The sequence below is a fragment of the Nocardiopsis moroccensis genome, from assembly GCF_055763695.1.
The window spans coordinates 3188301-3303643 of sequence record NZ_CP199747.1 but is presented as its reverse complement, the minus strand read 5'-3'; the positions used below and the strand labels follow the sequence as shown (position 1 = coordinate 3303643).

Sequence of the window (115343 nt, the reverse complement as noted above, 5' to 3'; positions counted from 1 at the left end):
CGACCTCACCGGGGCACGGACCTACCACCAGGACGCGGCCGGAACCGGGTTCCGCACCACCTACACCGACCGCGGCCATGTGGCCGAGCAGAGCGTCGAAGGCTGGACCGGCCACCCCGACGAGGACAACGCTCCCGCGTCGTTGGTGTTGCAGTCCAACTCCTACGACCCGAACGGGAACCTGGCCTCGACCACCGACGCAGTAGGCCGTACCACCTCCTACACCTACTACGCCGACGGGCTCCCCGCGCAGACCATCGCGACCGGCGCGATACTCAACGACGCCAACGACCCCCAGGACGTGGTTCTGGAGGAACACCTCTACGACCCCGCGGGCAACCCCGTGCGCACGGTGACCGGGGACGGTTCCACACGCACCGACATGGTCTGGGACGCCGCATCCCGCCTGATCAGCGAAACACTCGACCCCGAAGGTCTGGCCAGAAGCACTTCCTACACCTACGACGGCCGCGATAACCTCCTCGAGGCCGCGCTGACCGACCCCTCCGAACGTGTCGAGCGGGTGCGCTACGCCTACAACGCAGGCGGCGCTCTCATCGAGGAAGCCGTCCAGATCGAGGGTGAAGAACTCCTCACCAGCTATGAGGTCAACGAACTCGGACTGGTAACCGCCGTCACCGACCCGCGCGGCAACGAAGAGGGGGCCGCGGCCGCCGACTTCACCTCACTGATGCGCTACGACAAACTCGGGCGTCTGGTTGAGGAACAACTGCCTGAGGTCGAGATCGAGCACTACGGAGAGCCCACTACCACCGAACGCCCTAGCAGCAGGTTCGGTTACGACCTGGTCGGCAACCTCACCCACCAACAAGACGCCGAAGGACACACCTCCGTCTTCGGTTATGACCTACTCGGACAGCAGACCGAGGCTCAGGCACCGACCTTCGACGCGGCGGACGGCACACTGCTGACACCTCAGGCACAGACTAGCTATGACGCCCTCGGCAGGATGATCGAGCAGACTGACGCCCTGGGCAACACCCGCACCTACACCTGGGACCAACTGGGTCACCTCGCACGCATCACCGATCCCCAGATGGAAGGCTTCACCGAAGCCGGACAGTGGACCTTCTCCCACAACCCCGTCGGTGAGATGCTCGCCTCCACCGACCCGGTAGGTGCCAGGATCGAGGCGACCTACGACGACCTGGGCCATCAGGTCACCGACACCCAGATCGAACGCGTCCCCGCCGCAGCGGCCTACACCACCCGCTACGTCTACGACATGAGGGGAAACCAGGTCTCCGTCACCGACCCGCTTGGCAACGAGACCACCAGCGCCTACAACCCGGCGGGTGAACTGGTCGCCACCACCGACCCCACCGGCGAGACTACGACTTTCGACTACGACCTCGCCGGACGTGCACACACGGTCACCGACCCGACCGGGACCCGCCAGGTATCGGAGTTCGACCTGGCCGGACACCTGGTCAAGACCCGGATCCTGGACGCAGAAGACAACGAGCTCCGCACCCAGGAAACCGCATACGACGCCACCGGCCTTCCAATTCGGCAAACCGACCCACTCGGCAATGTCGTGCGGACCGAGTACAACGCCCTGGGCCTCCCCACCAGTCGGGTCGAACCCGTCAGCGACACCCAGACCATCACGACCAGTTTCGGCTACGACGCCCTGGGGCAGCAGACCCGGATCACCGACGGCCGGGGAAACAGCACCCACACCACCTACGCCCCCAACGGGCAGGTCGCCGACCAGATCGAACCCGCGACCGACGCGACCCCGGACGAGGCCGACCGTACCTGGACCACGTTCTACGACGCTGGAGGCAACCCGGTTCGGCAGGATGTTCCCGGCGGCGTGGTGCGTGAACGTACCTACAACGAGATGGGCGATCTGACCAGGGAAACCGCGACAGGGGCCGGGGCCGCGACCGAGGACCGGGCCATCAGCTACGACCTCCTGGGCCGTCCGGACCAGATCGGAACCCCCGGCGGGTTCATCGAGGTCGTCTACGACGACCGTGGTAACCAGGTGCAGTTCCTGGGGCCCGACACCGTCTCCTACGAGGGCATGGCTCCGGGGACCACGATCAGCTATGACGCCGCGGGCCGCGTCAACACCAGGTTGGACATCACGGGCACCACGACCTTCGGCTACGACGCCTCTGGTCGCGTCATCGAACACCACGATGCGGTGACCGGCACGAAGCTGGACATCGACTATGACCCAACCGGTCTAGTGTCCGCCATCACCACCGACGACGGAGCGGTGCGTAGCTTCAGCTATGACCCGTTGTCCCAGCTGACGGAGGACACCCTCGTCTCCTCTTCCGACGAGACCACGGTGTCCACCAGCTATGCCTACGACGCCTCCGGAAACATCACCGAGCGCTCCACACAGTCAGGGCAGCACCGCTACTCCTACGACCAAGCCTCACGACTGACCTCCTGGACTTCACCGGATGACCAGGAGACCGAGTATGCCTGGGACGCCTCCGGAAACCGTGTGCAGGCGGGGGCGGAAACCTTCGAGTTCGACGAACGCAACCGGCTCACCTCTTCCAGCGACGGGGACACCTGGGCTTACAACCCTGATGGAACCATCAGCTCCCAGTTCGTCGACGGCGAGCTGCGCACCCCGCAGTTCGACGGGTTCGAACGCATGATCAGCGCGGGCAATGGTTCCGGCGAGTACGCCTATGACGCATTGGGTCGTCTCACCCAGCGGGAGGTGCCCGGGGAGGAAGCGCACACCTTCGTCTACCAGGACCTGGGAAACAACCCGCTTGCTGTCCTGGACGGAACGGACACCCCGGTCTCCCAGTACGGGCGTGACCTCTCAGGGGGCTTGGTGAGCGTCGCTGACCAGGGACAGGCGCCAGCATTGGCCTACAGCAACGCCCACGGAGACCTGGTCGCCACTCACACCGGCACAGGCGCGATTATCACCACTACAGACTTCGGCCCCTTCGGTGAGCAGCTCGGTGCAGCCTCCGCGTCCTCGCTGGGCTACCAGGGGGAGTGGACCGACCCGGACACCGGCGATGTGAACATGCACGCCCGCTGGTACCAGCCAGGGACCGGCCGGTTCGCTTCCCGCGACACGATGACCTTGGAACCGTCCCCGTCGGTGCAGGCCAACCGGTACACCTACGGAAACGCGAACCCGGTTCGACACATCGACCCGAGCGGCCACGCCGTCTTCTTGCTGCCACTTGCCCCCTGGGCTATCGCTTCCGGGATTGCTGCAGGGGGTGCTGCGCTAGCGAAGGGTGCAGCTATCGTCGGTGCCGGAGCCGCTTTGGCTTGGGGTGTCAACTCCGCGATCAACAGTGTGACCGCGAGTGGAACAACGGCAAGAGCAGGGACAAGGGCAGTATCAAGGCCTTCTGGGCGCCCCAAACCCAGCACGAAACCCAGGCCCCGGGGAAACACCGGGGTGGCTAGCGCATCGGCCCGAGGAAGCAGCATCAGCTGGACCAGGCCTGGACCAACCGGGATCAGGGGCAGTCAAGCTGACCGCCAGTCTAATGGTGCCCCGGCTCCGGTCATCGTTGTCGACCGGCGTCGAGAAATTCTTCAGCAGATCCTGAACACCGCTCAGGCACGCCCGCCGATTCAGAACCCTTGGAACCAGGGCGAGGTTGATGAATATCGAAAGAAGCGCGAAAAGGACATCCAGGTAATCGAAGATGTCTCTTTTGACGTCACCGATTACGAGGAGTACCAAGAAGCCCTGGATGGCTTGGGTGGGGTTTCTTCATTTGACGTCAGAGATGATAGTGGGTGTAGATCGTTCATTGAGTTGAGCGAGATTAATAATCATGGCCAACGGGGAACGGCGGTCGGTCGATTCTGTGGAAAACAGGACCTGAATGAAGGGAGTAGGTATGAGCCCATCAACTCTCCGCCTCAGTATAGAATGACAACAGATGACGATGCCAGTCATTTGATTGCAAGTAAATTCTTCGGCCCAGGTGTGGACGAAAATATCGTATCCCTTTTGTCTAGAACGAACAAATCCGGAATGAAAAAAATTGAAATCAGGGCAGCAAAGCATTTGGAGAAAGATCGTGAGTTGATCTACGTAGTTACTCCTGTCTATGAAGGTTCGTCTAGTCGTCCCTGGGGTGTCCACATGTCAGCTATTGGCGAGGGAGGGGTTTACTGGGACGAGTGTATCCTTGATAATGGTAAACGCTATTCGCATGGCTCGGGGCAGTCGGGTTCAGTCTGCCTCGGGGGCAAGCCGGAAGAGCTTTTTAATTGAAAATTAATCACTGAAGGTGAAAGATGAGCTCGATATCAGACCTGGTTGACATGTCTGGCATACGCCAATTCTTGAATTCAAGATCTTACGGCTGGGGGGAAGTGGAAAGCCTGGTTGGTTCCCCACTTCCTGAAGACTATAAAATCCTGTCATCTGCGTGCCAGGGGTTCAGGGTTGATTCAATCGTTCTCCACCCCCCGGTCCAGGAGGGAGGGCTGATGGGGGTCCTCCAGGCAACCCAAGACGATATGGAAATCATGTCAGATCTGTATGAGGTTGAACTTGGCCGAACTTCGATTCCTGAAAAGAAGGGTGGTGCTTCTTTGCCGGGCCATGAGGGCGCCTTCAGATTTCACCCGGAAAGGCCAGGCTTGCTTTGCTGGGGGAGAGATCATATCGGTGGATCATACTACTGGTACACCGAAGGTAATCCTGACGAATGGACCGTGGTCGCTTATGCGCGAGACGGCTGGTGGGATAAACATGAAATTTCTATGAGTGATTACCTTTTGGGTATTGCGACTGGATCGGTAAGAGGTGATGTTCCACCACAAAGGTTCCAAGGGTGGGATATGTTTGGCTGGAACGTCTGCTAGTTTCGCGGGTTGGGTGTTTTTTGGATCGATTTCGGTTTTAAATTTGTGGGTGAATTCGTGCTCCTTTGTCTTTTCCGTGTGTCATTTTTCGGTTGCTGGCGTGATTGTGGTTGCTGTCAGTTTGGCTTGTACTGATCTTTGAGGTGGGTCTTGACGGAAGCGGGCTCCTGTCGTGTCATAAGGCATGGAGGTCCCCCCGAACCCTCGCACCCTGGACGAACTCCACGACCGTCGAATGCTCGCCGCTGCCCTGTTCGAGGCCGGTGAGCACTCCCAAGCCCAGATCGCCCGCATGCTCGGCGCCTCGCGCCAGGCCGTCCACCAGTGGCACAAGGCCTGGACCCAGGGCGGCACCAGCGCCCTGGCCCCCGGCCAGCAGGGAGCCGACACCCTGCTGGCCCCCGCGCAAGAGCGTGAGCTGGTGTCCCTGATCGCCCAGGGCCCCGGCGCCCACGGGTGGCAGGACCAGCAGTGGACCCTGGCCCGGATCAACCGTGTGATCGAGGAGCGCTTCGGCGTCTCCTACGCCGACCCCTCCGGGGTCTGGCGGATGCTGGACCGTCTCGGACTGTCCTGGCAGGTACCCGCCGTTCGGGCCGCCGAGCGAGACGAGGAGGACATCGCGGCTTGGCGCACCCAGGTGTGGCCGCGGGTCAAAAGAACAAGCGCACCGGTGCGGGGCGTGGATCGTCTTCGCTGATGAGACCGGTGCGAGCACCGATCCTCCGGTGCGGCGCACCTGGGGCAAGCGTGGCCAGACCCCGCTGATCGCGGTGTCCCGTAAGCGGCGTCAGAGGATGAACGCCAGCGGGTGGCTGTGCGTCGACCCCGCCCAGGGCCGGGTGCGCCTGGTGTACACCGCCCAACGCGACTCCATCACCCAGTACGACCTGCCCGACCTGATCTCCAGAGTCCACTCCCAGCTCGGAGCACCTGTGGTGCTGGTGTGGGACAACCACTCCTCGCACACCGCCCGGTGGGTGAGCCGGGAGCTGGCCGACCGTCCGTGGCTGAGCGTGGTCCGCCTGCCCAAGTACGCGCCCGAGTTGAACCCGGTCGAGACACTGTGGTCACACCTGAAGGCTCACCTGGCCAACCGGGCGTTTCGGAGTCTGGACGAGCTGGAGAAGGTGATGCGGTCTCATCTGCGCTCGGTCCAACGCCGACCGGGCTTGCTGCGCGGATTCATCCGATCGGTCGGGTTGGACCCCGACCCCATTCTGTCAAGCACCTAATCAAAGATCAGTAGCGTCAAATAGATTCATCTATTTTCTTTAGGGGAATTCGCGCTTGCAAGGTATGAGGTGTCGTCATTTGGGGGTCTGGTCAATCTCTGAGAGTGGGCCTTGTCTGGGATTTGATCCTTTGGTGGAAGGTTAGTTTTCGCTCTCATTATTGAGCTTGGGTTTATTGTTTTTGCTCGTTAAATCGTATGCCAATAGATAGGCGGCTGCCTGGATTAGGATGTAGGGGTCATCCTTGCCTTGTCCCATTAGGCGGTTGCACGGATGGCATACGAGGCCGCGAATGCATTTCCCGCAACTGCGCGCACTCGGGCAGCATTTGTGGTCATGATCTACTGCAAATCGAACTTCCTTTATTCGATTGTCGCTGTGGCCGGGGTTGGTGGATCGGCATACTGCGCAGGCATTGTCCTGGCTGGCGAGAGCTTCTCGGTATTCTTGGAGTGTAATCCCATGGCTGTGCCACAAGGAGTAGTTAATTAGTCGGTCAGGGTCTTCTTCTTTGACTCGAAGATAGTACTCTTTTGTTTTTGCTCTGTAGTGCTCTTGATTCTGGTTGATCCAGGACTGGCTTAGGTGTCGGTGGCACGCTTTGCAGTGTGCGTAGTATTGAGATCTATCTTTGCGCCAGTAAAATTTCTCTACTTGCTTATGTTCTCCGCACTTCGTGCACTCCTTGATAGTTGTTCCATCTTTGGCTGTATAAGGTTCTGGCTGCCAGTGTCGGATTCTGGGTTCAGGTGTATACCCTCGAGATATTCGATCTCGGCGCCTGACGCAGGATTTGCAGCGCGTGTGATAATATTCACGGTCCTTGCGGAATGAGTAATCAGAAAGGGGTTTTTCTTCTCCGCACCCGGTGCATTTCTTCATTTCTTGATGGGATTCGCTTCTATTGTCCTATGTGGTGAAGGCAGATTCTTTCTGATTGCAGTATATTTTATCCCCCTGGGAATTATTTCTTAGTGTGCGGAAGCTTCTTTTCCCGGACGTGGCCAAAGCATGGCCGAGGCCACGGCCGCCCTGCTATGTGGGGCATCGGCTCCGGCTGAGGTGGGCGGTTTGGTGCCGGTGCGGTAGCCGGTTCCGGGGAGCACACCAGGAGCCCCGCAGAGGCTCTGACCCAGGTTGGGATGCGGTTTCACCCGTCCTGGCCTGGGTTTTCCTCGTGGCCAGGTGCGGTTGGCCATCGGATCAAAGGTCTCCTGGTTGGTTTCATGCTTCGAGGAGCTTGCTCCGCCAATGTTGTAGTACTTGCAAGCTGGTCTGGGTATCAGCGTGGTTAGTACCGAGTATTCTTTTCTGGCATCTCAATAAAGCGGCGAGAAGCTTGATCGCTTTGACGGTTTCACCCGACGAGAAAGTCCAGCCTGCTATATTGAATCGGGTGCTGAGGGTGTCAACGTGATCGGGTCCTAGGATGCGGATCTGATCCTTGAGGAGATGCTGGAGAGCTGTGATAGCGCTAATGTGATCTCCAGCTTTGCCGCGCCAAAGTGAGAGGTTATGGCGGGTGTCAAGGGTGTGAGGATGGTCAGGGCCTAAGATGCGAATTCGATCGTCGAGTAGTTTTTCGTAGGCGATGGCAGCGCCTTGAGGGTCGCCTGTTTTTCCGCGAAATTCGGCGATGCTCTGTCGGGTGCGTAGCATATTTGGGTGGTCCTGGTCTAAGACTCGGATTTCGTCTTTTAGGATTTCTTCACATGCGGCGACGGCGCCTTGAGTATCTCCGGCTTGGCCGCGCCATTCGGCGAGGCTGCGGCGAGTAGACAGAGTTTCTGGGTGGTCTGGTCCCAAAATACGCAGACGGTCTTGGAGGAGATTTTCGAAAACTTGAACGGCTCCAGTAAAGTTTCTGGTGTGGCCGTTTAGATGGGCTATGTTGTTGCGGGTGGTGAGGGTGTCGTGATGGTCGGGTCCCAGAATGCGCTGCTGATCTTCGAGGATTTGTTCGTAAGCGGCAACGGCGCCTATGGGATCTCCGGCTTCGCCATACATATAAGCGAGGTTGGCCCGAATGGCTAGAGTTTGGGGGTGGTCAGGTCCCAGGATCCGGATTTCATCTTTAAGGAGTTGCTCGTAGGTGACAGTGGCTCCAATGACGTCTCCGAATTGGCCACGCGCGGCAGCGAGGTTGTTGCGCGTGGTGAGGGCGTCGGGGTGGTCAGGTCCCAAATAGTGGTGGGCTGCGCTGAGCATCTCCTGCCAAAAGGCCATGGCCTCGGCTACGCGATCGGCTTTGTCCAGGCTCTTGCCCGCGCGGAACAACAGCCCATGTCCGTTAGGCTCCCACAGCCATCGTTCGCTGTTTCGCCCGTCCACTGCCTGGTGGTTGCGCAGTACGGCTGTGTTGGTGCGGAGCTGCTGGGTCAGGGTGGTGTTGTGCTCGACCTTAGGCCACACCTGCAGAAGCGCGTCTGCCAGCGCGCGCACGCTGTGCCGGGTGGGGCGGGTTGTGGTGTGTTCGCGGGTGGCACGCTGGATCAGCTGGTGGGCTCCGATCAGCGTGCTGCTTGGTTCGGGGTGCTCCTGCCCCCGAGGTCGGGTGATGAGGTTCAGCCGGTGCAGGTTGGCCAAAGCCCCGAGCGCCTGATCCTCGCTCAGCGCGGGTGGGGCGGGTGTGTGCCGGGAGGTAGTTCGGTCCAGGCCCAGCATGCGTTTCAGTCCTGCTCCCCAGCGGGGTGCGCGCGGGGCGAGGGCAGAAGAAGCGGGGGGATTTTCGGTGTGTGTGCCGGGCAGCTGGTGTGTGGCGAGGTGTTCCAGGACAGCAGGGGCGGTGAGAACCTGTTCGGGGATCGCGGTCCCGTCCAGGAGGGCGATGAGCCCCATCAAGGGTCGGGCCAGGCCCTGGGGTTGGAAGGTGTCGGCTTGTCGCAGCGACAGCTCCCAAGTGGCTGCGAGCGGGGTGGGGGCATCCCAGTCGGGGAACACCTCAGCCAGGGTGCGCATCCGGTCGTGGAACACCTGAAGATAGTCCCTGCACCCCATGCCGAGCTCGGCCATGTATGTGACCGCCTGCCCCAGAGCGAGGGGGAGGTGTCCCAGGTCACGGGCGAGGGACTCCAGAGCGGCCGGGACGTGCGCGACCCCGGCCTCGTCCAGGGCATCTGCGAGGAAGGCGCGGGCCTCCTCGGGGGTGTAGACGTCCACGTCGATCAGGTGGCGTCCCTGCCTGCTGAGGGAGTGGTCGCGCCGGCGGGTGGTGACCAGGACACGGCCGCAGGGCTGGTCGTGCGGGGGCCACAGATCCTGAACAGCGGCCGGGTCGGCCAAATCGTCCCACACCACCAGCCATTTCCTGTTCGTGTGCTGGTGGGAAGACTGCAACCAGGTCAAGAACCGTTGCGCGGCGTGTTCGGGATCGTCGGGAACAGTGGCGAACAGCTGTCGTGCGGTTTGGGCGTAGGCGAAGGTGATCTGGTCGCGGGTGGAGGCGTTGGCCCACACGAGCAGATCCACACGTTCATCGGGGTCGGTGATGTCGCGCAGGGTACGGGCGTGGTGGGCGGCGAGCTGGGTTTTGCCGACCCCGCCGGTGCCGGACAGGACCTGGCGCAGCACCACCGTGCCGAAGCCGTTCAGTGCTTTGTCGAGTTGGTCGGTGACGGCCCGGTGCTGGAAGTGGGCGGCTTGCTCGGGGATCGCGCCGATGCGGATCGGCCAGTGGACCTCGTGGGCAGCATGGTGTTGGTGGATGGTGACATCACGGGCAGAGCCGAACGCAGCGCTGCCGTGCTGCGCGCTGACGCTTGGGGTCTGTGTGGCGGTGGGGGAGTTGGTGCCGGGGTCAGTCAGCTCTCGGTGCTGTTGTCCTGCCCCGGCCGGGAAGGGGAGTTGAAGTTCACTCCGCCCGTGACGGTGCCTGCGGCGAAGGAACCGTCCTCGGCTTTGACTGTGACGTTCCCCCCAGCAGTGATGCCGTGATTCCCTGCGGAGGCGTTGTTATTGCCGCGCTGGGTGTTGATTTTGGCGGCGAGATCGAGGAGCTGTTGGGCGAACTGGTCGCGTTCAGTGCCGTCGAGTTCGTGGAGGAAGTCCTCAAAACGTGTCTGCCAAGAGGCGCGGAGTCCTTCCTGCTCCTTTGATGAGGGGGTATCCGTGGTCTGGGAGAGCTCGGTGTGGCTTTTTTCGAGGTGTTTCAGCGCGATCTGGGCGCGGCGTTCCCCGAAGCGCGTCAGCCACTGCTGGAGGGTAGGGCGGACTCCCTTCCACAGGCTGGTACCGATGGTGGTGGCCAGCGCGGTGGCTCCTGCTGCGGCGGCTGCGGCGAGATCGACCATGGATGTGCCCTTCATTCTTCGGGAGGTGGGAAGAGTGGGTAAGAGCGGGGCGGTTCCTATGCAAGCACACGGGTGATGCTGACGGTATGGGGTTTGGGGCGGTTCGGTCACGGATCGTTGACCAGGGCACGGGGGTAGGTGTGTGGTGGCGCGGGCCGGGCCAGCGCAGTCTGGGTCTGATCGCCGGTGTTGGGACGGGTGTGGGGCGTTGGGGGCGAGCACTACACGGCCCAACCGGGCCCTTTGGGTCACGAAACGGCAAAGTGCTCCGCGAGGTCGAGCCCCACCTGCACTCACCTTGTACTGGGGAGCACACGAGGAGCACACAAGCCCCGAAAACGCCGCGAGGACCCCGCCTAAGGTCCTCGCACACCCCGTCTGACCTGGGCTTTTGTGGCGCACCCGGCAGGATTCGAACCTGCGACCGTCGGATTAGAAGTTCTATGGTCGCGTACCGTCACGGGTCGCTACGTAACGTTGCGTCCTGCGCCATCCGATCCGTGATGCCATTCCGGGCCGCATCGTGCCGCCTGATGTTGCCCCGGTCCAAAACTGCGGAGCACAAACGGAGCACACACCGGCCCCTGGCGGCGTCCGATGGCACCTCGCGAGGTCCTCGCTGCGTGACTGTTGAGGCCGGGTCTGTGTCCGAAAACTCCGGGGTATCCCCACCAGAACAGCAAGCACCATGTAACGAGAGATTGTTACGCGCGGTTCTGTGGGGGCCTCGGGGGGCTTCCTCGGGGCTACCCGGCGCGGGAGCGGTAGAGCGCGACGGCATCGGCTTTGAACTCCGCTGGGTCGACCTTCATGGCCACAGGTGTGGAGCCCACCTCAGACTCAAGTGTCTGATATGTCCACTGCTCGGAGTGAACGTTCGTGCGTTGCTACCCATCATCGGGCTTCACTTCTTCGTCTGCTGGCATGGAGTTCTGGAACTCCGTGCGAACGTCCCTCAAGCGGCGGCCGTCCGCCACAGACCAGAAGTACCACCCGTTCGTGGGCTTCTTGCGCAATGCGTGTCCGGCGGCCGAGGGTGACGTGTAGCGCTTGCCGGCCAGTTCAATGGCACCGTCGGTGGTCAGGGTGGCTTCCCTGCCTTTGAAGTCTTGGTGCGTTGCCACTAGCTTTTCGCCGGGAGCGAGAAGTCCTGCCTCAATGAGGTGCTTCAACTCGACCCAGTCACCGGCCTTCGTCTGCGGGTCGACCACCTTGCCGTGATGGCCTTCCGGGACCGGCCACACCTGGAGGATCCGATCGATCAGCTCCCTCGTCCGCTCGTCGATCAGCGCCTCGTCCCAGGCATGGTGCTCGGTTCGCTTGATCACCCGACCCGTGAGTGTGATCGTGTTGTGGTCCATCAGCGCCGACCGCTTCGCTGACCACGATCCGTTGGAGACCTTCGCGTTGAGCTTCTGTGTCAGAAGCGTCAGGTTGCCCAGACGGTGGACGCGCAGCTGCCGCTCCTCGATCTCCTCAGGCTCCTGGACGCCCCAGTTGTCGTGCCACTTCCGTGGAAGCAGGTGCTCGATCGGATAACCCATCCGCTCGATCTGCGGCTGGCCCGTCTCCGCCCGGTAGAGGTCCTCCACCGCTTCGAGAATCATCCGGAGTCGCCCCCGCGGGAACCGTGAGTATGCCGATTCCGTGGTGAGCGTCCTACGAACTTCCTCATCGCCGGGCCAATAGGTGCTCGTGACGTTCAGCCGAGCAAGGCGCCCGGTGACGCGTTCCACGAGTCCATCGGCGGGTGTGTTGGAGATGACCGCGATGAGGTCGGCGACGATGCGCCCCAGATCGCTGCCGGACAGGCGAAGAAGCTGGCGACGTACGACCCAGCTCTCGGCCACCCGGATGATCTGGTCGACGGACTCCTGCGGAAGGTCTCGACCCGGCTCGTGCAGCCAGATGAGCAGGGGCTTGAGCACCTCGACGCCGCTGGCCTGCATCCGGTAGACCGCCATCTTGGCGGAGTCGAGGCTTCCTCCGTGACTGACTGCGGCTTCGGTCCAGGCCTCGTATTGCTGTGCCTGCTGCTTGATCGCAGGCAGCATATGGGCCATCTCGTGACCGGACTCGAGCTCGACATAGGACTTGAATCGGTTGAACGTCGCCTGCGGGCTGATCTCCTCGCCGGTACGCGACACGAGCCACTGGTTGAGGAACAGCGAGCTGCGGCTGATGAGGTTGCGCCCGACACTGACCTCCTTTGTCCAGAACCTGGTCTCGAACGGCCAGTCCTGCTGGTAGGCCTTCTTCGTGTCTGCGCCTTCGGCTTCAAGCCGCTGGAACACGAAGTTGCGCACAAGGTCGGCTGCGGTGAGCGGGGTGCCGCGAGCGTTGAGTGTCTCGAAGATCTCCTGGGAGTTCTCCGAGGCCTCCAACTCGATGGAGACCAACTGAAGGCCGTGCAGCAGTACGTTGGTGAGCTTCTCGGCCTTGACGGTGTACTCGTCTGACTCGGGTGGGCCTAGCCACTGTTCGATGACCGTCGAGAAGTAGGCATGTGCGGCGACGATCTGGGAGTCCGAGTGGGCCAGATCGGTGTGGTCGACCGGAGGCTCAGCCGACATCACTTCGTCGAACGCTGCCTGGTCCTTGTTGAGGTGGCGCACCTTCAGCCGGATGTCGCCGTCTTCGATGTAGACATCGTCGTTGTGCGTGAGACGTTCGAGCTGACCAGCGAGCTGAGCGTTGCCCGACTCCGTCAGGAGCGCGCACGTGGCGTCCGCGAGGATCTGCAAGGTCGTCAGCCGCTGTTGGCCGTCGATCACGTTCCACGTCGTTAGCTGCATGGTCTGAGCTTCATGAGACTGGATGACCACCGCGCCGAGGAAGTGAGTGGCGTTCAGATGGGGCTCGTCGATCCGGAGTTCAGTGATGCGCCGGATGTCCTTCCATAGCGGCTCCCACTGCTCATCCTCCTTCCAGACGTAGGGACGCTGGAACAGCGGGATCACGAAATGCTGCGGCAAGTTGAACAGGTGCAGTGGCGTCCGCTTGAAAGTCTCCACGCCTTCCATCATTCCTTACCCGTCCGACAATGTGGGCCGAAGCCCCCCGGGAGCATCGAAGCGTGGCGTGGTGTGTTAGCTCATGTCTGGAAGGCGCAGCCCGCCCGAGGGCGTCTCGTACTGGGTTCGGTAGTGGTTGCGGCGTGTACCGGGATCGCTTCCCGTCATTCCCGTGAACCGGTCGGTCATCGCTCTCGATTCTGGGGACACGCAGTAAGGCGGTGAACGCCGCTTGCCTGGTCCGGAGTAACTTCGGAAGGGCTCGCCGGGGCGCGGTCACTGGTGGTGAGCAGGTCTGGACCTACCTGAACTTTCGGATTAAAAGGCACCGAGGCCCCCGAGTGGGTATCCGTGTCCGCAGGCCCCGTCGCCATATCGTGCGCCTCGCACGGAGGCCAGACGAGCGGGCTCGGTGAGTCCGCTCGCGCCGCCACCCGCGCAGGCGTGTGTGCGCAGGAGTACCTCATCCTCCAGCAGGCCGGGCTCACCGGAACGGCCCTCACACCATCGACTCGTGGAGGCCCTGAGACCTGGCACCATCCCCAAGGTCCTACTCCGCAAAGTGGGGTGGGAAACCGAGGTCAAGCGGACGTGCATCCACTACGCGGCAGACGAAGTCCCGTCCTTCGTCAGTCAATACCACATACCGTGCATTTAGGGCCCGCACATATGCCCGTTGGACGCGCGACGGCCGGTCCGGAAACCGATCCTCCGACAACCTGACCAGGCCATCGAGCATCAGGTTCCCAATCGCCCAGGTCATCCCCAGAGGCAGAGTCGGATACCCCATCCCGGTGCGGTACACGGCGAACCACCGTAAAAGCTGCATCTCTAGATCGGTGTACCGGCCGTTCAACACACCCAGGTTCTCCTTGTACTGCCGTATCGCCTTGCGGTCGATCTCGCCTGTCGTCTTTCGACGGTGGCACGTGGGGCACAGCGCGATCAGGTTCCCGAATCGGTGCTCACGCACCTTCGACCAGTCGTCGATATGGTCGATATCCACTGGATGCTGGCGACATGTCGGGATCGCGCAACGATGACCGGATTCAACGAGGACCTGACGACGCAGATTAGCAGGAATGGAAGGTCTTGCCGTCATGGCTAGACAGTACCGATCCCCAACGACCAAAGGTGCTCCATGATTGTCACCGCGGAGTTGCACCTCCTAATCGAGGTGAGAGTCGGCACACACACGGGCGGGGCGCCGGGGCGGCATTCTGGTGCTTCAGCAGCGAGCTGGCAGCCCTGCACGTTCGTCAATCGACGAGGTAGTGAGCCTTGATGTAGTCGACTGTGCGGTCATACAGATCTCCTGCCAGCTTCACCATGTACTTCCGGAAAACCATAGCGGTGGTGTTTCGCGCCGAGTGTGTTCGAGGCTGTGGTGTGTGTCGGGATCGTCTCCCGACACACGTGTGAACCTGGAAGTCGCCGAAGGTGATGTTGAATCCGGCCGGCATCGTGTCGCCGGAGGCGGCGCAGTCGGCGGCTGAGCGGACGGTGTGGCTGGTGTTGCGCGACTCCGGCAGTTCGCATCAGCAGGGACGGGCTCGAAGGGTGAAGGCGAGGCTGGTCCCACCCCGGACCCATCAGTGCGGCGGCTCCTCGAAGGTCAGGCGGAATTCCCCCGCCTGACCTGGGATTTTGTGGCGCACCCGGCAGGATTCGAACCTGCGGCCATCGGATTAGAAGGTCCCGGTCCAAAACTGCGGAGCATAAACGGAGCACACAACAGGCGGCAGAGTCCGATGGTTGATGGCGAGATGGCCGGTCGTTAGCGCACGTAACCGTCTTGAGTCTCGGCCGCCATGTCCGAAGTGCTGGGCAAGCCGCAGCCGCTGGCATGCAGCGCTCCTGAGGACCCTCTCTCGCATGTCTATGGATAAAAGTTGCTGCTTTCTCCGCGTCTCATCTACCACCATAGTCTATGGTGAGTGCTCACTGAGTACTCATGGAGGTTCGTGTGGTGGAGTCCGACAGCATCAAGAGCGCGCGTCGAGCGCTGAACCTCAGCCAGGCCGAAGCAGCCCGCCGTGCCGGCGTTTCCCTGGCGACCTGGAGAAGAGGCGAAACCGACCTCACCACCGTGGGTGCTGCAAACAGAGAGAAGATCCACCAGGCGGTCGCTGCCGCTCTGCAACCCGTCCACTCCTGGGTAACTCGCTTCAACGCCCGCTTCCACGGTGATCCCTTGACCCCCTCCCAAGCACACCTGCTGTCCATGGTCTTGACCTTGAACGGAGAGAGCTTCCACCTCGAGCAAGCCAGTGTCTGGGACGACGACGTACTGGACGACCTACCTGAGGCCGCTCTCATGCTGGTCGCCGAGCGGCCGCAGTGGCTGCGGCGCTTCTTGGCCACCTCGCATGAACTGGGGGAGCGGATCCATCAGGGCGAACTCCCTGCCCCGGAGAACATCGCTGAAGCCACAGCCCTGCACATCGCCCTGACCAACAGCCCGCCTCCAAGGGAGCTCTCCGAACTTTCGGGCCTCGGCTACCGGCAGTACCCCCGAGACCTGGAGCAGCCAAGGCCATGGGGGACGATCCGGCGGGCGCTGACTCCCGCACCGCTCCTCCAAGCACTAGGGATGCTCAACAGCTCCCACTACGCGGCCCACCTGCTGGCCCCGATGCTGATCAACGGTCGGCTCCTCACCTCCCCCCTACACCCAGATCGCTGGTGGGAGCCCTGGTCCGACCACGCCAACCAATGGATGCACCGCACCACAGCAGACATCCGCCCCCGGCCTAGCTCAGACGAAGCCGGGGCATGCACCGACGATGACCCGTCACATTCGCGTTCAACCGCCTGGGGCATCTTCGAGCTCCTGGCCGAGCATGAAGAGGACCTCGACCTGCTCCTGGGCGGACTCCTGTGCCCGGGACGGATCGCTCAGATCGAGGAAGACTCCCTCTCCGCCATCGTGTTGGAGAGCCAAACCGGATACGACCTCGTGATCAAGGTCAGCTGCCGCGACCACGGGCGCTCGCAGACACTCTTCCCCGACTTCGATGATGAGGATCCCCTCCGTTCAGCGGCCTTCGCCTGGGGATTGGCCGACCTTCTACAGGAGCAGATCTCCGACCTCGATGAGGTCTTCGAGGGAGACTTGCTGCGGCAACGACTGACGGTCGCCGGTGGTTCGGTTGTGGTCTTGCCCGATGCCAGCGGGTTCGATCTGTTGTTGAGCGTGGTGGTTCAGCAACGCACCTCCGCACGGTCGGCCGCGGTCGACGCGGCCCGCGCATCCTGGCTTGAGCGCTGATGCGGGATCGGGGACGAGGTCGCAGCCTGGCAAAAAGGAAGATGTTCAGGACTGAGTCTTGCTACCCGGCTTCGTGGAGCTCTGCGCGTAACAGAGTCTCCAGTTGATCCGGTGCGCAACAGTGGTCGATGCAGTGAAGATGTCAGTGTCGCACAGCCTGACCTGACGTAGAGAGTGACCGGGTTCGGCCAGGTGTCCACACTCCGCCTGTGGCTGACTACGGTCGTATTATGACCACCGACCCCTCACCCCTGCAACTGTCTTTCTCTTGGCGCGAACGCGTAAAGAGAGGATATCTCTGGCTGAGCGAACGCCTGGAGCGGCGCCGCTTTGGCGCGTCTTGGACCGCGGTTATCGTTGGCGGGTTTGGTGGGGCCGTGGCGTTGTGGCCCCTGGCCACAACGGTCTGGGACCTGCTTGGGCTTACCACGGGCCAGGCTTGGCGTGTGGCCGCTGTGGGGGTATGCGCTCTGGTTCTAGCCGCTGGTGTGGTGGGGGTGAACTGGGAGCGCACCGCACCGATGAGGTTGGGCTGGCTGATCTTGGCCGCATGGGGGCTGGCCACGGGCGCGGTCGCGGCCATGACCGTCCTAGCGTGGCTGGTGCTCGGCGCCCCCCAATGGAAGCTGCCCGGGGAACTCACCCCCCAGAACCTGGACGCGATCGCCACGCGCGCCTTCGCTATCGTGGCTGGCTTGGGCGGTGTGGCCCTGCTCGTGATTGGCTACCGACGCCAACGCACCACTGAGAAGGGGGAAGAACGCGAGGTCTCGAAGCTGTTCACCGACACCTTCGACAGCGCCAGCGACAAACTTGGCAGCGAACATGCTGCGGTGCGCCTGGCTGGAATCCATGCCCTGGCGCGCCTGGCCGACGAAGCTCCTGAAGGGCGCGAGTACCTGGTACAGATGGTCATCAACGTGCTGTGTGCATACCTGAGTATGCCCTACACACCCCGCCCTGACGATCCCTCTGGCCCGAAGCAACCTCGGCCCGGCCCGTCAGCGGCACTATCGGCCACAGCAGTTGACCTCGGCCAGATCCGCAGGACCTCAAACGACGGTGCCCAGAGCGAGGAACAACAGGCCGCTCAAGAGGAGTACCGCAGGCAGGTGCTCGAATTCGAGTCGCTCCAACAGGTGCGCCACACGATCGTCCGCATCATCGGCAATCACCTACGCGAGCCCACTCGCTGGCGCGGCAAGGACTACGACTTCACCGGCGTCGTCTTCGACGGTGGCGACTTCCACAGGGCTGATTTCACTGGTGGGACAGTGGACTTCAATGGAGCACGGTTCGCTGGCGGAACGGTGGACTTCACCTGGGCCCGGTTCTCCGGCGGGACGGTGAACTTTCACAGGGCTGATTTCACCGGCGGGACGGTGGATTTTAATGGGGCCTGGTTCTCTGGAGGAATGGTGAATTTCATCGAGTCGCGGTTCTCCGGCGGGATGGTGAACTTCAATAGAATTGAGCTCACCGGTGGAATGATGAACTTCTTCGGGGCCCGGTTCTCTGGGGCAATTGTGAAATTCATCGAGTCCCGATTCTCTGGAGGAATGGTGAATTTCATCGAGTCCCGATTCTCCGGCGGGACGGTGAACTTCAACAATGCTGGTTTCACTGGGGGGACGGTGAACTTCAACAGGGCCGGGCACCTCGATGGGGCTAAGTTCTCCGGCGGAGAGGTGTCTTTCTCCGGTGCTCAGTTCACTGACGGAAAGGTGGACTTCAACGAGACCTCAGGTGCATGCCCCAAAGGCCTGCTTGGAGCGATCAGTCGTGGGAATCCGGGAGTGGTCGTACTGCCTGAACGGTGGCGCCCAAATCCTGTGGAAGGCGGCGCGGGGCTGGTGTCAGAAAGCCCGCCTGATGCATTCAAGCACTGACATCTCTGTTGCGCTCAACACCCGTTCGCTGCTGCTCAGGAAAGCGAGGGTGCGTTTAGTAATCATCACGGTGGACTCTTGGAAGCGAGTGTGTGCGGCCGCTGAGTCGGTGCTGTTAAAGAGAATCCAATCAGGCGGAAAGTGGGAGGTGCAGCTTCTGCTCGCGCCCGGCTGCTCTAGAACTGTCTTGTGCCGACTGGGCAGCGGTGGGCCTAACGACTATGATTTCTAGCAGCACCCGATACACCAAAGCTGTCCGAAGTTGAGATGCCCGGAGTTTCCAGACAGGGTCATCGGGTGTTTCAATTTAAGGATCCTCGATGGGTTAAACTAATGGGCGAGTCGTGTGGCAACATCATTAGTAATAAGCTGTGTCACGTCTAGGATCTCTTTGCACCAGCCGCGAACATCAGTTTCTGATCGATATCGGCGAATCTTTTCTAGGGGCTTCCGAGTTTCTGCTTCCGGATCGGTTAGATCCAATTCGTGTGATATTTCATTGCGGGCTTTGAATGCTTCTTGTAGTGCAGTAGTTGTTTTGTTTGGGGAAACCCTTTTTCTGATTGGCGGGTCAATTACGCCTAGGGCTTGGGATAGCTCTGATACTCGATCTGCGGATTGTGCACTGCCATCGGTGAGAGTGTAGATCCAGTTTGAAAGCAAAGAATCGCGTGGGCTGACACCAGAAGTCAAGAGAATCTGCACCAACTCTTTTGCCTGAACGGCGCCAGTATCAGCGTGGCCAACTTGTCTCTCTGCCCATTTTTGGAACTGGGTATTCACTTTCTCGTCTTTGGAGGCCAGCATGGGTAGTGCGTGCTTGACAAGGCGCTTTAGGGATGTATCAAGTCCGGCAGAAGCGAAGAGCAGGGAAGAGCGCAAGGAGTCAACTGCTGCGGGCACCCACAGGCCTTGGTTCGATTTTCCATCCGATTTTTTCAGTAGTCGATTTATGAGCTTTGCCACTGCGATTGCTGAATCAGCCGATTGAGTAGCAGCACGGATGGCATTTTGAACCTCGGGTAGAAAGGATTCCGCTGCAGGAGATGCCGCTGTTACTCCGGACAAAGGGTGGCTGCCACCGACCACGTCGGTAACAAACCTGCGTGCTACTTCTTCGTTCAGTTCCACAGTTCAATAACCCTTTTTGATTGGAGTTAATCGAACAGCTCTTCCTGCCATACTACTTGGGGAAATATAACCGATACACCCTGGATTTTATGGCCAATCGGGAAGCCGCTATCGTAGGTCATCAGATAGTCGCATTTTAGTCGTATTGCCGCAGCCATGTGCAGGGCGTCAGCTGTGGGAAATTTTTTGTCTCGGCTGTGTCTTCTTTCGCGGCATTCATCAACGATCTGGTCAGCGATGCGTACAACGAAGCGGTCAATATCAATCCATGAGGTACCTGGGGCCTTGAACCAATCGCCCAGTAATTTTCGGGCTTTCTCTGAGCGTGTTGCCCGTTGGCGAATATCGCCGTTGGCAATTACCTCAGCTTCAGTCAAAGCTGAGGTGGCGATCCTGAATTTATTTTCTGAGGCAGCATCGAATAGCTTTTTGGCAATTTTCCATCGAGGATCCTGGGTCTCCGGATGAAGATCTTCATTTCGCGTCAGCAGGTCGATGTAGACGTTGGTGTCGATGTAAACGAGAGAGGCGTTAGTCACTCCGAACCTCCGCCAAGAATTCATCGACGTTTTGTCCACCTATCCAATCTGGCGCGATGCCGAGCAGCTCATCGGCCCTCGGGCGATTGCGATCATCTGAAGGCATGAACTCCAGCTCATCCACAACGATCTGGAGTGCCTGTCCCTGATCGTTGTGTGTGACCCGGCCACCAGCCAAAATGCGCTCGCGCCACAAGTCCCGCAACCGGTGCTCCATTATTTCAGGGATTAGTCCTCGCACCACATGCCGTGTGACCGGATCCAATATGCCGATCTCGAACAACCCTTTGCGCTTCACTGGATGGGCATTGATGGCTTCGAGGAACCCTGACACTGATCCTAGCGATACCATCCGGCCCTGGACTGCCCGCTCGGCGTTCCGGCGCACGGGTTCCGACATTGGAAAATGCGGTCCTGCCTTGCCGTTCACCGTAGCTACTGAAACCTCTTGCACCCCTCTGCCAGGCGCACCGGCTTGGGCGATTCTGCTTACGGTCTTATCCCAGTACAGCCTTGGGACCTCTGCCCGTTCGTTCAGCTCAGCTACACCATCGACAAGAGCTTGAACAGGGACCAGTAAGTCATGTGCAGGACGCTTCTGGGTTTGCCCAGAGGGGACGATGCGAGCGACGAAGGACCCCCGTCTGTCCATGTCGAAGCTGCTGAACCTCCATGTAGGGCGGCTACCGCGCAGCTGGTAAGCGCGATCGATCTCCCGGAGCGCTCCTTGTAGTTGTTGGAACACGCCAAGGAAGCGAGACACCTCAGGTCGCTCCTGGCCTGGGCGGATCTTCACCTCAAGTGCTGTGAGAGCGTCCATGGTCCCACCGTAACGCGCGTCCTCGGGCACCGATGGACGTGGGGATGGTATGTGTCCCAAGGTGCACCTCCATCCCAACCCAGGTACTACAGGCTGACAGTGTTCCCTTCTGAGAGGCACCTGTGCAGGAAAATTCGAAAATTTGGCCAGATTCGGCCAATCCTGTTGGCCTCTGGAGGCAACGAGTAAGCGCCCTGTGAGTGTGGCTTAGACGGTCGGCCAGGGCCCAAGTAGCACAACGAACCCGGCAACCACCAAGGGTTGCCCGGCCTTTGGGCGTTGGTCAGTCGACGAGGTAGTGGGCTTCGATGTAGGCGACGGTGGAGTCGTAAGGTTCGCCCACGGGCTTCAAGGCGTACTTGCGGAAGACCGCGGCGGTGGCGCGACGGACGCCTCGGTTACGCTCGTCAGCGTTGTCCCATGACTGGCTCAGGGTGCGGGTGACGACTTTGTCGATCTCCTCGGCCAGGTTCCGTTCGGTGACGGTGAGGCCGGACGGCGCGTGGTCGTGGATGATCCGTGACAACACACCCACGTGGTCATCGTCCAGGACGACGACAGCTTCGTTGGGGTGCTTCTCGGCATCCACGACGGCCTTAGCGACACGAAGCGCTTCGGACAAGAACGCCAACGCGTCCTGGGAGTTCTGGATGATCCGCTCCCGCAACAGCCTGATCCGCTCCGCCAGGGCGGTGTACTTCGCCGATCCTGGTTCGACGCCCTTGTCGAGGGCAGCCTTGATGCGGTCCAGGATCTCCGCCGCGGACGGCGGCGAGTCACTCTCGCCATCGTCCTTGCCGGGTTTGGGGCGGACGAGGGTCAGCAACTCCTTCAGGATGGCGATGCCTTGGGCGTCCAGGACGAGGGACTCCTCTTGGGAGGCGGCCACAGAGAAGGAGTGGACGTGGGCGTTGATGATCTCCAAGACCATCGGCCCCAACTCGCCTAGCCGCTCCTTCCTCTCCTCGTCTGAGGACTTCTTGAAGAGAGTCGTGTACACCGACCCGAACAGCCCGAAGCTGTCCCGATACTTGGCGATGCGCTTGTCGGTGCTGATGAGCGGATACAAGCGGCCCAGGAGCCGGTAGTCCTTGCTGAACACCTCAGCGGCGCCTGGGTTGGCGTCCAGGAAGGTGTTGATGGCGCGCACGGACTCATATCCGTGGACCGTGAGGTCCAGGCCGTCTACGTCCGCGAGGAGGTCTTCGATGCGGGCGAAGGTGGTGCGGAACTCGGAAACCAGTTCGGACAGGTCGGTGACGAACCCACCTCCCTTACTGCCGCTGTCCGCGGTGGGATCAACGACGGCTCGCTGGACCTCTTCAGCCAGGCCGATGTAGTCCACGACCACGCCGGAGGTCTTCACATACCCAGTCGGGGAGACCCAGGTGCGGTTGGGTCGGGTGATGGTCTGGAACAGGTTGTGGGCCTTCAGCGGCTTGTCCAGGTACAGGACACCCTCGTTGGGAGCGTCGAACCCCGTCATCAGCTTGGCGGTCACCACCAGGAAGCACAGCGGGTCGTCCGGGGTGAGGAAGCGTCGCTTCTGCTCCTCTTCCTCGGCCTCTGAGAGCTGGAACTTCCGCATCGCGGGATCTTCGCCCTTGGAGTCGGAGACGGAGATGTTCACCTCAGCGCTGATCCGCTCATGCTTGCCGACCTCAGCGAGTACCTGAGAGGCCTCGAAACCGGCCAGCAGCTCGTTGATCTTGTCCGTGTACGCCACGGCCATCTCACGGTTGTAAGCGACCACCTGGGCCTTGAGGCCGTTGCGGTAGGCGCCGGCCAAGTAGTGGTCCACGATGTCCTGACAAACCGTGTGAATACGGTCGGGGTTGGCGAACACCGAGGTCAGGCGCCCAAACTTGCGGGACAGGGCCTCACGGTCAGGATCATCGAGGTCGAAGTCGTCGGCGAACTGGTCAAACTCGGCCTGCAACGTTTGGTCGTTCATCTCGAACAGGACCGAGTGTGGATCCAGCATGACCGGGACGGTCGCCTCGTCCAACAAAGACCGGGACACCGAGTAACGGTGCAGCACCCGGCCCGGGTCGTCCTGGTCACCGAACAGGGCGAAGGTATCGGTGGACAGGTTCCTGATGGGACTGCCGGTCATGCCGAAGAACTTCGCGTTCGGCAACGCCGCGCGCATCCGCCCAGCCAGGGACGCGTCCCGGGTGGACTGAGTGCGGTGGGCCTCGTCCACCAACACGATGATGTTGTCCCGCCTCGACAGATTCTTGCCAGCGTCGGCGAACTTGTGGACGGTGGTGGAGATGACGCCGCGCACGTCGTCGGACAGCAGCGAACGCAACTCTCGACCGGTGGAGGGCTGGCGGAAGTAGGCGTCCCCCATCGCTGAGGTGAACACCCCGGAGGTCTGCCGGACGAGCTGGAGCCGGTCCGAGAGCAGGATGATCGTGGGCGAGTCAGTGCGGGCATCGGCTAACAAAAGCGAGGCGGCGAACACCATCAGCAGCGTCTTCCCGCTGCCTTGGTGGTGCCAGATCAACCCTTTCCGGCCACCAGCAAGGACCCGCTCGTGAATCAGGTGGGCGGCTTCCAACTGCGGGTAGCGGGGCAGGTACTTTTTGTCTACCCCGCCGCCGGAGGTGTCGAAGAGAGCGAAGTTAGCGAGCATGTCCAGGATCGTGGCCGGATCGAGCAACAGCTCGACCGAGCGTTGCACGTCGGCCTGACCGGACAGGTTCTCGTCGTCGGCAGTGGAGCGGAAGGGCTGCCACAGGTTCGTGGGGGCACCAGCGGCACCGAACCGCAGCTTCAGCCCGTCCGAGGCGATAGCGAAGACATTGGGGGTGAAGAACCAGGGATACTCGGTGGCGTACACATTGTTGATCTCACGTGCGGCGTCGGCCCACGCAGACTTCGCGGTTGGGGACTTCACCTCGACCACGACCAGGGGCAAACCGTTGACCCAGTACACGAGGTCGAACCGACGGGAGGGTCTGCCGGGAACGGAGATGGACACCTCGTCCGAGGCGACGAGTGCGTTCGCGGTCGGGTGCTCGAAGTCGATGACCTTCAGGGCATGCCACACACCCTCGGAATCTCGGAACTCCTTATGCCCACGCAGCAGACGCAGCACCTGCTCGTTGGCCCGCACCAAGCCGTCTTCGACGGCGTTGACCGTAGCGACGATCTCCCCGACCACGGCGTCCACATCAAACCCGGCGATCACCCCGGGGTTGAGTCGGATGATGGCTTCCCGAAGAGGGCCGGAGACCACTGTTTGCGTGGTCTCACGGGCTAATGATCTGCCCGCGGTGAACTCCCAGCCCATGGGGAGAGACCACTGGATCATCAGATTTTGGAACTCACGTTCCTGAATGCCCTTCGCCACAGATCAAACCTCCAACTTGGCGGTTTTGATGTTGATTTGGCGTTCAAGTAGACCCGACAGCAGTCCGGTCCGAGCTTGACGGAGCCGGGAAGACTCAGACCGTATCGCAGTTACGGTCTCGCTGATTGCGTCGAGTTCCGCAGCGATCTGCTCCTGATATGCGACGTCTGGAAGTCGCACAGGCATACGAACTGCACGCATTGCGGTGATGTGTTTGATATTGGTGCCTCCTGCGATATCGAGGAATGTGCCCGACTCATAGGCCCACAGGCACCAGTGGTTCAAGAAATCCGGAGTGCTAATTCCTTTAATAGCCCGATACCGCATCAGTGTCTTCTGGAAGCAGATCGGTTCCGGAAGCTCTCCACGCCATTTCACTGGCATTCCGACTGCGGAGTGGCTGGCACTACCTTCGGAAACGAGTACATCACCGGGCACGAGACCAAACACCTCGCGTTCCTTCGGTTCGAAGTTCATCTCCAATACGTCGGTCAGATCGAGCGTTCCGTATCCCACATTCGCAGATCGCAGGTACGGTGTCATGTAGGGTCCTGTGGCGTACTTCGGAGCCCGCTGCCGCCCCATCGTGATCTCAAACGCCTCATCAGCACGGACCACCGCTGTGTCTTTGCCGTTCATCAGTTCGGAGCGGCGCCGTCGTAGTACCGCATGCAACGCCTCGGCCTCGGCTTCGAGAGCGCTGATTTGATTGTCGATCGCACTAATGAGCTCGACGATCTTCTCTTGCACCGGTTCTGGAGGAAGTGTGACTGTAGCTGCGTAAAACTCCTTCAGTCGAACGTTGAGAGCGCCATGGGAACGTGCCCCCTCGCGGAGCATGCCAGCAAGCGATCCGAAGAACTGGTCCGAGTTTAGGGCCAACTCTAGATATTCGGGAAGCGCTGCCCCATCTGTAGCCTCGAACACGAAGTACAGCGGTGAGACGATCCCCGGCTCGTCGTTGAGGTTGCGGGCCACTGTGCCGTATGCGGCAGATTTCGAAGTGCTCTTGTTGTAGACGAACTGCCCAGGTGCGACGACGTAATAGCTTGAGGTGTCCTTGCTGGCGACCTTCTTAGTGAAGAACGACTCCTGCGCTACCAGGCCGTGTTCAGCGGAGACGGTCAGGACATTCTCATTGGTCCCGCCCACGTTCTTCCTGGTGACCCGTGTGGCCACCTCTGACAGTGGAACCTGTCGCCATTCACTCATCGAAGTCCTCGATCCCGGAATTAGCGAGTACGGAGAGCATGCGCTGCTCGAACTTCTGGCGTTCAGCTCGGGCAATGTTATAGGCCTCGATTAGGATTCCGAGGTCTTCCTGTTCGACGGCGGCTCGCTTGACGTAACGTCCGATGTTGAGGTCGTACCCGTTCGCCACGATCTCCGTCATGGGGGCGAACCGAGCCGCAAATCCGTCGTTGCCGTCGGTATCAATCGGATTGCCTTCGGCGTTGATTTTCGAGTGGTAGGCGGTCACAATGCCGGCGATGTCGGTCTCAGTGAGGACGTTGCGGTTCTTGGACTTGGTGAACCGCTTGGAGGCGTCGACAAACAGCACGCCGTCTTGGCGCTCCGGAGCCTTGGTGCCAGGTGCTCGGAACACCAGGATCGCTGTGGGGATGGCGGTGCTGTAGAAGAGGTTCGCTGGCAGCCCGATGATGGCTTCCAAGAGGTCAAGGTCTAGGATGCGCTGGCGGATGGCTGCTTCTTGGCCGCCGCGAAAGAGCACACCGTGGGGCAGGACAACACCAGCACGACCCTTCTGCGGGTCCATACTGGCGATCATGTGCTGGACAAATGCCCAATCTGCCGAAGACTGCGGGGCGACTCCGCCGATGGCGCGCGGGTCCTTCGTCCAGGGTTTCCACTTCAGGCTGTAGGGCGGGTTGGCGAGGATCACGTCGAACTGAGCCATGGACCCATCCGGCTTTTTGAAGCGCGGGTCCCTCAAGGTGTCGCCGACCTCGACCTGGAACTGGGTGAGATTGTGCATGAAGAGGTTCATGCGGGCCACGCCAGCGGTGTCCGGGACGGCTTCCTGTCCGTGAAGGCTGAGGGTGTATCCGCGGCCGCCGTGCGCTTTTAGGAGGTTTGCGGAAGCGATGAGCATGCCGCCTGAGCCACAGGTGGGGTCGTACACAGATTCGTGGCTCCTGGGGTCCAGGATCTCGACGATCAGTTCAACGACCTCGCGTGGAGTGAAGAACTGGCCCGCGCGGGTTCCTGATCCATCGGAGAACCGCTTCAGCAGATACTCGTACGCCCCACCGAGCACGTCGTGAGACATGTTGCCCTCGTGCATCTTCGGGGTGCGGTCCATCGCCTGCAAGAGCGCCGCCAACACTTCCCCCGATAGCACCTCTTCGGAAGTCCAGGTCATGGACCCGAACAGACGGGAGAATTTGTCAGGGTTGGCCCTCTCGATGGCCTGAAGAGAGTCACGGACTCTCTGGCCGAGTCCGGGCTGGGTGATGGTGGCCAGGATGGACGACCAAGAAGCGCGGCGCTCCCGAACGGTGCCAGCGTGGATGAACGGGATCTCGAACGACTGATAGTCCCGGTACTCGATCTCCTGGGCCTCATCAGCGGAGAGAGTGCTCAAGACCTCGGCGTTATCGTTCAGGAACTCCTGGTGGTGGTGCTCCCAGGTGTCCGACAGGTACTTCCAGAACATCAGCGGGAAGACGACCGAGGAGTACTGCGCTTCGGGCATCGCCACGCGCAGCTCGTCGGCGGCGTCCCACAACCGGCTCTCGATCTCCTGTGGTGTCACTGCCATCTGTCGGGGGTGTCCTTGCTCGTCAATGGGGTGGGGCCCGAAGGCCGTGGTGTTCCTGCTGAACACCCTGTTTCGGCACGCTGGTGTGTTCACGCCAGGCGCGGCCTACTGGGTGAACGCGGGGAGCGTCGCCCTCCTGGGCGGTTACTTAACCAACGGTATCCCTCCTCAAGGACACACGAAGAGTCCGCGCGCCATCGGCAGGAGCGGGGCGGAAGGGTAGAGCAGCCTGGGCCCATGCGGGTAGGCATGGCCGGTGCTGGCCAGCAATGATTACTCAAGGTCATTGGAGGAAGCTTTAAAGAGACTGAATTTGGAGGACTCATGGCTCACTCTGACCCCAAGCGCCGATCCCAGATCGCTTCCATCGCGGCCCACTGGTCGTGGGCCGACACCAAAGATCGGTCCGCCCGCACTCTCCCGGCTCGCCGGGCCTCCATCGCCCGCTGGCAGACCGTGGTCGACCTCACAGGTGCGATGTCGCTCGAAGCGCGTATGAAGGCTGCCGAGTCCGCGCGTCGCGCTCATTTCAAGGCCATGGCCAAGAATCGGTGGGACGCCTACCGCGCTGAACAAGCCAGGAAGAAGAGCTGATGGCTCACCCGGACCCGGAGAAACGTCGGCAGTACGCTCGTCTTGCCGCCAATATCAGCTGGGCACGGACTCCGGTGCGTTCCGAGAGGCTGGCGCCAGCCCGCAAAGCCTTTGAAGCGAAGTTCCTTGCCGAGGTTCCGCCAGAGGTGACCGATCCTGCTGAACGCCGCAAGGCTGCTATCTCAGCCCGCCGGGCGTTCTATCAGCGGTTCGCCATGATGGGTGTGGAGGCCCGCCGTCGCAAAGCTGCCCAGAGGAGGGCAACGTGATGCTCGAACCTGGCTTGATTCCTCGCGTGGCCTATAAGGTTCCCGAGGCCGCCGAGGCCTTGGCCCTTAGCGAGGCCCTTGCCTGGAAGCTCGTGGGGTCCGGGCAGCTGCGCTCGTACAAGGTCGGCAGCTCGCGCTTCGTGCCGGTAGCAGCGCTCACGGAGTTTGTCGAAGCCCGTCTCGCGGAACAACCGCCCCCTGATTGCTGCGGCCTCTCCTCCGGTTTCATACGACCAGCCAGCGAAGGTTGAAAACGCTCTCTCGAACGGCCTCTTCCAGCGCAGCGCCTTCGGCTTGAGGCAGGGCGCCCGCGCCGAGAGATGAGGATCGCGCGAGGGTCTCCAGGCGGTCCTTCTGTCTCGCTGTCAAGGAGCGGTCACAGAGGTCGTGGGTCAGCAGCTCACGAGCCACGTGTGCGTCTTGGACCTCCCCTGCCTCTCTGAGCACTGCCCTGAGAGCGGTGGCCCGCTGGTCGGCACCAACTGCCAAGTCAGCGGCGCACAACCCCAGACGGGTGTGAAACAACCCCGCTCCATCTGAGGGCTGGACACGCGAAACGCTGTCGACCATGTCGAGTGAAGCGCGATCAGCTTCGCGTTCTGCCTTGAGAAGGCAGAGCACTACCAGCATGGACGCGACCGCTTCCTCCCACGGCTCTTCCGTGCGGGCGGCCTCAGCTACTGCTAAGGCTTGGTCGTGGTCTTCGTTGGTGCTGTGGGCGAGGATGGCGATTTGGCGGCCTTCAAGCATCCTGGCTCCGATGTCGGAGTGCTGCTGAACATGCGCCAGGGCCTTTGCCCAGTCTCCTGTGGAGGCGAGTGCCCGTGTGCCGTCGCTGAGCATGACGGTCCCCAGCCACCGATGGATCTGATCCCCCGCCTGGTGGTTCTCTGTCAGGTGTGCGAAGTCGATCTCCACACCGTCGATGGTCGCCACGGTGCGGGTTTGAGCTGCCCGGTACAGCGCCTCGAACATCGCATAGGCCTGGTCTCCGGCCCCGTCTCGGGTGCGTATCCGGGCGAGGTTGATGAGGGGTTGGAGCGCGAGCTTGGCGGTGGGTACGTCGTAGCCGCGTGGACGGGAGAGGAACACGCGGGCCTGGCGCACACACAGCTCACGTGCCAGGTCGGGCATGCCGCAGTCGCTCGCGGTCAGGGCGGCCAGGTTCAGGGCGGCAGCCGCGGTGTCCGGTGATCCTGAGCGGGCGCGGATCTGGGTGAGGCGTTTGCCCAGTGGTGGGCAGGCCGCTTTGGTGCGCGGCACCAGGGGTAGGCGCCGGGCGACTTGATCAAGAAGGTGGGGGGTCAACTCGTGGTCCTTTCAACAGTCGCCCGACGCGCCGAGAATCAGGTGCGGTGGTTCACCAGGCGATGGTGAAGGTGGTGTCGGGCTTGAGCACCCGCATCCCCTCGGACAGCTCGCCTTGGGGGGTGGAGGCGGGGTGTGCGGTGATGGTGGGGTAGGCGGGCATGGTCTTGGCCCACTGCCGTACTAGGTCGGTGAGGTGGTCAGCCAGGGCCACCCGGTCGGGGCCGTGGGCGGTGACGCCGAGTTCTTCGGTTTCGGCGCCAGCACCGTCGACATCGCGCAGGATCAGGTAGGCGATGCTGCCCGCGCCGTCGTGCAGGCTGGCCCCCGCCCAGCGCGGAGTGGGACAGACCCCTGCGGCTCGGGTCTGCTTGGTGACGGATAGCCGGCCGAAGTGGTGATCGTGGGTGGCCAGCCACAGGTCCAGGTGGTCCACGATCTGTTCGAAGGTTCGGAAGGTGACTTGGGTCCATACCGTGTGCGCGGGGTGGTCCAGGGCGGTGCTGAGCGCCTGCTCGTCCACCTGGTCTTCGGCCGCCACTTTCAGGACCGCGCCTTCACCCAAAGGGATGGGGCGCACGGGTGCGTCGGAGGAGCCGCGCATGGGGACGAAACCACAGGTGAGCGCGGAGGTGGCGACGAGGGTATGGGGGCCGGTGCGCTCGAAGGGCAGGCTTCGGGTCAGGCCGCTTCCGTGCAGGCGGACCGGGACGACCAGGCGCCCTTCGGGGGCGAGCTGGTCCCACCAGGCGGTGGGGATGGTCCAGGCCCCCGCGGTGACGATGATGCGCTCGTAGGGGGCGTTGGGCGGGTGTCCCAGGGCTCCGTCGCCGCAGATCACCTCCACCCGGTCGTATCCGGCCGTGTGCAGGTGGTGGCGGGCCCCGTCAGCGAGGTCGGCGTCGATCTCGATCGTGCTCACCTGCCCGGTGGGGCCGACGATCTCATTGAGGAGAGCGGCGTTGAAACCGGTGGCCGCGCCGATCTCCAGCACCCGGTGGCCTTCGGCGGCCTGGAGCTGCTCCAACATGCCAGCGACCAGGTTGGGTTGCGAAGCCGAGGAGATGGCTTCTCCGTCAGCGTCACGCTTGGTGACGACCACCCGGGGCGCGTAAGCGGTCTCGATGTCCACCTCGGGCAGGAAGAGGTGGCGCGGCACCGTACTGAAGGCCGCCTCGACGGCGGGGGTACGGAAGGTATCGCGGCCTCGGATGGAGTCCACCAGCTCTTGGCGCAGGCGGCGTGTGGGTTCGGCTTCAAGGTTGTTGATGGTGTTCACCCTGCTCACAGTAGTGATGCTGCTTCGGACGGTGGCGGCTTTGGTCGGGTGTGCCACCGGGGCGCGGTGGAAAATCGCAGCAGCGGCGGCACGGGCGATCAGGCCCTGTTCGGTGGCGGGTATCCCGGCTCGGTTGAACGCGAACAGCAGATGATGGGCCAGGGTGGCCCGCACTCCTCGGGTGAGCTGTCCGGTATCCGCCAGGTGGGCGAGGTTGTGCCCGGCGTGCTGGAAGGCCTGGGTCCACACCGGGGCCATCTTCGGGTGCGGGAGCCGGGCACGGAGCAGGTGATCGAGCTGGTCCACTTCGGTCCCGGTGGGGTCGCGGTCCACGGGTCGGTGAGCGGCCAGGCGGGCGAAGACGTCCCCTTGTTCGTGCCACTCCTGACCAGCACCCCGAAGCAGTGCACACGCCCGAAGAACGGCCAACAGCGTCCGATGCCCAGTGCCGTTGCGATGCAGATACGACAGCACGTGGAGGCTGTCGTGGTGGAAAAGCTCATGGGCGACGTCCATGCCTGGGGGCCCGCCGAAAGCGTGTGTCTCGGGCTCGTACACACCCCGCACCCATTCCAGGAGGAGCCCTTCGTCCTCCCAGGAGCGCAGGTGCCGTTCCAACCGGACCCGGGTCTGCTCCACCCTGCCCGGGGCGAGGCGGTAGCGGACCCTCCAGGAGGGGCCTTTGCGCACGAACCACCACCCTTGGGCCTGGGCGTATGCCATGGCGGGCCCCAGACGGGTGATGCCGACCGTTTCGGCCTGCCGGGGGCCGGTGAACCACAAGGTCACCTGCTCGTGAGGGGTCTGGGTCATCATCGTCTCCTCCAGCCTCACGTGATCAGCAGGCACGAGGCCCAGCTCGGGTCAGTGTCGTGGGCCAGGGTGTGAGCGGTGACCGCTGCCCCGGCCAGGCCCTCGATCAGCCCCGGCCGACTCGCGCCGATCTGGGGACCGGGAAGTTCGCGCAGAAAACGTTCAGCCACGAGTACGAGCGGGGCGCGCAGATCAGTGGAGCGGGCATCACCTAGGGCGCACCCCAGCGTCATCACGGCTCCGGCCCAGCCGTGGCACAGCCCCGGGTCGGTCAACGTCGCGAGCTGGCCGGGGTCGGACAGGCACCCTGCCAGATCGGCCTCGGCCCTCTCCTGGCGAACCTGGTCCTGCAGCACCAACGCGGCCAGTTGCAGGGACCGCGAGATCCCCGGGACGCCGTAGCACCAAGAGGGACGCCGAGGCCCGTCCTGTTTCGATTGCCCGTTGGCGAGTGCGGAGTCGGTGAGGCGTTCGGGCCACCAGCCACCGTTGGGGCCCTCCTGGCGGTGGGTCTCCAACCAGGTCACGATGCGCTCGATCGCCTCAAGATGGCCCGACACGAGCACACCGCGCCGGTGGGCCAAGGCCAGCAGAGCCAGCGGCCCGGTGATCCCGTGGGCCGCCCCCAGGTCGGCGTGGCCACCAGCGAACAGGTCCTGGTCCTTGCCCGCGGGGACCGAATCGGTCCACCATCCCGGCCGGGCATGAGTTCCCGTGTTCGCCTCGGGCAGCGGATGGGTCAGGCGCACCAGGTAGTCGAGCACCTCGGCCAGGAGCGGATCTTCAGGGTTTCGGTGCAGCAGGTAGGAACCGAGCCCCGACAGGCCAAGGACCACGTCGTACTCGCTACGGGCTGGCCGCTGCCCCCTTTCCATGCGGGAGCGGGCCGAGCCCAGGCGGGTGCGGATCAGCCGGTCGATCCCAGCATCCAACTGAGTCAGTGCTCGCGCGCCGAGGCCGGGTGCGCCTTGGCGCAGGGCGAAGGCGACCGAGGCTGCCCCGTACCAGAGTCCGGCGTTGCCTCCGGCTGCCAGTTCTGCTGCTGTGGCGGCCCGCACCCACGCGCCTGTGCGGTGTGTGTCACCCCGCAGGGCGTGCAGGAGCGCGATACCCGCAGCCCCTTTGGACAGGGACTGGGCGTGCCAGCGGGTACTGGTAGGGCTGCGGTCCTCGCACAGCGGTTCCGGATAGTTCAAGGTGGCGGTGAGCCGGTCGGCAGCAGTGGCGGCTCGGCGGCGCATATCGGGGGGCAGGGTGAACGGTGCCGGGTTCATCGCGCCCTCTTTCTGGCTTGGTGGGACAGCGCCACAGCTCGAGCCATTCGGGTGATCTCCTCTTCGCCCTCGGTGTTGATGCCCAGGGCGCGGTTGTGGTGCATGTGCAGCAACGACACCAGCACCCGGGCCGGGGAGAGCGCCGTGCCCGCCAGGCTGTGGGCGTAGTGGGCACACGCGGCGGCCCGTTCTTTCCACGCACGCACGAGCTGCTCCCCACCCTCGACGTCTGCCCATCCACCGGTGTCGGGGCAGGTGAGCCGGATCGCTTGGCGCAGCGCCTGGCGGGGCAAGGCCGGCCCGGACCGGGGCAGGTCCAGCAGCCACCGGTCCCCCTCCTGAGGGGACGGTGCCAGGGACCGGGCCAGATGGACCATGCTCGCGGCGGTCAGCGCCCGCGGGTCGATCTCCCGATGAGCTTTCAAGAAGAGAAGTTGGATCTGGGCGGCGGCGGAGTCAGCGGCGAACACCTTCTCGGCCGCGCGCATCGCCTCCCCGGTTCCATACCGACTGGTCTCGGGCCGGTAGGTGTGCAAGGACATAGACCCGAGCACCCCACGCCTGTGCAGATCGCGCGCCCAGGTGTGCAGAACCGACAGGGCCGATCCGTGGTCGGGATGGTGCAGGCGCACCCGAAGGTGGTGGCCGGGGTGGCGGTAGCGCACGAACCACCACGCCGGATCGCCGAGGGCGCTGACCAGAGCGGGCAGATGGTGGGTAAGGATCACCTCGGCGTGATCGGGCGCCCCGTCCAGGTGAACGGTGAGCACCCCCTGCCCGGGGAGGTCGGCCTGGTCCTCGAATACCGGCAGCACTGGGGAGGAGCCCACCCAGGCCGGGCCGGGGACCGGGAGTGCGGTGCAGGCGAGGGGGACGACGATTTCGTGAGCGTGGTCGTTGTTCCACCCGTACCCGGCCGGGTCGGGGGCTTCGTAGACCACCACTCCGGTGGTGGTGCGGTTGAGGTGATCGCGCAGGACCGCCCGGTCCATCGCGGCCTCCAAATCCAGGCACAGCAGACGGTCGCGTTCTCCGACGTTGACCCACCGCGGCCACCCCTGGGTTGCGCGCATCTGGTCGAGTGCGTGCTCCCACACTGGCTGGGGCGCGGTTTTAGGGGGCAGAGCCCCATCATCCAGGCGCCAGCGGGCCGGAGCCAACACGCTGCGCCCGTACCGAACCCGGGGCAGGTACGGCAACTCGCAGGCCAAGGCTCCCCAGGACCACAGGGCCACACCGGCCGTGCCCGAGCGGGCGATCTCCCACAGGAACCGGGCCAGGGCAGGCCACGCGGTTCGCGAGGCCGCGTGGGTCACCACCGGTTCCACCACGCACCCACGGGAGAGGGAGATCAGGAACAACCGGCTCTCGTCAGCGGTCACCGCCAGGTCCGCCAAGGCGATGTCGCCGGCACGGTGGTGTCCGCCCACGCTCAACACCTCGGGCAGCAGTTGGGCGGTACGGGTGACGTTCTCCAAGCGCGGATGGCGGGGCGCGAACGCCAGCTGTACGGAGCGTGCGCCGTCGACGGCCGTGGGCAGGCTCGCGTAGCCCTTCAACAACTCTTCGCGGTGTGCGGGGTCGAGCAGGTCCACGAACCGGCCGCTGAGCGCCATGGCAGTGGGACCCACCCCCGCGACCCACAGCTCGTACCGGTCCTGGGCAAGCTCCTGCTGAGCCGAGGCAAGAACGTGGGCACACACCTCCAGGTGCGGCGCCGGGGGGAGCGTCCCGGGATGGTCGGCGGTGAGGTCATCGAGCATCGACTCGGTCAGCACGAGCTCCCGGCTGCCTCGCACCGCTGCGTGGTGAGCCCAGCCGAGCAGCGTCCTGTTGCGCGAGGAGAAGGCTTCACCATGGTCACCGCCCTGATCGGGGAAGACGGGTCTGCCCAGGCCCCGGGTGGAGTCCACCACTTCAGACACGGGCACCACCGTTCGGGTGCCGTAGCGGGCCACGAAGCGGTCATGGAAACGGCGTGACCAGAGCGACCCTCCCAGAGAGGGTGAGGCTCGCCAAAGTGCCGTGGCCGCCGCTGCGGCCTCATCAGCCACAGCAGCAGGCAGCCGCGCCTGGCCGACCCGCATGGACGCTGTGACCGGTTGCTCGACCGCCTCACTCACCGTCCGCATCAAGGAGCGGATCGACCCGACCGGAGCTGCCGCCCGAAGCTCGCCGTGGATGTGTTCCAACCCGGCTACCTGCGGTAGGTCCGCCAGGCCGTACCGGTGCAGCGTCTTCAGGACATGAGCGAGACCGTCGGTGGTCAAGGCGTGGGGGCGCAACTGTGAAACAAGGACCCCGTGTTCGATGAGACGGGAGAGAAGACCATCCCAGACAAGCCCTTTGTGCTCGGGAAAGCGCTCATCGAGAGTACGGATGAGTTCTGCCCCGGTACGTGCTCGTGTGGATGCCTCATCGGTGACCAGATCCACTACGGGAGTGCGCCGAACCACGATTTCTGAGGACCGCAGGTGGGCCGAAGCGCCGGGTGGGGCGGTCAGCAACACCCGGCGCTCGGCCTCGTGGATCAAGGTGTCGTTCGTTGCCAGCGGCACCCGAGCCCGCACCTCAGGGTCGGCCTCCAACTCCGCGACCAGGCGGGCCGTCCATTCCGCGTGCGTACCCAACACCAACGCCGGTTCCACGACCTCCGCTGCGGGGCCGGAGCCGAAGTTCAAGGAGCCGACGCCGGAAAAGGCGCCAAAAGGGGTGGCGCGCCGGTGGGCTCGAATGAGGTACCGGGCGGTCGTTATCGCGATGCGCTCGATCTCTGACGGTGAAAGGTCCTCGCCGTTGAGCAGGATTCGAGCACGTTCGCTGAGCGCTGGACTGGCCAAGGTCAGAGCCGTTTCGTTGCCCGAAAGGGACCAAACCCTGCGTATCCAGGGCACCAACTCCGCTTGGTTGCTCACCCCAGGCCACGGTGGCAAGGGGCCGTTTGGCGAAGTCCGCATCAGGCCGATGCGGAGAGGGCGGTAGGAGAGTTGAGTGTGCACGATGATCCCAAATTTCAGCTCGGCGGGCGCCTTGGCCAGGCAAGCACCAAGGCGCCCCACCCACGTCAGATCAGCAGTCGCCGTTCTTCTGGGTGTCACAGCCGTTGTCGGTGTCTCCGGCAACGACCTCGGTGGCGGACCCGGACTCCACGATGGTGATGTCCAGCTCCAGGACCGGCTCCACACTGGCGGTGGACGGATTAACCATGAGATTTCCTTTCCTTTGGTTGGCTCGTTGCTCGAGCCGGTTCCCATTATGCACATAAAACAGGTCGGCGAAACCGTCTCGGTCAATTGTTTTATTGGCAATGAAATGGGCGCGATAAATAGGCCGATGGCATGTGTGGGAGCCTCGGCTAAAGCTGTTTTGAGGAATTTTCTTGGTGGGCTAACTCCTGATGCGTGATGGTGTGATCGTCTTTTGCTGCCTCTTTGCGTAGTCCAATGCCACGTGCGTGGTATCAGGGCATGTCGGCCCCCACTCGGGCTAACCGGATGGTGACCTGCGCCGCGATGGGGCGGCCCGTGTCCAGCAGGGCCTGGGCCCGGCGAAGATGGCCGATCTCCTCTGCGTGTTCGCTCCGGGCTCGGGCGATGTCTGCGAGGTTGGCGTACAGGGACGATGCCTGGACCCGCGAGCCGGTGATGGGGGTGGCGTGCTCGGCCACCACGAATAGTCATCGCATGGCGGTGGCGGTGTGCCACGGGCACGCAGCTGGTCAGCTTCGGTGGGCAGGTGGGTGTGGCCCAAGGCGGTGAGCCAACCCCGTAGGGCGGTGTCGATGCTGGTGCGGGTCAGGTCGGTGTGCAAAGCTCCATGGGGCCACCGGTCCTGGTGGTGTCCCCAGTCGGTGACCAGGGCGGTTTTGCCGACCCCGGAAGGCCCTTCCACTGCGACCCAGAGAGGACCGTAGCGGTTGGCCCACGCGCGTTCGAGGAAGAAACGCGCCTGCTCGCGGTCGATGAACAATCTCGGCATGGGGAGCTGGCGGGACACAGGCGCGGGTTCGGGGAGCCGGGGTTCGTGCAGGTGGAGGCCGCCGGTGATGGTGTGGGCCTGGAGCACGGTTCCGGTGAGAGCGCTGGCGTGTTTGTTGGTCACCGTCCTACCTGCGGGGGGCGGATCAGGGTGCGGGTGTGGCCCTCGCGCATGACCGAAGTTGTGGGGGTGGTTCACGCGGCCCCCTGGTTGCGCCAGCGGGCGAAGTCGGCCAGCGGCGTGGAGTGTTGGCGGGCTGCCCAGCCCAGGAATGCGGTGGTCGCGGTGACCAGATCGGGGGCGCTGATCCGCACGGCTCCGTTGCGTGAGCCCACCCGGGTGTAGCGGCGCAGGTAGACAGCGCCGGGTGTGACTTCGAGGTTGGGTAGCATCCGCTGGTGCTCCAGGTGGTGGAGCTTCCAGACGGGCAGGACATCGACCGTGCCTCCAGCAGCGGTCACGTGTTGGTAGCGGGCCAGGCAGTACTGCCCGTAGCGGCCCAGCGGCTGCGCGGGTAGCCACAAGGTGCGGCGCAAGATGCCGCGGGCGCGGTGTTCCTTGATCTGTTGCGCCCACGCGGGGCGATGCTCGAACAACATGGTCTGGGAGTGGAGGGTGTCGCCTCGGTACCAGTGCTGCCAACTCGCCCAGTCCGGAGGTGCGTGGTCGCGGCGGGCCAGGGTCCACCAGGTCCCGGAGCTGGCCCGGTCAAGTTCGGGGCCCAGCTCCTCTTCAGTGACCGGTTCGCCCTTGGTGGTGGCCAGCAGGTCGAACAGGGTCAGGACCGGGTGTTGCTTGCGGCAGTAGCCGACGAGTGATGCGGTCTGGAAGGTGAGGGACTTGCGGCCCACGCGGCGGGCGATGAGCTTTCCTTCGTCGACCAGCCGGGCGAGTGTGGGCTGGGTGTGCCCGGTCAGGATGCGGGCATCGGCGGTGGACATATACCGGCCGGGGTCGGTGAGGATGCGGGCGCGCTGCTCGTAGATGTAGGTGGCGGGTGCCATGAACCCAGGAGGCCTTTCCAGGTCGGAGGGGTCAGGTCAGGGAGGAAACCCAGGCGTTCATGAGGGTGAAGCCGGTGGCGGTACTGGTGTGGGCGATGATGATGGGGGTCAACCTGCGGGTGTTCAGGTACAGCGCGGCGAGGGCCACTCCGCTCACCCCCGCTGCTACCAGGGCGGGCCAGTGGGGTTCAGCGATGATGATCCGGCTGGCCATGGAGGCGAGCACGAAGGTCTGCCCGCCCCACTTCAGGGCGGTCGCCGCGGCGGCCACTACACCGAGCAGGACGAGCTCGCTGATCACGGCTGTGGTGGCCTGGGTGAACAGCACCAGCGGCAGCCACCCGCCGGTGGTGTGGGCGGGGCCCATCAGCCAGGTGAAGCTGTAGGCGGTCAGGAAGATGGCCAGGGCCACACCTGCGGTGATGGCGGCGTCCAGGGAGTGTTCGGTGCGCACCAGCTGCCGGTGGGAGCAGGCCCAGCGAGGGGCGATCCCGTAGCCGTCGCGCAGACCGATACCGGTGCGGCGGGCCATCCACCAGGCGAGCAAGGCCAATGCCAGGACGACGGTGGCCCAGGGCCCTGTCCAGAGCAGGGCGGCGGAAGGGCTGGTGGAGTGGGCGGTCACGGTGGGGGTGGCCAGGGTGAGCGCGGACAGGACGGTGATCATGGCGCAGTACAGGCCCAAGACCTGCCAGCCGGTGAGTGGGTCGCGTTGGGTCGGGGTGGACAACATCAACGGTGCTTTCTGGTGTTGGGGCCCGGGGCCTGCAGGGGCCTTGGCAGGCCCCGGGCGTGATGGACCGTCGGAAAACCCCCTCAAGGGGTGCGTCGTCGGCCCACCGGTTCATGAGGCCGGGTGGGTGCGCTGACTCAGGTAGTGCTCGACCTCGTCCAGGCAGTAGAAGAGCTCGGCCGGTCCACGCAGCGGGATCAGCATGTAGATCGCCCCGAGCAGGCGGGGTTGGCGGGTCAGGACGAACCCGCTACCGGTCGTTGCGGCCTTCCATCGCAGATCCACGAAGCGTTGTCGTCGCGTGGCGATCCGCCATCGATGGTCGATGCGGCGACTCATCGGGGCCCTGGCCGATCGGTGAGGTGATCCACGAGTCCGAGGTCTTGGGCGTGCACGGGGCGGGAAGCGTCCCCGAGGAAGGCCAGGCGGCGCAGACTCTGCGCTGAGGACGGCAACTGCCACTCGGTGGGGGTTCGGGCGGGGTACTCGACCAGCCACCACAGCTCGTCAGGGCGATGTTGGTGCAGGCGCAACGCCACCGCGCGTTGGGGGTGGTGGCCGATGGGCTGGCCCTGTTCCCAGTGGCGGTCCTGGTAGAGACGGGCGTCGATCGACCACTCGCTCACCTGAACATGGGGCGTGTAGCCGGTATCGAGCAGGGTGCTTTCCATCGCGGCCATCACGGCATGGGCGCGCGGTGTGGGCCGGGGCATGGCCTGGGCCAGCGGCACCATCGAGAACAGCAGGCCGCTCACCGGGGCACCTCCGCCCAGACGCCGGTACCGATCTTCAACGGCCCCCACGCGCGGGCCAGGGCGTCCACCAAGGTGAGGCCGCGGCCGTGCTGCGCGGACAGGTTCGGGGTGCGCCGGGTGGGGGTGCGTCCCTGGCGGGGGCCGGCGTCGCGGACGGTGACGCGGATGTGGTCGGTGTGGAGCGCCAGGCGGAGGGTGAACTGGCCACCTGCTCCTCCGCTGTGGGTGTGGTCGATCGCGTTCGTGGCCAGTTCGGTGATCACCAGGGTGAACTGGTCGGGGACGTTCTGGCCCCAGGAGGTGAGGGTCTTCAGGGCCCAGCGGCGAGCTTCGCCGACCTGGTGGGGTAGGCCTGGGAAGCTGTGGCGGGCTTGTCGTTCGGGCCTGGTGTGTGTGGGTTTGGGGGCGATACACTGCATGCGTCTTCACCTCGGTTACGTCGGGGTGGGGCCTCACCCCGGGCGGCCGCCTTCCACTTCGGTCACCGGGGTTTTCTTTTTGGGCCCGCGAGGCTTCCGGATGGACTACAACATGGCACGGTGGGCCGTGATGGAAAAGCGTCTTGTGCTCGCCGTTCACCTTTGTCTACTCAAGGTATTTTCTTGTTGACTTGTGTAGCCTCTGAGTAGCCTCTTGTGGTTCCATGGAGACATGGAAGAAGGTGATGAAAGGGACGTAAGAAACGTCCGTATGGGTCGTGCTCTCGCCCGCCAGCGGAGCGCGATGCGTATGACACAGCAGGTTCTGGGCAAGCGCGTGGGAGTTAGTAAGGGCCTCATATCGCACTTTGAACAGGGAAAACGCCAAATTGCGGAATCGCTGGTCGGTGAGTTGGATGATGCACTCAAGGCTGAGGGGCGGTTGCGGCGTCTGCATCGGGAGCTGTTCGCCCCGGACGAGGTCGACTGGTTGGGAGAGTTGGCCCGACACCAGCAGGAAGCGGAGATCATCCGTGAATACCAGCGCCTCCACGTGCCGGGCAACCTGCAAACAGAGGGGTACGCGGCGGCGGTCATCTCCTCTGGTGCCCCCTGGTTCACGCCCGAAGAAGTGGAAGAAAGGGCGAAAACCAGAATGAAGCGGGCAGAGAAGTTGCTTGAGTTGCAGACCCCCTACTATCACGTCGTGATGGACGATGCGGTTGTGCGCAGGCCTCTTGCTTCTCCCCAGGTGATGGCCGAGCAGTGTACGAGACTTCTTGAACTACAAGAATCGGGAAGGGTGTTGGTTCAGATATACAAGTGGGGGCAGTATCCTCACCCCGGAGTCGATGGGTCATTCGCACTCATCGCTGCCCCGGCTGCGCCAGAAGTCCTCCATGTGGAGTCGATTCTGCGAGGGCAGACCTCCGACGACCCATCTATAGTGCGCCGATATGGCATGCTCTACAGCAGATTGCAGGCAGCTGCTCGGACCCCCGAGGCATCTGCTGACCTGCTGCGCGACCTGATCAAGGAGTACTCGGCATCATGAACACCGCCGACTGGCACAAGTCGTCTTACAGCTCTGGTTCGCAGAACTGCGTGGAGGTCGCTGAGGGGCCTGAAACCCGGCTCCGTGACACCCAGAATCGTGAAGCCGGTCACCTGTCCTTCCGCGCTGACGAGTGGTCCGCGCTCCTCGGCACGGTGGCCGCCACCAGGTAGATGGCACAGGAACGGGCCCTGCCAGGTGTAGTGGCAGGGCCCGTTCCAGTTGATCCACTTCAGAGTACTCCGGAGGACACGCAACCCAAGGGCCAACCTCCTACGCGTTGAGTGGCTACTCAGCCCGATGTTTCGCCCACGTCTCAGCAGCGTCAGCCAGAGCTCTCAACCACTCCTCATCCGGGCGCAGCTGCGCGAACCAGTTGTTCATCCGGGCATTCGCCCGTGCGAGGGCTTCCAAGCTCGCCGGGGAAGCCGCCTTCCACGCGTCGCACCTCGACACCCACGACTCCGCGGAGCGCGGGGTGTGGCCAGAGGAGATCATCTGCACTGCCAACCATGTGGGCATGGCAGCCGGAGTGGCGCAGGTAGGCCACTCCCAGTCCACCAACCAGGTCTGCTTCGGGCCGATGAGGAAGTTGCGGCCGTGGATGTCGGTGTGCGTTAGCGTGCGCCCACGCAGTAGGGGTTTCTCCTGTTCGGTGGTGAACCTGTCCCAGCGGGTCTCCACCCAGTCATCCGCGACTTCTGGCAACGGGAGAGCCGAGACACGGTTCAACGTGTCGATCACGGTCGGCAGGTCCTCCGAGCCGGGCAGGAAGCTCGCCCGGCGGCCTTCGACTACGTCGAAACCCACCACGAACCACTCCGAATCCTCGGTCTGCCAGCGGATCGCTGGTGACACCGTTCGGATGAAGGGGTTGATGGCGGCTTCACGTTGGGCGGCCTCCAGATCCCTGCTGTCCTTCGGGGTGGCCTTGACGAAGAACCGCCCCTCGGCCGCTTCGATCAGGCCCGTACTGGAGGAGCCGAAACCGGGCGCGGGCTTGATGTGCTCCACCTGCCCGGTGTGAGGGCGGATGAGCTCGATGATGGTGTTGTCCATGGGTCCTCAGTGCCGAGGGTCGCATTCGCTGGGCGGCCCGCCAGGTTTGCAGATGTCCTTGTCCGGGCTGCACGGGACGTAGACGGGGCCGTCATCGTCGTCTTTCTTCGCCTGTGCTGCGTGAATGGCCGCTCTGGCGTCAGTCATCGCGGTACCGGTGAGGATGGTGGCCAGCCCTTCCTCGCGCACGTTACCGGTCGGCATCCAGGTGGAGAAGACACACGGCGACACGGTGCCGTCCGGAGCCACCGCGGCCCGGTTGTCACCGCAGGCCCCGCACAACCCCGAGCAGTCGGGGTCCTGTCCGTTGCCTCCCCGACCGTAGGGGCGCACGTGATCCACCCCGACACGACTCACCCCCAGGGATCGCAGCTCGGCACGCATTTCGTCCACGCCCCGGTAGTCGGCGGTGACGATGCCGACCCGGACCGGGATGCTGAGCTTGACCGCGCGGACGATGTTGGCCCGGGTGCGCTGGTGGGATCCCGAACGGCGAGTCATCTCGTCGTGAAAGGCGGCCTCCTTCGAGTAGTAGGAGGTCGCCAGACTCATCCCTGGCTGCTGGAGGAGTTTCCACCAGGTGTCGGTGACACGGAAGAGGTTGGAGTACACCTCCACCCGCATGCCCCGGCCCAGGGCGTGTTCCGCGATCTCGGGGGCGTCAGGGTGCGTGGTGGGCTCGCCCCCGATCAGCTGAACATGCCGCGTTCCGGCATCTGCGGCCTGGTCGAGGGTGCGAACCCAACCGTCCAGGGTCATGGTCCCGTGGTCACCGTCAGGCCCTGAGGAGTTGTAGCAGTGCGCACAGGCCAGTTGGCATGAGCGGGTGAGGTCGAGCCAGAGCATGCCTGCGGCGGAGGTGGGGTGCTCGGGTGCGATGGTCACGCGTCCTCGTTTCAGGTGAGGTGCCGATGGATCCATCTGGGGAGAGACGGTTGCCGGGTCCTCCTTTGATGGCGAACAGCGAACTGCCCCTCACCCTGCACGCGGTACGAGCATCCGACATCCCCCGGAAAGGGATACCCATCATGGGTAGGGTCGTGGACACGATCAGTGTTCGCAGGTACGACAGGACCCCCAATGACCACGTACCGACCGCCGACCGCCCTGCCCCTTGAGTTCCTCTCCCGCCAGGACGTCAAGGACGCGCTCGCCCGCCACGACTTCGGCACCGTGTTCCGACTGTCGCGCACCACCACCCCGCTCAGCTACGCCCAGATCGCCCAGGCGTGCGGTATCAAACCCGACCGTGTCGGACTACTGGCCCGTGGACAGGGCAAGATCACCACGTTCGAGAAGATCACCGCCATCGCAGACGCCCTGCACATCCCCGGCCACATGCTCGGGCTCGCCCCACGGCCCTGGGAAAAACCCACCGGAGAGGACACCGTGCGTCGCCGAGACTTCCTCAGCGCCTCCGCCGGGCTGGCCGTCGCCCTCACCACCCCGGCCGCTTCCCCCACCGGACAGCGGCTCGGGAAAGACGTCCCCCGCCAGCTCCGCGACCGCGCTGCCCGCCTGCGCCGCCTGGACGACGTGCTGGGAGGAGGCGACACCCGCCGTGTCTACCTCGGTGAATACCAGGCGACCAAACGTCTCCTGCGCGAATGCACCTACACCGAGAACACCGGCCGTGACCTGCTGTCGGTGTTGGCCGAACAGGCCCAACAGGCGGGGTGGGCGGCCTTCGACGCGGGCCACCACGAGGACGCGCGCAGCCTGTACGAGGACAGCCACCACGCAGCCACCACAGCAGGGAACCCTGTTCTCGCCGCGAACGCGCTGGCCTTCCTCGCCTACCAGGAAAACGACCCCCGTACCGCCGAACACATCGCCCTCCAGTCCTGTCACGCAGTAGGACCCGACGCCCCGGCCAGCGCCCGCGCCCTTCTTCACGAGCGGCGGGCCTGGGCACACGCACTCGCCGGAGAGCCCGGCGAAACCGAACGTGCCTTGGAGGCCGCGGTGAGCGCGCTCGCCGAACGAGTGGACACTCCTCAGCCGGACTGGGCGTCCTGGGTCGATCACACCGAACTGGGGATCATGACCGGGCGGTGCTGGGCCGAACTCGGCCGGCCGCTACGCGCCGTTCCCGTCCTGGAGCAAGCACTCGCCGGGTTCGATGACGCGCATGCCCGAGACAAGGCCCTGTATACGACCTGGTTGGCCTCGGCCTACGTCGCTGCCGGGGAGATCGAGCAGGCAGCGGCGAGCGCTACCCGGGTGTTGACTCTCTCGGCGGATGTGGCGTCCGTGCGTCCACGCCAGCGACTTGCTCCGGTGCTCGACAAACTCGCCTCCCACCACGCTCTGCCCGAGGTCGCCGACGTGCTGGAGTTGGCCAGCACCCGTTAGGTGGTCTCAGGGGCTGTGGTGGACCCGACCCAGCGCAGGTAATCCGGGGAGCCCGCCACGATCGCGGTCGCGACGACCTCCGGGTTCGTCCACGGGTGGTGTCCGATCAGATGCGACTCGATCTGCGGGTACTGGTCCGCGCGCGCTTTCAGCAGAAGCTGCCACTCCTCCCCTGTTCCGAACTCGGCCAGGTGCCAGTACACCGAAGTTACCGGGCCGACGATCTGTGCCCCTGCCGCGAGCTTGGCAGCTACCACGGACTTGGCCAGTTCTAGCGCCTGTTCGCGGGTTTCGGTCGCCGTGGACACCTGAAGGTAGTCGGTCATGGAGGGACCCTTCGAGTCGTGTGGAGTACGGGGACAACCTAGCCTCCGGGGTTCCTCGGTGGGGAGTCAACAACGGTGTCTACCCGCACGAGCTCCAACGCTCCGGACAGGCCTATGGCCCGGTAGGTCAGGAGGGGACCTCGCTTGGTGAACAGGCGATACGGCGTCCACACCAGGAGACCAAGAGCCAGTTGCCAGGCAGGGACACACGATGCTCGACGTTCGCAGAGTAGAAGGTGTTCATCCTGAGCTGCTGTGACGGCAAGTTCGACATCCCACCGGGATAACTCACCGTGAAGAAGATAACGACCCACACCGGATCAGGAAGAGTGACGGTGTACTCACAACTGAGAGAGATGTGTCGGTTCCATAGGTCGTCTCGGCAGTGATTATGGGGCGCCAGAGAATCTTCCTTGGTGGCTTTCTGTGCGCGATCGTGTGCGTGTCTAAAGAGTCCAGTAAGAATTTTTCAGAGATTCCTAGATCGAACGCTCACGATGACTCATGAGTCCGCTCGCGGATCGCTGAGTCATCCCGTGAGTCCAACGTATACGCAGGTAGTAGCTTTGAGTCCGCCCCTGGTTGCATGACTCACACGTCTAGGAGTCAGGGCTCCAGGCGAAAATACTTTACCTTCCCTTGGCGTTGGCGAGTCACTTCTGAGTCTGTTCTGAGTCAGGTTTGAGTGTGCTCTGAGACCATTCTGAGCAAACCCTGAGTCCATGATGCCTTTAAGTGGTTCTTGTCGGATCCCGGTGGCACTTCCAGGGGGAACACATGAACCTTTCGCTGCTTCGTGAGATCGAATCCAGCTTCGTTGAGATCGCGCCCACACATCTGACCCTGCACGGCACCCACGTGCACCCGTGGCTGGAGGAGCGCACCTACTCGCTTCTTGAGCTGCGCGAGGTGCTGCTGGACCGTGCGACGCCGAACCAGCTCAGGGACGCGGTCTGGCGGCACACCATGCGGGCGGCCCGTCGCTCGCAGGAGTGGATGGTCGGCGCGCTGGGACTGGCGATGCCTCTGCTGCGCGGGTGCGTGGGCCGCGCCAGCCGGGGCCTGGACCCCGACAGCGTCCAGTTCATCGAGGCCGAGCTGGTGGCGTTCACGATCCGCCAGATCCGGACCGCCACTCTGGAGCACGGCACGTTGGGCTACTACCTGCTGTGCCGCGTGCGCCGCGCCGCTCTGGGCGAGCGCAAACGCGCCCTGGCCGCTGCCGCGCAGCGGGAGTGGGGCTCGGCCGAAGCCACCGACCTCGAGGACGACCCCGAGACCACCCGCTCGGCTGAGTCGGTCCTGCAGGAGGCGGTGCGGGCCGGGACCGTGACCGCTGCCGAGGCGGAGCTGATCGCCCGCACCCGCCTGGAGAAAGTCTCGCTGGTGGCGCTGTCCACCGAAACCGGGGTGGCCTACAAAACGCTGGCCAAGCGCCGCCAGCGGGCCGAGACCCGGCTCGCCGCCGCGCTGAGCGCGGCACCCGGCCGTGCCCCGAGCGGTCCTTCCCTCGCGGTGAGTGCGCCGGTTTCGCCCGGAGACGGGCACCGCGCCAGCGAAGTCGCCCGCCCGAAGGCGTCGAAGACGCCGTGGCCGGTGGCTTCCTAACTCAGTAAAAGGGCCGGTCGGGCCAGGTGACCCACGCAGGGTGGCCCGACCGGCTCCCGGAGGCGGACGGAAGCCGCGTCGGAGCCCGTGGCAGGGGCTCGGTGGGCGAGCGAAAAGAGGGGGCTTGGGGTGCGCAGGTTGTTGGTGATCATGGTCGCCGCGTTGGTGGCCACGGTGTGGTGCATGGTGACGGCCGATGACGCCTCGTGGGTGTGGGCCGAGACCACGGGTGATGTTGAGGGGTCGGCGGAGCCAGCCGAGGCGACAGCGGCGCCGCTGGTGGCGGTGGTGAACCGGGTCTATCTGGTGCTCATGGTGCTCGCTACCGCGCTCGGAACACTCTTTCTGACGATCGCGGGGGTGCGGTGGCTGGTCGCCGGTGGAGAGCCGGGGGCGATCGATGGGGCCAAACGGGCGCTGACCGGTGTGGCCATCGGGTACGGGATCGCAGTGCTGGCCACGGTGCTGATGAGCATCTTGGAGTGGATTCTCGCTGCGGGTGAGGCCGGTGGTGGCACATGAGGCCGCTGCACACGTGGGCGCGGGTTCCAACGGATCCGCCTTCGGACGAGCCGTTGCCGCCGCCCTCGGACGACCCGCTGCCACCCCCGCAAGAACCCGCACCCGCACCAGAACCGGCGTCCGAGTCTGAGGGTGGTTCTGGCCCTGATAGGTCGGAGCCTGCTCCGGAGCCGGAGATCACCGACGACCTGCTCCCGCCTCCCGAAGATGAACGCGAGGACGAACCTCGAGGAGGGAGGCAGGAACCGACGGAACTTCCCGAGGAACCGGTCGAGCTGGAGACCGAGGACAAGGTCTTCGACTGCGGGCTGACCGACGGCGGCTGCCACATCAGCAACTGGTTCGCGGACTTCGTCATCAGCGGGCTGAACCCGGCCCTGGAATGGCTGGCCGAGCGGGCGTTTTGGACCCCGATGCCGACCGAGGGCATGAAGGCCCTGCACACCGGCATCCTGACCACGACCAACATCGTCTACCTGTTGCTGATCATGGCGGGCGCTGTGATCGCCATGGGCTACCAGACCATCCAGATGCGCTACTCGGCCACCGACCTGCTGCCCCGCCTCGTGGCCGGGTTCGCCGCGGCGAACCTGTCGATGTGGCTGGCCACCGAGATCATCCGCCTGTCCAACGACATGGCGACCGCCATCGGCGCCCGGGGCATCGATGCCCGCGAGGCGGCTGAGAATCTGCGCGACCGGATGGACGTCATCCTCGTCGAGGCGGTGCTGTTCACCGTGCTGCTGCTGGTCGTCATCGTCGTCTTGTTGGTGGTGTGGATGATCAGCGAAGCGGTCCGCATCTGCGTGGTCATCGTCCTGGTCGTCGGTGCTCCGCTTTTGTTGATGTTTCACGCCTTGCCGCAGACCAACCGGCTTGCGGAGCTGTGGTGGAAGAGCTTGGTGGGGGCGTGCGCGATCCCGATCGCCCAAGCCGTGGCCTTCCTGGCCATGATGCAGCTCTTCTTCGAAGGCCAGATGTCGTTGATGGGCAACACCACCGCGTCCGGTATCGAACCGGGTGGGGGCCAGGTGGTGCTCGACACCGGCTCCGAGCACACCACCACCCTGGCCAGCAGCGTCATCGCCTCGCCAGAGAACGGGAGCGCCAGCGGTGACGGCTGGCTGATGAACCTGATGCTGCTCCTGGTGCTGCTGTATGTACAGATCCGGATCGGCTCGTGGGTGAGCCGCCTGGTGTGGCAACCCAACCCCGGCACGAGTCCGATCGCGGCCCTGTTGAAGAACATCGCCTGGATGATGGCGTTCCGCTCCCTGGGCTCCCTGCGGCTACCGAAGGCCTTCGACCTCGGGTTCCGCAGAACCCAGTTCGGTTGGCCTCAACGCCGCTCTGGCAAGCCGTTGCCCCGCTACCACCCCAAACCGGGGTCCGGGCTCCAACCGCTCCAGCCCCAGGCGTGGTGGTACCGCCACCGCCACGACCCGCCCGACCCGGTCGGGGACCTGACCACCGGAGGGCGGCGCGCTCTCCCCGGGCCTGGCACTAGCGGCCACTGGCCTCGGCCCGGACCGGGCCCTGACCCGGGCATGCCACCGCCTGCTCTGCCGGGGCAGAAAGCACTGCCTCCGGTACCGCCGCCACGCCCCACGCCGCCCGCGCCCGCACGCCGTGCTTTGGAGGAGGGTCGTATGCCCGGATCACCTGCGGTGGGACAGCAGACGCTCTTCGCACGCCCAACGCCGCCTGGCACCACACCACAGGGCGGTAGTGCTGCCGGGCCACCGCAGCGCCGGTGGAGGCAAGGCGTGCTGCCGACCCCGCCACCGACGCGGGTTCCCGGCCGGCGCGCAACCGAGCGCCTCGGTTTGCCCGAACCCAAGCTCCGACCCACGACCACGTCCGCGCCGAGGTTGGGTCACCTGCCGGACATGCCGCCCGTGCAGTGGACCAAGCCCGCCCACGTCAAGGGGCAGAGGCCGCTCTTCCCGAACCCGAGGAGGCGGTGGAAGCAGTACGGGCTCTTCCCCAAACCCCGCCGCGACACCAAGTAGCGCACTGATCAAGAAGGACCACACGAGAAAGGCGTGTTTGTGCCTGAGGAACCCTCGGCGTGGCGGGGTCGGATCCCCGCTGACATCGACCGCCCCGAACCTTTGCTGTTCAACCTCACCGCCAGGCAGTGTCTGATCATCGCCCCGGCCCTGGCCGCAGCGTGGATCGCCTACCTGCTCCTGCGCGAGGCCATCCCGCTGTGGGTCCTCGCGCTGGGTCTGGCCCCGCTCCTGGGAGTGGTGATCGCGATCGCGCTGGCCGAGCGCGACGGCCGGGGCCTGGAGAAGGTGTTGGCCAGCGCGTGGGCGTGGAAGCGCTCACCCCAGCACCTGGTCCCCGCACCCAGCGGTGCACTCCCAGCCCTTCCGCGTTGGGCACCCCGATTCAGGCAACCGAAGCTGGCGCCGTTGCGCCTGCCCGCCTCGGCCATCACCCCCGGCGGGGTGATCGACCTGGGCGGCCGTTGCGCGGCGGTGATCGCCTGCACCACCATCCCGTTCCAACTCGCCTCGGGCCGCGAGCAGGACCAGGTCGTGGCGGCATTCGCTGGGGTGCTCGACTCGCTGACCGAACCCGTCCAGATCCTGGTGCAACGCCGCCGCGCTGACTTGTCGGGGCTGGTGGCGATGGTGCGCTCCAACGCCAACCACCTTCCCCACCCGGCCCTGGGCGACGCCGCGGCGGCGCACGCGGACTTCCTCGAGGAGATCGCCGCTACCCACGAGCTCTCCCACCAACAGGTGCTGGTCGTGGTCACCACCACCGGAACCGCCCGCCGCACCGGTGGGGCTCTGCGCCGCCGTACGGAAGACGTCGCGGACCGGCTCGCCGCACTCGGAATCCGTACCCATGTGCTGGACGGGGAGGCGGCCGAACAGGTGCTACGGGCCTCGATGACCGCCCCCGGCACCCACCTGACCGACACCGACGACGCAGGCCTCGACACCACACACGAACAGGAGGACTGAGCAGATGGTTGTGCGCAGTTCGTGGAAACACACCGGTTCACCGGCTCTGGGCGGCCCAGCCATCCATGTCGGGGCCCGACACCTGGAGGTCGAGGGCGGGGTGTGCCAGACCCTGGCCGTCACCGGCTACCCGCGCGAGGTCGCGGTCGGCTGGGCCGAACCCTTGCTGGCCTACCCGGGCCAGCTCGACATCAGCTTCCACCTGGGCCCGGTTCCCGCGCCCCGCGCCGCCACCCAACTGCGCAAACGCCGGGCCCGTTTGGAGTCGGCGCACCGCACCAGCAGCGGCCAGGGCCGGGTGGAGGACCCCCACCAGCTGGCGGCCGCGGCTGATGCGGCCGAGATCGCCGACCGCATCGCCACCGGCCAGGGCAAGCTGTTCCGGATCGCGGTCTACATCACCGTGCACGCCACCTGCCTGGAGCACCTGGAGGCCGAACTCCAGCAGGTCAAAGCGCTGTGCGACTCGCTGCTGGTGGACGCGGTCCCTTCGACGTTCCGCTCCCTGGCGGGGTGGGTCTCCACACTCCCGCTCGGCAGCGACGCGTTGGGGGTGGGCCGGTCGATGGACACCGACGCGGTGGCCACGACACTGCCGTTCACCTCCCCAGAGCTGGTCGCGGACCTGGGCGAGACCACCGTGGTTTATGGCACCAACACCCACAGCAGCGGGTTGGTGGCCTGGGACCGGTTCTGCGGCGATCTCGACAACCACAACTCGGTCATCCTCGCCCGCTCCGGTGCGGGCAAGTCCTACCTCGCCAAGCTGGAGATCCTCAGGTCCCTGCTTGTCGGTGTGGAAGTCGCGGTCATCGACCCCGAGGGGGAGTACCTGCGGCTGGCCGAAGCAGTAGGCGGCACCACCATCAGCCTCGGCACGAACGAAGGACGGATGAACCCGTTCGCCCTACCGCTGCCGCAGGAGGGTGAGGACGGCCGCAGCTTCACCTCACGGGCGTTGTTCCTGCACACCCTCATCGGGGCGATGGTCGGTGAGCTGACCGCGACCGACAAGTCGGTGTTGGACCGTGCGATCGTGACCGCCTACACCGGGGCCGGGATCACCCGAGATCCCGCCACCTGGGGCAGGGCCGCGCCGGTGCTGGCGGATCTGGCCGAGGCGCTGGAGGAGATCGCCACCGACCCCGGCACGGGAGAGAGCCCGGCCCGAGCGGCCCAGGGCCTGTCCGAGCGGCTGGAGCCCTTCGTGCACGGCTCCCACGCGGCCCTGTTCGAAGGCGGTTCCACTGCTCGGGTGGGTGGTCATCTGACTGTCGTGTCCCTCAAAGAGTTGCCCGAGCAGGTCCGCCCGGTGGGGGTGCTGCTCGCACTCGACGCCATCTGGCGACACGTCACCGTATCCGGACCCGCCAGGCCCCGGATGGTGGTGGTCGATGAGGCCTGGTTGTTGATCCAGGACCCGGCCGCGGCCCGCTACCTGGCCCGCTGGTCCAAGGCCGGACGCAAGCACTGGTGCGGGCTCACGTTGGTAACCCAGGACGTGGGGGACGTGCTCTCCACCGAACTCGGCCGTGTGGTGATTGCCAACGCCGCCACCCAGGTCCTGCTCAAGCAGGCTCCGCAGAACCTCGACGCGGTAGCCGAAGCCTTCCATCTCTCGGCGGGTGAGACCCACCTGGTGGGCACCGCGCCCCGAGGGTCCGCGCTGCTGGTGGCGGGCCATCAGCGGGTCGGGTTCCACCCCCTCGCTTCACCGCATGAGCACGCCCTGATCACCTCCGACCCGGCCGAGCTGGCCGCGATGCGCGCCGAAGCGGAAGCGGCGGCTGAGCTCGAACACCACGCCCAGGACCACGACACCGCCCTGGCCTGGGGCGAGAACGAAGACAAAGGCAACGACGGAGAGGCGGCTTAATGCTGGAGTTCCTGCTCGGCGGGGGGATCTTCCTCCTGATCGCGGCTATCCCGCTCACCGGGGCTTTGGTGGGTGCGGTGGTGCTCGGGCTCAGGTGGGCTCGCCACATCCACCTGTCCAAGGAAGCCCGGGTGGTGGAGATCCTGCCCCCACCCGAGGCCAGCCTGGAGAACGCGCGCGCGTTCTGGCAGCACACCATGGGGTTGCTGCGCCCGCGCTGGTCACGGTGGCTGCTCCAACCCCACCTGGCCCTGGAAATCATCGGCTCCGCGGCCGGGGTCCGCTACCAGGTGTGGGTGCCCGGAACGGTGCCTCCGGGAACCGTGGAGCGGGCGATCTCGGCGGCCTGGCCCGGTGCGACCACTTCCACCCGCCACCTGGCCCCGAACGAGTCACCGCTCCCCGAAGGTGCTTACACCACTGGCGGGCACCTGGGGCTGGGGCGGGCGGAGGCGTTTCCGTTGCAGACCCGGTTCGATGACGACCCCGCCCGCCCTCTACTGGGCGCGATGGAGGACCTGGTCGAGGGCGAACACGCCCTGGTACGCATCACCGCCCGGCCGGTCACGGGGTGGCGGGCCGCGAAGGCCCGACAAGCAGCAGCCTGTATCGCCGGGCACACCGGGATGGGCACGGCCATGGTCGATGCCTTCACCCCGGCAGGAGCCGGGGGCGGGGCACGTCGTGCGGTGTCGTTGCCGGGGACCGGGGACGACATCCGCGCGATCCTGAACAAGGCCTCGAGCCCGAGGTTGGCGTGCTCGCTCTCCTACATCCTGACCACCACCCACGAGGGCGATGAGTTCCGGGAGCGGTTGCGGGGCCGTGCTCACGGCATCGCTTCGAGCTTCGCGGCGTTCACCTCGGGCACCAACCACCTGGGGCGGCACTTGATGTTCAAACCGGAATGGTGGGCGGTGAACCGGTTCCTGGCCCACGGAGCACTGCTGTCCACCGCCGAACTGGCGGGGGTCGCGCATCTGCCCACCGACACCAGCGTGCCCGGCCTGGCCCGCGCTGGAGCACGCCCGGCCGCACCCGCACCGGCCGTTCCGCGTGGGGGTGAGAACACCCGGGTGGTCGGGGACGCCGACGCCGGCACCAAGCGCCCGGTCGCCTTGGGGGTGGTGGAGGCCCGCCAGCACACCCACATCCTCGGCAAAACCGGGTCGGGCAAGTCCACCCTGCTGGCTAACCTCGTCCTCCAAGACGCCGAGGCGGGTCGGGCAGGGCTGGTGATCGACCCGCGCGGGGACCTGATCACCGACATCCTGGCCCGCCTACCCGAGCACGCGGTGGACAAGGTGGTGTTGTTCGACCCCGATGATAACGCGGCGCCTCCCCGGTTGAACCTTCTGCAGGGCCCGGATGCGGACTTCACGAGCGACACCGTGGTGGGGATCTTCCGCCGCATCTACGCCGAGTACTGGGGACCTCGCACCGACGACATCCTGCGGGCCGCCACACTCACGTTGACCCGGGCCAAGGACCCCGCGCTGACCCTGGGGGACGTGCCGCGCCTGCTCTCCAACGATGTTCTACGTGCGGAGGTGATGGCCAAGGTCGTGGCCCGCAGCGGCGAGGACGAAGCCCTCGAAGATTTCTGGGGCTGGTACTCCGGGCTCACCGTCTCAGCAAGGTCGTCGGTGACAGGGCCGGTGCTGAACAAGCTCAGGACGGCTCTGTTGAGGCGTTGGGTGCGCCAGGTGGTGGCCTCGGGGCCTTCCACCATCGACTTGCCGAAGCTGTTCGATTCCGGTCACCTGGTGCTGCTGCGCCTTCCCAAGGGTCGTTTGGGGGAGGACACCAGCTCGCTGATCGGCTCGTTCGCATTGGCTGCGACCTGGCAGGCGGTCACCGCCCGCATCCACACACCCGAACACCAGCGCAAAGACCTGTGCGCGTACGTGGACGAGTGCCAGAACTTCCTGAACCTGCCCGGCAGCCTGGAGGACATGCTTGCCGAAGCCCGCGGCTACCGACTCGGCCTGACCCTGGCCCACCAGGAACTCGGGCAGCTCCCGGGAGATCTGCGCAAGGCGGTCTCGGCCAACGCCCGCTCCAAGATCTACTTCTCCGCTTCACCCGATGATGCGGCGAGCCTGCAGCAGCACACCCAGCCAGTGCTGGGCGCCTACGACCTCACCCACCTGGGCGCCTTCCAGGCTGCGGTACGCCCGCTGGTGGGGGCCAAGGAACTCGGGGCGACCACGGTACGCACCCGCCCTTTGCCGGACGGGACCAGGGGGCGGGCCACACAGGTACGTCAGGCCGCCCGCGCTCACGGACCGAGTGAGGACCCCACTGCCGAGAACCGAGGCGAAAGCGAGGAGGACAAGTGGTAGAAGCTAACGCCGCAAACGGAATCGGCCCCGTGGCCGACCTGGCCGAGTACGGTCGCAGGCTCGTCTATCTGGCCCCCAGGATCACCCCGCGCGACCGGGAAGTCCTCGCGGGCCTGCACGCACACCATGTCATGGCCACCGGACAGCTCCACCGTCTGTACTTCCCCGCATCCGGGGGCCGGCGCTGCCGGGAGCGACTCCTGCAACTGCACCGCTACGAACTCCTGGACCGCTTCCGTCCCTTCCCCGGCCGCCACGTAGCCGACCGGTGGGTCCTGGCCCCGCTCGGGGCCGCCCTGGTGGCCGAACACCAGGGACTGGAACCCCACGAGTTGGGGTTTCGCCAAGACCGGGTCCTGGCCCGAGCACACTCGGCCCAGCTTCGGCACACCCTCGGTCTGGTTGAGTGCTTGATCGCCACGACCCAGGCCGCCCGCGCGTGCGAGGACGCCCGTTTGGCGATCTGGGAGTCCGAACGCGAGTGCGCCTTGAGGTGGGGGCGCTACATCCGCCCCGACGCCTACATGCGCTGGTGCCAGGGCGATACCGAGTTGGACGCGTTCTGGGAGTACGACACCGGCACCGAGCCGCTGACGAAGGTACAGCGCAAGATGGCCGGGTACGGGCGTCTGGCCCGAGAGAGCCGTCTGCCCTCGATCGTGCTGTTCGCCGTCCACTCCCAGACGCGTGAAGACCACCTGGCCAGGAAACTCGCCTCTTCCGTCACAGGAACGGTCGGCGCCTACGTGACCACTCACGAACACCTCGGGAAGACGGGGCCAGCAGAGCGGGTGTGGTGGGCCGCTGGAGAGCGTTCCCGAGAACGATTGAACCTGGTCGACATCGCCCGCCGTCATCCACGAAAGGAACAGGGCCAGGGCGACAGCGAATGATGCGTCAGGTCTTCGCTGGTGCGGGGGTTCTCTTCCTGGTTCCGGCGCTGTTCATTGGTGTGCTGGGCGGTACGGGTCAGCACGCGGTGGGGGTGCCGGGCCAGGTGGAGGGAATCCCCGCGCCGGTCCTGGAAGCCTACGTCCAGGCCGCGGCACGGCTGGAGGAGGAGCTCGAGGGGTGCACGGGTATGGAGTGGCCGGTGTTGGCCGGTATCGGCAAAGTCGAATCCAACCACGTAGCCGATCGGGAGGTGTCGGCCTCGGGTGATGTGCGGCCCAAGATGATCGGACCACCCTTGGACGGGAGCGGAGAGGGCGGGAACACCACACCCCACATAGACAGCGACAGTGGCGCGTGGGACGGCGACGCCCGCTTCGATCGGGCGGTGGGGCCGATGCAGTTCATCCCCACCACCTGGACCACCCACGGCCTGGACGGCAACGACGACGGAGTCGCTGACCCGCACAACATCCACGACGCGGTGTGGAGCGCGGCGGTGTACCTGTGCATGAGCCACCCCGATGGGGAGCCGGTCGACTTCACCGATCCAGACCATCTCGAAGCGGCGCTGCTGCGCTACAACCGAGCCCAGTGGTACGTGGACAAGGTGGTGGGGCACATCGAGGCCTATGCCGAGATCATCGCCCAGGCCGCTGCGCAGGTTCCCAAGGTGGGCTTGGGGGCCAGTACTGAGCAGGGGCGGGCGGCGGTGGAGTGGGCGCTGGCCCAGGTCGGCAGACCCTACATCTGGGGCGGGACCGGCCCGCACGGGTTCGACTGCTCCGGGCTGACCATGCAGGCCTGGAAAGCGGCCGGGGTTGCTTTGCCGCGGGTGACCACCGACCAGGTCAACACCGGGGCCCGTGTCGGCTTGGACGAGCTGCAGCCGGGAGACCTGCTGTTCTACGACACCGGGGCTCCAGGAGGGAGCCCGTCGCACGTGACCATGTACGTGGGGGACGGGCAGATGGTCAATGCCCCGCGCACGGGGCAGAGCATCCGGGTTGAACCGGTGGCGGGCGAGTACTACAGCGACCGGTTCGTGGCGGCGGTGCGGCCGGGCTGAGCGGCCACCACCCGCCCCACACCGGGACAGGGCCGACCAGCCCGGGAACCCCCGGGACGGGGCCGCCCAGCGGGCCGTGGGACGGCTGTGGGGCTGTGCGGGCACGTTGCCCGCGCGGCCCCATTTCCCGTGTTTTCGCTGGTCCATGACTTCTACGCAATGCGGGGTTGAAAATACTCGCTTGCATAGGGAAACATCGCACCCACGCCGTTCCACCCAGATGAACGCGATTCCTATTTGTCCGAATTCTTTCGCGTGCTCAAAAGAAAGGGCTTCTTTGTGATGCCCGTACACACTCCCCGCCCGCCCGTGGCGATCTCGGCCGAGCGGGCCCTGAGAGCCAGCTAGGAGCACCTGCCCGCTGGTATCGGGTGGGGTGAGGAAGCGCAGCCTCGGCGAGTGGCGTACGACCTCGCGGGGCCATTGACACCCACCCCGCCCCGAACAGCGGAACGCACGCCTCGAGAAAAAGCAAAGAACAAAAGAAAAGGTGCCTCGGACGGTGCTCCAACACCGCCCGAGGCGTGATCCCCCGCCTGAATCAGCCAGGAGGAAGACCATGGACCATGGTAGGGGCCGACACCGCAGGCGTCGACGCGGCTGGGCCAGCCGCGTGCGCTGGACGGTCGGGGCCGTACTCGAAGCCGTCCTCGGCGTCCAGAAGCCGCCACCCACGTTGCACCCGCGACCGGCGAAGAAGAGGCCGCCGCTTCGAGTGGAGACAGCGTCACCCGCCCCCGTCCGGGACGAGGATCCGGAATGGGTGCGGCGCTACGATCAGGCTCGCCGCGAGCACACCAACCGGGCCCAGCAGCTCTACGTCAGCGAAGGAGTGGTGGAGCGGTTGCCCGAGGTTGGCTGGTGCATGGATGAGGACGGGGTGCGGGCGGTGCGCCCCTATCTGGTCGCATACGAGCAGCGCCACCGAGCCCAACGTCGTGACCCGGGCGCGCCACTGAAAACGTCGCGGAGCGCGCCAGCTCCGAGCGTGTCCGAGGGGGCGGGCGAAGCTGAGCCACACGAAGAGTGGGCCGATCTGGCCGTGCTAGTGCGACAGTGGCACGCCCAACAGCAGCCCGTAGCCTGACGTCAAAGAAGGATCCAGGGCCGTCCTCGCATTGGGGAGGGCCCTGCTTGCGTTTGCTCATTTCGGTGTTTGTGCAGGTAGAGAGTTCGACACCGGAGGGCGGTGGTTCTCTTCACAGTTCTGGTGACGGAGAGTGCCCGAATTCCCCTTGTGTAGTGACTCTGAGTATGGCTAGTGTCACCCCTCGGAAGCACGGTGTGAGGTCGTGCCAGGCAAGGAATCGGAAGTGGTACACCATGCGCGGGGTGATCTGGGCGGCAGTTGTAGTGGCCCTGGCGGGGTGCGCGGCGCAGGAGAGCGAACCCGAGAGCGTCTCAGAAAGCACACCGCTGCCTCTGGCTGCCCCGTCCGGTCCCAGTCCTGCGCCTGAGGAGTTGGCCTTGGAGGCCTACCGGAACATGTGGGGCGTGGTGGTCGAAGGCTCGCACGAGGGCGCGGTCGGCCATCCCGACTTGGAGCTTTATGCCTCAGACCAGGCGCTAGAGCTCACCAACGCGATGTTGCAGGGGCTCACCGCGACCGGTGAGCCGTTGATGAGTCCGCAAACCCAGGCCGATTCTGCCGATGACTCCCTGGTGCTGATCGAGGATTGCCTTGATGACTCCGACTGGACAGTGAAGGAGTCCTCCGGTTCGACGGGGGCGAGCGGACAGCGGTTGGTGACGGCGACGGTCACCCAACGCCACGACGGGTGGTTGGTGGAGGAACTCTGGCTTGAGGACTACGGATCATGCTGACTAGCGGCCCGCCCCTCTCACCAGTAGGGGCGTTGATTTTGGGGTCGGTAGTGATGTGCCTGTTCTTCATAATTGTTGCGCCCGCCAAGGCAGAAGCGGACGAGGGGTTCTCCTCCCTCACTACCTGTTCTGACAGTGAATGCCGTGTTCAGGCGCGGGCGCCTGGGACCGCAGGTGGTTCTTCGCTTTCGGTTCCAAGAGAGCAGGGGAGAGCGGCCGGTGCGGGGCAGGAGGATGGCCCAGCTTGCGTGGTTTCGGATGTGGAGTTCGCTCAGCCTGGGACGCAGGAGCCGTTGCAGATGCCGCCGGGCACCGCACGATGCGAAGGCAGCGCCACGTCGTCGGGTGTTTCGAGCGCTCCGACGTTCGATCCCGTGGTCTTGGCTGAGCAGGCACGGGCGGTGATGAACCTGCCAGAGCCGAAGATCGGGACCGCCCCCGACACGGACAAGCCCCGGTTCGTGAACCTCCCGTCATGGCTGTGGATCGACTCCGCTGACTGGGAACCGGTGTCAGCCACAGCCTCGGTGAACGCCGGGTCGGTGACAGTGGCCGCGACCCCGACCCGGGTGGTGTGGGACACCGGAGACGGCCACCAAGTGGTGTGTGAGAGCGCGGGCACGGTCTTCTCCAGTTCCGTCTACCGCGAGGAGGGATCGCCGGACTGCGGTCACACCTACACCTCCCTCCCACCTGGGGGCGCGGGCGCTGAAGTGGATTTGTCCGCGGTGTGGGAGTGGGAGGTGTCCTGGTCCGCCAGTGATGGGCGGGGCGGTGACCTGGAGGACTTGTCGACGTCGTCGACGGTGACGGTGCCGGTGAGCGAGATTCACTCGGTGGTCACCCACACCGGCTGACTAGGCGGCAGACATAGGCATGGAAAGAGAGGGTGGGATGGTCGCGCTCGCGAATCCCCAGCAAAGCAACCAGAAAACTAAAGATAAGACCGCTGCCCCTGGTGGGGAGTGGGAGTCGGTGCGCCTGGCGGCGACCTCGCGTCGCCGGTGGAAGTGGGCACTGCTGGCCACAGCACTGATCGTCGGTGGTGGGACAGCGGGGGCCTGGGCCGGGTTCGCGGGAGAGGACACGGTGGTGGTGGCGGTGCTCGCCGCTGATCTACCTGCTGGACATGTGATCGTTGCGGAGGATGTGACCTCGATTGAGGCCGCCCCGAGTGAGGGGTTGCGGCTGCTGGGGCCGGACACGGTGGAGGGGATGGTGCTGGCCCGTCCGGTGTCGGCGGGGTCTCCGTTAGTGGCGGGCGCGGTGTCGGAGACGGCTGTGTGGCCGGAGCAGGGGTCGGCGCTGGTCGCAGTCCCGGTCACAGTGCTTCCTCAGGGGTTGGAGGCAGGCACGACGGTGGACCTGCTCTCGGTCGGAGGCGGAACCCAGGAGGTGGCCGAGAACGACGAGGGCACGGTCCAAGGCGGTTCGGGAGTGGTGACGGCTCTGGTGCACCGCGTGGTCGCGGACAGCGGCGACGGGTTCGGCCCCGGGGGCCAGGCGGTGGAGGTGGTGGTGCCGCGTGGGGAAGCGGGCCGGGTAACGGACGCGGTCGCTGCGGGTGAGGTGCACATCGCGGTGGTCAACCCGCACGAACAGGCGCAGTCCGAAGACGAGGAGGGTGGCGAATGACGGTGGTGGCGGTGTGCTCGTTGAGTGGGGCTCCGGGGGTGACGAGTCTGGCCACGGCCATGGCCGCCGCGTGGCCGAGCGGGGTGCTGACGGTGCCGGTGCTGGTGGAGGCCGATGCCTCGGGGGGTGATGTGGCGGCCTGGCACGGGGTGGATCCAGGCTCGGGCCCGAAGGGTCTGGTGTCGTTGGCCGCTGCTTCGCGCTCACCCGCGCCTGTGGACACCTCGGTGTCCGTGCCCTCGAATGAGAGTACTGGAGAGAGTGGCCATCACCCGCTGTTGCGTCACGCGGTCGAGCTACCGGGAGGGCTGAGGGTCGTGGCGGCCCCACCTGACCCGCTCGAGGCAAGTCGCGCGGTGGACGCCCTCGCCCGTAACCCTCGGTTGCTGACCTCGGGGAGGGTGACGGTGGTGGATGTGGGGCGTGCGGTGCCGGGGTCCGCAGGGGCGGCCCTGCTCCGCCACTCCGACATTGCCGTTGTACTGGTCGAGGCGGGCCAGGTGGAGCAGGCCGAGCGCCTGCGGGTATGCGCCCCGGCCCTGGCCTCGCTGCGCCAGGACGGTGTCCGGGTCGGTCTGGCTATCACCGGGGCGTGCCCGCATACGGACGGCGAAGTCTCCCACGTTGCGGGTGGACTGCCGGTGTGGGCACGCATCCCATCCGACCTCACGGGGGCCGGGTTGGTGCGGGGCGAACACCACCCGCCTCAGCGGATGAGGGACCGACTGGCAGCGTGGCGTGCCCAGCGCCGCGATCCTGATTCCTTGGAGTGGATGCCGCTCATCAAGTCAGCGAAAGCGCTGGCGGAGTTGTGCGATGACTTCCACGGCCTTGGGCTCGGCGAGGGAGAGCGTCGGGTGCTGGAGGTGCAAGCGGCATGACCACGATGCACCAGGTCCCCGACCTGACATCCGATTTCGGGAAGGCCATCGTTGAGGACTCGGTGCACGCGGCTGCAGTGGAGCTGGCCGGCCGTGTGACCGAACACCTCGTTACCCATCCCGAAGAGTCAGCGGACACCGATGCTGTAGGTCAGCTCGTAGACGCCCTTCTGGAGGATCGGGCACGCACGGCCCTTTCGCTGGGAATGCGGGGAACGGTTGATGAACCGCGCCTTCGCCGCTTGGTCCTGGACCACGTCCTGGGGCTCGGGCCGGTGGAGGAGCTGCTGGCCGAGCCGGGCGTGCAGAACATCCACATCACCGGCAACGCCCCTGTGGTCGTGGACTTCGGCGGTGGACGAAGGGAGCACCGCGCACCCGTCGCGGCCACGGACGACGATCTCGTTGCTCTGGTGCAGCGGGCCGCCGCCCGTGCTCCGGGCGGTGAGCGCAGGTTTGATATGTCCGCACCGATCCTGTCCATGGAATTGCCAGGAGGAGAACGCCTCTCGGCGGTGATGCCGGGTGTCGCGGCTCGCCCGACCCTGACCATCCGCCGCCACCCCGCCCAGCACCTGCGCCTTAGGGATCTGGCACGGTCCGGGATGATCGACCAGACCGTACAGGCTCTGCTCTGTGCGGCCGTGCGGGCCCGGTTGAACGTGCTCATCTCCGGCGCGACGAACTCCGGGAAAACCACCCTGCTCAGGGCCTTGCTGGGAACCCTCGAGGGCGAGCGGCTCATCACCGTGGAGGACGCCTTCGAACTTGGGCTGCACCGGGCCGACAGCGACCTGGATGTCCAAGCCCTGCAGGGGCGCCCCGCCAACGTCGAAGGCATTGGCGAAGTGACCTTGGCGGAGCTGGTGCGGGCGGCGTTGCGGATGTGCCCGGACCGGGTGATCGTCGGAGAAACACGGGGCCCGGAGACCATCGCCCTGCTCAACGCCATGAGCATGGGAACGGACGGATCGATGTCCACCATCCACGCCTCCTCTAGCCAGCAGGTGTTCGCGAAGCTGGCCGCCTACTGTGCCCAAAGCCCCGAACAGCTCACGGCTTCGGCGACGGCGTCGCTGGTGGGGGCGGCCCTGCACCTGGTGGTGCACATCGACACCACCCCGAAAGGGGAGCGGTACGTGGCTAGCGTGCGCGAGGTCGTGGGCTCTGAGGGTGAGCAGGTGATCTCCAACGAGATCTACCACCGCGCGCCGAATGCTTCCTCGGGTGAGTTGGTCTGTGTCCCCTCCGGGGTCGTCGCGGACCGTCTGGAATGGGTCGGGTATGCGGGGCGGGGGTGGGTGTGATGGGCCCGTGGGGCTGGACTACCGGGGGCTTCGCGCTCGGTGGGGTTCTGTTGGGGGCTGGGATCGCGTGCGCTGCGTACGTGGTGAGCCTTCTGCCCCAACGCACGCCCGACAACTCGAGTTCGTCTGAGTGGGTGCGGGTGTTGCGCCAGCGCCACACCTGGATCCGCTTGGCGGCCTCGGCGTGTGCCGGGGCGCTGGTGGGTCTGGTGACGGGTTGGCCGGTGGGGGTGGTGCTTGCCGCGGCGGCCGGGTGGTGGATGCCCGCCCTGCTCGGCCCCGATACCACCTCCCACAAGCAGGCCGACCTGGCCGAAGCCCTGGCGTCCTGGGCTGAGCAACTACGGGACATGATCACCGGTGCCTCCGGGCTGCATCAGGCCATCGCCGCGACGGTGCCGGTCGCCCCGGAGCCGATCCGGGCCCCGGTCCAAGGGCTGGAGGCCCGGTTGCGGGCGGGCCAGCCCATGGACCAGGCTGCACCCGCGTTCGCCCGCCAGGTCGACTCGGACCTGGGTGATCTGGTCGCCCTCACCTTGACCATGGGGGCTTCCCGGCAGAGCGGGGATGTGGCCGGGGCGCTCTCGCGTCTGGCCGAGGCGGCCCGGGAGCGGGCGAGTAGCATCGCTCGGGTGACGGCCTCAAGGGCGCGGGTGCGCTCCTCGGTGCGCATCATCGCCGCAGCTACCACGATCATGCTGGTCGGAATGGTCGCGCTCAACCCTGGTTTTCTCGAACCCCTCGGTACGGTGACCGGCCAACTGGTGCTCGGCCTGGTCGGCGGGGTGTGGGCGGTGTCGTTCTTCTGGCTCGCCCGCCTGGCTGCGCCGGCCGAGCAGCCACGCCCCTTCTCCTCGACACCAGTGACAGGGACGGCCGCGGTAGGAGTGGGTGGTAGCCGGTGAGCGTCATGATGCTGGGCCTGGCCGGGAGCATGCTGGGGGCCGGGGTGTGCGCTGGGGCCTATGCGCTGCGTCGCCCCACCCTGACCGAACGGCTGACCCCACGACCAGAACCCGAACCCCGCCCTGCTGTCCTTCACAGGGGGTGGGCTCGACGTGCAGGACACCGTACGGGCAGCCTGCTCATCCACGCCGGGATACCGGGACCGAAGATGGCCAGGGCCTTGGCGGCGGCGGGCACATCGGCCGAGGAATACCGAGCCGAAAAAGCAGCCTCAACCGGTCTCGGTCTGCTTCTCGCCCTGGTGCTGCTTGCTACTCGCGGTGTTCTCCCGCAGAGCCTTCCCATGGGGCTGCTCGCCCTCCTGGTCCTGGTCGGGTGTGTTCTGGCCCCCGACCTGGCGGCCCGTAGCGCGGCGGTGCGTCAGCGGGCCGAGCTGCGGGCGGCCACCTCGGCGTTGGCGGACCTGGTGGTCATGGGACTGGCTGCCGGTGCGGGCAGCAACGGGGCGCTGAGCACAGCGCTCCAGCACGGGAGGGGCATGGCTCCTGAGCGCATTCGAAGCGCGGTGCATACCGCCACGGTGCGCCGCCGCCCCCCGTGGGAAGGGCTGGAGGCTCTGGCGGCGGAGAGCGGGGTGCGTGAACTCTCCGAGTTGGCTGCCTCGCTGCGGTTGGGCGGTGTCTCTGGGGCGCGCACCCGTACCTCGTTGACGGCTAAAGCGACGTCGTTGCGGGCTCGCCGGTTGGCTGAGGCCGAGGCCGCTGCGCTTGCGGCCACCGAGCGCATGGCCCTGCCGACCATGGGGCTGGTCTCGGGGTTCTTGCTGTTGATCGTCTATGTCGCCCTGGTCCACGTGATGGCCGGTTTCTGAGTCTGCAGAAGGAGTCCCCGGAATGAAGAGCGTTCTTCGTCATGCCTGGAGTCGTGTACGTGAACGGCTCACCCCGGCACGCCGAGTCACATCGGATGCGGGGTCCTCGACCACGGAGTGGGTGTTGACGATCATGGTGGCCATCACCATCGCCACCGTGGTCGGCGGCATCTTGATCGGCGAGTTCACCTCGGCGGCTGAGTCCATCGACCTAGGCGTGAACCGGTGACCCACCCCGTCTGCCCCCGTACCCGTCGCTGGTGGGGGAGTCGCAGTGACCGGGGCAGTGCCGAAGCGTTGCTCGTCCTGCCGTTGGTGTTCGTGATGGTCCTGGCTGTGGTGCAGGTGGGGCTGTGGGCGCACGCCCAGCACCGTGCCCAAACCGTGGCCTCCCAGGCCTTGTCGGCCGCGAGGGCGTTTGACGGGACCACGGCCGCTGCCTACGAGCGGGCCGAGCAGGCCCACGACCAGTTGGGCGGGAGCGTGCTGCGGGCGGTGCAGGTGGAGGCCGCGCGGGGCCCGGAGCGGGCGCGGGTGCAGGTCAGCGGCCAGGCCCCGAGCCTGATGCCCTGGGCGCGGGTGCCGGTCTCCTCACAGGTATCGGGCCCAGTAGAGCACTTGGCCCCATGACCAGTCGGAAGCACCGCGACCAGGGGCACAGGAAGGGCCGAAGCGATCGGGGCAGCGCATCGGTGGAACTGACCCTCCTGGTCCCCGTCATCGTACTGGCTTTGGCGCTGATGGTCGTGGCCGGGCGTCAGATCTCGGCCGCTTTGATCACCCAGGACGCCGCGGCGGCAGCAGCACGGGCCGCCTCGCTGCAACGCGAGGCGGGCACGGCACGCGCCCAGGCCCGGCAGGCCGCTGGACAAGAACTCACCGACCGAGGGCTGGCGTGTACCCCGTTCGCTGTACGGGTGAACACCAGCCGGTTCGCTCCGGGTGGGGTGGTGGAGGTGGAGGTGGAGTGCACGGTGACGGTGATGGATCTAGGCGGGCTCGGCGGGCAACGCACGTGGTCCGCGAGCACGATCTCCCCGGTGGACCCCTACCGAGGAGCGAACCCATGAACTGCTGCGCCGCTACCCCTGTGCCCGCCCAGAGAGGCTGCCTTCGCCGCCGCTGTCGGTCGGATGGGGGGCATGCGTCGGTGTTCTTGATTCTGCTAATGCCCCTGCTCGGGGTGGTGTTCGCGCTGGTCTGGGAGGGCGGGCAGATGCTGGTGGCCAAAGCGGAGCTGATGACGCTCGCGCACGCAGCGGCCAGGACAGGCACCCACCAGGTGGACCAGACGGCCACGTTAGACGTGGGATCCCCAGTGCTGGATGAGGAGCATGCGCGCCGAGCAGCGGTGGAGCACTTGGACTCGGCAGGGGTGAGGGGGTGGGCCGTGGTCCAAGAGGAGCGGGTGGCGGTCTTGGCCCGAGCCGTCTACTCCCCGGTGTTGCTGCCGATCACAGAGTCCGAAATCGAGGCCGAAGCGAGCGCGACGGCCCACCAGCCCTGAAACGGCGTGGCTCGCGCAGCTCGAAGGAACAGTTCACGAAGAAGGAAGGCCGAAGAAAGGCATGCCGAAGAGCCTGTGGGCAGTGGTTGGAGAAGCCCTCGTCACGGTGGTCATGCTCATCGGGCCGCCGGTGCTCGCCTCAAGGCTCGGGTGGCCGCTCGACGAGGACGTCTCCTGGGTGTGGTTGTGGCAGTACCTACGGGGCGGCATCCTGCCTGCAGAGGTGGTCCTCACGGTGTTCGTGGCGCTCTTGTGGGCGGTATGGGTCGCTTACCTGTTCGTCATCGTCTTGGACATCCTTGCCCTGGCGCGCGGCCTTGTGCCCCGGGTGGGGTTGGTGCGTTTGGTGTGGGTTCTGGCTACGGGAGGAGCGACCGCGGCGAGTACTCATACAGCGGCCGTGGCAGCCCACACCGACACTGCTGTTGAGGTCCCTGCCCGTTCGGTGCTGGAAGGGCAGGAGAACCCTGCACCCGAACACCAAGGCCAAGACCAAGGCGGGATGATCGAGCGGACCCGCAACTTGTCTGGTTTTGGCTTCGACTCGGCCGATCTCACCTCCGGCATGCGGGACTCGTTGGAGCCGACCTTGGGCATGATCGAGGACTTCAACCTGGCCGACGCTCCGGTGGTGGTGACAGGGCACACCGACCCGGTGGGCGACCCCGGCTACAACCGGGGCCTGTCGCAGTGGCGCGCGCAGGCGGTCGCGGACTACCTCGCCGAACACCTGACGGAGCCTGTCGAGTTCGAGGTCGCCGGGGTGGGGTCGGCTCAGCCACCGGCTGATCTGGGTGCGTCCTACGCCGAGCACCGGCGTGTGGAGATCGCCTACACCCTCCAACCGCCAAGCGTTGAGGAGACGGGCACCGAAGAGAAGGCCGAAGGCGAGGGCAAAGCGGCAGCGGAGACGTCTGAGCCTCTGCCCGAGCAAGTGCAGTTGGACGTGAGCACCACCAGCGGTAACGACGGCCCGAGCCCGTTGTTGGTGGGAGCAGCTACTGGAGCTGCCGGGGTGGGTGTGGGGTATGCGGCCGGGCGCCGCCATGCCCACACACGAGGCACTCGGCCCGCCACGAAGGCTCCCGAGAGCGGGGCGGCTCCGGGCCAGCGCGAGGACAGCTCTACCGAGACCGACGACGGCATCGATCCCCCCGGTGGTGAGCTGGTGCGTGGTGACCTCGGGGGCGCTGAGAACGGCATCATCGACTCCGACGGCTACATGCTGGTGGGCCAGACAGCCCGAGTCGACACCGCCCAGGGGGTTGCCTTCGTCGGAGCCCACGCCGCTGACGTCTTGGCCGCTGTGGTTGCTGACCACCTGCCCGCACCGGTGGTCGCTACCCGAGCTGTGGCCGAGGTGCTGCAAGAAGGGCGTGCGTTCGGCGATGGACTGCAGGTCGTGCCGGACCTGGCCCAGGCACGCATCGCGGTGCAAACCCTGTTGCTGTCGGCAGCACGCACCCGCATGGAAGACGACCCCCAAGATCTCGAGGCCAGCGGGCAGGATGGGACTCCTTCGCTGTTGGTGGTGTGCGAGGCCACCCAATGGGAGGCCGACGCCGCGCGGGCACCGCTCACCCCGCCCGAAGCGGTGGTGTGCGTGCTCGGGCAGAAGAAGCCGATGCCCACCCTGCACTGCACGAACCTGGACCGCCCCCACCTGATCGGGGCTCAGGGCCGTATCGACCTGACCGAACCGCTACGTCACCGCGGCCCCTATCTCCGCAGCGGCGAGGACGCTCACCAGGCAGAAGAAAAGGAAGAGCAGGGTCCTTTCTCAGAGGAGGCCCAGACCCCGCACCCCCTGCCCCCGCTTGTAGACGACGACAGTCCAACCGCCCCGTCCGCGCCCGACGCGCCCACCGTTGCCGTGCGGGTGCGTATGTTCAGCTCGGACGCTGAACCGGAACTGACCTTTGACGGGCGCCACATACAGGGGCTGCGCTCAGCGGCTCGCCCCCTGGTCGCCTACCTGGCGGCGCACCCTGAAGGGGTCGAGGCCGAGCAGATCGACGCCGAGTGCTTCGGCGAACTCGAACCAGCCAAAGCCTACGTCCAGCGCCGCAACGCCATTCACAGCCTACGCAAGACGCTCCGTACCATCACCGACACCCCTGATGCTCCAGTCATTATCAATGACAAGTCAGGACTCTACCGACTGGATGAAGACCTGTTCGATGTGGACCTGTGGAACTTCCTGCGGTTGGCCAAGACGGTAAGGAAAAACCCAGAAGGCGTTACCGGCGGCCAGTTGCGGGAAATCATCGGCATTCACCAGGAGAAGCTCCTTGGTGAGTGTGAGGCGCAGTGGGTCAAGAGTGTGCGCCAGTACTGTGCCAAAGAGGCGGTGTCCGCGTGTGTGGGTCTAGCGGAGAAGAAACAAGACGCTACAGAGAAGATCGAGGATATAGAAACGGCTATTGCGTTTGATGAATACAACGAGCCACTATATCAGTTCATCATCAAAACGCATTGCGAAGCAGGATCTCCCGAGAAGGCTCATCTGGCCTACCGGGAGCTGAAGGGTCGCCTGGAGGAGATCGGGGAAAAGCCGTCCAAGAAAACGCGGCGCATGATCCAGGAATATACCCTCCTCTGACCCTTCGGTGCCTGCCCACTCCTGGGCGGTGGGGCCGCTCAGGAGTGAATCACGAGCTAGTGAGGGCGAGTGAATCACTACTCCAACGATCCCTCCAGCAAGCCCTCCAATGCCCCCTCCCGCCCTGTGGACCCCCCTGGAACACCTGTTTTCGCAGGTCAGGGGCTATTTTTGGGGTGTGACTCACGTCCAGACTTATACCCAGTGGGTAGTCAACTTCACGTAGGAGGCGGCGTCCCCTCCCTCCCCCGGCGGCGGGTCGGCCTACCGGCCGACCCGCCCCTTCTCTTTCCTCACTCTTTCTCCTTCCCCTCCTCTCTGTCCTCCCCAAAAACCAAAAACCCACCCTATAAATAAAACTCATCCCATTGTCTTGGGCTATGGTGATCGCCCAGAACGGTGTCGCGCATGCATTTCATGATCGCCCAGAGCCGCGTCGCCTATGCTCCGTGCCGGCCCCGCGCGCGCGTAGGCGCGCATGCGCGGTTCCTCCTCTAGGAAACGCGACCCGAAAAAAGATCTGAGAAAACCGGCGACACGAGTTGACAACCCGCCCCGGGCCAAGTTGCTATGGGGTTGTTCCCGAAACGGAGATGCCGTTTCGGGGCGGCGGGGAAACTTTCTCTCGACACCAGTTGACAAACACGTGTCACCCAAGGTCATCTTGGGTTCCGCCCCGAAACACAAACCGTTCCGGGGGTAGGCGGAAAAAGGTTTCGCGGCGGAGTTGACAAACACGAATCAACCAAGCGAACCTCGGACCGCAACGAAGAAACACCCGGCCATTCTAGGGGGTTCATCAATGCGCACGTTGCGCGCAATCGGAGTTATCGGCAGGCGGGTTTTTGCCCGGCCGAAGCCGCCTACCGAGGTGATGATCGCCAACCGGGCCCGAGCCCAACGGGCGGCGCAGGCGCGAGCCGACTACGAGGCGGCGATCGCCCGGGAGCTGGCCGCGCGGGGCAAGGCCCACCACCTTTTCCGCACACAGGGGGCGAGTGAGGAGGCCCGGTACGCGGCACTAGTACACCTGCGCACCGAGGCGGCGCGCACGGCCGCAGGAAACACGCTGTTCGAGCTGCGCGCTCACCACAGCGTTCCTGCCTAAAGCGGGCCGGTCCGCAGGCAGCAACCTGCGAACCGGCCCAACAAGAACCCCGCGCCCACCGGACAGGTGTGGAGCCAGGACGGCTGGGCGCGGGCCCAACACAACAACCATAGGAGTGTGCTGTGAGCACGAGTATGCCTGACAAGCGGCGTCCGATCGAAGTGAACGCCGACCAGGTGGCCTACCTGCGCCAGGCCGAGCCCGGGAGCCTGCTGGTGTGGATCGAGGCCAGCAACGAGGTCCAAGTCTACCCGCCCACCGGACGGCTGGGTGAGCACCGGATGATCATCGCTGCCCAGGACGCCCTGGAGGGTCTCACGGAATTCTGGGAGGACGAGGGCTCGCCGGCCGGGGACGCCGAATTGGCCAAGGACCTGACCGACATCGCCAACGACTGGCTGAGCGGCTGGTCCGAGGTCCGGGTTTTGACCGCGATGCTCACCCCGATCCGCCTGTGCCTGGACCGGCTGGACATCTACCCGGCCGACAGCGTCCGCCTCGAGGGGCGGGGTCCCGGCCCCCACCAGCCCCGGGTGAGCGAAACCTACGCCCGACCCGGCGGGAACGCCTCTGTGAGGGTCTCGGTGCCCCTGGGCTATACCGAACCGGTGCGGTTCCAGGCCTACGGGGTGAACGGGCCGGTAAGCGAGCACACCATGCTCTTCGACTACCTGGGCATGCGGCCCGCGCAGATCGAGGCCAAGGTCGCCGCCACGGTCGCCGCGCACCTGGCCCTCTACCAGGGCTGAGCAGGCCCCACCTTCCCGGGGCCGCCCCTGCATACAGGGGCCGGGGCGGCCCCACCTTCCCGGGGCCGCCCCTGCATACAGGGGCCGGGGCGGCCCCGCCACCCACACCACTTCGCGCCGAGCGCTGAGTTCGGCGTGCCATGAAAGGACCTGCGCTATGAGCGCATCGTTGCGTGACCGCTTCGCCGGGGCCGAGATCACGGTGGCCCACCTTCAGGAGCTCGATGCCCAAGGGCCGGGCGGGATCATCTACGCCTGCACCCGCACCAGCGGGTTCGCGGTGACCCACACCCGCTACCAGCCCTGGGACCGCAGCCCCGTGATCGTCTACGGTCACGGCGACCTGCACCGCGACCTCACCCACCACGGCGGGAACTGGCAGGACCTCGCCCGAGCCCTGACCACCCAGGCCCGGGATGAGATCGAGAACTGGACCCGCCACGCGGTGTTGACCCCCCACCTGGTCGGGGCCCTGCGCCGGGACATGCGGCGCCACGGCATGCCCCTGACCTTCCGACCCGAGCACGGCCGAACCGAGGACGGCGGGCACTGGACCGAGGACGGCTTCGCCTGCGCCCACCACCCCCGGATCACGTTCAACCTGACCTACATCCAGCGCCACTGGCAGAGCCTGCTCATCCGCCTGGAGATGTATGACCGGGGCCACTACGTGGCCTGCTGGCCCGAGCGGGTGACCACCTGCAGCGGCACCCCGGCCTGTGTGCGCGAAGCACCCGAGCGCATCCGAGCCCACCTGGCCCTGCACGACTAACACCCGCACTAACCGGGGCCGCCCCGCACGGGGCAGGGCGGCCCCGACCAACCACACCCGCTTATCTGCGCGCCGAGCGCTGTGTTCGACGCGCCCACAGGAAGGAACCCGCAGTGAACGCATACGCACCCCGCCTGCGCGAGGCCATGGCCGATTACTTCGATTACTCCGAGGTCACCTCGAAGATGTTGCGCACCCTGGGCAACATCGGGCCGGGCGGCATGATCATCGCTGACTTCTACCAGCAGCGGTTCCGTGCCACCCACACCCGCACCCTCGACCACAGCGACCACTTCCACATGCCCGTGTTCGGCCACGGCGACCTGACCCGACACCTGGACTTCCTCGAAGAGCAGTACGGCACCTGGGCCGACTTCGTTACGGCAGTGGACTGCACCGCTTATGAGTGCATGGCCGAGCGCATCGACGACCGCAACGCCACCTCCAACGCGGCCATCCGGATGCGCCAGCGCCTGCAGGAGTTCGGGTTCGACCTGACCACCGCACCCTCCTACCACCGCCGCTACCTCAACCCGCTTGACGGCAGGGGCCCCTCGATCCTGCAGGTACGGGAGACCTACATCGACCGCGCCCACCCGGACCTGACCCTGACCCTGAAGCACCCCCTACCCGAAGGGGGCGAGAGGCCCGGCCTGTCCCTGATCAAGATCGCCGACCAGGGCCGCCACGTGAAGGGCTGGCCCGTGAGGGTGCCCTACCCGGTGAGCGCCAACGTGCAGGGCTACCGGCTCCGCCAATGGGTCGACGCCTACCTGGCCCGCACCCGCTAACCACTGCTTCGACCCGGGGCCGCCCCTGCTACAGGGGCCGGGGCGGCCCCTCCACCCACACACCTGCACGCCAAGCGCTGTGTTTGGCCTGCCAGAAAAAGGAGCCACTGTGGCTTTGGAAATCAACGCCGCCTATGTCCAGGCCCGGTTCGGGCCGCTGGTCTTGACCCCCGATCAGGTGCGCTACCTGCACCACTGCGGCCCCGGGGCGGTGGTCACCGCTGACCTGGTCTCAGGCTGCTACCGGGCGCACGCTCCCGGCGAGTTCGACCCGCGTCAGAACGCCCGCCTGGTGGTCTTCACTCACCAGGACTTGAAGCCCCTGGTGAACAAACAGCACGTTCCCGATTGGGAGAGCATCGCCCAGGACGCCACGACCGCGCTGCGCCAAGACATGTACGACTGGCCCTCCGCCTGGTTTGCTTCGGCCACCGTTGTGGCGTTGCGGGCTGCCCTGGCCACCGAAGGGTTTTGGCCCCACACCCGCACCTATATCACCGACGGTGAAGAAGCCAGGGCCCTCCAGGTCCTGGTGTTCACCCCCGACCCCCGGGTCCTGATGAGCATCGACCTTCCGGCTCTGCCCCCGGGCCCGGTGATGTGCGAAGCCCTCCTGATGAGCGACCGCTACGCGGAACTGACCCACGCTCAGGGACCGGTGTGCACCGACACCGCCCCCGACATCGCCCAGGGGCTGGCCGGTGAAGCCCGCGCTGCACTGAACCACATGTGATCTCACCCCACCCGGGGTGCGCCCGACACCGGGCGCACCCCGACCAGGCCCCACACCTCGGGGCTCATCACCCACACCTGAAGGGACCACCCGAACATGACCACGAACACCGCACCCTCACGCGAGCTCATCCTGGCCGCTCTCAACCGGGCCACGAACCCGTTGACCGTCACCAACCTGGCTGAGGAGGCCGGGGTCGGCAAGTCCACCGTGTCCAAGTACCTGCCCGTTCTGGAGAAGGAGGGGCTGGCGGTGCGCACCCCGGGCGGGCGTGAGGGGCGGCGCCGTCTGCCCGACCACTGGCAGGCTGCCCCCGCCCAGGTCGAACAGGCCCCGCCCGCAGAGGGGGTCACTTCGCCCACCGATGAGGGCATCGACGACACCGACCCCGCGTCCGTCACCGCCGAGGCCACCTCGTGCGAGCAGGCAGAGGAGTTCTCGGCCTCGGCGGAGACCGGTGCAACGGCACCGGAGACCGCTGTCGAGGACCCCGCATCCAGCTCCGGTCACCCGAACACCCAAGAGACACCGGTGCCCGCCCCCGACACCAGCCCGGCTCCGACCGACCCGGCGTCGAACTCGGCCCGGCCCGCGCCCCGTACCAGCGCTGCACCTGTCCAGGGCGGAACCTGCACGAGTGAGGAGGGGGTCAACCCGGTAAGCGGGTCGCGGCGGCTCGAGCCGGGCGAGCTCAAGCTCATGGTCTGGGCGCTGTTGAAGAACGACCCGGGGCAGGAGTTCACCGCGACCGAACTCAGCCACACCCTGCAGGGCCGATCCATCGGGGCGATCCAGAACAACCTCGCGAAGCTGGCGAAGGAGGGCAAGGTCGAGCTGACCTGTGACAAGCCCCGCCGGTACCGGTTCGCTACCCAGGCCAACTGACCCGGCCTGCCCCGGGGGTGTGCCCGGAACCGGAGCACACCCCCACCTTCTGCATACCCTAGGGGAGTATTTTCGTGTTCGGTCTTCTCTACCCCCACCTGACCACCCACCTGGGGTGCGTGAGCTGGGAACAGGCCCTGCTCCTGACCGCAGGCGTGAGCGGGGCGTGCGTGGTAGCGATCCTGCTCGGCATCCTCACCCGCACCCACCGGCTCCTGCACACCTACTACGTGCGCGGGGACTGGCCCGGCATGGTCCACCACACCGAAAAGGGCCCGCAGGCGGTGTGCGGGGTGTGCGGGCACCACCTGGCCGTGCACGACCGCTCCACCGGCCGGTGCTGTTACGGCACCTCCATGGACTTGCTCGCGGTGTGCATCGCCCTACCCCTGCCCCTGCCGGTGCGCGCCTTCGTCCAGCAGGCCGGATGCCCGTGCCGCCTACGCCCGTGGGGGCGTTGACCTTGGCGCGATGACCGGGTGAAAGTCCCCGGCCCCGACCCAGAAACCTGGGCCGGGGCCGGGGACTTTTCTACTCGTTTCGGACCACTTTCGGGGCGGGGCGTCGAATCCGAGGGGTGGGGTGCGCTTCTTCCTCAGTGAAGGGCAAAACACGAACGAGAGGAACCCGGCCTTGGACAACACCCCGAACACCGCCACCTCGCACGATGGGGGCCGGCCGCCGTTGGCGGTCTGGCCCTGCGCATCCGACCACACCCACCACCACCCACCTCGCACGCACGAGGGCGAGGTGGTGGTCCCGGACCGGCTCGCCGCGCGGTTGGTGTCCGAGTACACCCGCCCCGGCCGCACGGTCGCGGACCTGACCAGTACCGGTGAGGTGGCTGAGCAGGCCTGGCTCCAGGGCCGGGGCCACGAGGTCCTCCACCCGACCCTGGACGCACCGGGCGCGACCGCAGTCACCGGCGGGCAGGTGGGGTGGGCGGATCTGACCGTGGCGGCCTTCGCTGCGGCCACGTCCTGCGCGACCTCGCCTGGGGCACGCCGCCGTCGGATCCGGGCTCGGGTGGAGTTCGCCGCTCTGATCACCCGCCCCGGGGGGATCGTCGCGGTCATCACCCCGATCGGGCACACCCCGACCGGGCTGGTGGACCCCGCGCCGGGGGTGGTGCGCGCCGCTTCGTGTGCGGGCCTGGTGTACCTGCAGCACGTGATCGCGTTGACGGTGCCGATCTGCGAGGCCGGGCTGGGGGCCACGATCCCGGTACGGGGGAAGGACGGGTTCGACCCCGACCACAGCCCCCGCACCAGCCCCGGCCAGGGGGAGCCTGAGGTGGGGCTGTCGACCTCGGTAGCCGAGGCCGCGGCCACGATCACCGCCCCCGCTCACTTGAACGTGTCGGTGTTTCGCAAGAAGGGCCGCACCACGCCGGCCCACGTGCGCGAGGAGGTGGAGGCGTGAGTCAGGACCACGACAACATCCACCTCGGCCAGACCGAGGACCCGGAAGACTCCAACGTGTGGGGTCACGACCACAACCGCGGGAACCTGTTCGAGGCTGACCTCGCCTCGGGCGCGGGGTGGTCGGTGTGGGCCACGGGTCAACGCCAGGCCCGTCAGCAGCGCGGCAACCGCTACAGCCGCCTGTCGGTGGAGCACCCGGCCAAGATGCTGCCCGATATCGCCCGCCACGCCATCGCTACCTACACCCGGCCTGGGGAGGTGGTGCTGGACCCGATGTGCGGGATCGGCACGACCCTGGTCGAGGCCGCCCACCTGGGCCGGGCCGGTGTGGGCATCGAGTTGGAGCCCAAGTGGGCCTCCATCGCCCGGGCGAACCTGGCAACCGCCATGGTCCAGGGCGCTACCGGCCAAGGGCGGGTGCACACCGGCGAAGGCGCCGAGACCGCCATGCAGTTGGCGTCCACCTCATTGGCGGGCCGGGTGCGGTTGGTATTGACCTCACCGCCCTACGGGTCGATGACCCACGGCCAGGTCCGCTCGGCCAGGGACGGAGCCCGCGCGGTGGAGAAGCACGCCCACCGCTACTCGCGTGACCGCGACCGGAGGGCGGCCAACCTCGCCTACCAGAAACCCGAGAAACTCTCGGACTCGTTCACGCGCATCATGGCGGCCTGCCGGGAGCTGCTCGCCCCGGGCGGTGTGGTCGTGGTGACGACCCGCCCCTACCGCAAGAGCGGCCACCTCATCGACTTTCCCGGGCAGGTGGCCGAGGCGGGCCGGCGGGCCGGGCTGGTCCAGATCGACCGGTGCGCCGCCCTGTTGTGCGCTCTGCGGGGCGGGGAGGTGGTCTCGCGCACCTCGTTCTTCCAACTGATCGAGACCCGAAGGCTGCGCAAGGCGGACTGGCCGGTGCACGTGATCCAGCACGAGGACGTGCTGGTCTTCACCAACCCCGGCCCCAACCAGCAGCACACCACCGGCGAAGGGCGGGCTGCATGAGGCGGACCAACCGCGACCACAACACCGAGGACGAGCAGGGGAGCGGCCTCTAACTGCCCGACCGGGGGTTCTTCACCGACGCGGCCGGCCCGGACCTGCGGGCGCGCATCATCGCGGACCTGCGCCACCTGGCGAGGTTTCTCGAAGAGCACCCGGAGCTGCCGATCAGCCCGCACACCAGCGTGGAGGTGTCCTATTTCCCGCGCACCAGCCACGATGAGGCCGCCTTCGCCGAGGTGACCGAGGCCGCCTCCAGGTTGGGGCGGATCCCGGTGTGGGAGGGGGAGCACTACGTGGTTGAGCACCGCCATGGTGCGGGCCGCTACCGGGCGGTGGCTATCCCCGAGCCCGTGCGGGCCCGCTACCGGGCCTGGTTGACCTCTACCGGGCACGTGCGCCAGGACTGACACGCCCCCGGGACGGGGGGCTCACGGTTCCCCGGGGGGTGAACCCCTGCGGGCAGGGCGGGGCGGTGTGGGGGCGTGTGTGGCCCCACACCGCCCCGAACACCCCGGCCCCGCCCAGGGGGCCGAACCCGGGGCATGGACCCACACAGGGCCGCCTGTGGCCCCGACCAGCGAAAACGGCATAACACCCGTATCGGGTGGTGGACGGGTTGCGGAGGAAAAATCCGGTGGTGTTGTCAGCGAATCCGCTTGACCACCTCGGCGAGGTCGAGCGTGGATGCGTACTGCCCCGCACGATGCGGGGCCGCGCACCGCAAACGTGCAGTTCACACAGGGCGGGGAGGTGGTCAGGGTGAGGGTGGATACTCCGGTCCGTTTGGACGAGATCGAACGACTGCCGGTGGTCTTGGGCCCGGTCGAGGCGGGGCGAATGCTCGGGTTGGGCCGCACCACGACCTACCGGCTTCTGCGCCAGGGGTCCTTCCCGGTCCCCGTGTTGCGGGTGGGCCGGAGCTGGCGGATCCCCACCGCGGGAATCCTGGCCCACCTCGGTCTGCCGGTGACCTCCACCTCCGGTGAGGGGTGTTCACGGTGCGGTGCGCGCTCGACCACGAAGAAGGCGGGATAGATGTCCGCACACGAGGGAACGACGTTCAAGCGGTGTATGTGCCGTGATGTGCTCACCAATCGGACGCTGGGGGTGCGCTGTCCCAAGCTCAAGCGCAAGGACGGCTCCTATGCCCCCGGGCACGGGCATTGGGCCTTCCAGTACGAGCTCCCGCGCACCTCGCAGGGTAAGCGCCGTCAGGCACGCCGGATGGGGCTGGCCTCCCAGGACGAAGCGCTCCGGGAGTTGGGGCAGGTCAGGGAGTTGTTGAAACTGGCCGAGAAGGAGGCGGACCTGCGGGTGCAGATCGCTGACCTGATCCAGGACGCGCTCAAGAAGAGGAAGGCGCTGCCCAGCGTGGTCGAGGTGCGCAAACGACTCGGGACGGGGGCGGATGTGCGTAAGGAAGCCCTGACCGTGGGGGCCTACCTCAACGGGTGGATTCAGGCGAAGCCGGACCTGGCCAAGGGCACCCGGGCCTCCTATGAGGGGCACATCCGCAAGTACCTCATCCCGCACCTGGGTCCGGTGCGCTTGGACCGGCTCACCTCCACCCAGGTCGAGACGATGTTCGATGCCATCGAAGCCAACAACATCCGCATCCTGGAATGCAAGGACTCCGAAGACCCCCGGGTGCGCAAGTCGGTGCGGGGACAGCGGGTGGTGAGCCTGTCGACCAAGCACCGCATCCGCGCCACCTTGCGCAGCGCCCTGTCGGATGCGGTGCGCAGCCCCGAGGAGCCGGTGTCGGTGAACGTCGCCTCCCACGCACGGCTGCCCTCGTGCGCGAGGAAGAAGCCTCTGGTGTGGACGGCGGGGCGGGTGGAGCGGTGGGAGAAGGACGGAACCATCCCGGGGGAGGTGATGGTGTGGACCCCTGAGCAGACCGGCTTGTTCCTTGCTCACGCGAGGAAGTACGTGTGGTTGCACCCTCTGTTCCACTTGATCGCGGTCAAGGGCCTGCGCCGAGGGGAGGCGGTGGGGCTGCCCTGGTCCAACACCAGGTTGACCGATGGCGAGGCGGATATTCGAACCCAGGTGGTGCAGTTGTCCTGGACCACGTTCACTTCCACTCCCAAGAGTGAGGCGGGTCAGCGCACTATCACGTTGGACGCCGACACCGTGAAGGTATTGCGAGGGTGGAAGAAGTTCCAGAACGAAGCTCGTCTGAAGGCGGGCAAGGAGTGGGTGGATTCGGGGTTGGTGTTCACCCGCCAGGACGGGTCGGGGTGGCACCCCTCGCATGTGAGCGACTGGTTCGCCCGCATCGCCCGAGCAGCCGGACTCCCACCGATCACGTTGCATGGGCTGCGGCATGGGGCGGCCTCGATGGCGCTGGCCGCGGGAACGGACGTGAAGGTGGTCTCGGCTGAGCTGGGCCACTCCACAGCCCACTTCACCCAGGACACCTACCAGACGGTGTTCCCGGACGTGGCCAAAGCGGCGGCGGAAGCTACGGCGGCCCTGTTGCGCGGGGCTGTGCCCGTCAGCGGGCCGGTGGGCGTGTGATGGGCCCGGTGGGCCCCTGGGGGTAGGGGCGGGGTGTTCGGGGGCGGACGTGGCCGTGTGGGGCCGGGTTCGCCCCCGCCGTCGTTGGCGGGGGCGAGTAGGGTTTGAGGTGGGGTTTCTTAGTCCGATGGGTGTGTTTTGACTGAGGTCGGACTGAAGAGCACGTATGGAGCACGCAAGCCCCGAAAACGCCGCGAGGACCTCGAACGAGGCCCTCGTGTACCCAGTCTGACCTGGGGTTTTGTGGCGCACCCGGCAGGATTCGAACCTGCGGCCATCGGATTAGAAGTCCGGTGCTCTATCCACTGAGCTACGGGTGCCTGATTCAATTGTGGCCCTCTGTGGCAGGGCGCGACCGGCTGGTGCCGGTTGTGGGGCCGGGGTGGTGATCCTACGGCCGGGTGGGGGCGTGCCGTGGTCCCGGACCGACATTCTAGGGTATTCCTCGGATGTCGCCCAAGGGAGGGCAAAGCCTCACCAACTACGGTGATTCGTAGTTGAGTCTCGTTATCACGCGCGTTCCACCAAACCGGTCGCTATGGGCCTCGCGCCCCACGTTACCGGTGATTAACCCCTGGTGCGCTGCTGTGCTGCTGGCGTTTCGTGAACTCCGGGGCCGCCCCGGCCCCGGGGCGGCCTGGCCGGTCAGAAGAGCCACCACTGACCTGCCAGGATCAGCAGTGACGCCAGCGCGAACAGCATGAGCCGCCCCCTCTCTGGGTCGACTGTAAGGGTGCTCTACGTGTATGGGCGAATACATTGCGTGGCAAACGCTGGTTTGCCGCGGTTTGGGGATGACTGGGGGTGCCGTTGACTGCGCGGCTGAAGAAGGTACTGGGCAGGGGTTTTCGGTCGGTCGGACGGAGGGGGCTGCGCCGGGGCCTGGTCGCCGGGTTCCTGTTGGACGGGATCATGCGGGATCCGCAGCGGGGGCACCCGGTGGCGCTCTTCGGCACCGCGGCCGCGCACCTGGAGCGCCGGCTGCACCGGGACTCGGTGGGGGCCGGAGCGGTCTTCGCGGGCGCTGCTGTCCTGCCGGTCGTCCTCGCGGGGTCGAGGGTGCGCCACCCGTCCCTGGTCGCCCTGTCCGCCTGGGCGGTGCTGGGCGGCAGCATGCTGGGGCGTGAGGCCGAACGGGTCGCCGACGCCCTGGAGCAGGGCGACCTGGAGCGGGCGCGGACCCTGGTGCGCGGGCTGTGCGGGCGCGATCCGGAGTTCCTGGACGAGGCCGGTATCGCCCGCGCCGTGGTGGAGTCGGTGGCGGAGAACACCTCGGACGCCGTGGTCGGGCCCCTGGTGTGGGGTTCGCTCTGCGGGGTCGGCGGGCTGGCGGGCTTCCGGGCGGTGAACACTCTGGACGCCATGGTCGGACACCGCAGCCCCAGGTACGAGCGTTTCGGGAAGGCCTCCGCACGCCTCGACGACGTGGCCGGGTGGGCGCCCTCTCGGTTGACCGCGCTGCTCGCCGTGGCGGCGGCTCCGATGGTGGGCGGGTCCGCCCGTCAGGCGTGGCGGGTGTGGCGGCGGGACCGCGCCGCCCACCCGAGCCCCAACGCCGGTCAGTGCGAGGCCGCGTTCGCCGGTGCGCTCGGCCGGACCCTGGGCGGCACCAACACCTACGGGGACCGTGCGGAGCACCGGCCGCTGATGGGGGAGGGGCCCGCCGTGGACGTCGCGGACATCCGTCGGGCGGTCCGGCTGGCCCGCGCCGTCAACCTGGGGGCCCTGGTCGCCGCGGTCGTTCGCTGAGCGGCGCCCCGGCGGGATGCCGTTCATCCCGCCGGGTGGTCCCGGCGCCCCTGGCGGGCCGGTGGGTCAGGCCGCGAGGCTGCGCGCGTAGTTGACCTGCTGCTGGACGTGCTGCACGTAGGCCTGATTGCTCACCATGATCTGGGTCGCGTGGTAGTGACCGCCGCCCTGGACGGTGACCTGGATGTGCCCGGTCGTCTTGGTCTCCTTGACCAGGAGCAGCAGCAGGCCGAGCAGGCAGGTCCACCAGAAGATGAGGATGGCGACGATGATCGCCCAGGTGGGGGTGGACTGCTCGGTGCGGCTCATGTCGGTCGTCGTCCACACGGTGCCCTTGATGGGGAAGCGTCCGGACGGCGTGATCACGGTGTTCTGCGTGATCGCGATGTCGCCGATGGTGTCGAGCGTGGGCTCGGTGGGAGCGGGCATCCCACCCGTACCGGCGGGCTGGTAGCCACCGGTGGGGTTGCCGTAGGGCTCGAGCTGGCCGCCGGTGTGCGGTTCGGGGGGCAGGCCCCAGCCGGGATTTCCACCGCTGGGCTGCTGCCAGGGCTCACCCTGGTGGGGGTCGGGGTACTGGTTCATGGCAGCGATTGTCTCAAAGGCGGACGTGAACTCCGTTCTCCGACCCTGAACGAAAACCGGTTGTGGCCGGATGTGGCCAGTCCCGACGGTGGGTGTCGGGGCCAGTACGGGGAGCACGCGCGGATTTGGCCTGGTGTGGTGTGGGTCACCGTAAACCACGGGATTTCGGGTACCGGGAACCACTGCGGGACAAGAAACATGAAAGTCTTTCGCGATTTCCCCACCCGTACGTAGCATGCGGCAGATCCATCGCCCGCTCCCCCCAGGTGGTGACAGCACATGCCCCCCTCCCTCCGACCGAGGCTCCGCACCGGCGCCGCGGGCGCGGCCCTCGCGGTCGCGGCGTCCACGGCGGCCGCACTGCCGGCCGCGCCGGTCCTGGCCGAACCCGCCTTCGAGGACTACTGCGCGCCCTCCGGTTGCCTCGACGTCCTCCCGCCCGGCCAGAACGGCAGCGCCACCCTGGTCGAGATCCTCGGCCACCAGGCCTTCGGTACCCGGCCCGAGCACTCCTCCAGCCAGCTCGACATGTACGACAACCTCGTGCACCACTACGACGGACTCACCGACGACGGCCTCGACGCCTTCTTCAACGACGCCACCTTCGGGGTCGGTGAGGACGAGGTCGGCCGCGAGTACCGGCCGCGCGAGGACGTCACGATCACCCGCGACTCCCAGCACGGCATCCCACACATCCAGGGCACCACCCGCGAGGGCACCATGTTCGGCGCCGGGTACGCCGCGGGCGAGGACCGCCTCTTCCTCATGGACGTCCTGCGCCGGGTCGGCCGGGGCGAGCTCACCCCCTTCGCCGGGGGCGCCCCGGGCAACCGCGGTCTCGAACAGGACCTGTGGAACACCGCGCCCTACACCGAGGAGGACAAGCAGGCCCAGATCGACCGGGTCGCGGCCAGCGGTGAACGCGGAGCCCAAGCCCTCGCCGACGTCGACGCCTACCTCGACGGCGTCAACAGCTACATCGACGCGGCCGACAGCGGTCGCTACTTCCCGGGCGAGTACGTCCTGACCGGGCACAAGGACGCCATCACCAACTCCGGGCAGATCGAACACTTCACGCCCACCGACGTCGTCGGGATCGCCGCGATGGTCGGCGGCATCTTCGGCGGCGGTGGCGGCGGCGAGGTCCAGGCCGCGATCGTGCTCGCCAACTTCCAGGACCGCTACGGAGCACAGGAGGGCGCCGAGCTCTGGCAGGACTGGCGGATGGAGAACGACCCCGAGGCACTGGTCAGCGTCGACGGCGAGTTCCCCTACGCCCGGACCCCCGAGAACCCGGTCGGCGAGGCGGTGCCCGACCCCGGCTCCGTCGAGCCCTACGACATCGTCCACGACGAGTACGGCTCCGCCGCCTCCGACGCGGCCGCGGCCGCACCCCTGGCCGCGCAGGCACAGGAGGAGGTGCCCGAGGGCGGGGCGCCCACGGTGGAGGAGCTTCCCGAGGACCAGCGGGCCGAACTCGAGGAGATGGTCGAGGGGGGTGATCTGTCCGCGGCCGAGGGCGTCTTCGACGAGGGCGTCCTGCCCGAGGACTTCCTCGACCCCCGCGGCATGTCCAACGCCCTGCTCGTCTCTGGGGAGCACACCGAGAGCGGTAACCCCGTCGCGGTGATGGGCCCCCAGACCGGCTACTTCTCCCCGCAGCTGCTCATGCTCCAGGAACTCCAGGGACCCGGGATCAGCGCCCGGGGCGCCTCCTTCGCGGGGGTGAGCTTCTACGTCCAGATGGGCCGCGGCGTCGACTACGCCTGGAGCGCCACCTCGGCGGGCCAGGACATCACCGACACCTTCGCGGTCGAGCTGTGCGAGACCGACGGCTCCGAACCCTCCACCTCCTCGCGCTCCTACGTCGACACGGCCGGGGAGTGCACGGACTTCGAGGAGTTGAGCGTCAGCAACGACTGGTCGCCCAGCGTCGCCGACGGGACCCCGGAGGGCGGTTACACCCTGACCTCCCTGCGGTCCGAGTTCGGCCTGGTGCGGTCGTTCGCCACGGTCGACGGCGCCCCGGTCGCCTTCACCGAGCTGCGGTCCACCTACATGCGCGAGGTCGACTCCATCCTCGGCTTCCAGCGGTTCAACGACCCCGGGGAGATCACCTCCGCCGAGACCTTCACCGAGGCGGCCGGGGACGTCGGCTACGCCTTCAACTGGCACTACGTGGACGACGAGGACATCGCCTTCATCAACTCCGGCACCAACCCGGTCCGGGTCGAGGGCACCAACCCGACCCTGCCCATCGACGCCTACTCCGCGTCCGGCTGGTCCGGCTGGGACCCCGCCACCAACGAGGCCGACTACCACCCGCAGGAGGACCACCCGCAGCAGATCAACCCGGACTACATCGTCAACTGGAACAACAAGCCCGCCCAGGGGTACACCTCGCCCTGGGGCACCGGTCCCGTGCACCGGGGCGACCTGCTGGACACCCGGATCTCCGGGCTGATCGGGCAGGGGCATCAGTTCACCCCCGCCTCGCTCACCGCCACGATGATGGAGGCCGGGGTCGCCGACCTGCGCGCCGAACAGGTCCTCCCGCTGCTGTTGGAGGTCATCGACACCGAGGCGGTGCAGGACCCCGAACTCGCCGGGACGGTGGAGGCCCTGCGCGCCTGGACCGAGTCCGGTTCCCTGCGCCGCGAACCCCACCGCGACGCCGGGTACTACGAGCACGCGGACGCCGCCCGGGTTCTGGACGCCTGGTGGCCGAGGCTGGTCCGGGCCCAGTTCGAACCCGAACTGGGCGAGGACCTGTACACGGAGCTGACCCGCGCCACCCCGGTCGACGAGTCCCCGTCGGGTGTCGGGCACGTGGGCTCGGCCTTCCAGTACGGCTGGTGGTCCTACGTGCACAAGGACCTGCGCACGGTCCTGGGCCGGGACGTGGAGGGCGCGCTCGGTGACGGTGCCTACTGCGGCGCGGGCGACACCGGGTCCTGCCGCACGGTCCTGCTGGACAGCCTCGCCGAGGCGGCGGCGGTACCCGCGGGCGAGGTCTACCCCGGGGACGGCGTCTGCTCGGCGGGCGACCAGGTCTGCGCGGACTCCGTGTCCCACCAGGCGGTGGGCGGCATCAACATGTGGCCGATCGCCTGGCAGAACCGGCCCACCTACCAGCTCGTCTATCAGTTCTCCGGCGGAAGGTAGCCCGGACCCGGGGCCGCCCCCGGGAGGACGCGGCCCGCGGTGCCCCGGTGACGGGGGCGCCGCGGGCCGCGATCGTGTATCCCTTCTCGGGATCTTGTGGTGTGCCGGGTCTGTGTGGGTAGCTTAGGGACTACCCGAAACCACAGCGGGAGGGCCACAGGAAATGCCTGCCTGGCTGATCTGGATCATCCTCGCGGCCGCGCTCGGGGCCGCCGAGTTCTTCACCCTGACCTTCGTCCTGGGCCTACTGGCGGCGGCCGCACTCGTCGCCGCGCTCCTCGGTGCCATTGGACTCCCCGTGCTCGTGCAGGTCATCGGTTTCGCCGCCGCTGCCGCCGCCGGGATCGTCCTGGTCAAACCCATCATGGACCGCCAGCTCACCCGGGGGCCGGACGCCCGTTCCGGCACGGCCGCCCTGGTGGGCCGCTCCGGCGTGGTCCTCCAGGAGGTCGGCGCCGACGACGGCAGGATCAAACTGCAGGGAGAGGAGTGGTCGGCACGCTGTATCGACGAGGACCTCGTGATCCCGGTGGGCGCGCACGTCGACGTCATGGAGATCGACGGCGCCACGGCCGTGGTCTACCCGCGTGAGGCGCTGCCCGAACTGCCCGAACAGAACCGACCCGAACAGAACTGAGCCGGAACACAGTTGCTTTCCCGGACCTAGGCACAGGTGCAGAACATGGAATCTGCCATACCCTTCATCATCCTCGCCGTCCTCCTGGTCGCCGTGGCGTTGTCGGCGATCCGTATCGTCCCGCAGGCGCGGGCGTACAACATCGAGCGCTTCGGCCGCTACATCCGCACCCTCGACCCGGGACTGAACTTCATCATCCCGGGGGTGGACCGGGTGAACACCAAGTTCGACCTGCGCGAGCAGGTCTTCAGCTCGCGTCCGCAGCCGGTGATCACCGAGGACAACCTCGTGGTCAACATAGACACGGTGCTCTACTACCAGATCACCCAGCCCAAGGCCGCCGCCTACGAGGTCGCCAACTACATCCAGGCCATAGACCAGCTCACCGTCACCACGCTGCGCAACGTCATAGGTTCCATGGACCTGGAGAAGACCCTCACCTCCCGGGAGGAGATCAACACCCGGCTGCGCGGGGTCCTGGACGAGACCACCGGCAAGTGGGGCATCCGCATCAACCGGGTCGAGATCAAGGCGATCGACCCGCCGCCCACCATCAAGGAGGCGATGGAGAAGCAGATGCGGGCCGACCGCGACAAGCGCGCGGCCATCCTGCACGCCGAGGGTGAGCGCCAGTCCCGCATCCTCAAGGCCGAGGGCGCTCGCCAGCAGGCCATCCTGGAGGCCCAGGGTGACCAGCAGGCGGCGATCCTGCGCGCCGACGGTGAGGCCAAGGCGATCGAGCGGGTCTTCCAGGCGGTGCACGCCAACAACGCCGACGCCAAGCTGCTCGCCTACAAGTACCTGGAGACGCTGCCGAGCCTGGCCGAGGGCGAGGGCAACACCTTCTGGGTGATCCCGGGTGAGCTGACCGAGGCGGTCAAGAACGTCAGCCACGCCTTCGCCGGCGAGGCCGCCGGCAGCGCCCCCTCCACCACCAAGGAGCAGTCCGAGGAGGGCGCCGAGGGGCCGGCGCAGATCACCGGGCCCGACCCGGCGCAGAGCTCCGCGTCGGCCCAGGCGGCGGCGGAGGCCGCCGAGGCCGCGGAACGGGCGGTCGCCGACGCGCGTGACGACGTCCGCCGGGCCGGCGCCCGGATGGGGAACACCCCGGAGCCGCGTCAGAGCGAGTGAGTGCCCGCCCGTTCCGGCGCGCCCTCGCGGGTGCGGTCGGGCGGGACGGACGGCAACGGCGGTGGCCGCCCCCAGGAGGGGCCGCCACCGCCGTTCGTGTCGAAACCGTGTCGCGGGCCGTCCGCCCGGGCCGTTCGGCTCAGACCAGCAGCAGCTTGCCGGTGGTGCTCCGGGAGGCGAGGTCGCTCTGCGCCCGGCCGGCCTCGCCGAGCTCGTACCGGCCGCCGATCCGCACGTCCAGGCGGCCCTGTTCCACCAGACCGAACAGGTCGTCGGCGCGCCCCAGCAGCTCCTGGCGGTCGGCCACGAAGTAGGCGAGCGAGGGCCGGGTCAGGTACACCGCTCCGGCCTTGTTGAGCCGCTGTGGGTCCACGGGCTCGACCGGTCCGCTGGACTGCCCGAACAGGGCCAGCACACCGCGCGGGCGCAGGGAGTCCAGGCCGGCGTCGAAGGTGTCCCGGCCGACCCCGTCGTAGACCGCCGCGACGCCCTCGCCCCCGGTGAGTTCGCGCACGGCCGGGGCGACCGGCTCCCGGGTGTAGCGGATGATCTCGTCGGCTCCCGCCTCGCGGGCGATCCGCTCCTTGGCGTCGGTGGAGACGGTGCCGATGACCCGGGCGCCGCGTGCCTTGGCCAGCTGGGTCAGGAGCAGCCCGGTCCCGCCGGCCGCGGCGTGCACCAGCACGGTCTCGCCCTCGGCCACCGGGTGCACCGAGTGGGTGAGGTAGTGGGCGGTCATGCCCTGGAGCAACAGCGCGGCGGCCTGGTCCGCGGAGACCGAGTCGGGCACCGGCACGAGCAGGGACGCCTTCACCACGGCCCGGTCGGCGTACCCGCCCGGGGCCATCGCCCAGCCCACCCGCTGGCCCACCCGCAGGTCGGTGACGCCCTCGCCCAGGGCCGCGACCACACCGGCGGCCTCCATGCCGGGGACGTAGGGGAGGGGCACCTGGTAGGCGCCGCTGCGCTGGTAGAGGTCGATGAAGTTGACGCCCCGGGCCTCGACGTCCACGAGGACCTCGCCCGGCCCCGGTTCGGGAGCCTCGGTCTCGGTCAGCCGCAGGACCTCGGGGCCGCCGTACTCTTCGATCACGATCGCACGCATGGTTCTCCTCGGTCGGTGGCTGGTTCCGGGGTCCGGTACCGGTCCGGTGTGTGGTTCTCGGTGCGGGTTCGGGGTGGGGAGGTTGTCCGGGGCCGGCGGTTGTTCAGCCCTCGACGTTGATCCTGTACAGGGCGAAGTCCGTGTACAGGGAGGCGATCGGTTCCGTACCCGCGCCGGGGCGCATCACGATGCCGACCCGGCGCCGGTCCTCGTCGTCCAGGCCGCTGTCGTCGGGGAGCGGCGGCTCGTCCGTGGCGGAGAGCACGAGTTCGTCGTTGACCCACATGCGCAGGTCCATGAACGGCTCCTCGCCGTCCTCGGCCACGTACTCGCAGGAGAACTTGAGGTTGTTGGTGACCAGGTCGTCGGTCCGTACCTCGTAGGGCAGGCCCCTCGCCACGGAGTCCTCGTCGAAGAGGTCGTAGGTCTGGAAGCCCCTGACGTCCGTGGTCTCGGCGATCGCGCTGTTGCCGCTCTCCTCGGTCACCCTGCGGATCTGCGCCTCCTGGCCGTCGAAGCGGAGCAGGGCCTCGTACATGGTGCGCTCGTCATCGCCGTCCTGGTCCCAGCAGCGCACCCCGAAGTTGCTCTCGCCGGGGCCCTCCAGAGGCGCGAGGTTGGTGCTGACCAGGACGCGGTCCGGGGTCTGCCGGTCGTAGGGGGCCACCGTGCCGCGGGATTCGTAGGAACTGTCACCGGGATCGTGCTGGAGCACCACGGCGTTCTGTTCGTTCCAGTAGCCGTCCGAATCCCCCGGGTCGAAGACACCGATACCGGACCAGTCGGGTTCGGTGGCGAAGTCGGTGATGTAGATGCTCGTGGTGTTCTCCGGGGGGTCCTCCGAGCCGGAGAGCAGAGCGGTGGCGCCGACGCCGACGACCAGCAGGACCGCGGCCGCGGCTCCGCCGACGAGCAGAGCCCTGCGGCGGCCGCCCGGGCCCCTGCCGCCGTTCCGGGCGCTCGGGGGCTGCTGCGGGCCGCTGGGCCCGCCGGGTCCGCTGTGGGCGGCGTGGGCGGGCCGGCCGTGGGACGGCGACTGCCCGTAGGGGGTCTGGCCGTGTCGGGCCGCCTGCCCGTACGGGGTCTGGGCGTACTGTGCCTGCCCGTACTGGGGCCGGCCCGGCCGCTGGTACGGCGGAACGGACGGGTGGCCGCCGCTCGGCCCTCCGTGGCCGATCTGGCTCTGCGGTACACCCTGCTGGGGGCCGGACTGCGGGGCGTTCGGATGGGGGTACTGCCCCTGGGGGAGTGGCTGCCCCTGCTGGGCGGGCGGCATCTGCGGCTGCATGTGCCGGGTCGGGGGCACCGGCCCGGCCTGGGAGAGCGCCTGGGTGGGCGGCACCTGCGCGGGCCGGTCCTCCGGAGTGACGGGGCCCTCGGCGGTCTGCCCCCGCAGCTCCTGCCCGGCGGCTTCCGGCGGTCGCCCGGGCACCGGGGAACTGCTCGGCGGCGCCCACGAGGTGGTGATGGTGCGCCGGATCTCCGCTTCCTCGGGGTCCTGCTGGCCGGTCAACCGGGCCAGTAGCTGCTGGGAGGTGGGCCGGTTTCCGGGGTTCTTGTCGAGGGCGGAGCCGACCAGGTCCAGCAGACTCGGGTCGAGACCGTCGAGCCTGGGCTGGGCCGAGGAGATGTTGTGCAGGACCGCGGGCACGGTGGCCGCGTCGAAGGGCGCGTGGCCGGTTCCGGCGAAGGCCACCAGGCAGCCCCAGGCGAAGATGTCGGCCGCGGCCGTGGCCTGCTCGCCCAGGATCAGTTCGGGGGCCATGTAGGAGGGGGTGCCCATGAGCTGGCTGGACCGGGTGACCGCACCGCTGGAGTCGTCCAGGGCGCGGGCGATCCCGAAGTCGATCACCTTGGGCCCTACGGGGGAGAGCAGCACGTTGGCGGGCTTGAGGTCGCGGTGCACGATCCCCGACCCGTGGATGGCGGTGAGTGCGGCCGCCACACCCATGGCGAGGCCCTCCAGGGTCCCGCCGTGCATCGGCTCGCCGCTGCGGACCGCCTCGTCCAGGTTCGGTCCGGGTACGTACTCGGAGACGATGAACAGCGGTTCGCCCTCCAGGCGGGCGTCGATGACCCCGGCGGTGGAGAAGCGGGCGACCCGGCGGGCGGAGGCGACCTCGCGGGCGAAGCGCAGCCGGAAGGACTCGTCGTCGGCCAGGTCGGGGTGGATCAGTTTGACGGCCACGGACCGTTCGGCGGCGTCCTTGGCGAGGTAGACGGTGCCCATGCCGCCGCGTCCCAGGCGACTGACGATGCGGTAACCGTCGAGTTCGCGCGGGTCCCCCGCGCGCAGGGGTTTGCCGCTTTCGTGCCCGTTGGACGTCACAGTTGGGGGTCCCTCGTATGGATCGTGTGCTTCGCGGCTAACAGCGTACCGATGTCGATACGCCCACGTGCTCCGGTGGTTCCCGGTCGTTTTCCGGCCGGGATGCGGTTCGGCCGCCGCGGTGGTAACGGCTGGGGTACACGGTCGGGTCGAGGGGTGCGCGAGCAGGGCCGTGCGGGGGTCACTGCCCGACGATCTCGTCGAGCCTGAAGCCCTCGAAGAGGACGCGGAGCGGCTTGTTGCTCTGCCCGCGGTCGTAGTGGATGGCCTGGCGCTGGACGACCTGGTGGTCCGCGTACTCGTCCGGGTAGGGCTCCTCGTCCGTCGCGCTGACCGCGAGCCGGTCGTTGACCCACAGACGCAGCTCGGCGACGGGGACCCCGCCGTCCTCCTCGGAGAACTCACAGGCGAACCTGACGGAGTTGCTGACCGGTTCGGCCCCCTCGGCGCCCCGCCCGTCATCGCCCGCGTCCTGGGTGAGTACGGGGTAGGGGTCGAACTCGGCCACGTTCCCGCTGGCCAGGTCGTGGGTCTCCTCGTCGCTCGACCACTTGGAGATGGTGGCCTGGGCGCCGTCCGCGCGCAGCCAGGCCCGGTAGGAGAGCACGTATTCGTAGTCCGGGTAGTCGGGGTAGGGGCCCTCGTCCGACAGGTCGGCGTCGGCCGGGTGCAGGTACCGGACACAGCGCACTCCGAAGCTGAGGTAGTCGTACCCCTCCTCGACACGGACCCCGGTGCTGATGAGCAGGCGGTCGGCGGAGTGGACCCCCGCCACCGCGGGGGCCTGCCAGTTGCGGCCGCTCGATGGGTCGGACTCCTGTGCGGGCTCCATGGCCATCATGAGGCCCTCTCCCGGCAGGTAACCGGAGGTGTAGGGGTCCTCCTGCTCGTCGTGGATGTTGTTTCCCCAGTCGGGGTTGGTGGCGAAGTCGCTGCGGTAGAGGTTGCGGAGGTTCTGCGGCGGTTCCTCGTCGTCCGGTAGCAGGGCGTACAGGAGCGCGGCGACCAGGCCCAGGGCGGCCACCCCCGCACCCGCGCCGATCAGCGCCCTGTGGCGGGAGGGCCGCGGGCTCGCGGGCGGGGACTGGTCACCGGCCGGGCCGGGCTCCGTGGGAGCGGGAGGGGTTTCCGGTGGGGGAGGCGTCCGGTCGCCGGGGGCCGGATGGCCGCTGTCGGCCACTTCCCGGTGGCCCACGAGCCGGTCCAGGATCTGTTGGGAGGTGGGCCGCAGCGCGGGGTCCTTGTCCAGGGCCGCGGTCACCAGGGGGAGGAGTTTCGGGTCGAGCCCCGTCAACCGGGGTGCGGCGGTGGAGATGTTGTGCAGGACCGCGGGCACGGTGGCCGCGTCGAAGGGTGCGCGGCCGGTTCCGGCGGAGGCCACCAGGCAGCCCCAGGCGAAGACGTCGGCAGCCGGGGTCGCCCGTTCGCCGTGCAGCAGTTCGGGGGCCATGTAGGAGGGGGTGCCCATGAGCTGGCTGGACCGGGTGAGGTCGTCGCTTCCCTCCAGGGCGCGGGCGATCCCGAAGTCGATCACCTTGGGCCCCACGGGGGAGAGCAGCACGTTGGCGGGCTTGAGGTCGCGGTGCACGATCCCCGACCCGTGGATGGCGGCCAGCGCGGCGGCCACGCCCACCGCCACGCTCTCCAGGGTGCCGCCGGCCATCGGGCCCTGTCGGCGTACCGCCCGGGCCAGGTCGGGTCCCTGGATGTACTCCGAGACCACGAAGAGGGGTTCGCCCTCCAGGCGGGCGTCGATGACCCCGGCGGTGGAGAAGCGGGCGACCCGGCGGGCGGAGGCGACCTCCCGGGCGAAGCGCAGCCGGAAGGACTCGTCCTCGGCCAGGTCCGGGTGGATGACCTTCAGGGCGACCTGAGCACCGGAGGGGGCCTGCGCCAGGTGGACGGTGCCCATGCCGCCGCGTCCGAGGCGGCGCAGGATCCGGTACCCGCCCAGTTCACGCGGGTCGTCCGGATGCTGTGGGGCGGGGTTGTCGTGCCCGTTCGACATGGGGTCCTCATGGGGGTCGAGGGGTGTGCTGGGCCCGGGAGGTGGGGCGATGGGACGGCTGCGGGGTGGCGGCCACAATACCGAGTCCGGGGCAGGGACCGGGGCCGGTGGCCCTGCCGGCCCCGGTCCGGGCGTCCGCTGCCGGGGACCCGGGCACGGTCCGTGGCGATCGGTCCGTGCCGGTACCGCTGTCACTGGTGGTGATGCCGAAAGCGCGGAAACAGTTCCACGGGCCCCCTGCCTTCGCTAGTATTCGAATGCACGTTCGAAAGCCTGGCCGTACTTCCCCACGGGCAGGCCAGCCGGTGGTGTGCCCGCGCACGCGTCCGGACGCCAGACACAGGGATCGGTCGATGCTGGGGAGAGCTGTCGTGGGGCGGTACTACGGGGCGGAGGTCACGGTCGTCGAGGCTGACGGGCGGCCCAGCCGGTTCACCTGGAACGGCAGGGTGTACGGGATACGCAGGATCATCGACCACTGGGTGACCCTGCGCGGCGGCTGGACCCCGGGCTCGGGCTCCCAGGTGCCCGAGCACAGACACTGGCGGGTGGAGGCCGGATCGGCCTACGCGCAGGGCGTGTACGAACTGCGCCACGACACCGCGACGGGCGGGTGGCTGCTCTCCCGGGTGTGGGGCTGAACCGCAGACGGGGCCGCCCGGGGCCCGGACGGGGCCGGGTGCGGTCGGCGGCCCCGTCACACCCGGGCCGTCGTCGGGTCCTGGGGTCGCACGTCCGAGGGCACGAGACCGAACACCGCGAGGTCGGAACGGCCCTCGTGCAGCGGCATTGCGTTGCGTTCGGTGCCCTCCCGGACGAACCCGGCCGACTCCGCCACCCGGCACGATCCGGTGTTGGCCGTGGCGGCCTTGAGCTCCACCCGCTGGAACCCCTGGTCCAGGGCCCACCGGGAGACGGCGATCACGGCCTCGGCGGCGTACCCGCGGCCCCGGCCCCACGGCGAGACCCAGTAGCCGATCTCGGTCACCATGGCGGGCCACTGGGTGCGCATCAGCGCCACCGAACCGGTGAACCTGCCGCTCTCCCTGTCCACCATCGCCCATTGCTGGCCGTCACCGCCGGTACGGATGGCCGGGGCGACGTTCAGACAGAAGTGTTCGGCCGTCTCCCGGGTGTACTCCCGCCCCGGGGCGGGGAGCGGGATCCACCGCTGCAACTCGGGGTCCACACACGAGGTGTACACGTCTTCGATGTCGCGTTCGAGCAGGGAACGCAGGCGCAGCCGATCGGTCTCCAAGATGACCGCGGGCATGATCGGAGCGCTCTGGACGGTGGCCATGACGGGTGTTCCCTCTGTGCTTCGGACTGCGGGCATCGCGCTGGGGTGCGATCACGATACGCGCCCCGCCGGTGTGCGCGACCGCCGGGGCCCTCCGCGCCGAAGCCGCAGCGGGGCCTCGCGGGAGTGCCCGCGCCGCGGTCCGTCACCGCGCCTCCCCCCGTGCCGCGGGCGGCACGGGGGTGTCGGCGCTCCGGCTCAGAGCCGGCCGTCGACGACCCGTTGCCGGATCACCGTGTCGAACGCCTCCGCGAAGGCGTTGCCCGGGCACTCGGTGTCCAGCCAGTCCCGGTGCCGCGCCACCGCCTCCTGCGGGGTCACCGCCCCGGTGACCGGGTTCACGTACTCGATCCGTTCGGCCGGGTCCACACCCGTCAGCGCGCACAGCACCCGCAGAACGTCCACGAGCGAGTCCTGGGCCGCCCGGGTGGGGAGCTCCCCGGTGAAGTCACCGAGCAGACACACCCCGATGTTGGCGTGGTTGAACCCGAACGCGTGCCCGGCCGTCACCGACCTCGCCAGACCGGGCAGCGGCAGCCCGTCGAAGATCGGTAGGCCGCCGCCGGAGTGGCGCCCCTCGTACACCACGCCCCGGGGGTCGACCAACAGGTGGTAGCCGATGTCGCCCCAGCCCTGTTCGGCCGCGTGCAGGTGGTACACCGCCCGTACGTCCGCGGCGTGGTCGCCGGTGGTCGCCATCGCCGTGTGGTGCACGGTCAGCGCCTGGACCCGGTGGAACTCGGCGGGCCACAGGTCGTTGCCCTCCTCGTCGAAACGCAGTGACTCGTCGGCGCCCCACCCCGCCCGGGTTCGTACGCGCAGCGCCGAACCCCCGGAGAGCGTCGTGACCCCCTGGTCCCGTGCCGAGAGCGACACCCGCTCCCGGCCGCCGAACCGCAGTTCCTCGCCGTCGCGCACGTTCACGGCGGCCAGGTCGGCGCCGTCCGCGCCGCGCACCTGGTAGCCGACCGCGCCCTCGGGTGCCCGCACCAGCGCGGAGGCCGACGGCGGCAGGTGCTCGGGGCCGCCGGTGTGCGGGTGCAGGTCCTGCCAGTCGCCCAGAACCCCGTCGGCGGTCTCGAAGCGCACGGCGGCGGCCTCGGAGCCCCGGGCGAGGGCCTCGGGGCGGTGGGCGACGGAGACGAGGTCGAAGCGGTGCTCGGGGCGCACGACCGCGCCGGTGGCGGTGGCCCGCGCGGCCAGGACCCTGGGGGCGGTGCGGGTGTCCGAAGCCGCGGCCGGGCCGGCCAGGGCGGGAGCGAGAGCGCTCAGGCCCGCCGCCGCGGTGGCACTGGTCAGGAAGGTACGCCGACGCATGGGTGATCCGTTCCGTTCTGGGGTGGTTCCCGGGACAGGGGGTGCGGGCACCGGAACAGAGTGCCACAGAGGTGTGACCCAAAGCACTCCCCGTGTGGGGTGCGGGGTGCCGTAGTGCGCTTTCGCCCCCGTCCGAAAACCCGCTGGTCACAGTGGTCTCCTGGGCCACGACAACCTCTCGGGCCACGAGTTCCCCAGGAACGCGCGGCACGGTCTGCGCCGCCCGGGCAGCGTCGAGGCGCCGCCGGGGCCGGCCCCGGCGGCCAGCACGCGGCCGTGCGGACTCTGGCACAGTTGGTCCTGACTTGAGGACCCCGGTGTTCGTACCGGGGCAGGCTGCGCCCCGGGCCGGGGGACCCGTGTGAGCGGTGCGGACACCGCGGACTACGCTGGGCCGGATCCATGTCGGACCAGGTGGAAACGGGCAGCCCACAGGCCTCTTGAACCTTCGGGAGCGATCATGACCAACGATGACCGCGAGGACGCCCGCCGCGGCGACCAGGAGGGTGCGCGATGGCGTGGAAACCGTCCCGCGCCCGGCCTGGGCCCGGGGCTGGGCGGCCTCCTGGACGGACTGCCGGAGAGCGGTAGGGGAACCCGAACGGGTCAGGAGCAGGAGCAGGAGCCGAGGGCCGCTGCTCCGGGCAACCCCTTCCGACGCCCCCTCCAGGAGCCGGAGACACCGCCCGCTCCGCCCGAGCCGCCGCGCCCCGAGGCCGAAGCTCCCGCACAGCCCGAACAGCCGGGGGAGCAGCCCCCGGCCCCCTTCGCGCAGACCTCCGCCCCGGCGGCCCCCGCCGCGCCGGCATCCGCCCCGGCGGCACCCGTGAACGACCCCCGGTTCAACGTCATTCCCTTCCGAGGGGGTCCCCGGGACACCGGGGCCCGGCAGCCCGAACCCCGGCAGCCCGAACCCCGGCAGCCCGAACCCCAGGCCGGGCCGGCCCACCCGGCCGGGACCCGCGAGTCCGCGCCCGCCGACCCCGCCCACGCGGACGAGAACCCCATCACCACCGAGCCGAAGCAGAGCGAGACCGTGCACGCACACGAAGCAGCGGCGCCCCTCCCGGAGCCGCAGCACACCGGACCGCAGCAGCGGGCCGAACCGGAGGAGACCCAGGCGCCCGAGGAGGACCGGCCCCGGCCGGTCCAGGCCGCCCCGGCCCCTACCGGCGACGCCTGGGGCCACGGCGGCCACGCCTTCGACGACGCCGAGCGCGCCGCCGTCTACCGCGCCATCCGCGAACGCCGCGACGTCCGCGCGGGCTTCCGGCCCGACCCGGTCCCCGCCGACGTGCTCACCCGAGTCCTGGAGGCCGCCCACCAGGCACCCAGCGTCGGGCACACACAGCCGTGGGACTTCCTGGTCGTGGAGGACCGGGAACTGCGTTCGCGCGTGCGCGACCTCGCCCGCAACGAGCGCGACACCCGCTCCCGCGCCCGACCCGGCCCCCGCGCACACGCCTTCTCCGGCCTCAAGGTCGAGGCCGTCCTGGAGAGCCCGCTCAACATCGCCGTCACCGTCGACCCGAGCAGGGGCGCGCACGGCGCGGGCCGGCACTCCCGGCCCGCCTCCTACTCCGCCGCGCTCGCCGTCGAGAACCTGTGGCTGGCCGCCAGGGCGGAAGGGCTCGGGGTCGGTTGGGTCGCCGTCACCGACGAGCGCGAGGTCGCCGGAGCCCTCGAACTCCCCGCCCACCTCGAGGTCGTCGCCTACCTGTGTGTCGGCTACGTCGAGGAGTTCCCCACCGAACCCGAACTCGGCCTCGGCGGCTGGGCGAAGGGACGCCCCCTGTCCTGGGCGGTGCACCGCGACCGCTACGGTCGCCGCGGTCTGCCCGGCCACGAGCCGACCACCCTGCTGGAGGAGACCATCGCCGCCATCGGAGCGCTCAACGCCCGAGCCGTGGAGGAGGCGAGAGACCGGCAGGCCCGGATGACCAAGCCCCAGGGCTCCCTCGGGCTGCTCGAAGAGGTCTCGGTCCAGTTGGCCGGGCTGGCGGGGGAGTGCCCGCCGCCGGTGCCCGAACCCGCCGCCGTGGCGGTCTTCGCCGGTGACCACGGGGTGTACGCCCAGGGGGTGACCTCCTGGCCGCAGGAGGTCACCGCGCAGATGGTGCAGAACTTCCTCGACGGCGGGGCCGTGGTCAACGCCTTCGCCGAGCAGGTGGGCGCCGAGGTGACCGTGGTGGACGTCGGCGTGGTCGGCGACCTGCCCGGAGCGGCCGGGCTGCTGCCCCGCAAGGTCGCCCGGGGGACCGCGGACTTCACCCAGGGCCCGGCGATGACCCGCGACCAGGCGCTCCAGGCCCTGGAGGGCGGTGTCGAGGTCGCCCGGGACCTGGTTTCGGCGGGCAACCGCTGCCTGGTCACCGGCGACATGGGGATCGGGAACACCACCCCAGCCGCGGCTCTGGTCTGCGCCTTCACCGGGGCGGACCCGTCCGTGGCGACCGGGCGCGGAACCGGGGTGGACGACGCCACCTACGAGAACAAGGTGAAGGTGGTGCGCCGGGCGCTGGAGGCCAACCCGGTGGACCCGGAGGACCCCATCGGCACGCTCGCCGCGCTCGGTGGGCTGGAGCACGCCGCGCTGGCCGGGTTCATCCTCGGCGGTGCGGCCCTGCGGGTGCCGGTGCTGCTGGACGGGGTGATCGCCGGTTCGGCCGCACTGGTCGCCGCCGCCGTCTCCCCGGAGTCGATCAGCGCCTGCTTCGCCGGACACCGTTCCGCCGAACCCGGCCACGGGGTGGCGCTGGAACACCTGGGCCTGACCCCGCTGGTGGACCTGTCGATGCGCCTCGGCGAGGGTTCGGGGGCGCTGCTGGCGCTGCCGCTGCTGCAGGGTTCGGCGCGGGCGCTGCGCAACGTGGCCACCTTCGACACGGCCGGTGTGTCCACCGCCCGGTAGGGGCACGGCCCCGAGGGGAACGAACGACGGGCCCCGACCGCCGCGGTCGGGGCCCGGGGGTGGATGCGTCCTGGGTCACGCCCTTCGGGGGTCGCCCCTTTACCGCGATGTAACACCGCTTTGACAAGGTAATTTGGAGCAATCGCCGAATATCGCCGGCGGCGCGCAGGGGACCGTGTCCCACGCGTGCACCCCGCCGTCGAAGCCGGGGGCCGGTGCGGACGACCGAAGGGGTGCGATCCGTGACCTATCTCCTTGGCTTGCGCATGCGGGACCGTGACGTCCTCGTCGTCGGAGGCGGAAGGGTGGCCCAACGCCGGGTCCCCGTCCTGCTCGAGGCCGGCGCCCGCGTCACCCTCATCTCTCCGGAGGTGTCCGCCGCGCTCGAGGACCTCGCCGACGCAGGGCACCTGACCTGGCTCCGCCGCCCGTGGGAGCCGGGTGACGTCCGCGGCCCCGAGGCGCCCCTCTTCTGGCTCGTGCACGCGGCCACGGACTCCCCGGAGGTCAACGCGGCCGTCGCCGAGGAGTCCGAACAAGCCCGGATCTGGTGCGTGCGCGCGGACGACCGGCACGCCTCCTCCGCGTGGACCCCCGCCAGCGGCTCCGCCAACGGCATCACCGTCGGCGTGGTCGCCTCGGGTGACCCGCGCCGCTCCGCCGGTCTGCGCGACGCCGTCATCGACGGACTGGCCGACGGCACCCTGGACGCCCGGCGCGGCCGTGAACGCCTGCGCGGCGTCGCCCTGGTCGGCGGCGGCCCCGGCGACCCCGGCCTCATCACGGTCCGGGGACAGCAGCTGCTGTCCCAGGCCGACGTGGTGGTCGTGGACCGCCTCGCGCCGACCTCCCTCCTGGACCGCCTGCCCGCGGACGTCGAGATCGTGGACGCCTCCAAGATCCCCTACGGCCGCTCCATGGCACAGGAGGAGATCAATTCCGTCCTCGTCGAGCGCGCCAGGGAGGGCAAGTTCGTGGTCCGCCTCAAGGGCGGCGACTCCTTCCTCTTCGGCCGGGGCGGCGAGGAGGCCGCGGCCTGCGCGGCCGCCGGGATCCCCGTGACCGCCGTCCCCGGTGTCACCAGCGCCCTGGCCGCACCCGCCAGCGCCGGGATCCCCGCCACGCACCGGGGTGTCTCCCAGGACGTGCACATCGTCTCCGCGCACGTCGCCCCGGGTGACGGCCGCTCCACGGTCGACTGGGCCGGGTTGGCCCGGGCCGACGGCACCGTGGTCGCCCTCATGGGCGTGCAGCGGATCGAGGCCATCACCGACGCCCTGATCGAGCACGGCCGGTCCCCGCAGACCCCCGTCGCGGTGGTCCAGGAGGCGACTCTGCCGGGTCAGCGGACGGTGACGGGTACGCTGGCGGACATCGCCGTCTCGGTCCGAGCGGCCCAAGTCCGGCCCCCCGCCGTGGTGATCATCGGAGAAGTGGTCAAAACAGCGCGGGATCTTGACATACTGCACACGGGAGCCCAGGTCGAGATCGATCGAATGGCGACCGGGCGCGATCTCCACTAGGACCTCCGGCGGCGGCGCACGCCAGGGGCCGACGGGGGAACCTCAGTACCGGTAACGGGCCCCTTCCAGGCGGAGGGGTATCCGCCCCAGACACTCGATGAGGAGGGCATACCGATCATGACCCGGCCGTCGGCTGCACCGGACGCCTCGGGCGCCGGTGCCTCGGACCGGTTCGGAACCGGACCGGACGCCACCTCCGCCCAGCCCGCCGCCATGGGCGCCCAAGCCGCGCCCCGGCCCGGTGGGACCGAAGGCGGACGCCGGGGACCCACGGTTCCCGTGTCCGCCGGACCGGCCAAGCACCGGGCCCCCACGAACGAGGACGACCGCTTCGAGCAGGTCCTGGAGTCCCTGCGCAGGCAGATCCGCGACCTCGCCTTCGCCGAGGGGCTGGCCGGGGCCGAGGAGGGCAAGGCGCTTCAGGAGGACGTCCTGGCCCAGCTCTCCGACTACGTCCTGCCCCGTGTGCGCCGCCCCGACATCCCCCTGCTCATCGCCGTCGCCGGTTCCACCGGCGCGGGCAAGTCCACTCTGGTCAACAGCCTGGTCGGCGAACAGGTCACCACCACCGGCGTGCGTCGGCCCACCACCAACAGCCCGGTGCTGGCCTGCAACCCCGCCGACGTGGACTGGTTCAGCGAGGCCTCCTTCATCCCCTCCCTGCCCCGGGTGCGTCAGCAGGGCCTGGCCATGCCGGGCAAGGACGGCATGCTGGTGCTCGCCGCCACCGAGGCCATGCCCCCGGGTGTGGCGCTGCTGGACACCCCCGACGTCGACTCCGCCGTCGCAGCCCACCACGAGTTCGCCGCCAAGTTCCTGGACGCCGCCGACCTGTGGGTGTTCGTCACCACCAGCGGCCGGTACGCGGACGCGCGCGTGTGGGAGTTCCTCCAGGTGGCCCGGGACCGGGACACCTCGCTGGCCGTCGTCCTGTCCCGGGTCCCCCGCAAGGGCCGCCGCCAGCTCCTGGACCACTTCGGCGCGATGCTGGAGGCCAACGGCCTGGGCAACGCAGCCCGCTTCGCGATCCCCGAGACCGACCAGATCGAGGGCGAACGCTTCACCTCCAACGTCGCCGACCACATCCGCGAGTACCTGGCGGACGTGGCCGGGGAGGCCGGACAGCGCGACCGGGTCTCCCGGCGCACCTTCATCGGTGTCATCGACAGCTTCCGTACCCGTGTCCCCGAACTCGTCCGCCAGGTCGAGGCGCAGATCGAGACCGGGCGTTCCCTGGGCGCCGTCGTGGACGACGCGTACGCGGGAGCGGCCGCGCGTATCGACACCGCCCTGGGCGACGGCACCCTGCTGCGCGGCTCCCTCCTGGCCCGCTGGCAGGAGGTCGCGGCCAGCGGTGAGCTCGCCAAGAGCCTGCGCCTGCGCGGCAGGCGCGCCCGCAAGGGCCGTGCCGAACAGGCCGAGCGCGGCCAGCGGGTCAGCGCCCTGGAACGGGCCGTCCGCGACGCTCTGGAGGCCCTGGTGGTATCCGCCGAGGAGCGGGCCTCGGAGCAGATCGAACAGCGCTGGCGGGAGGTGCCCGGCGGTGCCGCACTGGCCGACAGGGCCCTCGACCAGCCCGGATCGGGAACGCTCGCCAAGCAGCTCCGCCAGGAGATCACCGAGTGGCAGCGGGAGGTCGCGGAGATGACCGCGGCCAACGGCGCCACCAAACGGTCGGTGGCCCGCTTCGTCACCTTCGACCACGACATCGTCGCCCTGGTCATGATCATCGACCTGCTCGGTTACGAACGATCCAACTCCGGAGGCGGCACCCACGCGGCCGACGCCTCCGGGCCGTCCCCGCAGCGCCTGCTCAAGGGGTTGTTCGGCGCCCAGTCGTTGCGCAGCATCGGCGGGAGCGCACGGGAGAACCTGCGCCGGCGGGTCCTCGGGCTGCTCTCCCACGAGCGCACGCCCTTCGACCACGCCCTGGCCGCGGCGGGCATCCCGTCCGAGGACAGCGCCGTCCAGCTCTATCAGGCCACGTACAACCTTGAGATTGCACGATGACGACTCAGTGGAACTCCCCCCACCCGGGGGACGCCGACCACGGGGAGCCCCGGGCCGAGGGCGAGGAGCGCGAGAGCGGACCCGCCGCGTCCGGACCCTGGAACGACGAACCCGACCGGGGACCCGCCTCCCCCGCTCCGTCCGGGGGCCCCGCCTCCTACGAGAACAGCCCCTGGCGCGGCTACACCATGCCGGTGCCGGAGCATCCCGAGCACGCCGAGGAGCGTGAACGGGCCGCGGAGGAACCGCCCACCCACGAGCCCCCGGCCTACGACGGGATCGCCGGATACCCGGACCCCTCCGGAGCCGGGGCGGCGCAGAACGCGCCCCAGCAGGCCCCGGAAACCGTCACGGACGCCTCCACCCGGCCGGAACCCCACCCGGAGTCGGCGGAGGCCGCCAAAGCCCGGCAACGGCGTTTCGGACGCCACGCCCGCGCCTGGGCGGACGCCGAGGGGGAGCGGCGCCGCCAGGGGCACACCGAGCAGGAGGACGACCCCGACGGCCTCGCCGGGTGGGTCGGCAGCCTTACCGAGGCCGCTGACGACACCCGCATCGCCGGTCGCAGCACCGGCAGCTTCCCGGTGGTCACCCCGGAGACCGAGCGCCCAGCGGAGCGGGCGGCCGACCCGGCCGCGGAACAGCCCGCCCGGAGCACTCCGGAAGGCCCCGAGGCCGAGGAGGCGCCCCGGCGCCACACCCGGCGCCCGGCGCCCGGCGCCACGCGGACACCGGCCACCGCCACCTGGGTGCCCAGCCCGGAACAGGACGAGCGGGACGGAGAGAAGGGCGGGGAGCGCGCTCCCGGGGCGGCATCGGAGCCAGAGCGCACCGAGGCCGCCGGCCCCGCGGACCCGGTCGCGGACACCGGCGCCGGGGGACCGCACGGCAGCGCGGACGAGGACCCGCCGCCCCTGCCCCGCAGGATCCCCGGACCCTCCGCGGTCTCGGGCGCCTTCCGGGCGGTCGGCGCCCAGACCCCCGCGCCCGGGACGGAACCCGGGGCCGCGCCCGAACGGGAGGCCCGGTCCGCGTACGAACGGGAGGACACCGCCTCGGAGGAAGCCGAGGAGGAGTACCGCCCCACCACCCACGACCACTGGCAGCCCACCAGCACCACCAGCCGGGCCGAGCTCATCGAGCGGTTGGACGCCCTGAGCACCCTCGCCGAACTCGGCCGGGACGACCTGCCCGAGGAGGTCCTGGGCCGGGCCGGGCAGTTGCTCGACCATGCCGGGGCGCGTCTGCGCCTGTCCGGCGAACACACGGTCGTGGCCCTGGCCGGAGGCACCGGAAGCGGCAAGTCCTCCCTGTTCAACGCCCTGTGTGGGCTCGAACTCTCGCAGACCGGCGTCACCCGCCCCACCACCTCCAAGGCACACGCCTGTGTGTGGGGGCACGAGGGCGCCGACGCGCTCCTCAGCTGGCTGGGGGTGCCCACCCGGTACCGCCACTCGCGCACCAGCGTCCTGGACTCGGGCAACTCCGAGCTGACCGGCCTGGTCCTGCTCGACCTCCCCGACCACGACTCGGTCCGCAGCATGCACACCGCCGAGGCCGACCGGCTCATCGGCTCCGTGGACCTGCTCGTGTGGGTGCTCGACCCGCAGAAGTACGCCGACGCGGCCGTGCACCACCGCTACCTGGCCAAGATGGCCGGGCACGGCGCGGTCACCGTCGCCGTCCTCAACCAGGTCGACAAGGTCGCGTCGGACGAGCTCGAGGAGCTCCTCACCGACCTGCGCCGCCTCCTGGAGTCGGAGTCGGGCGTGCACCCGCGGGTGATCACCACCTCCACCGTGACCGGCCAGGGCGTTCGCGACGTGCGCGACTTCCTGAGCGAGACGGTCACCGAGCGGCACGCCCTGGTGGACCGGCTCGTCGCCGACCTCGACCAGGTCATCGTGCCGTTCGAGGAGTTCTACGGCGACAGGGAGGTCCCCGAGACGGTGTCCGTGCAGACACGGTCCCGGGTCCAGGAGGGGCTGGCCAACGCGGCCGGCGTCACTGCCGTCGCCGACGTGGTGGAGACCAACGACGTCCGCAGGGGCAAGCGCCGCGTCGGCTGGCCGGTGGCCCGCTACGTCGCCAAACTCCGCAAGGACCCCCTCGCCACCGTGCAGTTGGACTTCCTGCGCCGTGACGAACCGGGTGTCGGCGGCCGGGTCGACGCGCACGAGGCCGAGCTGGAGACGGCCCTGGGTGAGGCCGCGGACGAGGTGTCCGAGGGGATGCCCGGCCCGTGGCGCCGCCGGATGCGGGCGGCGGCTCGCAGCGGTGCCGCCGAACTCCCCGCCGAACTGGGTGAGGCGGTCGCCGGCGCGGTCGGTGACCCGGACCGCAGCCCGTCGTGGTGGCGGTTGGCCCGGACGGTGCAGTACGCGCTGCTGGCCGTGGCCGGGGCGGGGTTCGCCTGGGCGCTGCTGTCCCTGTTGAGCTGGCTCGGGGGCGGTATCACCGGCCTGAGGATGTTCGACGACCCGATCTTCATCGCCTACTCGGGCGCCGTGGTCGGCGCCGGCCTCCTGGTGGGCTGGCTGACCGGGGTGGGCTGCGGAAACCTCGTGGAGGTCGCCGCCGTCCAGCGCCGCGAGAGCGTGGAGCGTGCCGCTCAGGAGCGTGTCCGGGAGATCGCGGGCCTGCGGGTCGTCGCCCCGATGGAGGAGGAACTGGCGCGCTACCGGGCCTTCCGGGCCGCCTACGAGGTGGCGCGGATCCGGGACTGACGGAACCGCCGCCGGAGCGGGCCGTACTCACGGGACGTCCACGGGAGCGTACGAACCACAGGAGCACACGCACACAGCGAAGGCCGGCCGGGACGAGACCCGGCCGGCCCGGACCGGGGACGGGCCGCCTGTCGGTGGCCCGTCCCCGCTCGTGTCAGGAAGAGGGGACTACAGCCAGTGAAGGACCTTCTTGGCCATGTGATGCTCCTTGGTTCGAGTGCTGAGTGCTGACGGGCGTCGAGCGGTCGGTACGACAGACGGACGGACGAACCGGACCAGATTTCTGGCCGAAACCGTCGGCGCCCTCTGGCAGGATGCCCTAAATCGTGACGCCAACCAACCCCCTCTGGAACAGAGGGTGATGGCTGCGGTAGCCTCGGCCTGCAGGGCACATACAATCGGCAATTAAGTTATTACCCAAAGTAATGTAAAGTGGGAAGGGTGTGCTTGCCAGAGGCCCACCAGGGAGGATGTGGAGCCGCCCTGGTCACCGAGTGGCACCGCGGCGGAACGCGGGGCGAATCCGGTTCGTCGAAAGGAGAACCGTGGGAGGCGGTGGGCACATCAGAGACAGGTGTAGGGCTCCGGAGGCAGAGGGTGACACAGGGAGGGAGGATGGAGCGGTGAGCATCTCGGAGAAGCCGATGGCGGCGGAGGAACGCCGCCCCGGCGACCGCCGGACCTGGCCGATCTTCCAACAGCCCCTCGGGCTGGTCGTCTACCTGCTCCTGTTGGTCTTCGTCGCGTTGTTCCTGTTCGGGGTGGCCGCCGCGCAGACGGCCCTGACCGTCCCGGACCTCACGCTCTTCTTCGCCCTCGTGGTCTCCGCGGTGGTGTGTGTGGAGGCCATCCGCCGCATCGACATGCCGGCCGGCCTGACCCGCGACCTGCTGGGGGCCTGGTGGTTCCCCGCGATGCTTCTTCTGCCGCCGGTGTACTCGCTTCTCATTCCGGTCCCCGTGTACCTGTTGCTCCAGCGCCGGAGCCGGCGCACGCTGCCGCACCGCCGGGTGTTCAACGCGGCCTCCGTGGGGGTCTCGGGGTTCCTCGCCTCGGTGGTCTGGCACGGTACCGAGGTGGGGCTGCTCGCCGGGATCGGCGGCTCCCCGGCCGCGCACCAGGTCCTGACCACCGTCAACGGCGTGTTCATCGCGTTGGCCTGCTGCGCCGGGTTCACCCTGATGAACACGTTCCTGGTGTTCATGGGTGCCGGGCTGAGCGGCGGGTCGGGCGGTATCCGCAGCATGTGGGACCGAGAGGCTTTCCTCGTGGACTCCGTCGAATTATGTGTCGGGGTCACCGTCGCCATCCTCGCGCAGATCTCCCTGTTCCTCCTGGTCATCGCGGTTCCGCCGGTGCTCCTGCTCCAGCGCAGCCTGGTCTACCAGCAGTTGCAGGCCGCGGCCCGGACCGACCCCAAGACCGGTCTGCTCAACGCGCCCACCTGGGAGCAGGAGGCGGCCGCGGAGATCGCCAGGACCCGTGCCGCCCGGGGGCGCGCGGCCGTGCTCATCGTCGACATCGACCACTTCAAACGGGTCAACGACAACCACGGCCACCTCTTCGGCGACCAGGTCCTCCTCGGCGTCGCGACGACCATAGCCCAGCAGTTGCGCCAGTCCGACCTGCTCGGCAGGTTCGGCGGTGAGGAGTTCGTGGTCATGCTGCCCGGGACCGACACCACGGAGGCCTGGCAGGCGGCGGAGCGACTACGCTCCCAGGTCGGGCGGATGGAGATCGCCGTGGACGGCGTCCAGGTGTCGATCACCATCTCGGTCGGTGTCGCCGTCGTCGGCGACCACGGCAACGACCTCGTCGAACTGCTGACCGCGGCCGACCTCGCGCTCTACCGGGCGAAGGAGACCGGCCGCGACCGCGTGTGCCTGCCTGCCGGACGACCAGAGGTGAGCGGGAAGATCCCGGGCCCCCGCGGCGGCGAGATCCCCGATTCGGCGGGCAGCCCGGGGGAGCCTTCCTGACCTGCGGCGACGGCGGAGTCAGGGCGGGTTTTCCACAGGTTCGCGCGGGGCCGCTTGCGGGTCCGCGTCCGGTGACCGAACGTGAGGGTATGCCCTGTGATCAGCATGAACCCTCCACTGATCCCTTCGAAGACCCGCCCCCCACCCCCGACACCGCAGCCGTCCCCCTCCGGTTGCGCAACCCGGCCGACCTCCTCGCCGCCCTGCCCTACCTGGTGACCCACCCCCTGACCGACGCGGTGGTCTCCCTCGTGCTCGCGCGGGGGAGCGTCCTGGGCGTCCTGTACGGCGAACTCGACCATCTGGACCACGTCCTCACCCCGGCCCGGAGCGGCACGGCGGCCGTCGACGCGGCGCTGGCCGCCGGCGGCACCGGCATGCTCGTGGCCGGTTTCGGCCGTCCCGAACGCGTCACTCCGCACGTGGACGCGCTCCTGGCCCGGGCCCGGGACCGGGGGTTGCCGGTCCCGGAGGCCCTCAGGGTGACCGGGAACCGCTACTGGTCCTACGTCTGCCGCGATCCCGGCTGCTGCCCGCCCGGGGGTGTGGCCTTCGACCCCGACGCCTCCCCGGTGCCGGCCGAGGCGGTCCTGCGCGGCCTGGTGCCGGGCGACGGGGGAGGGAGCGCCCGTACCCGGTTCCTTCTGGATCCGGTGCTCGGTGCCCCGCGGGCGGAGGCCGCAGAGGCGGCGCAGGCGGAGGAGGAGCGGGTCCGCCACGAGGACACGGAGGAGGCTCGGAGGGACCGGTGGCTTCCCGAGGTGCTCGCCGCGCTGCGTCGGGAGGGCCACCGGAGGGTGACCGAACCGGCGGCCCTGGCCCGGCTGGGCGTCCACCTCACCGAACTCGGGGTACGCGACGCCGTGTGGACCCGCATCACCCCCCGGACCGCCGAAACCCACGTCCGCCTGTGGTCCAGGGTCGTCCGCCACGTCCCCGAACGCCACCGCCCGGCCCCTGCCGCACTGCTCGCGGTGGCCGCCTGGCAGCACGACGACCAGCGGTTGGCCCGGGCGGCCCTGGACGTGGCCCTGGCCGCTGACCCCGGGTACGCGATGGCGGTGCTCATGGCCCGGGCCCTCAGGTGGGGGCTGCCCGCCGAACGCTGGCGGGACTTCGTGGCCACACGCCTCGACGGCGGGGAGGAACCGGAGGACGGGGAGTCCCCGGGCTCCGACCGGGGGTGAACCGGACCGGGATACCGGACAGCCGGTTCCCCGGCGGTTCCGGCCCGGGACCGGGCCGGGACCGGGCCGCTTCGCCCGGACCGTATCGACCCCGCGCAGGGGGCGTGCCGACGCGCTTCGGTACGCATCGGCGCCCCCCGGGCACCGGGGCCCGCCTGCGGGCCCCGGTGATGGCGGGGGCACCGTTTCCGACGCCCTAGGCTTGGAGGTATGCCGGAGTACATCTACACCATGCAAAACGTGCGCAAGGCGCACGGCGACAAGGTCGTCCTTGACAACGTTTCGGGGTCGTTCCTGCCCGGAGCCAAGATCGGTGTCGTGGGCCCCAACGGCTCGGGTAAGTCGACGCTGCTGAAGATCATGGCCGGCATCGAGCAGCCGTCCAACGGTGAGGCGCGGCTCATGCCCGGGTTCACCGTGGGCCTGCTCGCCCAGGAACCCCGACTCGACGAGAACAAGTCGGTCCTGGAGAACGTCGAGGACGGCGTCGCCGACACCAAGGCGATGCTGAACCGCTTCAACGAGATCGCCGAGAAGATGGCGACGGACTACTCCGACGACCTTCTCGAAGAGATGGGCAAGCTCCAGGAGCAGCTCGACCACCGCAACGCCTGGGACCTCGACAGCCAGCTGGCACAGGCCATGGACGCCCTGCGCTGCCCCCCCGGCGACGCCTCCGTCACCCAGCTGTCCGGTGGTGAGAAGCGCCGCGTCGCGCTCTGCAAGCTCCTGCTGGAGGCCCCCGACCTCCTGCTGCTCGACGAGCCCACCAACCACCTCGACGCGGAGAGCGTGAACTGGCTGGAGCAGCACCTGGCCAAGTACGCGGGCACCGTCATCGCGATCACACACGACAGGTACTTCCTGGACCACGTCGCCACCTGGATCCTGGAGCTGGACCGCGGCCAGTTCTACCCCTACGAGGGCAACTACAGCACCTACCTGGAGACCAAGCAGGCCCGCCTGAAGGTCGAGGGGCAGAAGGACGTCAAGAAGGCCAAGCGCCTCAAGGACGAGCTGGAGTGGGTCCGCTCCAACGCCAAGGCCCGCCAGACCAAGAGCAAGTCCCGTCTGGCCCGCTACGAGGAGATGGCCGCCGAGGCCGACAAGACCCGCAAGCTGGACTTCGAGGAGATCCAGATTCCGCCGGGTCCGCGTCTGGGCAACACCGTGGTCGAGGTCAGCAACCTCAGCAAGGGTTTCGGGGACCGGCTGCTCATCGAGGACCTCAGCTTCTCGCTGCCGCCCAACGGCATCGTCGGCATCATCGGTCCGAACGGTGTCGGCAAGACGACCCTGTTCAAGATGATCGTCGGTGAGGAGACCCCCGACGAGGGCAAGATCAGGGTCGGCGACACCGTCGACATCTCCTACGTGGACCAGTACCGGGGTCGTATCGACGACTCCAAGAACGTCTGGGAGACCATCTCCGACGGCGAGTCCTTCATCACGGTCGGCAAGGTCGAGATCCCCAGCCGCGCCTACGTCGCCGCCTTCGGCTTCAAGGGCTCGGACCAGCAGAAGTCCGCCGGTGTGCTCTCCGGTGGTGAGCGCAACCGTGTCAACCTGGCGCTCACCCTCAAGCAGGGCGGCAACCTGCTGCTTCTGGACGAGCCCACCAACGACCTGGACGTCGAGACCCTCGGTTCGCTGGAGAACGCCATCCTGGACTTCCCGGGCTGCGCCGTGATCACCTCCCACGACCGCTGGTTCCTGGACCGCGTCGCCACGCACATCCTCGCGTGGGAGGGAGGCTCCTCCTGGTACTGGTTCGAGGGCAACTTCGAGTCCTACGAGAAGAACAAGGTCGAGCGCCTGGGCCCGGAGGCCGCGCGCCCGCACGCGGTCACCCACCGCAAGCTCACCCGCGACTAGCCGCACCGATCGGGCACACGGGCCCCGCCGACCGGATGTGTCCGGACGGCGGGGCCTTCGTCCGCCCGGGGCGCGGGGGCGCCAGCGGAGCAGGTCGTGCTCGGAACCGGAGAGCGGAGCCCCGCCGCGCCGGGCGCAGGGCCGCGGAAAACCCGTGTACGGACGGGCGCGGCCACGGCTAGGGTCCCGGCATGACGATTCTGTGCGTGCCCTACCACCTGGACGAGTACCTGCCCCATTTCCGGTTTCCGCTGCCGGAACGCACGGGGACGGTGAAGGCGAATCTGCCGGACGCCGACAGGTGGACCCGGATGGCGGCGCTCCACGAGGCGGTCGCCGAGCGTGTCGCCGACCACGTGCGCGCGGGCCGCGTCCCGAAGGTGCTGTCCGGCGACTGCATGGTGGCCCTCGGCACCACCGCAGGGGTGCAGCGTGCCGGGACGGACCCCGCCGTCGTCTGGTTCGACGCGCACGGGGACGTCCAGACCATGCAGACCAGCGCGTCGGGGTACGAGGGCGGGATCCCGCTGCGTGTGCTCGCGGGGTACCGGCCGGACCCGGCGACCGAACGGTTGGGGCTGCGTGACATCGACGAGGAGCGGCTCCTGCTCGTCGACGGACGGGACCTCGATCCACCGGAGGTGGAATACCTGCGCGAGTCCGCCGTGCGGCGGAGCACGGTCGCCGGCATCGACCCGGCGGTGCTCCCGGAGGGCCCCCTCCTGCTCCACGTGGACCTGGACGTCATCGACGCCTCCGAGGCGCCCGGTCTGCTCTTTCCCACACCGGGCGGCCCGCGGACCGGCGAGGTCCTCACCGCCGTCCGCACGGTCCTGGAAACCGGCCGGGTCACCGCGCTGAGCGTCGGTTGCACCTGGGCGCCCGACGAGGAGTTGGACGGCGACGGAGGGATCCGGGCCCGCCTGCTCACCGCGCTCCTGGAAGCCTCGGCCTGACGGCGCCACCCCCCCGGGGCCGGTCCGCCGAACACGCCCCGGCATCGGACGGTGCGGAACCGTTCCGTGACGGACGGCCCACGGAGCAGCCCGCGAACGTGGCATACCCTGGACGCGATGACTTCCGCGCGTGATGACCACCAGGGTGCGGGCGAAGAGCCCGTACAGATGACGTTCTACGAGGCCGTGGGCGGTGAGCAGACCTTCACCCGTCTGGTCCGCCGTTTCTACGAGGGCGTCGCCGACGACCCCGTGCTGCGGCCCATGTACCCCGAGGAGGACCTGGGACCCGCCGAGGAGCGCCTGCGCCTGTTCCTCATCCAGTACTGGGGCGGCCCGCGTACCTACAACGAGCAGCGCGGCCACCCGCGTCTGCGGATGCGGCACGTCCCGTTCCGGATCGGCGCGACCGAGCGCGACCTGTGGCTCGAGCACATGCGCGCCGCCGTGGACTCCCTCGGCCTGCACGAGGCCCTCGAGCGCCAGCTCTGGGAGTACATGGTCATGGCCGCGCACAGCATGGTGAACGTCGCCGAGGAGGCCACACCCCCGGAGGTGGCCAACCCGACCTCACTGCGGGTGGGCGGCGACGGCAGGGTGCGCCGCGACAGCGGGGACGCGGGAGACGATGACGACGGCGATGCCGTCACCATCTCCCTGAAGAGGTGAACCCTCCAAGACGCCGTCCGGGGTGTCCGCGGGCCGTCAGGAGTACTTGTTCAGGAGCGCGCGCTCGGCGTCGTTGAGGCGTCGGGCGCTCTGCGTCGCCACGTCGAAGCCGACCAGCACCGTCCTGGCGCGCAGGTAGACCCGCTCGTCGTCGAGGATCTCGTAGGCCATGCTGAAACTGGCGTTGCGCACCTCGGTCACCCACAGCTCCACGCGCACCGGGTCGGTGCGGGGCAGCAGCGGGGCGACGTAGTCGGCCTCCTGGCGGGCCACGACCGTGGCGCCGAACGCCTCGGGGTCGTGGCCGCCGACCCCGAAGTTCAGGAAGCCGACGCGGGCGTCCTCCAGGTAGGTGAGCATCCGGACGTTGTTGACGTGCTGCTGCGGGTCAAGGTCGGCGTAGCGCACCTGGGCCAGGTGTACGTACCGCTGGGGCTCGGCGCTGGTGGGGCTCTCGGCCTCGATCTGTGTCACGTCCTGGGTCCTCTCCCGATGTTCTCCCGGATGGTCCTCCCCGGGTCGGGCGTATCCCGTGCCTCACACGCTTGTCGTGACGCACGGGACACGCCTGTGGTCTCCTTCGATTGTCCCAAAGACACCTCGCGGGAACCCCTGCAGGGGATGTCCGGTTCCTGTGTCCTTGCTCTCTCCGAGAGGAGTCCGGGCCCTGGTCAGGGGACCGAAAGACCCAGGTGGTGGGCGAGGAAGGCGAGCTGTTCGGAGGTCAGGGCGACGCTCCGGCTCACCGAACGGGAGCTGTGTCCGACCTCGGCCTCCCGGCGGATGAGCACCGGGTGTTCTCCGATCGGCGCCGAGGTGGCGTGCTGCATCCAGGCGCACAGCTTGCGGGCGTGCATCGGGTCGACCCGGGTGTCGTTGTCGAACACGGTGAACAGGGTGGCCGGGTAACGGGTGCCCGAACGCACGTTGTGGTAAGGGGAGTAGCCCAGCAGCCAGCCCAGCTGCTCGGGGTCCTCGGCGCTGCCGTACTCCACGTTCCACAGCTGGCCCAGGCCGAACCGCTCGTACCGCACCATGTCGAGCAGGGGCGCGGAGCACACCGCGGCGGTGAACAGGTCCGGTCGCTGGGTGACCATGGTGCCCACCAGCAGTCCGCCGTTGCTGCCGCCCATGACCGCGAGCCGTTCCGCGCTGGTGATCCCGCTGGAGATCAGGTGTTCGGCCGCCGCGGCGCAGTCGTCGAAGACGTTCTGCTTGTTGCCGAGCATGCCGCCCCGGTGCCACTCCTCCCCCTCCTCCAGCCCGCCGCGCAGGTTGGCGACGGCGTACACGCCCCCGGCGCGCACCCAGGCCAGGATCGCGGCGGAGTATCCCGGGGTGAGGGAGATCTGGAAACCGCCATAACCGTAGAGAACGGTCGGGAGGGGACCGTCCGCGGGTTCGGCCGGGGAGACCACCAGCATGCGTACGGTGGTGCCGTCCTTCGAGCTGAAGGCGACCTGTTCGGTGCGTACCCCGGGCAGGTCGATCTCGCCCGGCGGTTCGGCCCACCGCGTCACCTCTGCGCTCCGGGCGTCGTAGTGGTACACGGACGAGGGGTGGGTGTTGTCGGTGTAGCCGAACCACGCCTCGTGCCCGCCCTCGGGGCGGGTGCTGAGCCCGTTGAGACTGCCCAGGCCGGGCATCGCGAGTGTGCCCAGGCGCTCGCCGGAACCCGCGTCGTGCCTGCTGATCTCGCTGATCGCGTGCCGGCTCCAGGCCACGAGCAGCTCGGGGGAGTCGAGTTCCTCCCCGTCGAGCAGGGCGTGGCCCTCCAGGACCGCTTCGGGGTCCTCCGCGACCAGAGTGCTCCAGTTCTCGTAGCCGGGGGCGGTCGGGTCGGTGACGCACAGGCGCCCGCGGGGGGCGTCGCGGTCGGTGAACAGGTACAGGCGGCCGTCAAGGCCCACCTCGGGGCGCAGGTCGTGTTCCACGTCCTCCTGGATGGTCACCAGGCGGGGACTCTCCAACGGCCCCTCCGCCAGGTCGGCGATCCAGGCGTTGGTGGCCGAGGAGGTCCCCTTCACGGAGGTGAGCAGGAGCCAGCGCCCGTCCCTGCTCACGGAGACCCCGAAGTACTCGGTCTTGTCCCTGCCCGCACCGAAGATCAGGGCGTCCTGGTCCGCGGGGGTGCCCAGGCGGTGCAGGTAGACCCTGCGGTGGTAGGAGGTCTCGTCCTCGGGCACCTCGTCCTCGGGCAGGCGGCGCACGTAGTAGAAGGCCGAGCTGTCGGGCAGCCACGCCACGGGGCTGTAGCGGGTGCGGTCGATGGGGTCGTCGACGAGCTCGCCGGAGTCCACGTCGATGACGCGCAGGAGTGATTCCTCGTCGCCGCCCTCGGAGAGCTGGTAGGCGAGCAGCCGGCCGTCCGGTGAGGGCCGCCAGGCGTCCAGGGTGGTCAGGCCGGAGGGGTCGAGCGCCCCGGGGTCGATCAGGGCGCGTTCGGGGCCCCCGCCGTCCCGGACGTGGAGCACCGCGTGCTCCTGGCCGGGGTTGCGGCGACTGAGGAAGCGGCGCTCGCCGCGCCAGAGGGGTACCCCGACGTGCCCGGCGCCCATCAGCGAACGCACCTGGTCGGCGAACCAGTCGCGGGTCTCGTAAGCGCTGGAGAGTTGGTTGTACAGGGTGTCCTGGGCGGCGGACCACTCCTTGGTCTCGGTGGAGTCGGCGTCCTCCAGCCACCGGTAGGGGTCACGGACCGTGTGGCCGTGCAGGGTTTCGTCGATGTCCAGCCGGGTGGCCGGGGGATAGCGGAGTTCACGCATGCTTCGCACCCTATCCACCGTTATCTCACTGTGTGTGTTCGGCGCGGCGACAACGTGAATCCGGGTTTGTCGGACGCACAATGGGTCTCGGAAAGCGACAACGCGCGTTTTCCGGGTGGCCCGGACCAAATTGGGGTGGCGCCCGAGTGGTCCGACCAAGCAAACTGAATGCGGGACGCAACTCGGCGGGAACCACCGGGAGGTCCGTGTGGCAAGGCGTAAGAGGACACCGATCATCGGATCGGTGCACAGGGAGGTTTCCTGGCTGGCCGAACGGCTGGCCGGGGAGGAGACACGGCGGTCGGACACGGCCGTTGGGGCGACGCTGTGAGCGCCCGACGCAGCCGGGAGGGTGGTCCACCAGGTACCGCCCGCCGCCACGTGCTGCTGCTCAACGCCAGTTTTGAACCGCTCACGACGCTGCCCCTGCGCAGGGCGATTCTGCTCGTTCTGCGCGAGAAGGCGGAAGTCGTCCACGATGACGGAGCGGGGGCGGTGCTGCACTCGGCGACACGTTCCTACGACGTGCCGTCGGTGATCAGGCTCAGGCGCTACATCAGCGTCCCGTACAGCCGAAGGGTGCCCCTCACCCGGGTGGCGCTCATGCGGCGGGACAGGCACATCTGCGGTTACTGCGGGAGGAAGGCCGAGACGATCGACCACGTCGTCCCGCGCAGCCGCGGCGGTGCCCACGTGTGGGAGAACGTGGTCGCGGCCTGCAAGCCGTGTAACCACCGGAAGGCGGACAAGTTCCTGGACGAGATCGGCTGGGAGCTGCACATCACCCCCAAGGTGCCCAAGGGCCCCCACTGGCGGTTGATCAACGGTGACCTGCACGGCGACCCTCAGTGGGAGCCGTACATGGCACATCTGGCCGCATAGCGGCCGCAAGGGTCGGAACCGGGCGTCCCACCCGGCCCAGACAGCGCCCTCGAAAGCGCCGAACCCCTCTCGGCGGCTCTCGGGGGCGCCCCCCTGTCCGGGGCCGGAACGGGGACCTATCCTTGGCCCATGCCCAGATACGACTTCCGCTGCCGCGAGTGCGGCGACACCTTCGAGCTCTCCCGCCCCATGGCGGATTCCGACGTCCCCGCGGACTGCCCCCGGGGCCACGGTGACACCGTCCGGCTGCTGTCCACCGTGGCCGTGGGCGGACGCGCTGCCGCCCCCGCGCCCTCCGGTGGTGGAGGCTGCTGCGGGGGCGGCTGCTGTTCCTGAGGCTGTCGGCCCTAATTCTCGATCTGGCTGACGTCGCGCGCCGCGCCGGTCGAGGCCGAGGTGGCCATCGCCGCGTAGGCGCGCAGCGCGGCGGTCACCGGCCGCTGGCGGTCGCGCGGCCGGAACCGGCCCAGCTCCTTGAGCAGGCGTTCCCGGCGGGCGTCCAGCTCCTCCGCTGAGACCTCCAGCACGAGGCCCCGGTTCGGGATGTCGATGCTGATGGTGTCGCCGTCCTCGACCAGGGCGATGTCGCCGCCCGCGGCCGCCTCGGGTGAGGCGTGGCCGATGGAGAGCCCCGAGGTGCCGCCGGAGAAGCGCCCGTCGGTGATCAGCGCGCACGCCTTGCCGAGTCCGCGGCCCTTGAGGAAGCTCGTCGGGTACAGCATCTCCTGCATACCGGGGCCGCCCTTGGGGCCCTCGTAGCGGATGACGACCACGTCACCGGGTTCGATCTGCTTGTTGAGGATGCCGTCGACGGCATCCTCCTGCGACTCGAACACCTTGGCGGGCCCGGAGAAGGTCCACAGCTCCTCCTCCACCCCGGCGGTCTTGACGATGGCGCCGTCCGGGGCGAGGTTGCCGAACAGGACGGCCAGGCCACCGTCCTTGGTGTAGGCGTGCTCCACCGAACGGATGCAGCCCTTCTCCCGGTCCTCGTCCAGCGTGTCCCAGCGGACGCTCTGTGAGTAGGCCTTGGTGGTGCGCCTGCCGCCGGGGGCGGCGTGGAAGAGCTCCACGGCCTCGGGCAGCACGGTGTCCGAGGCGATGTCCCACTCGCCGATGAACTCTCCGATGGTCTTGCCGTGCACGGTCGGCAGCGAGGTGTCGAGCAGGCCGCCGCGGGCCAGTGCGCCCAGGATGGCGGGGATGCCGCCGGCCCGGTGCACGTCCTCGATGTGGTACTTCTCGGTGTTCGGCGCCACCTTGCACAGGCACGGAACGCGCCGGGAGACCTCGTCGATCTCGGGGAGCCCGAAGTCCACCCCGGCCTCGGTGGCGGTGGCCAGCAGGTGCAGGATCGTGTTGGTGGAACCGCCCATGGCCACGTCCAGGGCCATGGCGTTGCCGAAGGCGGCCGGGGTGGCGATGGACAGCGGCAGCACCGAGGAGTCGTCGTCCTCGTAGTAGCGCTTGGCTGCCTCCACGACCCGGCGTCCGGCGTCCTCGTACAGGGCCCTGCGGGCGGTGTGCGTGGCCAGGACCGTGCCGTTGCCGGGCAGGGCCAGGCCCATGGCCTCGGTGAGGCAGTTCATCGAGTTGGCGGTGAACATGCCCGAGCAGGAACCGCAGGTCGGGCAGGCGTTCTCCTCCATCTCGTCCAGTTCGGCCTGGGAGACGCTCTCGTCGGCCGCGGCGATCATGGGGTTGATCAGGTCGAGCTTGCGGACCGTGGTGGCGGTGCCGTCGACCACCGTGACCTTCCCGGCCTCCATGGGGCCGCCGGAGACGAACACGGTGGGGATGTTGAGGCGCATCGCCGCGAGCAGCATGCCCGGGGTGATCTTGTCGCAGTTGGACACGCACACCAGGGCGTCGGCGCAGTGCGCGTTGACCATGTATTCGAGGGAGTCGGCGATGAGCTCGCGGCTGGGCAGCGAGTACAGCATGCCCCCGTGGCCCATCGCGATGCCGTCGTCGACGGCGATGGAGTTGAACTCGCGGGGGACGCCGCCGGCCTCGCGGATGGCGTTCGCGACGACTTCGGCGACCTCGCGCAGGTGCACGTGTCCGGGCACGAACTCGGTGAAGCTGTTGGCCACGGCCACGATGGGCTTGCCGAAGTCCTCCCGCTCCACGCCGGTGGCGCGCATGAGGGCGCGCGCGCCTGCCATGTTCCTGCCGTGGGTGACCGTGCGTGAGCGTAGGGCGGGCATGGGGCTAGCTCCCATCGTTACGGGTGTTTCCCCTTGATGGTAGTCCCCTCGGGGAACAGCTTCGGTCTCGCCCCGAAAGACGGGTGTTCCGAATGTTGAGATGGGCTGGTTCGGGGTGCCCGTTTCGGTGCTGGTGGGACCCGGTGCGGCCGGTCCTGGCGGGGCCCGCATACGGCTGGGGCCCGGGAGGCCACGGCGGTGTGGCCTCCCGGGCCCGGGCGGGAGGGTCGAGGCGGCGTCAGTGGCGGGGTGGCAGGGCTTTCTTCGCGGCCTGGTAGATCTCCTCGATCTCCGTTTCGCTCAGGCGGTCGCGCCCGCTGCGCAACCACTTGCGGACCTTGGTTCCGGTGATGATGTCCACGCCCCGCAGCCGGTGGCTGTCCCAGGGCATGCCCGGACCGTAGATGGCCAGGGAGGCGCGCACCGAGATGTCCCGGCCGAGCTCCTTGCTGATGAGCTCCTCCGCGCGCTTGGCCTCCTCCAGGGCCTCGTCGATCCGTTCGTTCTTGCTGAACCGGCCGTGGTAGAGCTTCTCCAGCTTGTTGCGCAGCGGGAGACGCTTGTCCCAGGACTCCGAGTCGATGGCGAACGCGCCGCGCCGACCCACGATGAAGTGGTCGATCTGGCCGTTGCCACCGGGCACGGCGCGTGCGTGAAGCACGCGGTAACCGAGCTGCTTCATGAGTTTGAGCTGGGCCTCGGTGCGGCGCTGTGCCGCCGAGGGCTTGCGCCAGCGGGGGATCTCGGACTCACGCCGGGATCTCCACACCATCACCGAGACCAGGGTGAGGAGTCCGAAGGTGAAGCCGATCCTCCAGTCGCCGGTGAGCATGCCGAAGGCGCCCGCGGCCGCCGCCGCGACCAGGCCCCTGACGATCCACTTGCGCGCGGCCTCGTTGGACTTCAGGGCCCCGTAGAGGGCCCTGGGGTTCGAGGTGCCGGATTCCTTGCGCTGGTTGGGGAAGAAGAGGGATTCGGGTCGTTCGGGCTTCGACCCTTCGGACGATGGGCTACGACCGTTCACTCTGGTTGCCGATTCCACGACGGACAGGTTAGTTCGATCCATATCCGAGTCCTAGTGCATTACTTCTCACACTTTTCTTCCCTTGTGCCCCG

The 115343-nt window shown here is 67.6% G+C and carries 95 protein-coding genes and 1 tRNA gene (1 of these 96 only partly in view); 59 read left to right on the top strand and 37 right to left on the bottom strand.

The genetic code is table 11. The features are described 5' to 3' along the window. The 4 genes from ACUKCB_RS14690 to ACUKCB_RS14675 form a co-directional block, all read left to right on the top strand. A protein-coding gene (locus ACUKCB_RS14690; protein WP_473036176.1) for a DNRLRE domain-containing protein crosses the window boundary here: on the top strand, positions 1-4252 show its 3' portion. Its footprint begins 4865 nt before the window's first position; the window shows 4252 of its 9117 coding nt (coding positions 4866-9117); its start codon lies off the left edge, out of view; its stop codon occupies positions 4250-4252. 23 nt (positions 4253-4275) lie between these two features. Further along, the gene (locus ACUKCB_RS14685; protein ID WP_473036175.1) at positions 4276-4848 is read left to right on the top strand and encodes a hypothetical protein; all 573 of its coding nucleotides are present in this window, start codon (positions 4276-4278) and stop codon (positions 4846-4848) included. 184 nt (positions 4849-5032) lie between these two features. Further along, complete coding sequence (locus ACUKCB_RS14680) at positions 5033-5548, top strand: winged helix-turn-helix domain-containing protein (RefSeq protein ID WP_473036174.1); 516 nt, start codon at positions 5033-5035, stop codon at positions 5546-5548. 28 nt (positions 5549-5576) lie between these two features. After that, the gene (locus ACUKCB_RS14675; protein WP_473036173.1) at positions 5577-6083 is read left to right on the top strand and encodes a transposase; all 507 of its coding nucleotides are present in this window, start codon (positions 5577-5579) and stop codon (positions 6081-6083) included. Between the two features lie 141 nt (positions 6084-6224). On the opposite strand, the gene ACUKCB_RS14670 is transcribed toward ACUKCB_RS14675, so the two are convergent. The 5 genes from ACUKCB_RS14670 to ACUKCB_RS14650 form a co-directional block, all read right to left on the bottom strand. Continuing rightward, positions 6225-6965 (bottom strand): endonuclease domain-containing protein, encoded by a 741-nt coding sequence (locus ACUKCB_RS14670; protein WP_473036172.1) that lies wholly within the window; start codon positions 6963-6965, stop codon positions 6225-6227. Positions 6966-7307: 342 nt separating this feature from the next. Beyond that, positions 7308-9656 (bottom strand): tetratricopeptide repeat protein, encoded by a 2349-nt coding sequence (locus ACUKCB_RS14665; protein ID WP_473036171.1) that lies wholly within the window; start codon positions 9654-9656, stop codon positions 7308-7310. A 227-nt stretch (positions 9657-9883) separates the two neighbouring features. After that, positions 9884-10372, bottom strand: coding sequence for a hypothetical protein (locus tag ACUKCB_RS14660; RefSeq protein ID WP_473036169.1), 489 nt, complete (start codon positions 10370-10372; stop codon positions 9884-9886). Between the two features lie 887 nt (positions 10373-11259). After that, positions 11260-13386 (bottom strand): GmrSD restriction endonuclease domain-containing protein, encoded by a 2127-nt coding sequence (locus ACUKCB_RS14655; RefSeq protein WP_473036168.1) that lies wholly within the window; start codon positions 13384-13386, stop codon positions 11260-11262. A 550-nt stretch (positions 13387-13936) separates the two neighbouring features. Beyond that, positions 13937-14488, bottom strand: a complete 552-nt coding sequence (locus ACUKCB_RS14650) for an HNH endonuclease (RefSeq protein WP_473036167.1) — start codon at positions 14486-14488, stop codon at positions 13937-13939. A gap of 864 nt (positions 14489-15352) precedes the next feature. Between ACUKCB_RS14650 and ACUKCB_RS14645 the strand changes: the two genes are divergently transcribed. Beyond that, positions 15353-16657, top strand: coding sequence for a helix-turn-helix domain-containing protein (locus ACUKCB_RS14645; protein ID WP_473036166.1), 1305 nt, complete (start codon positions 15353-15355; stop codon positions 16655-16657). A gap of 230 nt (positions 16658-16887) precedes the next feature. Then, complete coding sequence (locus ACUKCB_RS14640; protein WP_473036165.1) at positions 16888-18546, top strand: pentapeptide repeat-containing protein; 1659 nt, start codon at positions 16888-16890, stop codon at positions 18544-18546. 330 nt (positions 18547-18876) lie between these two features. On the opposite strand, the gene ACUKCB_RS14635 is transcribed toward ACUKCB_RS14640, so the two are convergent. The 6 genes from ACUKCB_RS14635 to ACUKCB_RS14610 form a co-directional block, all read right to left on the bottom strand. After that, a complete protein-coding gene (locus tag ACUKCB_RS14635; RefSeq protein ID WP_473036164.1) occupies positions 18877-19677 on the bottom strand; it encodes a hypothetical protein in 801 nt (266 codons plus the stop codon). 26 nt (positions 19678-19703) lie between these two features. Beyond that, positions 19704-20216: a type II toxin-antitoxin system VapC family toxin gene (locus ACUKCB_RS14630; protein ID WP_473036163.1), complete on the bottom strand. Its 513-nt coding sequence runs from the start codon at positions 20214-20216 to the stop codon at positions 19704-19706. Then, positions 20209-20646 (bottom strand): hypothetical protein, encoded by a 438-nt coding sequence (locus ACUKCB_RS14625; RefSeq protein WP_473036162.1) that lies wholly within the window; start codon positions 20644-20646, stop codon positions 20209-20211. Before ACUKCB_RS14625 ends, ACUKCB_RS14630 begins: the two co-directional genes overlap by 8 nt. 673 nt (positions 20647-21319) lie before the next feature. Continuing rightward, on the bottom strand, positions 21320-24397 hold the full coding sequence (locus ACUKCB_RS14620) for a type I restriction endonuclease subunit R (RefSeq protein ID WP_473036161.1): 3078 nt from the start codon (positions 24395-24397) through the stop codon (positions 21320-21322). A 3-nt stretch (positions 24398-24400) separates the two neighbouring features. Next, complete coding sequence (locus tag ACUKCB_RS14615) at positions 24401-25609, bottom strand: restriction endonuclease subunit S (RefSeq protein WP_473036160.1); 1209 nt, start codon at positions 25607-25609, stop codon at positions 24401-24403. Next, on the bottom strand, positions 25602-27179 hold the full coding sequence (locus ACUKCB_RS14610) for a type I restriction-modification system subunit M (protein WP_473036159.1): 1578 nt from the start codon (positions 27177-27179) through the stop codon (positions 25602-25604). Before ACUKCB_RS14610 ends, ACUKCB_RS14615 begins: the two co-directional genes overlap by 8 nt. A 324-nt stretch (positions 27180-27503) precedes the next feature. On the opposite strand from ACUKCB_RS14610, the gene ACUKCB_RS14605 reads away from it, so the two are divergent. Genes ACUKCB_RS14605 through ACUKCB_RS14595 form a run of 3 tightly spaced genes read left to right on the top strand, consistent with a single transcriptional unit; the run spans position 27504 to position 28293 of the window. Further along, positions 27504-27773, top strand: a complete 270-nt coding sequence (locus tag ACUKCB_RS14605; RefSeq protein WP_473036157.1) for a hypothetical protein — start codon at positions 27504-27506, stop codon at positions 27771-27773. After that, positions 27773-28042, top strand: a complete 270-nt coding sequence (locus ACUKCB_RS14600) for a hypothetical protein (RefSeq protein WP_473036156.1) — start codon at positions 27773-27775, stop codon at positions 28040-28042. Before ACUKCB_RS14605 ends, ACUKCB_RS14600 begins: the two co-directional genes overlap by 1 nt. Further along, positions 28042-28293: a helix-turn-helix domain-containing protein gene (locus tag ACUKCB_RS14595; RefSeq protein ID WP_473041011.1), complete on the top strand. Its 252-nt coding sequence runs from the start codon at positions 28042-28044 to the stop codon at positions 28291-28293. The genes ACUKCB_RS14600 and ACUKCB_RS14595 overlap by 1 nt, the downstream gene beginning before the upstream one ends. On the opposite strand, the gene ACUKCB_RS14590 is transcribed toward ACUKCB_RS14595, so the two are convergent. The 11 genes from ACUKCB_RS14590 to ACUKCB_RS14540 form a co-directional block, all read right to left on the bottom strand. Beyond that, positions 28268-29305, bottom strand: coding sequence for a hypothetical protein (locus ACUKCB_RS14590; RefSeq protein ID WP_473036155.1), 1038 nt, complete (start codon positions 29303-29305; stop codon positions 28268-28270). The genes ACUKCB_RS14595 and ACUKCB_RS14590 overlap by 26 nt on opposite strands. 97 nt (positions 29306-29402) lie before the next feature. Then, a complete protein-coding gene (gene fxlM, locus ACUKCB_RS14585) occupies positions 29403-31442 on the bottom strand; it encodes a methyltransferase, FxLD system (RefSeq protein WP_473036154.1) in 2040 nt (679 codons plus the stop codon). Positions 31443-31459: 17 nt separating this feature from the next. Continuing rightward, entirely contained in the window at positions 31460-32716 is a 1257-nt protein-coding gene (locus ACUKCB_RS14580) for a lanthionine synthetase C family protein (protein ID WP_473036153.1), read from the bottom strand. After that, complete coding sequence (locus ACUKCB_RS14575; RefSeq protein ID WP_473036152.1) at positions 32713-35673, bottom strand: lantibiotic dehydratase; 2961 nt, start codon at positions 35671-35673, stop codon at positions 32713-32715. Before ACUKCB_RS14575 ends, ACUKCB_RS14580 begins: the two co-directional genes overlap by 4 nt. A 112-nt stretch (positions 35674-35785) precedes the next feature. Beyond that, complete coding sequence (locus ACUKCB_RS14570; protein WP_473036151.1) at positions 35786-35923, bottom strand: hypothetical protein; 138 nt, start codon at positions 35921-35923, stop codon at positions 35786-35788. Between the two features lie 253 nt (positions 35924-36176). Beyond that, on the bottom strand, positions 36177-36383 hold the full coding sequence (locus tag ACUKCB_RS14565; protein WP_473036150.1) for a hypothetical protein: 207 nt from the start codon (positions 36381-36383) through the stop codon (positions 36177-36179). Positions 36384-36888: 505 nt separating this feature from the next. Further along, a complete protein-coding gene (locus ACUKCB_RS14560) occupies positions 36889-37698 on the bottom strand; it encodes a DUF6879 family protein (RefSeq protein ID WP_473036149.1) in 810 nt (269 codons plus the stop codon). A gap of 31 nt (positions 37699-37729) precedes the next feature. Then, positions 37730-38431, bottom strand: a complete 702-nt coding sequence (locus ACUKCB_RS14555) for a CPBP family glutamic-type intramembrane protease (protein ID WP_473036148.1) — start codon at positions 38429-38431, stop codon at positions 37730-37732. Positions 38432-38542: 111 nt separating this feature from the next. Continuing rightward, complete coding sequence (locus ACUKCB_RS14550) at positions 38543-38770, bottom strand: hypothetical protein (RefSeq protein ID WP_473036147.1); 228 nt, start codon at positions 38768-38770, stop codon at positions 38543-38545. After that, positions 38767-39186, bottom strand: a complete 420-nt coding sequence (locus ACUKCB_RS14545; RefSeq protein WP_473036146.1) for a hypothetical protein — start codon at positions 39184-39186, stop codon at positions 38767-38769. The genes ACUKCB_RS14550 and ACUKCB_RS14545 overlap by 4 nt, the downstream gene beginning before the upstream one ends. Next, the gene (locus ACUKCB_RS14540; protein WP_473036145.1) at positions 39183-39605 is read right to left on the bottom strand and encodes an ATP-binding protein; all 423 of its coding nucleotides are present in this window, start codon (positions 39603-39605) and stop codon (positions 39183-39185) included. The genes ACUKCB_RS14545 and ACUKCB_RS14540 overlap by 4 nt, the downstream gene beginning before the upstream one ends. Positions 39606-39837: 232 nt before the next feature. On the opposite strand from ACUKCB_RS14540, the gene ACUKCB_RS14535 reads away from it, so the two are divergent. Next, the gene (locus ACUKCB_RS14535) at positions 39838-40659 is read left to right on the top strand and encodes a helix-turn-helix domain-containing protein (RefSeq protein ID WP_473036144.1); all 822 of its coding nucleotides are present in this window, start codon (positions 39838-39840) and stop codon (positions 40657-40659) included. Next, positions 40656-40832 carry a DUF397 domain-containing protein gene (locus tag ACUKCB_RS14530; protein WP_473036143.1) on the top strand — a complete coding sequence of 59 codons (177 nt, stop codon included), beginning with the start codon at positions 40656-40658 and terminating at the stop codon, positions 40830-40832. The genes ACUKCB_RS14535 and ACUKCB_RS14530 overlap by 4 nt, the downstream gene beginning before the upstream one ends. A gap of 115 nt (positions 40833-40947) precedes the next feature. Here the strand turns inward: ACUKCB_RS14530 and ACUKCB_RS14525 are convergent, their stop codons facing one another. Both ACUKCB_RS14525 and ACUKCB_RS14520 read right to left on the bottom strand, forming a co-directional pair. Beyond that, a complete protein-coding gene (locus ACUKCB_RS14525) occupies positions 40948-41718 on the bottom strand; it encodes a protein kinase (protein ID WP_473036142.1) in 771 nt (256 codons plus the stop codon). Positions 41719-41724: 6 nt separating this feature from the next. Beyond that, a complete protein-coding gene (locus tag ACUKCB_RS14520; protein ID WP_473036141.1) occupies positions 41725-42603 on the bottom strand; it encodes a radical SAM/SPASM domain-containing protein in 879 nt (292 codons plus the stop codon). A gap of 195 nt (positions 42604-42798) precedes the next feature. Between ACUKCB_RS14520 and ACUKCB_RS14515 the strand changes: the two genes are divergently transcribed. Beyond that, positions 42799-44073: a transcriptional regulator gene (locus ACUKCB_RS14515; RefSeq protein WP_473036140.1), complete on the top strand. Its 1275-nt coding sequence runs from the start codon at positions 42799-42801 to the stop codon at positions 44071-44073. Here the strand turns inward: ACUKCB_RS14515 and cutA are convergent. Further along, complete coding sequence (gene cutA, locus ACUKCB_RS14510; protein ID WP_473036139.1) at positions 44070-44399, bottom strand: divalent-cation tolerance protein CutA; 330 nt, start codon at positions 44397-44399, stop codon at positions 44070-44072. The two genes, ACUKCB_RS14515 and cutA, sit on opposite strands and share 4 nt — an antisense overlap. Positions 44400-45176: 777 nt before the next feature. On the opposite strand from cutA, the gene ACUKCB_RS14505 reads away from it, so the two are divergent. The 15 genes from ACUKCB_RS14505 (at position 45177) to ACUKCB_RS14435 (ending at position 63115) form a co-directional block, all read left to right on the top strand. Beyond that, complete coding sequence (locus ACUKCB_RS14505; protein ID WP_473036138.1) at positions 45177-46007, top strand: sigma-70 family RNA polymerase sigma factor; 831 nt, start codon at positions 45177-45179, stop codon at positions 46005-46007. 129 nt (positions 46008-46136) lie between these two features. Beyond that, positions 46137-46529 carry a hypothetical protein gene (locus tag ACUKCB_RS14500; protein WP_473036136.1) on the top strand — a complete coding sequence of 131 codons (393 nt, stop codon included), beginning with the start codon at positions 46137-46139 and terminating at the stop codon, positions 46527-46529. Next, the gene (locus tag ACUKCB_RS14495; RefSeq protein ID WP_473036135.1) at positions 46526-48541 is read left to right on the top strand and encodes a TrbL/VirB6 family protein; all 2016 of its coding nucleotides are present in this window, start codon (positions 46526-46528) and stop codon (positions 48539-48541) included. Before ACUKCB_RS14500 ends, ACUKCB_RS14495 begins: the two co-directional genes overlap by 4 nt. Positions 48542-48580: 39 nt before the next feature. Next, the gene (locus ACUKCB_RS14490; RefSeq protein ID WP_473036134.1) at positions 48581-49510 is read left to right on the top strand and encodes a PrgI family protein; all 930 of its coding nucleotides are present in this window, start codon (positions 48581-48583) and stop codon (positions 49508-49510) included. A gap of 4 nt (positions 49511-49514) precedes the next feature. Next, positions 49515-51386 carry a VirB4 family type IV secretion system protein gene (locus ACUKCB_RS14485; protein WP_473036133.1) on the top strand — a complete coding sequence of 624 codons (1872 nt, stop codon included), beginning with the start codon at positions 49515-49517 and terminating at the stop codon, positions 51384-51386. Next, positions 51386-53731 carry a type IV secretory system conjugative DNA transfer family protein gene (locus tag ACUKCB_RS14480; RefSeq protein WP_473036132.1) on the top strand — a complete coding sequence of 782 codons (2346 nt, stop codon included), beginning with the start codon at positions 51386-51388 and terminating at the stop codon, positions 53729-53731. Before ACUKCB_RS14485 ends, ACUKCB_RS14480 begins: the two co-directional genes overlap by 1 nt. Further along, entirely contained in the window at positions 53725-54624 is a 900-nt protein-coding gene (locus ACUKCB_RS14475) for a replication-relaxation family protein (protein WP_473036131.1), read from the top strand. Before ACUKCB_RS14480 ends, ACUKCB_RS14475 begins: the two co-directional genes overlap by 7 nt. Beyond that, positions 54621-55691 carry a C40 family peptidase gene (locus ACUKCB_RS14470; protein ID WP_473036130.1) on the top strand — a complete coding sequence of 357 codons (1071 nt, stop codon included), beginning with the start codon at positions 54621-54623 and terminating at the stop codon, positions 55689-55691. Before ACUKCB_RS14475 ends, ACUKCB_RS14470 begins: the two co-directional genes overlap by 4 nt. Positions 55692-57158: 1467 nt before the next feature. Beyond that, on the top strand, positions 57159-57515 hold the full coding sequence (locus ACUKCB_RS14465; protein WP_473036129.1) for a hypothetical protein: 357 nt from the start codon (positions 57159-57161) through the stop codon (positions 57513-57515). A 380-nt stretch (positions 57516-57895) separates the two neighbouring features. Beyond that, complete coding sequence (locus tag ACUKCB_RS14460; RefSeq protein ID WP_473036128.1) at positions 57896-58372, top strand: hypothetical protein; 477 nt, start codon at positions 57896-57898, stop codon at positions 58370-58372. 37 nt (positions 58373-58409) lie between these two features. After that, on the top strand, positions 58410-59150 hold the full coding sequence (locus ACUKCB_RS14455; protein WP_473036127.1) for an SAF domain-containing protein: 741 nt from the start codon (positions 58410-58412) through the stop codon (positions 59148-59150). Further along, on the top strand, positions 59147-60031 hold the full coding sequence (locus ACUKCB_RS14450; protein ID WP_473036126.1) for a CpaE/TadZ family protein: 885 nt from the start codon (positions 59147-59149) through the stop codon (positions 60029-60031). Before ACUKCB_RS14455 ends, ACUKCB_RS14450 begins: the two co-directional genes overlap by 4 nt. Next, the gene (locus ACUKCB_RS14445; RefSeq protein WP_473036125.1) at positions 60028-61338 is read left to right on the top strand and encodes a CpaF family protein; all 1311 of its coding nucleotides are present in this window, start codon (positions 60028-60030) and stop codon (positions 61336-61338) included. Before ACUKCB_RS14450 ends, ACUKCB_RS14445 begins: the two co-directional genes overlap by 4 nt. Positions 61339-61478: 140 nt before the next feature. Then, on the top strand, positions 61479-62243 hold the full coding sequence (locus ACUKCB_RS14440) for a type II secretion system F family protein (RefSeq protein ID WP_473041010.1): 765 nt from the start codon (positions 61479-61481) through the stop codon (positions 62241-62243). Between the two features lie 344 nt (positions 62244-62587). Then, the gene (locus tag ACUKCB_RS14435; protein WP_473036124.1) at positions 62588-63115 is read left to right on the top strand and encodes a hypothetical protein; all 528 of its coding nucleotides are present in this window, start codon (positions 62588-62590) and stop codon (positions 63113-63115) included. Positions 63116-63154: 39 nt separating this feature from the next. On the opposite strand, the gene ACUKCB_RS14430 is transcribed toward ACUKCB_RS14435, so the two are convergent. Further along, positions 63155-63322 (bottom strand): hypothetical protein, encoded by a 168-nt coding sequence (locus ACUKCB_RS14430; RefSeq protein WP_473036123.1) that lies wholly within the window; start codon positions 63320-63322, stop codon positions 63155-63157. An 18-nt stretch (positions 63323-63340) separates the two neighbouring features. Between ACUKCB_RS14430 and ACUKCB_RS14425 the strand changes: the two genes are divergently transcribed. The 16 genes from ACUKCB_RS14425 (at position 63341) to ACUKCB_RS14350 (ending at position 77208) form a co-directional block, all read left to right on the top strand. Next, positions 63341-63745: a TadE/TadG family type IV pilus assembly protein gene (locus ACUKCB_RS14425; RefSeq protein WP_473036122.1), complete on the top strand. Its 405-nt coding sequence runs from the start codon at positions 63341-63343 to the stop codon at positions 63743-63745. Continuing rightward, positions 63742-64185 (top strand): TadE family protein, encoded by a 444-nt coding sequence (locus tag ACUKCB_RS14420; protein ID WP_473036121.1) that lies wholly within the window; start codon positions 63742-63744, stop codon positions 64183-64185. The genes ACUKCB_RS14425 and ACUKCB_RS14420 overlap by 4 nt, the downstream gene beginning before the upstream one ends. 80 nt (positions 64186-64265) lie before the next feature. Next, entirely contained in the window at positions 64266-64622 is a 357-nt protein-coding gene (locus ACUKCB_RS14415; protein ID WP_473036119.1) for a pilus assembly protein TadG-related protein, read from the top strand. A 61-nt stretch (positions 64623-64683) separates the two neighbouring features. Continuing rightward, positions 64684-67224 carry an OmpA family protein gene (locus tag ACUKCB_RS14410; RefSeq protein ID WP_473036118.1) on the top strand — a complete coding sequence of 847 codons (2541 nt, stop codon included), beginning with the start codon at positions 64684-64686 and terminating at the stop codon, positions 67222-67224. Between the two features lie 874 nt (positions 67225-68098). Next, positions 68099-68332, top strand: a complete 234-nt coding sequence (locus ACUKCB_RS14405) for a hypothetical protein (protein WP_473036117.1) — start codon at positions 68099-68101, stop codon at positions 68330-68332. Between the two features lie 122 nt (positions 68333-68454). Next, positions 68455-69081 (top strand): hypothetical protein, encoded by a 627-nt coding sequence (locus tag ACUKCB_RS14400; RefSeq protein ID WP_473036116.1) that lies wholly within the window; start codon positions 68455-68457, stop codon positions 69079-69081. A 157-nt stretch (positions 69082-69238) separates the two neighbouring features. Continuing rightward, on the top strand, positions 69239-69853 hold the full coding sequence (locus tag ACUKCB_RS14395; RefSeq protein WP_473036115.1) for a hypothetical protein: 615 nt from the start codon (positions 69239-69241) through the stop codon (positions 69851-69853). A 113-nt stretch (positions 69854-69966) separates the two neighbouring features. Next, on the top strand, positions 69967-70644 hold the full coding sequence (locus tag ACUKCB_RS14390; RefSeq protein ID WP_473036114.1) for a hypothetical protein: 678 nt from the start codon (positions 69967-69969) through the stop codon (positions 70642-70644). A 109-nt stretch (positions 70645-70753) separates the two neighbouring features. Next, positions 70754-71377, top strand: a complete 624-nt coding sequence (locus ACUKCB_RS14385) for a hypothetical protein (RefSeq protein WP_473036113.1) — start codon at positions 70754-70756, stop codon at positions 71375-71377. A 96-nt stretch (positions 71378-71473) separates the two neighbouring features. Then, positions 71474-72262: an ArsR/SmtB family transcription factor gene (locus ACUKCB_RS14380; RefSeq protein ID WP_473036112.1), complete on the top strand. Its 789-nt coding sequence runs from the start codon at positions 71474-71476 to the stop codon at positions 72260-72262. 74 nt (positions 72263-72336) lie between these two features. Further along, a complete protein-coding gene (locus tag ACUKCB_RS14375; RefSeq protein ID WP_473036111.1) occupies positions 72337-72723 on the top strand; it encodes an NADH-ubiquinone oxidoreductase chain 4L in 387 nt (128 codons plus the stop codon). Between the two features lie 172 nt (positions 72724-72895). Continuing rightward, complete coding sequence (locus ACUKCB_RS14370; RefSeq protein ID WP_473036110.1) at positions 72896-73684, top strand: hypothetical protein; 789 nt, start codon at positions 72896-72898, stop codon at positions 73682-73684. Continuing rightward, on the top strand, positions 73681-74685 hold the full coding sequence (locus tag ACUKCB_RS14365) for a DNA methyltransferase (protein ID WP_473036109.1): 1005 nt from the start codon (positions 73681-73683) through the stop codon (positions 74683-74685). The genes ACUKCB_RS14370 and ACUKCB_RS14365 overlap by 4 nt, the downstream gene beginning before the upstream one ends. 188 nt (positions 74686-74873) lie before the next feature. Then, the gene (locus ACUKCB_RS14360; protein ID WP_473036108.1) at positions 74874-75092 is read left to right on the top strand and encodes a hypothetical protein; all 219 of its coding nucleotides are present in this window, start codon (positions 74874-74876) and stop codon (positions 75090-75092) included. Positions 75093-75468: 376 nt separating this feature from the next. Then, on the top strand, positions 75469-75720 hold the full coding sequence (locus ACUKCB_RS14355) for a helix-turn-helix domain-containing protein (RefSeq protein ID WP_473036107.1): 252 nt from the start codon (positions 75469-75471) through the stop codon (positions 75718-75720). Further along, positions 75721-77208: a tyrosine-type recombinase/integrase gene (locus tag ACUKCB_RS14350; RefSeq protein WP_473036106.1), complete on the top strand. Its 1488-nt coding sequence runs from the start codon at positions 75721-75723 to the stop codon at positions 77206-77208. It begins immediately after the preceding gene. A 244-nt stretch (positions 77209-77452) separates the two neighbouring features. Here ACUKCB_RS14350 and ACUKCB_RS14345 read toward each other — a convergent pair. Then, positions 77453-77528, bottom strand: a tRNA-Arg gene (locus tag ACUKCB_RS14345). 592 nt (positions 77529-78120) lie between these two features. Here ACUKCB_RS14345 and ACUKCB_RS14340 point away from each other — a divergent pair. After that, a complete protein-coding gene (locus ACUKCB_RS14340; RefSeq protein WP_473041009.1) occupies positions 78121-78957 on the top strand; it encodes a cobalamin biosynthesis protein in 837 nt (278 codons plus the stop codon). Between the two features lie 66 nt (positions 78958-79023). Here ACUKCB_RS14340 and ACUKCB_RS14335 read toward each other — a convergent pair whose 3' ends face one another. Next, positions 79024-79542 carry a hypothetical protein gene (locus tag ACUKCB_RS14335; RefSeq protein ID WP_473036104.1) on the bottom strand — a complete coding sequence of 173 codons (519 nt, stop codon included), beginning with the start codon at positions 79540-79542 and terminating at the stop codon, positions 79024-79026. A 279-nt stretch (positions 79543-79821) separates the two neighbouring features. Between ACUKCB_RS14335 and ACUKCB_RS14330 the strand changes: the two genes are divergently transcribed. The 3 genes from ACUKCB_RS14330 (at position 79822) to ACUKCB_RS14320 (ending at position 84475) form a co-directional block, all read left to right on the top strand. Next, a complete protein-coding gene (locus ACUKCB_RS14330; RefSeq protein WP_473036103.1) occupies positions 79822-82707 on the top strand; it encodes a penicillin acylase family protein in 2886 nt (961 codons plus the stop codon). Positions 82708-82870: 163 nt separating this feature from the next. Beyond that, positions 82871-83344 (top strand): NfeD family protein, encoded by a 474-nt coding sequence (locus ACUKCB_RS14325; protein WP_473036101.1) that lies wholly within the window; start codon positions 82871-82873, stop codon positions 83342-83344. Between the two features lie 45 nt (positions 83345-83389). Beyond that, positions 83390-84475, top strand: a complete 1086-nt coding sequence (locus ACUKCB_RS14320; RefSeq protein ID WP_473036100.1) for an SPFH domain-containing protein — start codon at positions 83390-83392, stop codon at positions 84473-84475. Positions 84476-84614: 139 nt separating this feature from the next. Here ACUKCB_RS14320 and ACUKCB_RS14315 read toward each other — a convergent pair whose 3' ends face one another. The 3 genes from ACUKCB_RS14315 to ACUKCB_RS14305 all read right to left on the bottom strand — a co-directional run bounded on the left by ACUKCB_RS14315 (position 84615) and on the right by ACUKCB_RS14305 (position 89917). Beyond that, the gene (locus ACUKCB_RS14315) at positions 84615-85580 is read right to left on the bottom strand and encodes a quinone oxidoreductase family protein (protein WP_473036099.1); all 966 of its coding nucleotides are present in this window, start codon (positions 85578-85580) and stop codon (positions 84615-84617) included. Between the two features lie 103 nt (positions 85581-85683). Further along, positions 85684-87909: a serine/threonine-protein kinase gene (locus ACUKCB_RS14310; protein WP_473036097.1), complete on the bottom strand. Its 2226-nt coding sequence runs from the start codon at positions 87907-87909 to the stop codon at positions 85684-85686. Positions 87910-88090: 181 nt separating this feature from the next. Next, positions 88091-89917, bottom strand: a complete 1827-nt coding sequence (locus ACUKCB_RS14305) for a serine/threonine-protein kinase (protein ID WP_473036095.1) — start codon at positions 89915-89917, stop codon at positions 88091-88093. Positions 89918-90270: 353 nt separating this feature from the next. On the opposite strand from ACUKCB_RS14305, the gene ACUKCB_RS14300 reads away from it, so the two are divergent. Further along, on the top strand, positions 90271-90558 hold the full coding sequence (locus ACUKCB_RS14300; protein ID WP_473036094.1) for a DUF6504 family protein: 288 nt from the start codon (positions 90271-90273) through the stop codon (positions 90556-90558). Positions 90559-90614: 56 nt separating this feature from the next. Here the strand turns inward: ACUKCB_RS14300 and ACUKCB_RS14295 are convergent, their stop codons facing one another. Next, on the bottom strand, positions 90615-91217 hold the full coding sequence (locus tag ACUKCB_RS14295) for a GNAT family N-acetyltransferase (RefSeq protein WP_473036093.1): 603 nt from the start codon (positions 91215-91217) through the stop codon (positions 90615-90617). 198 nt (positions 91218-91415) lie between these two features. Beyond that, positions 91416-92534, bottom strand: a complete 1119-nt coding sequence (locus ACUKCB_RS14290) for a peptidoglycan recognition protein family protein (RefSeq protein WP_473036092.1) — start codon at positions 92532-92534, stop codon at positions 91416-91418. A gap of 460 nt (positions 92535-92994) precedes the next feature. On the opposite strand from ACUKCB_RS14290, the gene cobT reads away from it, so the two are divergent. The 9 genes from cobT to ACUKCB_RS14245 all read left to right on the top strand — a co-directional run bounded on the left by cobT (position 92995) and on the right by ACUKCB_RS14245 (position 108370). Then, positions 92995-95445, top strand: a complete 2451-nt coding sequence (gene cobT, locus ACUKCB_RS14285; RefSeq protein WP_473036091.1) for a nicotinate-nucleotide--dimethylbenzimidazole phosphoribosyltransferase — start codon at positions 92995-92997, stop codon at positions 95443-95445. Positions 95446-95687: 242 nt separating this feature from the next. Then, entirely contained in the window at positions 95688-96968 is a 1281-nt protein-coding gene (gene cobA, locus ACUKCB_RS14280; protein ID WP_473036089.1) for a uroporphyrinogen-III C-methyltransferase, read from the top strand. A gap of 117 nt (positions 96969-97085) precedes the next feature. After that, positions 97086-98978, top strand: coding sequence for a dynamin family protein (locus tag ACUKCB_RS14275; RefSeq protein WP_473036088.1), 1893 nt, complete (start codon positions 97086-97088; stop codon positions 98976-98978). Then, positions 98975-101704 (top strand): GTPase, encoded by a 2730-nt coding sequence (locus ACUKCB_RS14270; protein WP_473036086.1) that lies wholly within the window; start codon positions 98975-98977, stop codon positions 101702-101704. The genes ACUKCB_RS14275 and ACUKCB_RS14270 overlap by 4 nt, the downstream gene beginning before the upstream one ends. A gap of 623 nt (positions 101705-102327) precedes the next feature. Continuing rightward, positions 102328-103683, top strand: a complete 1356-nt coding sequence (locus ACUKCB_RS14265; RefSeq protein ID WP_473036085.1) for a GGDEF domain-containing protein — start codon at positions 102328-102330, stop codon at positions 103681-103683. Between the two features lie 89 nt (positions 103684-103772). Further along, positions 103773-104870: a DUF4192 domain-containing protein gene (locus tag ACUKCB_RS14260; protein WP_473036084.1), complete on the top strand. Its 1098-nt coding sequence runs from the start codon at positions 103773-103775 to the stop codon at positions 104868-104870. 210 nt (positions 104871-105080) lie between these two features. After that, entirely contained in the window at positions 105081-106745 is a 1665-nt protein-coding gene (ettA, locus tag ACUKCB_RS14255; RefSeq protein ID WP_473036083.1) for an energy-dependent translational throttle protein EttA, read from the top strand. A gap of 191 nt (positions 106746-106936) precedes the next feature. Further along, positions 106937-107701 carry an arginase family protein gene (locus ACUKCB_RS14250; protein ID WP_473036082.1) on the top strand — a complete coding sequence of 255 codons (765 nt, stop codon included), beginning with the start codon at positions 106937-106939 and terminating at the stop codon, positions 107699-107701. A 117-nt stretch (positions 107702-107818) separates the two neighbouring features. After that, positions 107819-108370 (top strand): globin, encoded by a 552-nt coding sequence (locus tag ACUKCB_RS14245; protein WP_473036081.1) that lies wholly within the window; start codon positions 107819-107821, stop codon positions 108368-108370. 36 nt (positions 108371-108406) lie between these two features. Here ACUKCB_RS14245 and ACUKCB_RS14240 read toward each other — a convergent pair whose 3' ends face one another. Both ACUKCB_RS14240 and ACUKCB_RS14235 read right to left on the bottom strand, forming a co-directional pair. Further along, positions 108407-108844, bottom strand: a complete 438-nt coding sequence (locus ACUKCB_RS14240) for an acyl-CoA thioesterase (RefSeq protein WP_191272853.1) — start codon at positions 108842-108844, stop codon at positions 108407-108409. Between the two features lie 197 nt (positions 108845-109041). Continuing rightward, complete coding sequence (locus tag ACUKCB_RS14235) at positions 109042-111135, bottom strand: prolyl oligopeptidase family serine peptidase (RefSeq protein ID WP_473036080.1); 2094 nt, start codon at positions 111133-111135, stop codon at positions 109042-109044. Between the two features lie 381 nt (positions 111136-111516). Between ACUKCB_RS14235 and ACUKCB_RS14230 the strand changes: the two genes are divergently transcribed. Both ACUKCB_RS14230 and ACUKCB_RS14225 read left to right on the top strand, forming a co-directional pair. After that, positions 111517-112017, top strand: coding sequence for an HNH endonuclease (locus ACUKCB_RS14230; protein ID WP_191273684.1), 501 nt, complete (start codon positions 111517-111519; stop codon positions 112015-112017). 129 nt (positions 112018-112146) lie between these two features. Beyond that, entirely contained in the window at positions 112147-112353 is a 207-nt protein-coding gene (locus ACUKCB_RS14225) for an FmdB family zinc ribbon protein (RefSeq protein WP_473036079.1), read from the top strand. 11 nt (positions 112354-112364) lie between these two features. Here the strand turns inward: ACUKCB_RS14225 and ilvD are convergent, their stop codons facing one another. Further along, the gene (ilvD, locus tag ACUKCB_RS14220) at positions 112365-114227 is read right to left on the bottom strand and encodes a dihydroxy-acid dehydratase (RefSeq protein WP_473036078.1); all 1863 of its coding nucleotides are present in this window, start codon (positions 114225-114227) and stop codon (positions 112365-112367) included. 238 nt (positions 114228-114465) lie between these two features. Further along, positions 114466-115251: a nuclease-related domain-containing protein gene (locus ACUKCB_RS14215; protein ID WP_473041008.1), complete on the bottom strand. Its 786-nt coding sequence runs from the start codon at positions 115249-115251 to the stop codon at positions 114466-114468. Between the last annotated feature and the right edge of the window lie 92 nt (positions 115252-115343).

Excerpts from the sequence above, each read along its gene's own strand:
- ACUKCB_RS14445 (WP_473036125.1), top strand. The coding sequence starts at position 60,028 with ATGACCACGATGCACCAGGTCCCCGACCTGACATCCGATTTCGGGAAG.
- ACUKCB_RS14250 (WP_473036082.1), top strand. The coding sequence starts at position 106,937 with ATGACGATTCTGTGCGTGCCCTACCACCTGGACGAGTACCTGCCCCAT.
- ACUKCB_RS14455 (WP_473036127.1), top strand. The coding sequence starts at position 58,410 with ATGGTCGCGCTCGCGAATCCCCAGCAAAGCAACCAGAAAACTAAAGAT.
- cutA (WP_473036139.1), bottom strand. The coding sequence starts at position 44,399 with ATGACCGACTACCTTCAGGTGTCCACGGCGACCGAAACCCGCGAACAG.
- ACUKCB_RS14535 (WP_473036144.1), top strand. The coding sequence starts at position 39,838 with ATGGAAGAAGGTGATGAAAGGGACGTAAGAAACGTCCGTATGGGTCGT.
- ACUKCB_RS14305 (WP_473036095.1), bottom strand. The coding sequence starts at position 89,917 with ATGTCGAACGGGCACGACAACCCCGCCCCACAGCATCCGGACGACCCG.
- ACUKCB_RS14685 (WP_473036175.1), top strand. The coding sequence starts at position 4,276 with ATGAGCTCGATATCAGACCTGGTTGACATGTCTGGCATACGCCAATTC.
- ACUKCB_RS14540 (WP_473036145.1), bottom strand. The coding sequence starts at position 39,605 with ATGCAGTGTATCGCCCCCAAACCCACACACACCAGGCCCGAACGACAA.
- ACUKCB_RS14430 (WP_473036123.1), bottom strand. The coding sequence starts at position 63,322 with ATGGACTCAGCCGCCGAGGTGAACTCGCCGATCAAGATGCCGCCGACC.
- ACUKCB_RS14480 (WP_473036132.1), top strand. The coding sequence starts at position 51,386 with ATGCTGGAGTTCCTGCTCGGCGGGGGGATCTTCCTCCTGATCGCGGCT.
- ACUKCB_RS14380 (WP_473036112.1), top strand. The coding sequence starts at position 71,474 with ATGACCACGAACACCGCACCCTCACGCGAGCTCATCCTGGCCGCTCTC.
- ilvD (WP_473036078.1), bottom strand. The coding sequence starts at position 114,227 with ATGCCCGCCCTACGCTCACGCACGGTCACCCACGGCAGGAACATGGCA.
- ACUKCB_RS14550 (WP_473036147.1), bottom strand. The coding sequence starts at position 38,770 with ATGAGTCGCCGCATCGACCATCGATGGCGGATCGCCACGCGACGACAA.
- ACUKCB_RS14405 (WP_473036117.1), top strand. The coding sequence starts at position 68,099 with ATGATCGCCAACCGGGCCCGAGCCCAACGGGCGGCGCAGGCGCGAGCC.
- ACUKCB_RS14555 (WP_473036148.1), bottom strand. The coding sequence starts at position 38,431 with ATGTTGTCCACCCCGACCCAACGCGACCCACTCACCGGCTGGCAGGTC.
- ACUKCB_RS14270 (WP_473036086.1), top strand. The coding sequence starts at position 98,975 with ATGACGACTCAGTGGAACTCCCCCCACCCGGGGGACGCCGACCACGGG.
- ACUKCB_RS14225 (WP_473036079.1), top strand. The coding sequence starts at position 112,147 with ATGCCCAGATACGACTTCCGCTGCCGCGAGTGCGGCGACACCTTCGAG.
- ACUKCB_RS14560 (WP_473036149.1), bottom strand. The coding sequence starts at position 37,698 with ATGGCACCCGCCACCTACATCTACGAGCAGCGCGCCCGCATCCTCACC.
- ACUKCB_RS14660 (WP_473036169.1), bottom strand. The coding sequence starts at position 10,372 with ATGGTCGATCTCGCCGCAGCCGCCGCAGCAGGAGCCACCGCGCTGGCC.
- cobT (WP_473036091.1), top strand. The coding sequence starts at position 92,995 with ATGACCAACGATGACCGCGAGGACGCCCGCCGCGGCGACCAGGAGGGT.
- ACUKCB_RS14300 (WP_473036094.1), top strand. The coding sequence starts at position 90,271 with ATGCTGGGGAGAGCTGTCGTGGGGCGGTACTACGGGGCGGAGGTCACG.
- ACUKCB_RS14610 (WP_473036159.1), bottom strand. The coding sequence starts at position 27,179 with ATGGCAGTGACACCACAGGAGATCGAGAGCCGGTTGTGGGACGCCGCC.
- ACUKCB_RS14335 (WP_473036104.1), bottom strand. The coding sequence starts at position 79,542 with ATGAACCAGTACCCCGACCCCCACCAGGGTGAGCCCTGGCAGCAGCCC.
- ACUKCB_RS14505 (WP_473036138.1), top strand. The coding sequence starts at position 45,177 with ATGAACCTTTCGCTGCTTCGTGAGATCGAATCCAGCTTCGTTGAGATC.
- ACUKCB_RS14580 (WP_473036153.1), bottom strand. The coding sequence starts at position 32,716 with ATGAACCCGGCACCGTTCACCCTGCCCCCCGATATGCGCCGCCGAGCC.
- ACUKCB_RS14575 (WP_473036152.1), bottom strand. The coding sequence starts at position 35,673 with ATGCGGACTTCGCCAAACGGCCCCTTGCCACCGTGGCCTGGGGTGAGC.
- ACUKCB_RS14340 (WP_473041009.1), top strand. The coding sequence starts at position 78,121 with ATGCGGGATCCGCAGCGGGGGCACCCGGTGGCGCTCTTCGGCACCGCG.
- ACUKCB_RS14570 (WP_473036151.1), bottom strand. The coding sequence starts at position 35,923 with ATGGTTAATCCGTCCACCGCCAGTGTGGAGCCGGTCCTGGAGCTGGAC.
- ACUKCB_RS14525 (WP_473036142.1), bottom strand. The coding sequence starts at position 41,718 with ATGGACAACACCATCATCGAGCTCATCCGCCCTCACACCGGGCAGGTG.
- ACUKCB_RS14470 (WP_473036130.1), top strand. The coding sequence starts at position 54,621 with ATGATGCGTCAGGTCTTCGCTGGTGCGGGGGTTCTCTTCCTGGTTCCG.
- ACUKCB_RS14260 (WP_473036084.1), top strand. The coding sequence starts at position 103,773 with ATGCCCTGTGATCAGCATGAACCCTCCACTGATCCCTTCGAAGACCCG.
- ACUKCB_RS14295 (WP_473036093.1), bottom strand. The coding sequence starts at position 91,217 with ATGGCCACCGTCCAGAGCGCTCCGATCATGCCCGCGGTCATCTTGGAG.
- ACUKCB_RS14530 (WP_473036143.1), top strand. The coding sequence starts at position 40,656 with ATGAACACCGCCGACTGGCACAAGTCGTCTTACAGCTCTGGTTCGCAG.
- ACUKCB_RS14670 (WP_473036172.1), bottom strand. The coding sequence starts at position 6,965 with ATGAAGAAATGCACCGGGTGCGGAGAAGAAAAACCCCTTTCTGATTAC.
- ettA (WP_473036083.1), top strand. The coding sequence starts at position 105,081 with ATGCCGGAGTACATCTACACCATGCAAAACGTGCGCAAGGCGCACGGC.
- ACUKCB_RS14350 (WP_473036106.1), top strand. The coding sequence starts at position 75,721 with ATGTCCGCACACGAGGGAACGACGTTCAAGCGGTGTATGTGCCGTGAT.
- ACUKCB_RS14330 (WP_473036103.1), top strand. The coding sequence starts at position 79,822 with ATGCCCCCCTCCCTCCGACCGAGGCTCCGCACCGGCGCCGCGGGCGCG.
- ACUKCB_RS14245 (WP_473036081.1), top strand. The coding sequence starts at position 107,819 with ATGACTTCCGCGCGTGATGACCACCAGGGTGCGGGCGAAGAGCCCGTA.
- ACUKCB_RS14450 (WP_473036126.1), top strand. The coding sequence starts at position 59,147 with ATGACGGTGGTGGCGGTGTGCTCGTTGAGTGGGGCTCCGGGGGTGACG.
- ACUKCB_RS14290 (WP_473036092.1), bottom strand. The coding sequence starts at position 92,534 with ATGCGTCGGCGTACCTTCCTGACCAGTGCCACCGCGGCGGCGGGCCTG.
- ACUKCB_RS14640 (WP_473036165.1), top strand. The coding sequence starts at position 16,888 with ATGACCACCGACCCCTCACCCCTGCAACTGTCTTTCTCTTGGCGCGAA.
- ACUKCB_RS14315 (WP_473036099.1), bottom strand. The coding sequence starts at position 85,580 with ATGCGTGCGATCGTGATCGAAGAGTACGGCGGCCCCGAGGTCCTGCGG.
- ACUKCB_RS14435 (WP_473036124.1), top strand. The coding sequence starts at position 62,588 with ATGGGGCTGCTCGCCCTCCTGGTCCTGGTCGGGTGTGTTCTGGCCCCC.
- ACUKCB_RS14515 (WP_473036140.1), top strand. The coding sequence starts at position 42,799 with ATGACCACGTACCGACCGCCGACCGCCCTGCCCCTTGAGTTCCTCTCC.
- ACUKCB_RS14680 (WP_473036174.1), top strand. The coding sequence starts at position 5,033 with ATGGAGGTCCCCCCGAACCCTCGCACCCTGGACGAACTCCACGACCGT.
- ACUKCB_RS14600 (WP_473036156.1), top strand. The coding sequence starts at position 27,773 with ATGGCTCACCCGGACCCGGAGAAACGTCGGCAGTACGCTCGTCTTGCC.
- ACUKCB_RS14615 (WP_473036160.1), bottom strand. The coding sequence starts at position 25,609 with ATGAGTGAATGGCGACAGGTTCCACTGTCAGAGGTGGCCACACGGGTC.
- ACUKCB_RS14605 (WP_473036157.1), top strand. The coding sequence starts at position 27,504 with ATGGCTCACTCTGACCCCAAGCGCCGATCCCAGATCGCTTCCATCGCG.
- ACUKCB_RS14320 (WP_473036100.1), top strand. The coding sequence starts at position 83,390 with ATGGAATCTGCCATACCCTTCATCATCCTCGCCGTCCTCCTGGTCGCC.
- ACUKCB_RS14395 (WP_473036115.1), top strand. The coding sequence starts at position 69,239 with ATGAGCGCATCGTTGCGTGACCGCTTCGCCGGGGCCGAGATCACGGTG.
- ACUKCB_RS14650 (WP_473036167.1), bottom strand. The coding sequence starts at position 14,488 with ATGACGGCAAGACCTTCCATTCCTGCTAATCTGCGTCGTCAGGTCCTC.
- ACUKCB_RS14275 (WP_473036088.1), top strand. The coding sequence starts at position 97,086 with ATGACCCGGCCGTCGGCTGCACCGGACGCCTCGGGCGCCGGTGCCTCG.
- ACUKCB_RS14485 (WP_473036133.1), top strand. The coding sequence starts at position 49,515 with ATGGTTGTGCGCAGTTCGTGGAAACACACCGGTTCACCGGCTCTGGGC.
- fxlM (WP_473036154.1), bottom strand. The coding sequence starts at position 31,442 with ATGACCCAGACCCCTCACGAGCAGGTGACCTTGTGGTTCACCGGCCCC.
- ACUKCB_RS14410 (WP_473036118.1), top strand. The coding sequence starts at position 64,684 with ATGCCGAAGAGCCTGTGGGCAGTGGTTGGAGAAGCCCTCGTCACGGTG.
- ACUKCB_RS14235 (WP_473036080.1), bottom strand. The coding sequence starts at position 111,135 with ATGCGTGAACTCCGCTATCCCCCGGCCACCCGGCTGGACATCGACGAA.
- ACUKCB_RS14595 (WP_473041011.1), top strand. The coding sequence starts at position 28,042 with ATGCTCGAACCTGGCTTGATTCCTCGCGTGGCCTATAAGGTTCCCGAG.
- ACUKCB_RS14325 (WP_473036101.1), top strand. The coding sequence starts at position 82,871 with ATGCCTGCCTGGCTGATCTGGATCATCCTCGCGGCCGCGCTCGGGGCC.
- ACUKCB_RS14420 (WP_473036121.1), top strand. The coding sequence starts at position 63,742 with ATGACCAGTCGGAAGCACCGCGACCAGGGGCACAGGAAGGGCCGAAGC.
- ACUKCB_RS14495 (WP_473036135.1), top strand. The coding sequence starts at position 46,526 with ATGAGGCCGCTGCACACGTGGGCGCGGGTTCCAACGGATCCGCCTTCG.